Genomic DNA, 115,343 nt, shown 5'->3' on the forward strand with positions numbered 1-115,343 from the left:
TCGGTTTCAGCATGGGATGTCGGTCGGCGCCTCTCTGGAATGCTATTCAGTCAGTTTTATTTGCGGCGCTTGCAGTTGTTTATATATGCTGGAGCCGGGAACGTGGTGAAGCAAGAGCACGCAGGAAACTAATTCATAAAGAAGGGGCTGTTTCAAAAATATTGAGCAGCCCCTTTTTCATTCGGGTAGCTGTTGATATCAGCCAGTCATTTAATCGAGCCGGCGTTTCGGCTTGAAAACCAGACTGACTATTTCTTTTTACGGATCTTCAACGCATAGACAGCAGTCGTGCCACTATCACTAACATCCAGATCTTTGGAAGTAACTGTTGCATCCTGGAGGTGAGGAGCTATCCCTTGCAGCATACGCCCTGCGCCTTTATACGTAGCCAGGGCGCCGGGGCTTCCGGCCACCCATGTCGTGTCTGCAAATATAGATGCAGAACTAATACCGCCTGAGGTAACGGTTGCAATACTATCCCTTACTACTTCCAGATTTTTCTGCTCGAGCACTGCTGTTTTTAGTCCAAGTGCATAGGCTGTGATACTAGCAGGCGCTGAAACCTCGTGATCTTTGCTGGCTGCAAACCATGAGGTGCCATAGGGGTAGGAATACACCAGGAGGTTAGCGTCTGACGCAACTTTTGCACCTCCTCCTATTAAAGTGTAGGCATTCTCAATAGTTACAGATGTAGCCGGATGAGACGCCACACTTGAAGTGTTTGAGAAAAGCCACATGTTGCTGGTCAGTTCCTGTTTTGTCATTCCGGTTACTTTCAACCCGATTGCATATCCATACAGTGTATGCACGAAGGTATGCATATGGTCTGTGGACGCTGCATGCCAGGTGGTGTAGTCCAGATCGGGGTACGCCGCCGTTAAAAATGCAGCAGACGTGGAAACTAATGGGGATGCTACAGCGCCTCCGCCAATTAAGGCGTAGCCATCCGGCACTTTAACATCCAATTGAAGGTCAGTGCCCGTGGTGTAACTGGTAACAATTGCTATCTGCACTGTTCCCGACCAGTCGGTTCCGTACTCAATGCTTTTCAATAGCGGACTTGCTGCTTTGCGGGCAGTAGTAACAGGGCTAAGTTTGCTGTCCTGAATAGCTTGCTCTTTTTTACAGGCGGTCATGCAAATGAGCAATGCCGCCCATAAGAGGCTCATTGATTTTGACATAAGGTGCTAGTTTAGTTGATTGGGGAATGAGGGATTAATACATGGATAGGGTAATATTCCCAGTGATTAGAAATTGGTTATCGCTTCCAATTTAATTACTTTCTTTTGGAATAAACAAAACTCTTCTTTATCCTAAATAGTTAAACAGTGTATAAGCCACAACTACACTACATAGGGGTTTCAGCAAGGTAGTGAAACTACTCATGCTATTACTTATTGCGACAATATTTAGATCTCTACTCTTATAGCATTAAATACGACAGGTGGTGTAAAGTGGTTTATTACGCTTAGTAGTACGCTGTCGCTCTTAATGGTTGGGCAGCTGGCTTATCAGGTAAAAAAAGATTGAGGATGCATCAAATTGCTTTTGGCACAATCTCTATGTTTTATTGTGATATATTTGTGGTATGAAAATCGGAAGACAGTTTAACACCCTAACCCTGAAAGAATATCTCTTCTTCATTGATAATCATAAGAAATATACTGATTTCAATACTCTGGGACTTTACAGGTCAATTACAGAGAATAAGAAACTGACGATGGAGGATAAGATCGCAGTAAGGGAGTATGCCCATCAGACGTTTAAAAAGTCATTTGATTTCCTGCAGATAAAAGACCCGCAAACGTATGTAGACGTGTTAACACTAGGGCAGGAGTTGACCAGGATAGAGACGAAGAAGATTTGGGAAGATATTAGAAGATACCAGCAAAAGACCATTACAGAAAAGCGATTTGGGCACAGGAACTTTGGGATTTATTCCAAACATTCCTGTGGCTATGATACCTGTTCTAAAAATGGTTTGATGATAAGACAAGGATCTTACATCTCCGACGGAGAAATTTACTTCGAATCAGATAGAAACAGGTACGCAGCGTGGGATAAATCTGATAGGCGCAGACAGGAACGGAAGAAAGCACAACAGATGATCCGTAAAATGCTGGAGAGTGAGTAATCACTCCTGCTTTGGCGTTTCCTCTTCTCTTTCTACTGTAATCGTACATTCTCCGACCAGCGCAGCTAATGCGCCAACAGCTGCCAGGATGGGGGCTAATATTACGCCTACTACGCCAATAGTTAAGGGGAAAGACATCAGTTCCTTACCTGATTTATCCGTAATAGTGATCTTTCTTACGTTACCTTCTGCAATGAGCTCTTTTACCTTTTTGAGGAGGTTTTCGCCGTGCAGGGAGAAGGATTCTTTAGTTGCCATGGGTTAAGATTATAAGTGATAATTTTGGTACAGGAAGTTACGATATTTTAGATAATATACTAGTGATAGTAACTATATTGAATATAAATAAGAACCTATGAAATTGAATTTAGATATTCCTGCCTTGAAGAAAAAGGCACTTATAGCTAGTGTAATATGCCATGCATCTAAAAGTTAAATTTTCTTTAAGAGGAAATGAAGTTGGCAAAATAATTATATTTGCCGCTGATTGCCTGTTATAAGGTGGCGGCATTGGAATGTGAATAGTTTAACCCACTTGTACACGAGAGCGTCTATTTCGTATTAACATAAAAAAAGAACAGTGAAAAATTTAATCGCCTCTATGATGGTGATACTTTGTGTACAAAGTATTGCCACTGCTCAAACGAGTACCTCAACAAAAAAAGCAACCATTGATTCTGTAAAATGGAAAGCCGACCATTATGTGATAGACAGAGATACCGCCTTTAAAGACCCGCGGCTTGCTATTAAGAAACTGATGGGTGGTAATAAAAGATTCGTTGAAAACAAATCTATCCGTCCACGGCAGGATGCACAAACCATTAAAAAATTAGGGTTTGGCCAAAAGCCTTTTGCAACGATCGTCAGCTGCTCCGATTCCAGAGTTCCTAATGAATTGATCTTTGACCAGGGTCTGGGAGATTTGTTTATTATCAGAACAGCCGGACAAGTATCATCGGCTGCATCTTACGGAAGCATGGAGTATGCGGTGTTGAAATTGTATAGCAGATTAATAGTTGTTTTAGGCCATACAGAATGTGGCGCTGTGGCTGCGGCTGTAGAAAGACCCGAAGATGTACCTGGCCATATTGTTACGTTAATTAATGACATTAAGCCAGCTGTAGCCAAATGTGCCAATATGCCCGGAGATCCTGTTAATAATGCTGTAAGACAGAATGTAATTGACCAGGTAAATGCACTCAGGGACTTAGACCCCATCTTACATAAAAAATATGTAAAAGGAGAGATCCTGATTGTAGGTGCTGTTTATGATATTCATACAGGAAAAGTAGAATTCCTGGATGAGACGATGAAAGATCTTCCTGAGAAAACCAAATAGTACCAGGTATTTAAACGAAGTATTTAATTCATAAGGAAGCCGGCCCAATTAACTGAGCCGGCTTCTTTTTGTTTAGCAATGCTTAGTTTTTGATAACCTTCTTCGTTGTTACAATGCCATTATGGATCAGTTTAACAATATACACTCCGGCAGGCAGATGGCTTGCAGAGAATGATTTGTTATAACTACCTGCAGAAAGATTCTCTCTGAATATAGCAGCTACCTGTTTACCATTGATATCAGATATCACCAGCGCAGTTACACCTGCATCTTTCAATGTAAATGCAACATTGGCATTAGTAGAAAATGGTGTTGGATAGATACTGAACTGGGTAGTGGATGGCTTCTCAGGTACAAGGGCCGCTATTTTCGATGAAGACTGACCGGTTCTCACCTTTATTTCAGTAATACTGTTCCATGCGTTTGCGGTATTACCATGTCCTACGATCCTTACATATTTGGCAGATCTGGCGGTAAATGTGAATGTTTCCAGTGCGGTGGTAGTACCACTGCTACGCAGGCCGGTAGCAGCTGAAGTCCACGCGCTGCCGTCGGTGCTGGTCAGGATGTCAAAGATGGCACTTCTCGTATTGCCGCTGTAGAATGCAATATCAACCCCGGTTACATTAGTAACTGAGCCAAGACAGAGTTGTATGTACTGGCCATCGCCGCTGGCCGACCAACGGGTAGCAAAGTTATTGTCCAGTACATTGGCCGGAACGTTACCGTCATCGCTGCTGGCGCTGGCAGGTTCGCATGCTGGTGGAGGTGGAGTAGTACCTGCCTCTGGTTTCCACCAGTTACCTGAGATGAACAGCTGACATAAGAGACTGTAAGTATCACTGTAGTAGCCGGATTTAGCCGTCTTGAGGAAATTCCAGCCGCTGTTAACGAAAGCCTGGTTGTTGCTGTTCACCACCGCTGCTGCTACAAATGGCGCTACGAATACAGCCTCTGGATCACTACCTGAAACAGTACCATTCAGCTGATAACCATCTTTCACATTCGCAGGATTACCACCGGTCTTACCAATAATCCAGGTAGCGATCTTGTTGGAAATGTTTTGCGCTGTGGTATTGCCATACAGGGCATAGTCCATTACAACGCGTAAAGGCACGCGGCAGGCGTTGTAGTTGTATTCGTTTGTCTGCGGACCTTCATCAATGAAATTTTTCGGTGCTGGCTCCGGAGGATTCTTTACCACGAAGTCAGAAATAAGACCAGTAGAAGGAGAGTAGGTAGCGCTGAACTGATTGTACACTGCATACAGGTTGTTGATGAGGTTCAGCCAGGTAGCATCGCCTGTCTCCTGGTAGAATGCACGCAGATGGCTCAGCATCCAGTCGGAAGGACGTGTATTCAATGCGCTTTTAGCGTCCCAGTCGCCCAGGTTCAGGCGGTTGGTAGAAGTGACATTGGCAGCTTTTAAGCCATTGGTGATCATCTTCTTTGCTTCATTGAGATAATTGATAGTGCCGTTGGAACCCCACTGATAATGCGCCAGGATCAGCGAATAAGCGATATCAATATCACCGTCTGTCGCGGAATCAAAATGCCCCTGGGCGCCGGTGGCATCTGCCACTACCCATCCCATCAGGTTGGTGTTGATACTGCTGTGGAAGGCCCGGGCAGTTTTGTACAATCCGTCGTAAATAGCGTGTGCGTTGGGATCATAACCAGCCATCAATGCGGTGATCACCATGCCATAGCCATGTCCCTCGGAGGTACCTAATGGTACAAAACCTTCGGCATCCCCACTGATCTCACCTCTTACATAATAACCTCCCGGAAGGGATGCAAGATTGTTTTTCAGGTACTTTGATTTCCAGTAATCATAGTAGCCGGCTACACTGGCGTTCATGGCTGCCTGTGTAACGTTGTTTGGTTTGATACAGTTTGGATAGGTGACTGCTTGTGGGAAAGGCTTGTTCTGCGCCTGCACAAGGAGGCTGGTAACACACAAGGTGCTGGTTACCAGTAATGAAGAGAATTTAGTCATATACGGTCAATTTTAAGGGTGCGGTTTTCCTGTTATAGGCTATTTTGAGTCGTGTTTCTATGGTTTATGCAAACGATTGCTAAAGTAAGAATAAGTACAATATAAATAAGCAAATTTATTTAAGTCAGTCGCCCGCAGCCTGCGGTTTTCCTACACTGTTTTTAATTATGAGTAAGGTCTTGTTTTGCTAAGGCATTGATAAAGATTAAATTTATCATCTGAAAGCAAATCTATCATTCATCCAATATTATGACTATGAGAATCGGAATACTATCATTATGCTTTGCCGCTCTTACGGGGAGCGTAAACGCCCAGATCAGCGCGCCAGATACTGTAAAAACTTCAAAGGGGCCGTTGGTGGTACAGCCGGTGGAACATGCCAGCCTGGTGCTCTCTGCAGCCGGTACTGTTATTTATGCCGATCCTGCAGGTAAAACGGAGAAGTTTAAGGGCCTGGCAGCACCGGATATTATTCTCATTACGGATATTCATGGCGACCATTTCGATTCAGCGGCTATTGCCTCTCTGAAGACCAGCAAGACCCGTCTGATCGTTCCACAGGCAGTGGCAGACAAATTACCGGCGTCTTATAAACCAATGGTAACGGTGTTAAAGAACTTTGGGGTGACTACTCAGAATGGTATTACTATTAATGCTATCCCCATGTACAACCTGCCGGAAACACCTGATTCCAAACATCCAAAGGGAAGAGGGAATGGATATATAGTGACCGTTGGCGGCGCCCGTATCTATATCTCCGGTGATACGCAGGGTATTCCGGAAATGCGCTCGCTCAGGAATATCAATGTAGCTTTCGTTTGTATGAATCTGCCTTATACCATGGATGTGCCGGAAGCGGCAGATGCTGTACTGGCGTTTAAGCCCAGGATCGTTTATCCGTATCATTACCGCGGTGCTAAAGGCTTAAGCGATGTGAATGCCTTTAAAGAGAAGGTAAATGCGGGAAATAAGAATATAGAGGTACGTCTGCGTAACTGGTATCCTAAGCAGTAATTAATGCAATTCATCGCTAAAATTGATATTGACAGCTTTTTCTGTCAATAGGCCGGTGCAAATTGGATTATAAGAACCGATTAGCTGTTCTGCTGAACAGCAGTGTGTAATGAGTTCTTTGTCATAGATTTTATTTTATCTTTGATTTTATGAGAAAGTATCCAATAGGCTTACAGGATTTTGTGAAAATAAGAAAGGAGGGCTTTTTATATATTGATAAAACTCAATCAATTCATAAATTGATTGACTCCGGGAATTATTATTTTCTAAGCAGACCGAGACGTTTTGGTAAATCCCTATTGTTGTCTACCATTAAGGAGATTTTTAGTGGCAATAAGGATTTATTTGAAGGTCTGTGGATCCATGATAAATGGAATTGGGAACAAAAGCACCCAGTGATACATCTCAGATTTAGCCAAATTGACTATAAAGAACTTGGGTTAACCGAGGCTATTAGTCGTGAACTCGATTTTTTAGCTAAAGAATTTAATCTTACGCTAACTCAAGATAGCCTTGCACTGAAATTCAGGGAATTAATCCGGGAAGTAGCGAAGATTGGCCGGGTTGTGATCCTGATTGATGAATATGATAAGCCCATTACAGATTACCTGGAGAATTTAAAAAAGGTAGAAGAGAACAGGTCAGTATTTAAAAGTTTTTATTCTGTATTAAAGGATGCTGATGAATATATTCGTTTGTTATTACTCTCAGGGGTAAGCCGATTTTCTAAAGTCAGCATATTCTCTGATCTGAATAACCTTTATGATATTACGCTTAATCCGCATTATGCCACATTGGTGGGAATTACTCAGCAAGAGCTTGAGTCAGGTTTTAAAGAAGAGATAATTGCTCTTCAGGAAAGCCAGGCTGATATTTTACAGAAATTAAAGGAATGGTATAACGGATATTCATGGGATGGCAACAGTAGAGTATATAATCCATTTTCTATACTCAATTTTATGGGGTCTGGGCGGATTCAAAATTTTTGGTTTCAAACGGGCACACCAACATGGTTAGTGAATCTGATGAAGCATAACCGGGAGTTTGAACTTGAAAATATACGGATTGGAGAAAATGCTTTAAGTAGTTTCAACGTGGAGCATTTAACTTCAGTACCGGTTTTGTTCCAGACAGGTTATCTGACAATTAGAAATTATGATGAAGAAGCGAGATTATATGAGCTTGGTTATCCAAATAGAGAGGTAGAAGAAAGTTTGACGGATGCCTTGCTAAGTGCGTATCGAAATGTATTCCCTGGAAACGATTCAATGGCAGTTACGTATGATTTAAGTAAGGCATTGAAAAATAATAATATGCCTCAAATGATCAAAGCGCTGGATATAATTATTTCCACTATTCCTTATGATCATTGGAAAGCTGAAAGCGAATCGATCTTTCACATCATAGTACATCTATCCTTTAAGCGCCTGGGACTTGATGTACGTAGCGAGGTACATAGTTCTACCGGTCGATGCGATGTGTTAGTATTCACCGATCAATATATTTTTGCTATAGAGTTGAAATTAAATGGTTCCGCGCAGGTCGCTCTTGATCAGATCTTTGAGAGGGGGTATTTGCGTCCTTATCAATTAGATGCTAGAAGGAGAATAGCCATTGGTATTAATTTCTCATCTGAGAAACGATCTGTTGAAGAATTTTTGGTTAAAGAAGCGTGATTTATAGGTTTTAGCCAAAGTGATTATATAGAGCCGGCAGCATATGCCGGCTTTTTTATGCCCCTGGAAAAATATCCATTAGGTTGGGAAATACTGTCATTCTCTACGGTGTTGTTTTGAACCATCTTTGTATCACAAAACGAAACAAACACAAACACAAAACAAAACACAAAAATATACGCACAATGAAAACGACATCAACTTCAAAATGGCAATTAAAGAGTGTTTTATTCACAGCTTTTGTACTGCTTCTGAGCCTCTTTTCCGTATCCTCTTTTGCACAGAAAAAGACCGCTAGAAATATTGTACTTGTTCATGGTGCTTTCGTAGATGGTTCCGGCTGGAAGAAAGTATATGATATACTGTCGAAGAAGGGATATAATGTAACTATAGTTCAGTATCCGCTTACTTCACTGGCAGATGATGTGGCAGCTACCAAACGTATACTGGACAGGCAGGATGGTCCCACTGTACTGGTAGGTCATTCCTGGGGTGGTACTATCATCACTGAAGCAGGTACACATCCAAACGTAGCTTCTCTGGTATATGTGGCCGCTTTCCAGCCTGACAAAGGTGAGAATACGCTTCAATGGGCTACATCATTGCCTGGCGCTCCTGAAGCCGGTATACTGCCTCCGGATGAAAAAGGATTTCTCTACTATGACTTAGCGAAATTCCATGCTGGTTTCGCCGCAGATCTGAGCAAAGCAGAATCAGACTTTATGGCAGCATCACAGGCGCCCATCTTTGGTGCAAGTTTTACTACACCTGTAGCTGATGCTGCATGGAAAACAAAACCTGCCTACGCCATTGTAGCTACTGAAGATAAGGCCATCGTTCCGGACATTCAACGTAATATGTACAAACGTGCTGGTGATAAAGTAACGGAAGTAAAAGGTAGTCACGCAGTGTTTATATCACGCCCTGAAGAAGTTGCAAAGGTGATCATAGCTGCCGCTGAAGGTAAATAGTTTTGGAAGAACAGACCGAGGGTTAACTATAGAGTGGATAACAAACAAAACAGGGCCGTAAATGGCCCTGTTCCTTTTTATGAAGTTAGTTCCTGTTTATTTTATAAAGTTAGTTCCAGGCTTTTTTCAGAGAATTCCGGTAAGCCTGCGGAGATGTATTGATAGCGTTCTTAAAATATCTGCTGAAATGATATTCATCTTTAAAACCAAGATCATAGGCGATCTCTTTAATAGGTTTGGAGGTCAGGTAGAGATCCCGTTTGGCTTCTACAATGATCCTTTCCGTGATCATATCAGTAGGTGTTCTCCCATAGTACTCTCTGACAATTCTTCCCAGGTTTTTAACGGTCATATGCAACAGATCAGCATACTCACCGGCACTATGTTTCTCCCGGAAGTATTTATCAATATAGGCTTTAAATTGCAGCAATGCATCCGATTCACCTGTTTGCTCTGTAGGTGCTGGCTTAACGGTGTCCTGCGATACCTTTATCCGGGTAACGTTGATCAGCAGGATCTTCAGGTAAGAGATCAGCAGGTCATGCTGTGCCAGCCCTGCTACCTGCAGTTCATTTTCCACCTGCGTGATCAGCAGCCGGATCATAGACGTCTCTTCGGGAGGAATATTGACCAGTGGCGTCTGACTGATGTTGTTAAAGAGAATACCATCACAGGCTACTTCCTTATGATGTTTGATAACACAGAAGAAGTCATGATGGAAATTCAGCATCACACCTTTTACATGTTCTCCAGTGACCATAAAAGGCTGGAAAGGGGCAAAGAACAGCATTGTTCCTGCAGCGATATTATACTCAGTGAAATCTGCCTTCAGGAGCCCTTCTCCTTCGTAAATCCATATAATGGAAAAGTAGCCTACGCGTTGTAGTTCCTTAAAAGGGGAGTTATCCTCAAAATGGATCATTCTGAACCCCATACTGCCGTCAACAGGGTTCTTAATCTCAAAAGCTGGTGTCGTTGTTGTTGCCATATGTAGTAAGCTTACCTGTTCTCTAACCAGGACAGGAATATCTGTACTTTTTCCTTATTGACCAATAATTTTTCAGGACTCGGAATGACCAGGTTAACGAGCATCTTCCGCGCAAAATAGTGTTCCACGTCTTTTATCGCCTTAAAATTAACCAGGTATTGCCTGTTCAGCCGGAAGAACTGCTCCGGCGATAACATAGCATGGATCTGGTCGAGCGACTGATTGATCATATATTCCTCCTGTTCAAAGGTCTTGATAACAGTTGCCTCATGTTTGATGTAAAAGAAGGCGATGGCATCTGTAGAGATGTTGACGTATTTGTTATTCCTGAACACCAGGAAGTTCTTCTTGCCGGCAGGTGGTGCTACTTTTGCCAGCAGGTCATTCAGCTGTGGAAGTGTATGTTGCTGGAAGAAGTTCTTCAGCTCATCCACTTTTTTGAAAGCATTGACAATATCATCTTTGGAGAATGGCTTCAATACATAATCAACGCCATTCGCTTTAAATGCATCCAGTGTATAGTCTTCAAACGCAGTACAGAAAACTACCGGGCATGAAATCTTCACTGCTTTAAAGATATTAAAACAGAGTCCGTCTGAAAGCTGGATATCCATAAAGATCAAATCCGGCTGTTCATTTTCAGAAAGATACTTAATGCTCGATGAGACACTTTGCAGCTTTGATAATATCTGCGCCTCCGGCCTGATTTTCGTTATCATGGTGGCCAGGGAAGCTGCTGCTTTGATCTCGTCTTCAATAATGAGTATATTCATTGGATCACTGGAAGTTTTACTTTAAATATGTTATCGTCTGATTCAATCATAATTTCCTTTTCCAGGAGATGATTATATCTTTCACTGATATTATTCAATCCTACCTTCATCGAAGTGCCCGGGTCCATTTTAAGCTGCACGTCATTCTCCACAATAATAAAATCTTTTTCAGAATAAAGTCTTATCTCCAACGGCTGCTCCAGCGATACAATGTTATGTTTGATACAATTCTCAATCAGCAGCTGCAACGTGAATGGAGGGATCATCGACTGAAGATAAGCAGGATCAATGTTATTGGTCAGATGAATACCATCTTCAAACCGTGCCTTCAGCAGGAACATATAAGCGTTTACGATATTCAGTTCTTCTGAGAGATGGATCAGGTCCAGTTTACGGCTTTCTAATGTGAAGCGGTAAAATTCAGACAGCTTTAATACGAAATCGACAGACTGTTTATCGTCGGTCTCTATCATTGTTTTCAGTGTATTGAGGCTGTTGAACAGGAAATGCGGATTGATCTGTTGTTTGAGCAGTTCATATTGTGCGCCGAGATTGTCTGATTTGGAGCGTTCCAGTTCTATGCTTACCTGCTGATTCTGGTAGTTCTGATACAGCAGATGCAGTATCATATAAAATCCAAGATTGATCATGATACCTCTTACTTCCACCATCAGCATTACAGGGCCAAAGTTCAGGTGTGAAAGTAACCACTGCTGGCAATAGGCTAGTAACAACATGATGCCTATCCCGAATAAAAGACTGGTGAACATCCGGGAGAGAGATATTCCCCGGTTGATATCTCGCCTGCTATAGGTGGGCAGCGTATAGATATTGTAATACCAAACAATGACAGAAAAGGAGAATGTTATCCCGGAATTGACAAGCGCTTCCGGTAAATTAAATGGCCGCTCCGCAATCTTAGGAACGGAGGCAATAAGTCCGAGGAACAGTGAGCTGCACCAGATGATCCAGGGAGATACTTTGAATGTTTTCTTATTCATCACACATTATGCTTTATAGAAATTCCGGGCCATTGGGCCAAAGATATAGTTTAATTTTTTCCGTCTGCTTATAAATTGTAGGCCCATTGATGTATTCAATCTTGTTTCTGTTGACATTTTTATCGTTGATAGCAGGGTAGGGCCGTCCTCCAAAGCTATAACAGTGTTAATAGCGGGAACAGGATGGATTGGGTTAACCGGACAGATTAAGGGGCGAAGTGGACGTTTCTGTCCGTCAAAAAAAGGTGGATTTATACCTTTCTGCATTTCAGTTTCAGCACTCCGGCAGCATGGGTATAACCGCCTCCGGCGCCATCCACAAAGTGAATGTGGTCGTCTTTCATATCGCGGACGTAGCAGGACATGACAGATTCTTTGCTCACATAGAAGGCATAGAAGATCTCTCCGGCCTGTTCCAGTCTGTTAAGTCTTTCTTCGAGGAGCAGTCGTTGTTGTGTGGTGCCTGTAATGACGGTATTAATTTTACCGTCTATGACAAGTGTATCAGACATTTCCACCAGCCGTGTAAGGTAGGTCCTGCCGGTTTTGGTCTGGAAATAGAGATAACCAAGTGAGGTGGTGATCCAGGCTTGTAAGAGTGAAAAGAGCTTCATGCTGCCAAACCTGGCGCGTATTTCAGATCCCAGTTTGGTAAAGGAGGCTTTGAGCCGGAGTTTTGATATAGAGATAGGCTGCCTTTTCTCAGGGGCGCCATAGATGTCATCGATATGGGCAATGACTTTCTGAAAGGCCTCGGACTGCTTTAGGACCTTGGTCGAAAGGACAATCAGGCTGACTACTTCATAGTGATTTTCCGGAGGTTTGATCTTGTCCCAGCGGCATTGCATACCACTCAGGTCTAATTCATTCCCGCCGGGCGTCTGACCCGGGAGGAGGTAGTCGTCTCCTTTGATGAGTTTCTCCGCATAACTGAGACCGTTGCCTAACAGGATGGGAATAGTAAGATTGCCGGAGCTGGTGAATTTACTGATCCGCAGTTCATGGCCGCGGGCGTAGATATCCCTGACGTCTACCAGGCCTGTCCGGAGTTCAATATTGAAGTTTTGCCTGGTATTATTCCTGTACAATAAAAGCGCTCCCATAGCGGCGTCTTTCACGGCAGGAGGGACTATAAAAGAAGCACCGTCCCCTCCGAAGAAGAAAGGGACGGTGATATTTGCTTTAAAACAGATGTTTAGTACTGCAACGATGCTCCCGGTGGCAATCAGGTTGACGGTTTCGTGCAATCCTTTTTGTACGACGGCCGTAGACCCTTTAATATCTGTTACAATAACGTGCCAGTTCTCAGGAACGGGATAGAATAAATGTTCTTCCGTCAGCAGCTCGCTGAGTGGAATACGATTGACTGGTAACCTGGAGTAGAACAGATCATTACTTGCTGACATAGTCCTTTTACGCCCTTTTTAAGGGGATTAAAAATGTAGTCTGAATTCGATATTCAGCGCCGGACCAGACTTATCGTCTTTTACTTTACTGTTGGGGATCTCACTGCCGTTTGAATGAAGCGTTGTTGTCTGCTGCAGGGACGACACGAGGATCTGTGCACCAAAGCTTGCCTTTTCCGGTATCACTTCAAAGAAGGGACCGATACCTGCCAGCTGGCAGAAAGCATGCCCTTTTATTTTGACATATTGTTCCGGCTGGCCTGGCAGAGACGTCATCGATTTCACGCTGATGGGTCCCCAGGTTGCACCTACTATTGGCGCCAGGAAGAATGTTTTTGAAAGCGGGATCATGTATTGTACGATCGGGCCTACCAGCATGCTGATACCACGGGTATAGATACCCTTGCTCTTTTTATCAGAAATGCTGATCCCTGCGGTGAGGCTCACCCCAACGGACAGCTTGTCGATAATGTGATATCCCCCTTTGGCGGATAGCTGAGCGGCCGTACCGATATATTGCCCCATAGGTGCTACAGATCCGCTGAGACCGAGACCACCGCCGATCCAGTAATCGCCTTTCCTGATCTTTAGAGAGTAGGCTTTTCCTTTGGATGGAGCTTTGGTAGCGTCAAGCGTTTGCGCAGAACAGGTGATAAATGGCGTCAGAGCAATTATCAGAGGTAGGAGGACAAAAAGCAACACGGCTTTTGCAGGCATTAGTCGTTGTTTGTTTTTCATGAAGGAAATTTGTTTGGTTGTAAAAATGTGAGACATATACCATTCCTTGTCATCAGAGGAAGTGCTGTCGGTAAGCAGTTGTATGTTTTCGCTTCATAGCATATCATTCACGTATATCTTGATATTTGTTAATGTGAATAAAGTGGTGTTTGAACCGGAAAAGGGACGTGAAAGCGTATATTTCACATGAACTTGAGTATTTGGTTGATAACTGATGGCCTGGGGCTTATTTTTGATTTAACTCCTTTTGCTACAGTGCTGTAAGCAAATGTAATAACTTCTAGGGAAAAGTAAAATCTTTTGAGTATAGATATTGAGAAAATCGGTTGCAGGGATTACGGCAACCGATCTGCCGGGTAATATTACTGAGGCGGTAAAAGTACTTTAGATACATGGGCAGAATATCCATCCAGAAGCGTCAAAATACCATTTTACCGGTTCCTGCGTTATCCTACTTTTGTGATGTTGAACAGGGGCTCATAATATAAGCAGCCCTCTTATTATCATTAAGTTAAATTAACCTTAATCTGCCAACACATGAAAGTATTAATGTTATTCATATCGATGCTGATAAGCGCTACGGTATTTGCACAAACACCCGAAGAAAAACTGCTGCAATTAAAGATCACATTACCGGAAGTACCGCCTGCCATTGGCAGTTATGTGGATGTACGAAGAGTCGGTAATCTGCTCTATTTATCGGGCAAAGGCCCCCGTAATGCCAACGGAGAATATACTACCGGCAAGCTGGGACAGGAACTCAGTGTGCAACAGGGCTATGACGCGGCAAAGCTAACTGCTATCAATCAGTTGGCAGTATTGAGAAAAGAACTGGGCAGCCTGAATAAAGTGAAGCAGATAGTGAAAGTAAATGGTTATGTGAATTGTACCGCTGCCTTTTCCGATCAGCCTAAAGTGATCAATGGTTTTTCTGATCTGATGATCCAGGTGTTTGGAGAACCGGGTAAGCATGCACGTACAGCTCTGGGCACCAATGCGCTACCCATGAATATGGCCGTAGAGGTGGAGATGATTGTGGAGGTAGAGTAGGGGCGTCCCCGAAAGGTAACAGCGTTTTAAACTTTTTAGCATTATCTTTCGCTCTTTATAAATACTCCCTATACAATTACTATGCGTACAGTCGTACTGTTACTATCGGTCATGTTATTGACTCAGTGCACTCCCAACAAGGGAATAATGTCACAACAAGAGTTTGCAAATGAATGTATTGATGCATTCAGAAAAAAGTATCCTGATGTTTCGTTTACGCTGGAGTCGGATTTCAGCATCAGCGGTAAAAAAGGTGACTTGGGTATGAAGTTCAACCTGGACAACATTTACGTGGCTTATGAGGCACAACCTGGTTCCCTGAAGACTATTATTGGCAACTATTTAACTATTGCTGAACGGGGTTTTACGGGAAAAAAAGGCGCTTTCCTAGCCAGTATTATACCTGTCATAAAGCCTGTTGAATACCTGGATGGCATAAGAGAGGCGACTAAGTCGGATTCGGTTGGAATCATCAATGAAAAATATAATGATCAGCTGATCGTTGTCTATGGACAGGATTCAGAGGCCAGCATTGAATATCTGAACGTTAAAGCATTTAAGGAGCTGAACATTTCAATGGATAGTTTGCATCATATCGCTATGGACAATTTGAAAAGAGTAGTGGTAAGTCTCAACTGGGAGAGCGTAGACGGAATTCATTTGATTAAAACAATAGGCGGTTATGAATCCAGCCTTATTCTGTTCCCGGGATTATGGACAAAAGACGACACCATATCTGTTGAAGGAGACTGGGTGATCGCTATTCCTACCGGTAATGTACTCGTGGCAACAGGAAGCAAGAACAAAGAAGCACTGGCAAAAGTTAAAGAGGTGATCACAAAATCTTATAAGGAAAGTAATTACCGGATCTCCGATAAGCTGTTTAAGTGGAATGGGGATAAGTTTGAGTTGTTCAGGAATTGATATAGGCTGATTTTATTCTTCGAAATAATAACGTAATGACGGCAGGCGCTTTTACTTTTCATACTATTTCAGCCAACTTAACCGCGGACAAAAAATATTCTACTGCGTGCTGCTGTTTAACGGAGAAACTGACAACGGTGGCGTATATCAGTTCTTCTTTAACCGTCCGGAGTTCAGCTTCGCAGTGCTGGAAAGCTTCAGGGAATTACAACTGGAATCACTTGCCGGGGATTATGCTGCCTGTCTGGATGAGTTGATGAATACAACTGATAGCTATAACAACAGGAAGCGTACATTCAATGATGAAGGCAATAGTTGGGAACAAAGATGGGAAGCTTTCCGCGAAGGATATGGTGAAATGAAGTCTGCAGCTAAGATAGAGGCTTACTTTTATGATGATGGTTTCAAAATGGCGTTGTATAAAACAACGGTAGAGTATATTGATAAAAATATATCATTGTTTGTGAAGCAATAAGATGGGCTTTATGAGTACAGTGTTATACAAAAGGCAACTTACCGGATAAATTAAGTTAAATTTGTATAACACTGTTAATCAAAACCCATAATCTATGAAAACCAGATCTTTCTTTTCCCTCATCGGGACGTTATGTCTACGCACCGTCCTCCTGCTGACATTAACATTTGCAACTGCGGACGCAGTGCAGGCTCAGGCCACAGTACCCTTCACATTACAAAACAACTCATCGTACGCCGATGGGAATATTTATGTCGCCGTTGTCGGAATTATCAACGGCAATCATGTATGGATCAATCCGAAAACCGGTACCGTCAATCTGATGAGCGTGTCCAACAACACAGTACCCGGACCGGTTATCAACGGTAATCAGGGGCCGGGAAACAACGGGTTATATGCCAATTGTTTCGCTAAGCTCAGTGAGATTCCTAACAAGATCATCAACATTCCCGGTATTGAAGGATGCCGTATTTTGATCTCCTTCAACTCACAGCTGTATCTCTACTTCTTTGGTGCTTCCGGCGCACCGAGTGGTTATGCAGCGCCAAACCTGGCTAATCCGACAGACCCTAACCAGGGAATCCGGTATGAGACAATTGAACTGACCAATGCCTCCAATGGTCTTTGGGTAAACACTACCCGTGTTGACGGGTATCAATACCCAATGGGCCTTGAAGCCTGGGGCAATGGTGGCTTCTATCAGAAAGTCGGCGAAGTAATGACACACGCGCAGATCCTTGCACAATGGCAGGCTACAGCACCATCTGAATTTGCAGGCTGCTATGATGCTACGAATGGCATCATCAAGTTCCCGTCAAAAACAACCGCCTTCCAGCCTGGCGGCGCACAGGGAAATTACTTCGGATCTTATGTTGATGCTATCTGGTCCAGGTACAGCGGTGGTAACCTGGTCTTCAATGCAGGCGATGCCGGTACCTGGAGTGGAAGGGTATCTGGAGACGTATTCACCTTCACGAGAACTTCCGATGGAAAGGTGGGCACTATTGCCCGTAAACCTACCAACATTGAAGTGATGGAAGGTAGCGGCGTAATGGCTTCCGGCGGCGAATTTGACAAGGTAGTGCAGGCGCAGATCTGTGCAGCTATCAACCGTCATGCTATCAACCTGAACCTGGCTACCGGTGCTACGCAGGACTTTGCCACTGCATCAGGCTATTATCAGACTTCTCCCTACAACTGGTATTGCAAATTCTGGCACCGCAGCGATATCAGTTTAAACAGTCTGACTTACGCCTTCTGCTATGATGATGTATTCAATCATTCATCAACAGTCAATGCACCTTCACCACAGCGCGTAACTATTGCTATTGGTGGTTATGCAGGTCAGACGCCAACGGGTCCGGTTGTTACTTACAGGGACTGTAACTACACAGGTACTGCAGTAGCGCTCAATCCCGGATCGTATACACTCAGTCAGCTGATTGCACTGGGTATCCCGAATGATGCTATTTCCTCTATCAAAGTAGCTGCAGGGTATAAAGTGACCTTCTACCAGGATGACAATTTTACCGGCTCAACACTGGTGCTGACAGGAGATGATGAATGCCTGGTAGACAATGGATGGAATGATGTAGCATCTTCTGTAAAAGTAGAATCCAATACTACTTCTACTTCAACTGTTATACAGGCTGAGAGTTACAACTATATGGCCGGTGTAGATGTAGAAGCAACAACTGATGCAGGTGGCGGACAGAACGTGGGTTGGATAGATGCAGGCGACTGGATGTCTTATGCCGTGAATATCCCGTCAACAGGTACTTACAGAGTGAGCTATCGCGTAGCCAGCCCTAATTCCAATATGTCCCTGCGACTGGAAAAAGATGCAGGCGCTACACAACTGGGCACCGTTGTGATACCTAACACCGGCGGCTGGCAGACATGGACAGATGTTTCACATACCGTATCATTGCCAGCAGGAAGCTACAATATCGGTATCGCTACAACAACCGGTGGTTTCAACCTTAATTATCTGACCATTACCAATGTTTCTTCTGGAAGAGTAGCCATGCAGCAGAAGCTGGCAGTAGATGAAACTACACTTACACTGTCGCCTAACCCTGTGAAGGATCAGCTTTCTATCCGTGGTAATGACAAAGTGAGCACCCTGCGTATCTATGATATCAGCGGACGCGAAGTAATGAGGGTGAAAAATCCTGGTAGCACGATCAGTGTTTCATCGCTGAACACCGGTGTGCATATTGTTGTGATGGAGCGTAAAGATGGTACGCAGAAACAGGTGAAGATATTGAAGCAGTAAGTCTTTGAACGAAGTACGTTTTAACCGGCTATCATTGTAACGTGTCGGATAACAGCAGTACCCGTATCAATACTTATAAGATACTGTATTAAAAATAGAAAAATGCCCTGCATCTCCTGTTAAAAGGAAATGCAGGGTATTTTGTTTTGCTTTCCTGAGAAAAGTAATGTCATCAGAAGGAATATTTACTATCTTACAGATAGATGCCAACCATGAGCAGCGTGCATCGCAGTAAATATAAATGTTCGGGAGACGATATCAAGTAACGACTGTTATGAAAAAATTGTTATACACTGGCCTGTATATCCTTTACCTTTCCTTTTGTACAGGTATTGTTCATGCTGCTCCCAATCCGCCTATTATTCATCTTGGTATTGAACAGGGATTATCCAATAATACCGTCCGCTGCATCATGCAGGACCATTATGGCTTCATGTGGTTTGGCACCTATGATGGTCTGAACCGCTACGATGGCCAGGGATTCAAAGTATTTCGCAGTAAACTGAGCGACTCCAATTCGCTTGTGAACAATATCATTACCGCTATCATTGAAGACAGTCATCATTATCTCTGGATTGGCACCCGTCAGGGGCTTAGCCGCTATAATCCGCTGCTGGGAAATTTTACCAGCATTGCTTATGGCCGGCCCGCCCAGAAAATAGCCACGGTGATCAGAAGTGTGGGCGCCGATAAAGACAACAATATATTCATAGGCACCGAGGGGTTGGGCATGTTGCTTTGTGCGCAGGGAGCTACTGTGGCAAGCGCAGTACCGCTGGTCCTCGATGGGAAGCCTACCGGCAAATATGGAGTACATAGCATATTGACGGATGGAAAGAACCGCATCTGGGCGCTGGTACAAAATAAGGGACTGGCATTATACGACACTGCCTCCCGTAAGCTGCGACTGGTAAATACCGAGTTGCCTGCCGCTGCCTGTTTTGCTACAGATGGTAAGGATATCTGGATCGGATCTGGTGATGCGGTATATGCTTATGATATTGCTTCAGGGAAGGTCGCTAAAGTATTTGAAGGTGTTGCACAATCGCCGGAGCCTGGGATGGTACTCGCCCTGATGTTGACCAAAGACCGTCAGCTCTGGATTAGCACAGAGACAGGTAGTATTTATACCTGGAACAGGTTGAGCGGTCAGGTAAATTATATCAGGTCTGGAGAGGGAAGAGATGAGCTGACAGGGGGCGCTATTCATACCATGTATGAAGACAAGGCTGCTGGTAAATGGATCGGTACGCTACGCGGAGGTATCAATATTATCGGCCTGCAGAAAAGCCGCTTTTTGACTATTCGCCGGGAGCCGGGCAACAGTAATACACTCTCGGGGAATGTTATTTCTTCTTTCTATGAAACGCTCGACAGCATTCTCTGGATCGGTACTGATGGTAATGGTCTGAATCGCTGGAACCGGCATACCAATACTTTTACGACATACATGCATAATCCGGGGAACCCACATTCCCTGGCCGACAATTTTATCACCTGTCTGGCGGGTGATGACCGGCAGCATGTATGGGTGGCTACTTACACCAAAGGCATCCAGCAGTTTGATATAAGAACACAGCAGTTTAAGCACTACGCCTGTATGAATCCTAATACCGGCGCAGAGAACAGGGTTGTGTTTGTGTTATATACTGACAGTAAGGGAGGGCTATGGGCTACCACCCTGCGCAGTACGGGTATTTATGGCGCCTTGTATCGCTACAATCCCGCCAAAGATGCTTTTGAAATGTTTGATGATACCCTTTCAGATCTTTTCGCCCTGCAGGAAGACAGTCAGGGGAATTTCTGGGGTGGTAATCTCACGCAGCTGGTAAAGATCGACAGAGCCGGTCACCGGCATCAGTTCTATCCCATCGGCCATACTATCAGGGCTATCAGGGAGGAAGGAAAGCAGTACCTCTGGGTGGGTACCGAGGGTGGCGGACTATTCCTGTTTGATAAGGTAAAAGGTGCCGTTATTGCCCGTTATACTACTGATAATGGTCTGTGTAACGATGCTATCCTGAACCTGCTGGATGATCATCATGGTAATCTATGGGCCAGCACTTACAACGGACTGTCGAAGTTCAATATGGCTACCCGCACCTTCATCAACTATTACCAGGGTGATGGCCTGCAGAGTAACCAGTTCTTCTACAATGCGGCACAAATGCTCCGCTCGGGAGAAATGGCTTTCGGTGGTATTAAGGGTCTCAGCTTGTTTTATCCCGGTCAGATCCAGAGTGATCACCGGCAGCTGAACCTGGTGCTGACAGATATTTCCGTTAATAATTCACCCCTGGAAAAGAATGCAAAGTTCATCGAAGATGTGACGGATGATGCGGTGCAGTCCATCGAAGTACCTTACAATGAGGCCGTCTTCTCCTTTTCCTTTACAGCTTTGGAATATGCTTCCCCGAGGAGGATCAGCTATGCCTATTATATGGAGGGATGGGACAAGGGATGGAACAATGCCGGTAACACACGCTCCGCTACTTACACCCACCTCAATGAGGGGACTTATACTTTCCGCGTAAGGTGTACCAATGCAGAAGGGATCGGGAATCCACAGGAAATAGCACTTAGTATTACTGTGCTGCCGCCGTGGTACAGAAGCTGGTGGGCCTATCTCTTATATACTGCACTTCTGTCGGGTGGTGTGTACATGTATTTCCTCTATAAGATGCGTCAGAACCGTCTGAAGTATGAGATCCGCCTGGCGCATATCAATGCACAGAAGGAAAAGGACCTGCACGAGAAAAAGCTCTCTTTCTTTACCCATATATCGCATGAGTTCAGGACGCCGCTTACGCTTATCATTAATCCGATCAGGGAAATGCTTTCCCGTGTGGAAGAAGACGATGGGCGGGAGGAACTGAATACAGTACACCGCAATGCCCGTCGTTTATTAAGCCTGATAGACCAGCTGCTGTTGTTCCGTAAGGCAGATAGTGAGGCGGATACACTGAAGGTAGTGCAGCTCGACTTCGCGCATCTCTGTAAGGAAGTATACCTCTGTTTCATCCAGCAGGCGAGGCTCAAGAAGATAGACTATCGTTTCGACTGTCCTGATACGCCTATGGAAATGTATATGGACCGAGAGAAGATAGAGATCGTGCTTTTTAACCTTGTGTCGAACGCCATCAAGTTTACACCTCCCGGTGGCACGGTGACCTTTACGGTACAGGAGAAGGACGACAGTGTGCAGGTGGAGGTGACAGATACAGGATGTGGTATTCCCCCGGAAGTGGGCGACCGCCTGTTCCATAAATTCTACCAGGTCAAAACCGGGCAGACATCCGGAGGTTTTGGCATAGGACTGTTTCTGGTGAAGTACTTTATAGACCGTCATGCGGGGATGGTCGCCTATGAAAGCAAGGTAGGAGAGGGCACCTGTTTCCGGACTGTCCTGCTGAAAGGAAAGACGCATTTTGGCAGTGAAACCATCTTCACCGATATCCCTGAGGAATCTATTTTCCTGCGGGAAGAACTAGCGGAAGAAAGTGTGCCGGAAAAGAAAGAGACCAGTCTTGCGACGCTTGTCACAGAGCGGCAGTCAATATTGATCATTGACGACGATGAGGAGCTGCGTAAATATGTGGCGCTCCTGTTTGCCGACAGCTTCACCGTGCTGGAGGCATCGAATGGGGAGGACGGTCTGCAACTGGCGGTCGACTCTCTGCCTGATGTGATCATCAGCGACATTACCATGCAGGGCATGAGCGGGTTGGAAGTCTGCGAAGCCATTAAGGGTAATGCAGCCCTGAGCCATATCCCGGTGATCCTGTTGACAGCCACCACCGCTTCAGACATCCAGCTGAGAGGGATTGAAAGCGGGGCGGACGATTACATTACCAAACCCTTTGAGAAAGACCTGCTGAAGGCCCGCGTGCTGGGTATACTGAGGAAGCGGAATACCCTGCAACAGTATTTCTATAATGAGATCACGCTGAAAAGGAATGACCTTAAAGTGTCTGTAGAGTACAAGGAATTCCTGGACCGCTGCATTAAGATCGTGGAAGCACACATAGATGACGACAACTTCTCTATCCGTACCCTGGCAAGGGAGGTGGGGATGAGTCATTCGGGGCTTTATAAGAAGGTGAAATCTGTCTCCGGTCAGTCCATCAATGGATTTATCCGTTTTATCCGCCTGCGTAAAGCTGCCGAGGCCATGATCAGCACAGAACATAATATCGGGGAGATTGCTTCGATGGTTGGCTTCAATAACATCAAATACTTCCGTCAGCACTTCAATGAGCTTTTCGGTATGAAGCCTTCTGAATATATCAAAAAATACCGCCGTCCTTTCCACAACACCCACCATGTGAACATCAAAGGAGGTAAGTAAGGCGAAAAATATACCCCTTTTTTCCGAATCCGTTCCCCTTAGGCCCTGCCTGTGCCGGGTATTTTTGTATGCAATGAAAAACTGAACAAAATACCGGGATACGGAGAATCACATGAAAGGATATTTGCTCTTCTTCGGCATGTTAATAGCGACCACGTGCTATGGACAGTCAGCCGCACCCATAACAGGCACAATGACAACGGTGCAGTCGCCTGATAAGAATCTTACCGCCAGGTGCTACCAGGTAAAGGAAGCTTATGGCAATACGCTGTACTACGAAGTAAGCTACAAAGGCAGGACCATTATCCGGCCTTCAGCACTCGACATACGGTTGGACAACCACATTACTGAGAATGCCATGGCGCTGAAGGTGGATACCTTCACCCGCTGGACAGCCAATCTGGTGGTGAGGGATATCAGCAGCAGCACCCACGATACCAGCTGGCGACCAGTAGCCGGAGAACAATCTATTATACGGGATCATTATAACGGTGTCACCATATCCCTGCAAAAGGACAACAATCCTGATTACCTGATGAATATCGAGATGCGTGCCTATAATGAGGGCATTGCATTCCGGTATTACTTCCCCGAGAATGCAAAGGGTTCTTACTATCGTATTACTGTGGAGCATACGGAGTTTGCCCTACCGGAAGGCGCTACCGCCTTCCATGCATTATGGGGACAGGCAAAATACCAGGAGTTGCCTTTACGCAACTGGCCTGGTCCGGCAGAACGTCCGCTGACATTGAAACTACCCGGAGGACTTTATGCTTGTCTGGCGGAGGCGCAGATGGTAGACTATGCAAAAACAAGGTTCTCCCTGAGCCCTGATAAGCCCAATACGGTTGTAACTGATCTCTATACTTCTGCTGATCTCATCTCGCCATTTGCCACGCCCTGGCGGGTGATCATGGTGGCCGAACGGCCAGGGGCACTGCTGGAAAACAACAGCATCCTGCTGAACCTCAACCCACCTTCCCGTATCAGGGATACCGGCTGGATAAAACCCGGTAAGATCATGCGGGTAATGACACAAACGACTGCCACTGCAAAGGAACATATAGATTTCGCTGTAAAGCATCACATGCAGTATATCCTGTTTGACTGGAAATGGTATGGTAATGCGTTCAGCTTTAACTCTGATGCTACCAAAGTAGCCATCTCTGATTTCGATTTGCCTGCTATCATCCAGTATGGAAAAAAGAAGGGGGTAGGCATATGGTTGTATGTCAATCAGCAGGCCTTGCTGGCGCAGTCAGATTCCTTGTTCCGGGTATACGAGCAGTGGGGTGTGAAAGGTGTGAAGTTCGGCTTCGTGCAGGTAGGTTCCCATCGCTGGACTACCTGGCTGGAAGATATGTTCAGGAAAGCGGCAGAGAGCCATATCATGGTGAACGTACATGATGAATGGCGCCCTACCGGCGAACAGCGTACCTGGCCTAATCTTATGACGGCAGAAGGTATTCGTGGTAATGAAGAAATGCCGGATGCGACGCATAACACGGTATTACCTTTTACCCGTTTTATTGCTGGTCCGGCCGACTACACGATCTGTTATTACGATAATCGCATCAAGACTACCCACGCACATCAGTTAGCGCTGGCGGCTATATATTACAGTCCCCTGCAAACCCTTTTCTGGTATGATAATCCTGACCTGAGCAATGGTGAACCTGAATTGGAATTCTGGGATCATATACCTGTTACCTGGGATGAAACCCGTGTGCTGCAGGGCGCGCCGGGAGAGTATGTTGTTGTGGCCCGCAGGAAAGGCGCACAGTGGTTTATCGGTGGCATCGGCAACAATGCTGCAAGAGACATTCATCTCTCATTTGATTTTTTACCCAAGGAACAACCCCTTACCGCAAAAATATATACGGATGATTCAACTGTTAACACCCGCACAAAAGTGAAGGTGGAACAGCGAAAGGTAAATGCATCAACAGCCATGGATTTTAAGCTATCCGCTTCCGGCGGATTTGCGGTGTGGGTCTATCCTTAAAAACCTGGATAACATCCTTTATTAAAACCCACGATTTATGAAAACATGTACTTCCCTCGTACAAACCGTCCTATGCTGCCTGTTGCTAACAACAACCCTTCAACTGGCAGCACAAACCTTTATTCATCCCGGCCTGTTGCATACAGAGGCCGACTTTGCCCGTATGCGTACAAAAGTGAATGCCGGCGCCCAGCCCTGGAAAGGCAGCTGGGATGTTCTTATCGCCAATGGCCGCTCACAACTTAACTGGACTGCTCGTCCTGTAGATACCGTCCGCAGGGGTGGCGACCGCCAGAATTATGGTCAGCTGATGAACGACATTGCCGCTGCGTATCAATTAGCCTTACGCTGGAAGATTACCGGCGATGTGGCTTATGCTAACAAGTCGATCGAGATCATGAATGCATGGTCATCTACCCTGCAATTTGTGACCGGCAATGCAGACAGATTTCTGGCCGCCGGTATCTATGGCTACGAGTTTGCCAATGCAGCTGAGATCATGCGTACTTACAGTGGCTGGGCCACTGCTGATTTCGAGCGCTTCAAAGACATGCTGCTCACCAAGTTCTATCCGCTCAGCGACGACTTCCTGAATGATCACAATGATGCCTGTATCACTAACTACTGGGCCAACTGGGACCTTTGTAACATGGCCTTCATCCTTTCCTTAGGTGTACTTTGCGACCGCCGTGATCTGTACAACCGGGCGATCGACTATTTCAAGAACGGCGCTGGTAATGGCGCTATTACTCATGCGGTGTGGTATCTGCATTCCTCTACACTAGGGCAATGGCAGGAGAGTGGCCGCGATCAGGGGCATTGTACATTGGGTATTGGCCTGATGGGAGCCTTCTGTGAAATGGCCTGGAACCAGGGGGATGATATGTATGGTTACGACAACAACCGCTTTATGAAAGGAGCAGAGTATGTAGCTAAGTACAACATTGGCGACTCTGTGCCTTATGTTACCTACAACTGGGGCACTGGGCAAAACTGTGCTGCGTCTTCCCAGACAGTGATCTCTGCTTCAGCCAGAGGGAATATACGCCCTGTATGGGAGATGGTGTACAACCATTACGCCAATCGTATGGGACTGTCTGTTCCGGCAATGGCAGCTTTTGCTGCTATTCACCGGCCTGAAGGCGGTGGTGGTAACTATGGCACTGCCAGTGGTGGTTTCGATCAGCTGGGTTTTGGCACACTGACTTTTACGCGCGATCCTTTGCCTGCGGGCGGTCCTGCGAATGGCACCTACAAGATCTTTGCGCGGCATAGCGGGAAGGCGATGGATGTGGCGAATAATGGGACTGCAAATGGTACGAATGTGCGTCAGTGGACTTCTAATGATTGTGCGTGTCAGCAGTGGGAAGTGACTAATACTGGTAATGGGCAGTATACGATTGTTGGTGTTGGTAGTGGGAAGAATCTTGATGTGAATGGCGTGAGCACTGCGGATGGGGCGAATATACAGATATGGCAGTCGACAGGGGCGAATAATCAGCGGTTTACTTTTACTGCTACTGGTGGTGGGTATTATAGGATAACGCCGGTGCATAGTGGGAAGGCGGTGGATGTGAATGCGGGTGGTATGGCGGATGGGGCGAACATTCAGCAGTGGACTTACAATAGTGGGAAGAACCAGCAATGGCAGTTGGTGCCGGTTGCTGCCGCCGCTGCTCGTATGGCGATGCCGGTTGCGGATGTAGTGGAGGGTCTTACTGTTTATCCTAATCCTGTGGTGAATAGTGTGACTGTTATGATACCATTTTCGAAAGGTACTGCTGATGTTACGTTGAGCGATGTGACAGGTAAGGTTTTGTATAGGGCGCGGGAGGCTTCGCGGAAGCATGTTATTGATATGAGTGGTGTTGCGCCGGGTACTTATTTTATTACTATTAGTAATGGGGTGGAGAAGGTTACGAGGAAGGTTGTTAGGTGACAGTTTATGCTGAGAAGCTTTGGTTTTTTGCCGCTAAAGTAACTTCGGTTTCAGTGAGTAGTGCGTAGGTAATAGTTTCCGCTAGAGTAGCTGTGGTTTCAGTGAGAAGTGCATAGGTAATAGCTTCCGCTATAGTAACTTAAGTTGCTTTGGTTTTTTGCCGCTAGAGTAGCTTCGGTTTCAGCATGGGATGGCGGTCGGCGCCTTTCCAGATGTCGATTGAGCGTTGTCGAGCGAATGGAGGTTTGAATATAGATTTAACAGCACCAGTCGTATCACCCGAAAGCCGAAGGCCCGCCATTCCCATCTGAAACCGGTGCTACTTCCGCTGTTCCTCGTGAATGGAAAGGCGGTAGTATGTTAGGACAATACATCGAAATAACGTTCCTGAAAAATGAAGAGGGTATTAGGATGCATCGAAAAACATATCTGAACAGAACACATGAAAACTAGTCAGGACATCCCACATACCTTTTACGCACCATAACGACCCTTTATTCAATAAATCTGATCGCAATTAAATGAATTACGACCTACAATGTTTTCTCTTGCCATTCCCGAGGAACAGCAGAAGTAGCGGGCGGTTTCAGATGGGAATGGCGGGCCTTCGGCTTTCCGGTGACACGACCGGTGCTGTTAAATCCTTATCCCAAATCCAATACGATTGATAATGCTCAATAGTTATTCAGAAAGGCGCCGACCGCCATCCCATACTGAAACCGAAGCTACTCTAGCGTAAACTATTACCTACGCAATTCTGCGCATAACGTTTACTGAAACTACTCTAGCGTAAACTATTACCTACCCATTCTGCGCATAACGTTTACTGAAACTACTCTAGTGTAAACTATTACCTACGCAATTCTACGCATAACGTTTTACTGAAACCGAAAACACTTAGCCTGAAAACCCCGAATCTCTGCACGCTAAGACAGTTACTTCGTTTTAATCCGTATCACAGTAAACGAGTACGGTGGCAACTCTGCATTGAACTTGTCGGTAACCGGATAACTGGACACAACAGGCCTGGCATCTTTGCTATCTGGACTGCCCTGGAGCACAGTTTTTACGGCATCGGCATCTGCAATGCTGATACCGCTGAGATCAATGCTGGATTGAACGGCCTTTGGCAGGAGGTTCACCATTTTTATGATGACAGCTTTGCCCCTGGTATCTTCTACGGTGGAAACAGCGATCCGTTCTCTTACGTCTTCACGGTTCATGTCGTTAGAGATGGTAATGGTACCTGGCAGGTACTTGTCGCCACTATTGGCGCCGTATAGTTGTTGTACGAAATAGTTGACGGTTGGCTTTACGGTGGTGTTGTTGAAGTAGATCAGGTCAGGTGTCCATTGCGTGTGCGCCTCTTTCGCTAAGAGGGGTGCATAGGATGCCATGCTTACAACGTCGCCGTTCCGTTCGAGGGCGGTGAGGTAGAGCGCTTCGGCGAGAGCGGTTTCAATGTTGCTGGGACGTCCGGGTAAGTGGGCTGCATATTCCCCGAGGTATACTTTTGATTTGGAGCGGTCATATTTGTCGTAGAAGTCCTGGTTGTGAATGAACCATCCTGGCGATACGTAATAATGCTCGTCGATCATGGGGACCTTCAGTTTGTTGGCAATGTCCCAGCCTTCGTCATAGTCGGTGCCTTCAAAGAAGGGACCTGCGGTACCTATGACGGTGATTTCAGGATGTTGCTTTTTTACGGCGTTGAAGAGTAGCGTGAAGCGTTCTTCAAAGATGTCAGTGATCAGGTCTTCATTGCCGATGCCGATATACTTCAGATGGAAAGGTTCCGGATGCCCCGCTTCTGCGCGTTTCTTACCCCAGGTAGTATGAATGTCACCATTGGCATATTCTATCAGGTCCAGAATGTCCTGTACATATTCGTCCATTTCAGACATGGGGATACCGCCTTGCTGGCCGCTGCCTTTGGCGGAAGGACCAGAGTTCTGGCAGGGAACGCCTGCTGCGACAACAGGTACGGGTTCTGCACCAATGTCTTCGCAGAAGCGGAAGTATTCGAAGTATCCAAGTCCGGCGGATTGGTGATAGCCCCAGAGGTTGCGCTGCGGTTTACGTGCTTCCAGCGGACCGATGGTGTTTTTCCAGCGGTAGATGTTATTGAGTCCGTCGCCATGGGATACGCAGCCGCCGGGGAAGCGTACGAAGCGCGGATGTATATCGGCGATTACCTGTGCGAGATCGGCGCGTAGTCCGTTCTTTCTGCCTTTGAATGTTTCCTGCGGAAAGAGGGATATCATGTCCAGGGCCAGGCGACCGGCGGTAAGCGGTTGCAGTTCAAGCGTTGTGCTGTCTGCATCTGCGGTGGCGGTGAGTACAGCCTGAGCTTTCTTCCAGGAGTTGCCGGATATAGTGATGGTGGTTTGTGCCAGTATATTGTTTTGTGGGCTGACGAGACGGACGAGGAGTTTACCACTTTTTCCGTCTGGTTGTCTGGTAAAGAGGGAGAGGTCATATTTACTGCCTTTCTTTACCGGTATGCCGTCGTAGCCGCCGTTTACCAATGTGGCGCCAGGTGTTTTAGTGTCGAGTATAGCATAGTGTGGGTTGTTGGGATGGATAGGGGTGGCAGCATCGATGGTGAAGGTACTGTTGTCGCCATGTAGCGTCCAGGAATGGGTGCTGTTCCAGTTTGGATCGCGTCCTTCTTTATCGCTTAACGCATATTCAAAGTCGCGGTTCTGTACCAGTTCGGCGTAGAGGCCTCCGTCTGCAGCGTAGTTGATGTCTTCAAAGAAGATACCCAGGAGGAGGTTGCTGATTGGTTTTGCTTTTTCTGGATGCAGGGTGATACTGGCCTGTAATGGTTTTTGCAGCATGGCGAAACGCTCATTGTCCTTTGTGGATGATTCAGCCTGCTGCTGCCAGTTATATTGTGCCAGTTCCTGGGTTTTGATGAGCCGGTCCACTACAGCCCAGGGGACGCGGTGTACCTGTCCGGTGGCGGTGCCTTCCGGTAATGTGATAGTTACACTGCCTTCAGAGTAGCGGGAGGTGGTAATCGCTGTGGCCGGAGTGTAGGTTTTAAAATCGGTGGTGGTGATGCGGAATTGTTTTCCGTTTGCATCGGTATAGGTGATATTATAAGATTGTTGTCCGGCGTCATATGTTACAGCAGGGTGTAGAAAGTTAGCACCTGCGGTGATGTCAGGGTAACTTTGTCGCTTCCAGTTCACCAGGTCTTCCGATGCAGCATGGGCAAAAAGGTGGTCCCGTTCATTCAGGCTCCATATGCAATGCCATATACCGTCGGGCGCCTGTATCAGCCAGGGGCTGTTCATCCGCTTATCTGATCCCCAGCGGCCGTAATCACTGTATAAGAAGGCGAAACGGTTTCCGATCACATGCCATTGCTGTTTGTCCTGGCTCCAGGCAAACTGTAGTCCGCTCCGGTCATTGTTCTTAGCTGTTGTATAAGAAAAGAGATAAGCGGAATCCGGGGCATGGGTAGTGCCTTCTGGATGGCTGACAGGTCGCATGAGGTTCGCATGGGTACCATTGGTGGTGACTTTTGCATAGCTGGCAGGAGAGAATACGTCTGTATGAGAAGTATGGGTAGTGCCTTCTGCATGGCTGACAGGTCGAGAGACGTTTGCATCCGTAGCATGGGGGGTGGCAACCGCCGGTTGAGCTGCCAGGTATACTATTATTAATAGAAATGACCAGTGCTTTATCATAGTGGAATTAGTTATTTGTGATGTTATCCCTGAAATCGTTCCCCAAAATAATAATAAAAGTGTGAAAATGACATTTAAAAATATTGGAATAGCCTGCGAATAATCGATTGCATATGAGTCCGTCCCCCATTTTGGGCGAAAAATAACCCCTTCTTTTACGAATAGCTACCCCTGTTTCCTGGTTTCAGGCATCTATTTTTGTCATGGGCTGATACAAAAGAAAGAACATTTTATACCGGCTTTGATACGCCAGAGGGGGACACAGTGAACAATGAAAAAAACGTCCTTTTTAAAACTATAAATTCCCGAGATGAAAAAAAGTCTATTCTTGCGCTTCCACGAGGGCTGCCTTGCAGCATTATTCTTCTTATGCGCTTTAACGGTTCCCGGGCAGGGGTACGCCCAGGAAAAAACCGTCACAGGTATTGTAAAGGACTCCAGCGGCAATCCGCTGCCTGGTGTCCGTGTTACCGTCAAGAATGTTAAAGGAGGTACCATTACCACTGCTGAAGGAAAATTCAGCATTGCGGTGCCTGACAGTAAAGGAGTGCTTGTCTTCAATATGATGGGCAACGCTACCCGGGAGCTGCCGGTAGATGGCGCAGGTCCATTCAGTGTGACACTCAGACCAGAGGCCGTAGGCCTGCAGGATGTGGTGGTAGTCGGATATGGTGTACAACGCAAATCTGACCTCACCGGTGCAGTGACCAGCCTGAAAGCAGCCGATATTACCAAAATAGGAGGTAGCAATGCTGCCGAAGCATTGCAGGGTAAAGCACCCGGGGTGCAAATATTAAATGTGGGCCAGCCAGGTAATGCGCCTGTTGTCCGCATCCGTGGTGTCGGCACCAATGGCGACCCAAATCCGCTGTATGTGGTAGATGGCATGTTCGTGAATGATATCCAGTATCTGAACAGTCATGATATCGCCTCCATGGAGATACTGAAAGACGCTTCCGCTACCGCTATTTATGGTTCCCGCGGCGCCAATGGTGTGATATTGGTGACTACCAAAAAAGGCCGGACCGGCAAACCAACATTTAACTTCAGCGGCAGTGAGGGCTTCCAGTTCCTTACCCGCCGTTACCAGGTGGCAGACGCCAGTCAATACGCCACCCTACAGAATATGATGAATGGCACTAACACTTACCCTGATCCCAAATCCCTGGGCAAAGGAACCAATTGGCTGGATGAAAGCACACAGAAGGGATGGGTCAGGGATTACCAGGCATCTATTGCCGGTGGTAGTGAGAATGTCAGCTACAACATAAGCGGTGGCTATTTTAAACAGGAAGGGGTGATGAAGTTCACAGACTATGATCGCCTTACCCTGAGGGCCAACAACGAGTACCGTCTCAGCAAAAGGTTGAGGATCGGTCACAACCTGTCCATGAGCAACTCAAATATCACCGGGGTAGGTAGCAGTGCCGGGGCACGTGTGTTCAATGCCCTGGTACGCATCTCCCCCCTGATCAAGGTGCGTGACGATAATGGCAATTTCAACGCCGGACAAGATCCCGATATTATCAATCCGTATGCTGCCCTTTACTATGGTAAGGATGCCAATAATAACAGCCTGCGCTTTGTAGGCAACGGATGGCTGAATTACGAAGTGATCCCAGGATTGGTATTCCGCAGTAGTTATGGTATTGATTATGCGTATGACCGCTATCATTATTTCGAACCGGCCTACAATATTTCAAGCCCTAACCAGATACATGCCAATAACTCCCTCACAGAAAATCATGTCAATAACAAAACATGGTTGTGGGAGAATACGCTTAGCTATGATAAGCAGATCGGCAAAGATCATCATCTGAACCTGCTGGCAGGTATCACCGCACAGGATGGGTATTACAATAAACTGGAGGGCGTCGGACAGAACCTGGCGTTTGATTATCCGGATTACCAGTACCTCGGTGCTGCGCCTGCAGGTAGTGTCAGCATTACCAGCCAGGCTTACAGTGAATCGATGCTCTCTTATCTTTTCCGCGCCAACTATGTATGGAAGAATAAATATCTGTTCACAGGTACTTTCCGTGCAGATGGTTCTTCCAAGTTCGGTCCTAACAACCGCTATGGTTACTTTCCTTCCCTGGCACTGGGATGGCGTGTGTCTGAAGAAGATTTTATGCGTAACCTCACCTGGGTAGATAACCTGAAACTGCGTGCCAGCTGGGGACAGGTAGGTAACAACAAGATCAGCAACTATATCGCCTACAACACTGTTGTGCAGGACCCGGTGTATAATGCCCTGTTCAATGGCGTTTACTACTCGAACGGTACAGTAACTGCTGCTGCCAATCCTAATATCAAATGGGAACGTACAGAACAAACAGATTTCGGTATTGAGTTCGCTACGCTGAAGAAAAGGTTGAATGTGGAATTCGACTACTTCAACCGTGATACTAAAGATCTCTTGCTGATCATTCCTATCCCTGGCGGATCTACAGGTATCACACCTACTTACTCCAACGTGGGTAGTATACGCAACCGCGGTTTCGAATTCCTGGTGAGCTGGAATGATCATAAAGGCGACTTCACCTATGGTGTGACGTTGACAGGAAGTACCTACAAGAATACGGTGCTCGATTTTGGCAACCAGATCATCAGCAGTTCACAATGGATGTCAGGTTCTGTACACAGAGGAGAGAAAGGTCAGCCGCTCGGTTATTTCTATGGTTACAAGACGATCGGCATCTTCGAGAGTGATGCGCAGATTGCCGAATATAATAGTAAGAATACCCAGGGAAAACCATATCAGGCGAATGCTAAACCGGGTGACCTGATCTATGCTGATACAGATGGTAATGGTTACATCACTGGTAATGATCAGACCAATATCGGTTCTCCGCATCCTAAGTTCATTGGCGGTCTGACGTTCACAGCTTCTTATAAGAACTTCGATTTCGCGCTGGATGTGATGGGTAGCTTCGGCGCCAAAATATGGAACTCTGCCCGTAACCAGATCAATTCTACCAATACCAACCTGCATGTAGACTGGCTGAATGCCTGGACGCCTACACATACCAATACTGACATACCTCGTCTTGCAGCGAATACCAATAACTCATGGGGCTCCAGCTTTAATGTGCAGGATGGTACCTATGGCAAGATCCGCAATGTGGAACTGGGATATACGCTCAACAGGGAACTGGCAAACAGGATGAAGATCGCTAACCTGCGGATATATATCAATCTTACCAATCCTGTATACTTCACAAAGTACAAAGGCTTCTCTCCGGAAGTGGCTAATACAAGCCCGCTGGAAATGGGTACCGACTTCAGTACCTATCCTGTTTCCGGTACTGCAAAAGCAGGTGTAAATCTCACTTTTTAACATCAATTCAAGCGTAAGACCATGAGCAAACTTAAATATATATTCCTGGCAGCATGTCTGCTGTCATTTACCGCCTGTGAAAAGTTCCTGGAGAAAACGCCACAGGGTGTTGTTTCCTCTGACCAGTTTTTCGCAGACGAAAAGAACCTGGACCTTGCCGTGGACAGGATATACGGTACACTGAGCTGGCGTGAGTATACCATTGGTCGCCAGTTCTTCAGTACACATGAAATGGGAGGAGAGGATTTTGTAGGTAGCAGCAATAATGGTATTGGTACTACACTGAATACCTTCCAGTCATTTACCTATGACCCCAGCCAGGGATTCCTGCAGCAGTACTGGGACAGAACATATGCGAACCTTAACTTCTGCAACCAGGTGACTGATCGTACACCGGCTATGAAGAATCGTGAACTGGCAGAAAAAGCAGAAGCACAGGCAAAATTCTTCCGTGCATATTACCACTTTGAGCTGGTGAATGTATTTGGTCAGGCGCCACTCCGCGATCATGTACCTACATCTTCTTCAGAGTATGATATTCCTAAGTCCAGTGAAGAGGCTTTATATACTTTAATCATCAGCGATCTGGAATATGCCATCGCTCACCTGCCTACCAAATCAGAATGGGGCACAGCCGGCAATGGACGTATCACAAAAGGAACGGCGCAGGGATTGTTGGCGAAGGTATACCTGTTCCGTCAGGATTATGCCAAAGCACAGCAATATGCCAACGATGTGATCACAAGCGGGCAGTATAGCCTGTTTAATGATTATCGCCAGCTTTTTCATCCCAGTAACCTGTATTCCAGTGAGAATATGATGCCGGGTGGATACCTGTTCACCAGTACTATCTGGTCTGGCCGCTGGTACAATCCTTATCTGCAATACCAGGGCGTATCCGGTGAGTTTGGAGACGGCGTGTTGTATCCTGCACAGGCATTGGTAGATAGCTATGAAGCAGGTGATCCACGCAAAGACGCTACTATTCTCTTCAAAGGAGATAAGGTGGAAGGCTGGACCAGTAAAGATGCCAATACGGCGAAAGATGGTACGGTGCATTTTCCTTCCAATACCAACATCGCCAATAAAAAAGTGATATGGCCGAAATCTTACTGGAACAACGGTGAGTTCTCTTTCCAGAACGTGAACCCGATGTTCCTGCGTTATGCTGATGTACTGCTCATATATGCAGAGGCCAGCAATGAACTGGGACAAAGCGGTAATGCACTTACTGTGCTGGAGCAGATACGCTATCGTGCGCGTGGTAACAAGACCTTTGCAGAAGCAGGTGTATTGCCGGAGATCACTACTACTGATAAAGCGGAGCTGCGTGAAAAGATATGGCATGAGCGCCACATAGAGCTGGCCCTGGAAGGACATCGCTGGTTTGACCTGGTGCGCTACAATAAGGTAGTGCCGGGATATACAGCTAACCTGTTGAAGAATGTATACAATCGCACGGCTTTCGATTATAACAGGCATAGTAAATTCCCCATACCTCTGAATATGATAACTAGTTCTCAGGGTATACTTACCCAAAGTGATGCATGGAAATGAGGTGGCGCATATCCCTTTATTGAAAATAAATTTTCCCTTATGAAGACGATCATTACTATCATGAAAACGTTGCTGTTGCTATGTCTTACGGTGAGCATACGCACAGCTAACGCACAACAGTTCGTGCATCCGGGAATCCCCTTCACGATGAGCGACCTGGATCAGCTGAAGCAGAATATAACCCGTGAACCCTGGCTCAGCGCATACAACAGTTTCAAAAGTGATTCGAGGTCCCAGTTGTCGTACGGCATGCAGGGGCCTTTTACTACTGTAAGCCGGGCTCCTGACATCAACAGGAACCAGTGGATCAATGACATGACGGCCATTCATAACCTGGCCTTCATGTGGATCTTCACCGGCGATACAGCTTATGCAAAGAAAGCAACAGATATACTCAATGCCTGGGCGGTGACACAAACCACCTGGACGGGCGATGAGAGCTTTCTTGACCTGGGCGACCAGGCCAATCTGTTTGTAACAGGAGCGGATATATTGAAGTCCACGTACCCCGGTTGGACGGCCACCAATACCGCCAATGTGAACCGTTATTTCAGCACAGTGATCTGGCCTCAGCTGGATGTACCCAATCCGGTAAGAGGGCTGAATCAGGGCGCTATACAGCTCAAGGCGGCTGTCAGCATTGCCGCTTTCCTTGACGATCCGGTGAAGTGGAACGCAGCTATTCAATCATACCGTGCAGATGCTGGTGGAGGGCTGGCGAATAGCTTGCCGAATGGACAGGTAGGAGATGCTGGTCGCGATGAAGGGCACTGGCGCGGACAGGGAGAAGCGCTGGCATGGAGTGCGGAAGTAGCCTGGAAGCAGGGGATAGACCTGTTTGCAGATCTTGACAACCGCCTGCTGGCCATCAGTGAATTATACAGCCATTTCCATACAGATACTACCGGCTTCCGGTTCATACCGTTTGGCGGTACCTATGGTTTCTTTACAGGATGGGGATCTAATGGTACAGCCAAGCAGCTGTTCAGGATGTATAATATCATAGAGGCGGCTTATACATTGCGTAAAGGCATTCCTGCGCCTTATTCTGTTGCTATGCGCGACAGGCTGGGCGAAAATGCTGCTACCTTTCTTTATCGTAAAAGTGCAGATGCCAGTACTGCCACTGCGCTTCCACCAATAGCGCATCCCGCCACTACTGCAGTGACGAATCTTACGAATGCAGATGTAGGCGCTACGGGTCTCGCGGGCAGCGCTGTTTATAATAATGGCAGTTGGACGGTCAAAGGGGCAGGCGCTGATATACCTGTTCCTGTATTGCAGTCTAAAGATGCTTTCAATTTTGCCTTTCAGCGGGTGAGTGGGAATGTAGCTATTGTAGCCCGTGTCACAAGCATGGATAATACGGATGTTGCTGCCAAAGCTGGCATTATGTTCCGTGAGTCCCTTAATGATGATGCCCGCTTTACAGGCCTGTTCATGCAACCCAATAACCGTATTGCTTCTACCTGGCGCGGCGCTGTTGCCTGGAGTAAGACAAATATCTCCTGGAACAATCCTCCCGGCGGATACCTGGATCATTTTGTGGCAGGCAGGCCTTACTGGTTAAAGCTGGAAAAGATCGGTTCCCGTATTACAGCTTACCACTCGTTTGATAGCATCAGCTGGACCTGTCTTTCCGCAGTAGAGATACCGATGACAGAGCCGGCATATGTGGGACTCTGTGTGAGTTCTCACAATACTTCCGTGCTGAATACAACTGTATTTGACGGAGTAGCTATTACCAATATATCTCCGGCAGGTTCCCCTGTTATTAGCAGTGCCACCGCTGATACAGCTGTTTTGGGTACGGCGTTCAGTTATGCTGTTACTGCCTCGCCAGCCGCTACGTCATTCAGTGCTGCAGGTCTGCCAGCAGGGCTTACCATTGACAGCGCTACCGGTATCATCTCCGGCACGCCTGGTGCAACCGGTACTTTCCCGGTAACATTGAATGCGGCAAACAACATTGGCGGTGGATCTGCTGTATTGATGCTGAAAGTGGTCAGCAATGTTCCGCCAGCAGCACCAGGAAGTCCTGCGCTGGCCCAGGAAACAGACAGCACAATCCGTATTTCCTGGTCGCCATCTGCGGATGCTACCAGTTATACGGTGAAACATGCGCTGACTGCGGGAGGTCCTTATACGAGTATTGTATCAGGAGTAACCGGTACTTCTTATGTAGATGCTACTGCTTATCCTGGTCATAACTACTATATCATCACTGCTTCAGCAGGTTCAATGGAAGGTGCTGCTTCCACAGAAGTAACTTTACAGCTGCCGCCTACTATACCATCAGTGCCCGCTGTTGAAAATGCCAGTGGTAAGGTAATCCTGAGCTGGAGTGCAGCAAGAGGTGCTGATACTTATAATGTAAAAAGAAGTGCTGTAAGAGGAGGACCTTATACTACTATTGCATCTGGCCTGACTGTTACACAGTATACAGACAGTGCAATTACCAACGGCAGTTATTATTACTACGTGATATCTTCCTTTGCTACGCCGCTGGAAAGTGCTAATTCAACGGAAGTACTGGGTGTTCCATCAGGCGTATCTACCAGTTGGGGTTCCACAGCTACTACAGGCAACTGGAGTAATGGGGCTAACTGGACAAGTGGAACAGTGCCTGAAAGTCCGGCGTTGCTGAGTTTCAATACTTCCACAATAGATACGTTGAACAACGACATAGATCAGCTGGAAATTGCCAGTATGTTATTCAATGCCGGGGCAGATGCTTTTGTTATCAATGGTGATTCAATACTGCTGGGTAATGATATTACCAACAATGCGTCGAAGGCCCAGGTGATCAACCTGCCTATGCAGATAAACCGTACGGTTGTGATCAGCGCTACCGCGGGAGATATTTCTCTGAGCGGACCGATAGCCGGAACTGGTGGTATTGTGAAGAATGGACGTGCTACATTGAACCTTGCAGGTAATAATACATTTACCGGCGGACTGACGCTCAACGGTACCAATGCTGGCGGATGGCCTCCTAATACTGCTACCGCGCTGACAGGCGTAGGAACAGGCACAATAGGTGCACCATTATCCGGTCCGGCAGGTACAGGTCCTGTTGTCATGAATGGCGGTGCATTGATGAATAATAATACAGCTGTGCTCTTCAATGATATCATCATAAAGGATAGCGTAAAAAGTTATTTATATAGCAATGGCGGTGGTCTTACTTTCGCCGGGAGAATGCTGGGTAGTGGGACCATAGAGCATGATGGTGCAAGCACCAGTGGGTTACAGCTGAATGGTGATAACCGTGAATTTACAGGTACATTTATTTCTGTGAACAGAAGTTCCAATCACCGTATTCGTTTCAATGTTGCTACTGCTGGTAGTGCGAAAGCCAATTGGATATTTAACAACGGCTTTACAGATGGTCAGGGCTTTACATTTACTGATACGATCCGCTTCGGTGCTATGTCAGGAGGTGGACAGCTCCGCAGGGACAATGGCGCACCGGTTATCAGCATAGGCGCATTGAATACTAATACTACTTTCTTTGGCATCATTACCGGTGCGCTTACCATTGTAAAAGAAGGTACAGGTATATTGCGCTTTACGGGAGCGAATAACTACAGCGGCAATACTACTGTTACAGGTGGTACACTGCTGATAGACAGTACCGGCCAGATCACCAGCACTACCAATGTGGTGGCAGGTACAATAGGAGGCGTTGGCAAGTGTACCGGTACAGTAACCGTGGGTACAGGCGCTATAATTGCTCCGGGTAGTCAGGGCATTGGCAAATTCACGATAGGTTCACTTACATTGCAACAGGGGGCTACTTACCTCGCAGAACTGAATACCGCCAGCGGTGATGGTGACCAGCTAAGTGTTTCCGGTATAGTGCTCAACAATCCACGCCTGACTATCACTGGTACAGGTGCAGGAAGTCTTCCGCAAGGTACTTCTTATACTATCGTAGATAATACAGGTACTGCTGCTGTTAGCGGCATCTTTGACAGCCTGCCTGAAATGTCGCTTCTGACAGTGAACGGGCTGAACTTCCGCATCACTTATAAAGGCGGTACAGGCAACGATATCGTATTACTGGACGACCGCTCCGTGACTTCTGTAATTACCAGTCCGGATTCAGCAGCTGTTATTATTGGTAAACCATTCAGTTATACTGTTACAGCAATTAAATCACCTGGAGTCTTTCATGCTACTGGTCTTCCTGCAGGGCTACAGATTGATACTGCTAGAGGTGTGATATCAGGTACTCCTGAAGTGGCAGGTGTATTTGCAGTACAGTTGAGCGCCACAGGTGCTACCGGTACAGGAACATCTACGCTGACGCTCACTGTATACAGCAATATCGTGAATGGCCTGATGGTGGCTTCTGGTGATAAAAGGGACATTGTGGAGTGGAACGCTATCCAGAACCTGCGTTATCTTGTGAAACGAGCCACTGCACCCGACGGACCGTTTACTTCACTTGATACTGTGGTTGGCACAAAGTACACGGATACTGCCGTTACAAATGGAAACACTTACTATTACACCATATCATCTGTGGATGCAGGTAAGGTAAATCCTGCCAGCGATCCGGTAACAGCAACACCGAATGTCGGACAGTACGGCTACTGGAAATTTGACGAGCAAGGTGGTACACGTGCACGTGATGTATGGGGCGCTAATCACGCTGCCCTTGCATCCACTGCTAAACGTGATACCGGCTATGCAGCTTCTGCACTGAAGCTGGACGGTACTGCGAATGCTTATGCGTCGTTGCCTGCCGGGACTTTAAGCACCTTGAACGATTTTACTATTACCCTTTGGGTTAAGATGGATGCCATTACTACCTGGATGCGGATATTTGATTTTGGTAATGGCACGAATAACTATCTCTTCCTGACGCCACAGGCGGGTGTGACATCCGGAAAGTCAATTGTCCGTTATGCTATTAAGAATGGAGGAGGTGAACAACAGGTGAATTATAACTATACTTTCCCGCTTAATACATGGACTCATTTTGCTATTACACAGTCAGGCAATACCTGCAGACTATACATCAACGGGACATTGGTTGCTACTAATACCGGCGTAACGATCAAGCCTGCAGCATTGGGCAGCACGGCACAGAATTACCTGGGTAAGTCGCAGTTCACGGCAGATCCTAATCTGAAGGCGAAGGTAGATGAGTTCAGGATCTATAACCGGGCGCAGACGGCTGCTGAAATTGCCGCTGGTATGAAGGCGATGCAGGAAATAACATTCGCAGCTATTCCTGGCAAGCGTATCGGTGATGCGGATTTCAAAGTAACAGCTACAGCTTCTTCCGGCCTTCCTGTTAGTTTCTCAAGTGCTGATGTAACGCTGGCTAAGGTAACAGACAGCACTATCAGTATCCTGCAACCAGGCGCCGATACTATTATCGCCACACAGCCCGGGGATAGTATCTATGCACCTGCTACGGCAAAACAGGTATTACATGTGTTGCCGTTTAATCTGCAGGTACAGCATATGGATGGAGATACCCAGACTGCCGGTACGAACATCAAGCCTTACCTGAAGGTCATCAATACAGATACAGTAGCCGCTCTGTACAAAGAGCTGACAGCCCGTTACTGGTTCACTGCTGAGAACTTTGCAGGTATCAACACCTGGATTGACTATGCAGCCATGGGAAACAGTAAAGTAAAGATGAAGTATGTGGTATTGGATACACCGCGTAACGGCGCGTTCGGCTACGTTGAGTACAGCTTTGACACAACAGCAGGGAAACTGGCAGCGGGTGCTAACTCCGGCGCTATCCAGTCAAGAATAGCTAATAAAAACTCAGCGCTGTTACAGGAAACAAATGACTATTCTTATGCGCCTAACAGAAGCTACACGGCTAACGATCATATCACGTTATACCGTAACGGCAAACTGGTATGGGGTATAGAGCCTGCAACTGTTATGCCTGTTGTAGACCTGAAAATTGCTACACAGGCAGTTCCCAATGCGCAGAATCAGATCAACACGTATGTCAGGATAAATAATGACGGTAATGTGCCGGTGAATTATGAAGACCTGTCTGTACGTTACTGGTTCACCGCTGAGGATAGTGCCAGTGCTTTAAACTACTGGATAGATTATGCGGTATTGGGTGCTCAGAATATTACAGGCGCTTTTGTAAGATTGAATCCTGCGCTTGATAGTGTTGATGCTTATTTTGAAGTGAAGGTGAAAGCTGTAGCAGGCAAACTGTACCCGCTGAGCAATTCGGGTAACATACAGTATCGTATAGCGAAGGCAAACTGGTCCAACTTTAACCAGGCGAATGACTATTCTTACCAGGCGGGCGTTTTGAGCCTGAACGCGCATGCAACGCTGTACTACAAAGGACAGCTGATATGGGGAACGGAACCCGTTGCATTAAGCGGGGCAGCAAGGCAGGCTGTGGCGGCTGTTGGTAAAGCAATGACGCCTTTATCTTCAGGAGTTACGTTATATCCTAATCCGGTAGTAAATGAGCTGCGTGTGAAAGTACAGGAACCTTTGCAGAATGCATGGATAACTGTCTTGTCTAACAGTGGAACAGTGATGTGTGTGCAACGTATGACCAATGCACAGCAGACGGTATCCTTTAGCAGCATGCCGGCGGGTGTATATTATGTCACCATACGGAATAATGGTAGGGAAACTACAAAGATCATTGTCAAAGAATAAGATGGGGGACATCCATTTGAAACAGGGCTGGCCGCGTGGCCGGCCCTTTTCTTTTTATTAGCCATCTTTACTGATCCAGATCATTGTTTTACCAGCGTTGATCACGGTTACTGATCCTCATCAGCAGAGATACTGGCGAGTGAAATAAGCACTACATTCGTATCGTATGTATGATGATGTGTAGATATTTGATCTTTGTTGTTAGAAGCAGGCAGCACGTTCTTTAATAAACGACGATATCCTTGTTGTCAGACACCAGCTTTTTATAAGGATCATTAAGAAACTGTATCATAAAAGGCTGTAATTGTCCACCACCTACACCGTGAGACCGTTTTGTAAACAGTAAGCGATGACTGTTGGGCATATAATGATGGATCATATCGATATACAATGGTCTGCAGGCATTATCCATTTCACCGTCAGCTAGCAAAGCAGGTTTTGAAGAGTAGAAAGGTTGTTTGGTAGCGGGATTGATCGGCTTGTACGTCCAGCAATCGCACATGGCATTGTAGACGTCATTAATATGATACCCTTCCATATAAGGATAGGCATTGTATAGCTGCCGGAGCACCTTTTCATCGTGATACGCAGCCTGGTCTGCACAGTATACGGAGATCCGCATACCGGAAGGTCCGCGGTAGCCGCTGAATATGCCGTCCAGCAGTTGTGTTACATAGTCATGATGATTGCCTTTGATCAGTTCTTTGATAACATAGGGTACTTCTGCAGGATTGGAAAAGTAGTTCTGGATAATATCGAAGAGGTCATTCCTGGTGTACTGCACGCGGATGGAATCTGTAGTGCCTTTTTCCAGGTATGAGATGTAAAAAGGTGTATGACCTATGGACGTGAAGTATTGGATGAACTCCTCTTTAAGGTTGCCATATCGTGCTTTATCGGTAGAGTCCTTTTCAACATGCTCAAACAGGATGTTCAGCGCTTCATTGAAGTTGGCCGGTTCATCTTCGTCAATGGGAATGAATGTTGGTAGCGGTGAATCCAGTGTCAGTGTTCTGATACGGGAAGGATCGCGCTGCAAAACAGCCTGCATCAGACCTCCGCTGTAGGAGATGCCCATGAGGTTCACAGAATCGATATGCAGAGCGTAGAGGAGATCATGAATATCGGACACGGTCTCGTCTGTATTATAAGCTGAAAGATCAATACCGCGGGCTTCCAGTCCTTTCCGGAGTCGTTTCACGCCTTCGATGACCATGCTGTCCTTGTTGAGGTTTTTCTTATAGGATTCCTTGATGGCGGCGCCTGGTTCTGGTCCATTGAGGCCAGGAATGGAATAACCGGCGCCCCGCTGTTCAAATGCGATACAGTCCCTGTCTTTGATGATCTGGCTACGGGAGGCTCCCACTGCCCATCCCAGGGAACCTGCACCGGGACCTCCGCTTGTGAAAAGCAAGGGATCTTTCTTTTTATCAGGATTTTTGCTTTCAACAATGATGAATGGCAGCTTTACGGTCCTGCCGTTGTTCTTTTTCCTGTTCTCCGGCACTACCAGGTAGGCGCAGCGGGTCTTAAAGCTGCTGTCTATTTTAACAGGACAGGCACAGGGTTCTATGACTGGCTGGTAAGTGTGTTTTTCCTGCGAACGGGCAATAGAAAGCAGGAAAACGATGGCGGCAAAGGTTAATAAGATCGTCTTCTTCATGAATGGCTTTTTATCAAAAGTAGAATGGCTGGAATAACTAATCCAGGTAAAAAACGGACAATTTACTGCTGTGCTGCCAGGCCCTGGCCGGTGAATCGGATTACTTCCTTGTAGAAATGACTCATGTCATGATAGCCGTGGTGGCAGGGAGAAAAAGTATCCTTAGCGGCTACATAAGCTGTTAAAGCAGCCCTTGCCCGCAGGATAGAGAAGTACTTTTTAGGACTGATGCCAACTATGTTATTGAAGTAGCGGTTGATGGTTTTGGAGGTGATAAACAGCCTTTCTGCTATCTCGGTGGTATTATACTGCATACGGTTTGCCGCATACAGGTCAATACTGTCCTTTACGAGGTGTATGTAGTGATCTTTCTTTTGTTGCCTGGAAAGCTGTAATAAAAAGAAATCCTGTAACAGCGTCATTCTTTCCTCAAAGGATGAGGCAGTTTTAATATGGTGAATAAGCATCGCTGGCAGGATCTCCTTTAAGGCGACTATTTTATTGGTGAATTGTGCCTGGTTAATACCCAGTACAGCTTCCAGTCCGCCGGGGAAGAACTTCACCGTAAAGATATAATCCGACGGCAGGTTGTGACGCTCTGTGATCGAGTCCCTTAAAATAAGCACGTCGTCAGCGGCACTTATATGGTAACTGTTCTTAGCCGTTATAAGGCTATAGGGAGCGCCCAGGTTGATCCAGATAGTAGGAGTCCAGCTGGGGAACATTTTTACGGTAAAAGGACTGTTATTGGCGTGTAATGAGGTTTCTTCGAAAGAGGATTCGGAAATGAATTCGATATAGTCTTCCAGTTCAGGACAGGGAGTGCTGAAGTTGTAGAGCTGTCTGATATTATCGAAGATTTCTACCATACGAGGACTAAGTTACGCAATCAATCCGGGATATACATGGAGTTAGTCAGTGCATGCTGAAGCACTATCTAATTCCTTATTTTTATATGCCATTAAGATTCGTTGTATAAAACCCTTATCATGTCTGAAACCAAACTTGCACATCCTGGTCAACCTGTGATGGCCACATCACTGGAAAATTTCTTTCCCGGTTATTTTGCGCTCGTAATGGCCACGGGTATTGTATCTATTGGTATGTTCCTGTGGAAGTATACCTGGTTAGCCGGCATCTTCCTGGGCCTGAATGTTTTTTTCTATGTATCGCTCTGGATCATCCTCATTCTCAGGATCGTGAAGTACCCGCTTATTGTATGGAATGATCTGCATCATCCGGCAAGGGGAGTAACCTTTCTGACGCTGGTGGCAGGCAATAATGTGCTGGGAAGCCAGGTGGCTATCATTGCAGGCCGTATGGATATAGCACAGGTAATATGGATTGCGGGGTTTGTACTCTGGGGGCTCATATTATACACATTTTTCCTTGTGAATATCCTTAAAGAGCCCAAGCCCGAATTGCAGCAAAGCATTAGTGGCGCATGGCTGCTGATAGTGGTCTCTACAGAGTCGGTAGCTGTACTGGGAGCTGTCATTGCCAACAGCAGCCAGTATCATTGGCTGATCGCATTTATCTCACTATGTTCTTATATGACCGGTGGTATGTTTTATTTTGTGCTGATCGGCCTGATCCTTTATCGCTGGCTTTTTTTCAGCATGAAGGCAGAAACGCTTACTCCTCCGTATTGGATCAACATGGGGGCTGTAGCTATTATTTCGCTGGCAGGTTCCCGCCTTGTGATGTATGCCAGAATGCATGAAGAATTGAGTCAGTGGGCAAATTTCATACAGGCTTTTACTATGTTTTTCTGGGCCTTTGCAAGCTGGTGGATTCCTTTGTTATTCCTGATGTTTGCATACCGTCATTTCATTGCCCGGGTACCGTTGAAGTATGATCCGCAGTACTGGTCCATGGTGTTTCCGCTTGGCATGTATGGCGTATGTACCTTTAACTATGCGGTGATTACAGACTTTACCTTCATTAAACCCATTTCGGCTTTATTTGTTATATTAGCTTTAACGACCTGGGTAATAGTTCTGATAGGTCTGTTTATCGACTTGTTTTCAACCGCAAAGAAATCATAACCTCATTGTTTTGTTACGGATAACCATAAAAAGATGTTTATGAATTTCTCTCTCAATAAAAAAGCAGCCGTCATCTCGATTATTGTCACTCTTGCCTGTGTGGTGGTGTCGTTCTATGGATCGAGAAAACTGCAGAACTTTGATCCGGCATTAATCGCTTATTTATTTGGTACCCTCTTTGCTTTGTTTGGCCTTGTATACCGTTATTGTGTATGGCTGCAAAGGCCGCCGACCCGCATGTATTTCAAACGCACCTGGCAACTGGTGTTTACCCGCAGTTTTTTAGTACGTGCTTTTACGATGTTGAAAGATTCCATCAGAAACCTCCTGTTTCAGCAGTTCATTTACCCAAGGGGCAGGAAACGGTGGATGGCCCATTTTATGCTGGCGGCAGGTTGTCTTGCTGCTTTTGCGATCACTATTCCGCTTACACTGGGATGGATCAACTTTACACTGGATCCTGCTACCGCACTGGAGCCGGGTATGACTAAATTATATAATGCCAATTTCTTCGGTTTTAAGGTGATGAGCTTTGAACTGGGATCGGTGCCTGCCTTTTTAATTTTCCATGCCCTGACCTGGTGTTCCTGGCTGGTAATTGCCGGCGCCGTTATTTTTCTTGTAAGAAGACTGACCAATGCGGGGCTGATTGCTTCCCAGACTTTCGAAGGTGATCTGTTACCGCTGATCCTGCTCATCATTATTTCTCTGACAGGACTGGGACTTAATTTCAGCTATGCCTTTATGAAAGGTATTGCGTACGATTTTATGTCGGTGACACATGCCATTGCAGTGATCCTCTTCCTTGTATGGATTCCCTTTGGTAAGTTCTTTCATATCATCCAGCGGCCTGCACAAATAGGAGCGCACATTTATAAACAGGAAGGTAAAAAGAAAGGCATGGCGGTTTGTCCGCATACCGGTAAAGAATTTACTACCCGGTTACATGTAGACGATCTGAAAATAGTGACGAAAGAAGTGGGATTTGATTTTACGCTGGAAGATGGTACCTCGCATCTTGACTATAGTCCCGAAGGAAAACGCTCGCTCCTTGCTAAAGCACATCTGAAAGCACGGCAGGAGGGAGGAACATTTTTTGGATAAGCACCGGCAGCAACGCCGGAAATTAAATACGTTCAGCATGGCAACATTACCTGTATCTCCCGAAAAGATCATTCACCATTTTGGTCCTCATCTCAACTTTGCGCCGCAGGAAGGTTATGTGGGAAGAGATGAACCGGATGCTACCGTGAAAACACATTGCTGCTTTTGCGGTATGCAATGTGGCATACAATTGCTGGTCAAAAATAATAAGGTAGTAGGCTTTGAGCCATGGATGGAGTTCCCCTTTAATGAGGGCCGTTTATGTCCCAAAGGTGTACAACGTTACCTGCAGAATAATCATCCTGACCGTTTGCTGGAACCTTTGGAAAGAGTAGAAGGAGAAGGCTTTAAGCCCATTGCCTGGGATAATGCACTCGACAGGGTAACATCCGAAATCAAACGGATACAGGATACCTATGGTAAGAATGCATTCGCGCTTTTGTCGGGTGTATCACTGACGAATGAAAAGAGTTATCTGATGGGTAAATTTGCCAGGGTGGCAGTGAAAACAGCCAATCTCGATTATAATGGCAGGTTGTGTATGGTAAGCGCTGGCGCGGGAAACAAAAAGGCGTTCGGACTGGATCGGTCTTCCAATAACTACGCAGACCTGGAGCATGCGGAAGTGATCATTGTAACCGGTGCCAATGTGAGTGAAACTTTTCCTACGCTCACACATTGGCTCTGGCGGGCGAGAGATAATGGGGCGAAATTGATTGTTATAGATCCCCGGGTTATTCCCCTGGCCAGAACAGCAGATATACACTTACCTGTCAAGCCGGGCACTGATTCCGCTTTGTATGGCGCCATGCTTAAATACCTCGTGGACCATGATATGCTGGACCATGATTTTATCAATCATCATACAACAGGTTTTGAAGATACTATCGCCGCTGTAAAGGACTATACCCTGGAATGGGCAGAAACTGTTACCGGTGTCGATAAAGAAAAGATACGCCAGGCAGCGGAGCTGTGGGGGAAGGCGAAGACGAGTTTCTTACTGCATGCCCGCGGAATAGAACACCATTCCAAAGGTGTAGAGAATGTGCTGGGATGCATTAACCTGGTATTAGCCACAGGACGTATTGGTCGTCCTTACTGTGGTTATGGTACCATTACCGGACAAGGCAATGGTCAGGGAGGAAGGGAACATGGTCATAAATGTGATCAGCTACCGGGGAACCGCGATATCACCAACCCGGACCACAGAAAATATATAGCAGATGTATGGGGCATTCCTGAAGCGGAGTTGCCCGGGAAAGGGCTCACTGCCTGGGAGCTGATAGAAGCCATACACAGGGGAGAAGTAAAGGGACTGTTGTCCATTTGTTTTAATCCGCTGATATCATTACCCAACAATAATTATGTCAGGGAAGCACTGGAGAAACTGGAATTCTATGTATGTATTGACTTCTTTTTAAGCGAAACGGCCAGGCATGCAGATATTGTACTGGCAGGATCGCTACATGAAGAGGAAGAGGGCACGGTGACCACTGCAGAGGGTAGAGTAGTGCGTATCCGCAAGGCGGTTAATCCACCGGGGAGCGCCCGCACAGATACTTCTATCATCCTGGACCTTGCTGCACGGCTTGGTGAGGCAGATAAATTCAGTTATCCGAACTCAGAAGCCATATTCAATGAACTGCGTATAGCTTCCAAAGGAGGGACTGCAGATTACTATGGCATCACCTACAAAAAAATTGAGGATAATATGGGTGTTTTCTGGCCCTGTCCTTCAGAAGATCATCCCGGTACTCCCAGGTTATGGGAGGATAGGAAGTTTGCTACGCCAGATGGTAAAGCACATTTTAATCCCGTAGCATTCCGTGAACCTTCAGAGGTAACAGATAGTGGCTACCCGGTTGTGCTTACTACAGGCCGTGTCGTATCCCAGTATCTCAGCGGTACACAAACAAGGCGTATTGGAAAGCTTGTAGGAATTGTGCCGGAACCATTACTGGAAATACATCCGGAACTGGCACAGCGTTATGGTATACGGCAACGGGAGACTGTACGGGTGACTACCCGTCGGGGCACCGGAGATTTTGCTGCCAATATCGTGGAGACGATCAGGAAGGATACTGTATTCATCCCTTATCACTGGCCGGGTAGAAAGTCGGCAAACCAGCTGACCATCGGTACGCTTGACCCGGTATCTAAAATCCCGGAATTCAAGGTATGTGCCTGCCGCCTGGAGCCGTTGGGAGTGTTTACCCAACCCGGTGAGACAATTGCATTTGATAGTATCTGAATCACACTAAATACGCTGACAATGGAAGTAACCGCCTATAGAACGAATATGGAGTTCTTTGTGGACATGCAACGCTGTATTGGCTGCAGGGCCTGTGAAATGGCCTGTGCTGAATGTGAGACCAATGGTCAGGAGAGTATGATCCATGTCAATTATGTTGAACGTGCTGTCACGATACAAACCACGGTACAGGTATGCATGCATTGCGACGACCCGGTATGTGCGCAGGTATGCCCCGCAGACGCGATCACGAAAGATGAATTTGCGGTAGTACACAGCGCAAATACAGCCCGTTGCATAGGATGTTCCAATTGTGTAATGGCATGTCCCTTTGGCGTACCGATAAAAGAAGAAAAGTACGACATGATGATGAAATGTAACATGTGTTATGACCGTACCAGCGCTGGTAAGAAACCTATGTGTGCAACGGTGTGTCCCAGTCAGGCTTTGTTCTATGGAACAAGGGAGGAGATCAGCCGGATGCGTCCTAACAGTACGCCTGTCAATACATTCATCTTCGGAAAACAGGAGGTTACTACTAAAGTAAACATCATGATGCCGAAAGGAAGCACTCACCTGAAAATCCATTAAACTAACGAGGTATGTCAGATCAAGTCAATGAACCACACTGGAAACGGGATTTTCCAATACAAAGAACAGAAGCAACAAAAGTAAGCCGGCGTGACTTTGCCCGCTTTCTCTGCCTGGTATCCGGCGGACTCGCGACAGGTAGTGCCTATGTAGCTGTGAAAGCCAACTTTTTTCCACCGGAAGAAATCAAGGGTGAACATTTTGTTTGTAAGGCAGCAGGTGTTCCTCTGGGAGGTACGCGTTCGTTTGTGATAGAAGGCAGTAGTATACCGTATATTCTCATTCACCTGGAAGACGGCAGCTGGAGGGCTTATGAACAAAAGTGTACTCATCTTTCATGCGCAGTGTATTATAAACCCGGTAGCGGACAGATTGTATGTCCATGTCATGAAGGATTCTTCGATGCCATGACCGGAGAAGTGCTGGCCGGACCGCCTCCAAGACCATTGCCGGCCCTTGAAGTAGTGATGCGCGGGGAGGATGTATATGTGAAAGCAGGCAATGAGGGAATCGCTAAAAATACTGGTCGCATGTAAATATCCATCCTGTCAAATCAAAGCAAATGAGCAATTTTAAAGACGCGCAGAATAAAGCACACCCGAATAAGACAAACACCCTGATGTCTGCCTTGATTGTGATCCTTATTTTAAACGTCAGCATACAGATATGGTTGTTGTATACCGGTCTTAATAACGCACTTGGAAAGAATAAGGATGTTGCCCTACCGGCATTCATCGCCTCGCTGGTCTTATTTCTGATAGGTTTTTTCTGGTTATACTTTTTGCCAATGGGGTATAGAGAAAAAAAGAACAAGTAGGCAATTGCGGAATTTAATAGCTTTGATAACTTCATCTATGCTGACATTGGATAGATGCCTTTTATTAACCGCGAACTAAATTCGTTTTTGAAGCCCACATTGATATGGATGCTATAGTAACAAGAAAAGCTACATTGAATGATCTGCCTGTACTCAATGACTTCCTGCGGCAATTGGTGAATGCAGAGAGACCTTTTGATGTAACCATAAAGGATGATACGGTTTTGTATTACGATCCCAGGACGTTTATAGAAAGTGATAATGCTGAACTGTTGGTATTGGATAAAGATGGTACGCCGGTAGGGTGTGGTTATGCTGACATCCGACAGGCGAAGTCATATTTAAAGCATGAGGAATATGCTTATCTGGGATTTATGTATGTTATGCCTGAGTACAGAGGTATGGGACTCAACCAGCAATTAATTGCTGCGCTCAAGCAGTGGACGTTGTCAAAGGGCATCAGAGAGGTACGCCTGGACGTGTATGAAGAGAATATATCCGCAGTGAAAGCTTATGAAAAAGCAGGGTTCAAAAAGCTGCTTTCAACAATGCGTTGTGAGATAGAATAGGATGATCAAAGCCCCTCCTTTATGGCCTTGACATACTTTTTATTGTTCGATTTTTTAATTGTGATCTCCCTGCACTGGTTGAATCGTGCAAATGCCTTGATGGCATCGGTAAGCTTCTCCAGTATAGGTTCGCTTAGTTCTACCGCCTCGAAGTGAAGATTATGAACGATCAATGTCTTTTGTTTCCGGTCAGCCTTTGAGTCCATCCGGGCTACGAATGTATCGCCGATCAATATAGGCAATGAAAAGTATCCGTATTTCCGTTTAGGTTCGGGAACAAAACATTCGATCTGGTAATCGAAATTAAAGAAATCCCGCAGACGGTGTCTGAAAACATTCAATACATCAAACGGTGAAAGAATGAAAGCATCTCCCGACAACTGAATCTTTTTGTCTTTATAGCCAGGGAGCATATAGAGGGGGGCGCTTTTAAGCCCTTCGACCGCCACCTGGCAAATCTGACCTTCTGCTACGAGCTTTTGCAGCTCCTGTTTTACTAAGTTATCCTTTACCCGGCGGGCCCGCCAGGCAATTTCTTTTACATAAGCGATACCCAGTACCTGCAAGGTGCGCAGGATAATATGCCTGGCAAATTCCTCCTGTGCAGGCATTGTTGTATCAATGTCTCCCGGGAGGATGTTGATGGGCAGGTCATATAGTTTGTGGAAATCCTTATTTCGTGTGCACATCAGCTTTCCTTCCATGTACAACCGTTCCAGCGCGATCTTCGAAGGCCGCCAGTCCCACCAGCCTGAACTCGCTTCCTGCCGGTCGTTATCAAAGTCTTTTACAGTTAGCGGCCCATCCCGTTCTATCCTGTCCAACACCTTTTTCATCAGACTGCCTTCGGCCTGTGTGAGTGGTTTCCCGTTCACAGCAAAGCTCTCCTTTACAGGTAAGGAAAAACGAAAGTCGTGCATAGGCATATAGCCCGCGTCAGAGATAAAGAATTCAAAGATCCTTCCATCTTCCTGTAGATCTTCCAGCCATTCCTGTTTATAGTCAGGTACGCGCGATGCGATGGTATGGTGATGGGCGCGCTCGACGACATAGTTTGTATCGATCTGGACAAAACCGAGGTGATCAATCAATTGATAGACTGCTTCAGGTCCCTTTCCAAATTGTGCCCGTTTAGAGAGGCCTGCTGCGTGGAGAATGATTTTCCTGGCTTGTGATGGCGTAAGGATATGTTGATTCATAGATGTGAAGTAAATAAAAAAGGACACGAAAATCAAAAGAAAAAGCAGGCACGAGGCCTGCTTTTATTTTGTCCCTAGTATTTCTTTGTGTTTCTGATCTGCCAGATTTTGTACAAACCAATGAGGGTATGAAACGCCTGGTTGTGTCAGATCGTCCAGTGTTTTAATCTCGGTATCGCTTAGTTCTACTTCCACAGCTTTCAGATTATTTTCCAGCTGATGAAGCTTACTGGCGCCAACGAGAATGCTGGATACCACCGGTTTGGCCAGCAGCCATGACAGCGCAACCTGAGCGGGAGAGGCACTGTGTGTGGCTGCGATTTCCTTTAATACATCCACCACATCGTAACCTTTTTCTTTGTCGAATGGTAAGATGTCGAATCCTGACAGACGGTTATCCTGATCTTTCGCGCCTTCGCGTGTATACTTACCGCTGAGGAAACCGCCAGCCAGCGGGCTCCATATAGTCATTCCAATGCCTGCATGCTGCATGAATGGAACGATATCATATTCTACGTCCCGGCCCAGCAGTGAATAATACATCTGTCCATTGCAGAAAGTAGCCCAGCCACGTTCCTTTTGCATCTGGTAGGCGATGGCTGCTTTCCATACCGTCCAGTTGGAAAATCCTATATAACGGACCTTGCCTGCACGTACCAGCATATCCAGTGTTTCCAGTGTCTCTTCTAATGGTGTATAGGGGTCTTCCTTATGCACAATGTACAGGTCTATGTAGTCTGTGTTCAGTCGTTTAAGGCTTTGTTCGCAGGAGAAGAGAATATGCCTTCTTGAAAGCCCTGCCTGTGTAACCGGTTCGCCTGTTCTGAAGCCTACCTTCGTGGCGATCACTACATCCTGGCGGCGTTTAGCGAGGGCTTTTCCTAACATTACTTCCGACTGACCAGCAGAATAACCATCCGCAGTATCAAAAAAATTAATGCCGGCATCTAATGCCTTATCGACCATTATCTGTGCGTCTTCCTGTGTTACTTTGTATACCGCGGTAATGGATGGATCGTTGCCAAAGGTCATAGTGCCAAAAGAAAGCCTGGAAACTACCAGGCCGGTATTGCCAAGTTTACTGTACTTCATAAATGATTTTTTATAATGGCTAATAGAAGATGTGAACAGGTTATCAATCCTTTTTCTGTTTCAGGGAAGCGTAAAGCTAATGGAATCCGATGTACAATCCAAGAAAGGATGCTCCACTCTTCGTGTAAGCTATCGGGTAAGTTAATTACTTCAGTAAGTATTACGAGGGTGAGCACCTGTGTAGAGACTGAGTACTAGTGATCTATATAAGTTAAATTTACCTACATTTGGTATTGTACCATCATTTATTTCCCATGAAAAGAACTGAATGGTTTAAAAGAACCTTTCCCATAATTGAAGACAATGGCCTGTTACCTTGCATCATGGAACGTCTCAGTGGAACGCCGGCGCGTGTAGAAGAAATAATCGGCCAGCTGGATCCTGACCTGCTGACAATAAAACCAAACGGCAAGTGGAGCATTAAAGAAGAGATAGGACATCTTGGCGATATTGAACCCTTGTGGGACAGGAGGATTGACGATTTTGTAAACGGATTGACAGAGCTGAGGCCGGCAGACCTGACAAATCAGGCTACGCATGATGCTGATCATAATGCTACAAAAATAGTGACACTACTGCAACGCTTCAGGGAACAACGGCAGGCATTGGTGGATAAGCTTCTCACATTGACAGATGAACAACTGGAAAGAAAGGCATTGCACCCAAGACTGAAAACACCGATGCGGGTCATTGATCTGGCATATTTTACTGCAGAGCATGATGATCATCATCTGGCGTGCGTGCGGGAAATTGTGAAGGAGTATTCCGGTGAATATAAGGTATAAATATAGTCTTCACTTTAAAGGCCCGGATAATCTCCGGATTATCTCTATGCTTCAACTGTGTACGTCGAAAAAAATGGCTGCATCAAAATATCTGATGCAGCCATTTCTTTATAGCAAATAAGCGTATTAATTATCTGTCTTCTGTTCCGCCAAAAAGCTCACCACATCTCTTATTTCTTTCTTTGACAGGATTTGTGTCATATTCGGCATACTCGATTGAGCGTACTCTTTATGCGTGATCTGATCAGCAGCAATGGTACGTTCGGTATCTCCTTCCTTGATTGTTATCCCTGTTTTAGTTTCTCCTTTCAGAATACCACTCAGCTTTTTACCATCCTTCAGTTCCAGTATTACCATACCAAATCCTGGCGCCAGTCGCGCGCTGGGGGTGATAAGCGCCTGTAGTATCTGTTCCCTTGAAATACGACCCGCAACACCATTTAAGCGTGGGCCTGCGGTGCCGCCACGGTCATCATACGAGTGGCAACGCATACACTGGGAGTTCTCATTATGGAAAAATATCTGCCGGCCCCGTCTTGGATCACCACCCAGCAGACAACTGCGATAGGAGGCCATCATATCGTTGGAAGACAGTTTACTGTTCACCGCTTTGTAACGGGTTGCCAGTTGTGTAGAGCGACTGCTATCAATGGCCTCACCCAGTTCAAGATAAATATCAGGATCCAGCTGGCCGGCAGCCATCTTATCCAGCAGGTCGTTCAGCGGTTTCTCTGTATACTGTGACGGCAATTTGCCCAGCGTGAGCAGAGCAGCCTGTTTTTCCTCCATCGTCTTGTTTGCAATAACCCCTGTGAGCAGGTTTACCATTACATTTTCGGATAAATGCATTTTTCCCAGGAGATCCAGACCAGTTACGCGTACTGTCTTTTCCTTGTCAGCCAATGCAGCAGTGATGCCTTGTTCTACACCGGCATCCTGGAGGGCTACCAGTGCTTCCAACGCAGTTGCACGCATTTCTGCATCTTTGTCCGCCTTTACAGCGGCGAGCAATTGAGGGCCTGCCTGTTTGATCTGCAGTTTGGCAATGGCCTTCGCAGCGCTGATGCGTACCGGCAAGTCTTTGTCCTTTAACAGGGCTGTGAGTGGTGCCGTGGAAAGATTCACTACAGGTGCAGGATTCCTTTTTACTTCTCCACGCAGTCTGCCGTCAACGCGGTCCAGTACAGATGGTTTCGCCCATACGCTTAAAGCGTCTATTGCTTCTGCCCGCATAGGCGCCGGACTGCCTGCTTTTTGAGAATAGGCCACCAGGTTGTGCATGGCGGCGTCTGTACCGACGCGCAGGTTAGCGTTGATAACACGGCGGATCAGGGCTTCATTTTTAAAAGTGGTAGTACCCAGCAGGTTAGCCAGGGCTGGTAATGCCCCATTAATAGAGAGGTCATCGTTGATAGCGCGGGCAGTCTCTGTTACTACAAATTCGTCTTTATCGTTCAGAAATGCTGCTATACCCGGATGGCTCATCCTTCTCAGGGCCACTACAGCAGCAATGCGCAGTGCACGGGAAGGGCTGTTGGCCAGCGCAATCAGTGGTTCTGCCTGACCTATGCGGGACAGTGCGAGGGCGCCTGCATGCCGCTGATAGGCGTCTACGTCATTATTCGCTTCCAGGAAGGAGATAAGTGGTTGTACGGCAGGAGCGTACTGAATCCTACCCAGGGCTTCTGCTGCAAAGAAACGTGCACGGCTGGCCGTATCCTTCAGGACTGGTACAAGGGCTGCTCCGGCTTCCTTATAGCGGATATCACCCAGCCATTTGGCTGCCTGGGCCCGTATTTCAGGATCATTGTCCTTTAACAGGGGTAACAATGCTTTGGCATATTGTTTATCCTGGCGGGCCAGCTGGCTAAGTCCCCAGATAGCGTGTACCCTTGCTAACTGGTTGTCAGTTTGTTTTAATGCCTGTTCGAATAGCGGAGCGCCTTTTTCTTTACGTTTTACCAGCTCAAACTGGGCTTTCATGCGAACGCGCATATCAGGATTCTTCAGCAGGTCGCCCAGTTCTGTTTCCTTACGTTTGCTGAAATCTTCTGCCAGTAAGGATTTAGTAGTTTTTCTTTCCGCAGTGGCGGCGGCTGTTTTATCATCCAGCTTCCAGATACGTCCGTAGTTATGTGTACCCCAGCCATCTATCCAATCGGCTACATATAAAGCTCCATCTGGCCCGAAGTCAATGCCGGTAGCCAGTACGCCACCCAGCACTTTCTTATGCTCACCCAACTCAAAGGTGGCGCCTTTAGGGTTCAGCTTAAATGCGTGTATACCGGAGCTGGAAGGGTTGCCTACAAACTCTGCTACAAAGAATGTGTTCTTATAAGCGGGGCCCAAAGCGGTACCCGGATTATATACAAAACCACAAGGACCATTTACGAAGTTGCTGATACAGGGGGTGATATAAGCCGCCTGACCTTCGAAACGGGGCGTGTACATCTTTTCATCCATCCATACCTTGTAGGTGTTATTGTCCTGATCGCGGTATTTACCGTATTGCCAGTTGCTGCGCCAGCCCTGATCACCGCCATTCACCAGGTATACCAGGCGCTCGCTTTCACCGGGGTGGTCGCCGTCATTGTCTTCGCTGATGATGTTGCCATATTCATCAAAGGCAAATTCGTGCGTATTACGGATGCCATAGGAATAGATCTCAAAATCGCTGCCATCCGGGTTGGAACGGGCCAGTACCCCACAGTTGGGGAAGGACCATTGTTGTCCATCGGGTCCTTTACCGTTAAAGCCGATATCACCTATCTGCCAGTAAATGCGTCCATCAGGACCCATTTCCACGCCTGACATGCCATGGCCACTGAAGCCCACATGGATACCGTATCCGTGGGAAATAGATGTTTTTTCATCTGCAATGCCGTCATGGTTTTTGTCACGTATACGCCAGAGGTCCGGCGCTACAGCCAGGAACAGGTCATCGCCTTCTGCGAGTACCCCGCCGGCAACATCGGTTACCTCATCGTGGAAGTCGTCCACTACCAATTGTGCCTGATCTGCTACACCGTCTCCGGATACATCATCCAGACGGTATACGTGTTCCTTTTCTATGGTCAGGTCCCGCCAGTCGTGCGAGCTGTCGCCATTCAGGTCATCCAGCCACAAGTTCTTTTTGCTGTTCTCGGGAGACAGCTCCTTATGCAGGAAGGCACGGCGGTCTTCTACCGTTTGCAGACTGATGGATGGAATTTCCCAATCGCGGTGCCCGCGTATGTCAAATTCAGAATGTTTCTGCCTGTCGGTGGTGGTGTAATACACCCTTCCCTGGTCGTCTATATCAATAGCAATAGGAGATATCACCAGTGAGTCAATACCCCATAGGGTAAGGGACAGATTATCCGCCAGTTCAGGCTTTACCATGGCGCCAATAGAGTCTGCCAGATGGGCCGTAAGGATAGTATCCATTCGTTTGATGCGCTTGTCTGCCGGGCCGGCATCCTGTTTACAGGCAGGAAGACAGGCCGCGGAAAAGAGCAATGTTGCCAGAATTGGATCTTTTAAAGCATGCAGTTGTTTCATAATAGGAAGCAATGATTGTCAATTGTACACAATTATATAGTTAAAACCTGACCGATTAAGATAGGGCAAAAAAAATGCAGAAGGGAATATTTTTTTTGAATGGAAGGACAGGTGGAGCAGATTCGCAAGGTTTGTTGGATAGAAAGCTCTATTTTGGTGTCAACATTGTTTTATCCAGATACCATTAATAACCAAACTATACATCCCAATGAAAATTAGATTTATCCTTTTCATGATACTTATAGTAATAATAAGTAGCAGGCCGAATGTAGCGAAAGCTCAGGACACTGTCTGGCGAGTATTCGATGTAGGAAGACTCGACTCTATCAATTCAACTATACTAAAAGAGAAACGGCTTTTGCAGGTATTCGTACCTCAAAGCTATAAGCCGGGCAGCACTGAAAAATATGATGTGCTGTATGTACTTGATGGCGGTAACTGGAACACCGGCTTAATAAACAAGGTGCAACGATTTGTAGAAGGAGAGGGGTATATGCCTCCAACTATCGTTGTGAGCGTGCTGGGTATCGATCGTATTAAAGACTTCACGCCCACTCATATAGATGACTGGAAAACCTCGGGAGGTGCAGCTAACTTCCTTGGTTTTATCAAGGATGAACTGATCCCCTATATCAATAAAGCATATCCATCTAATGGGGATAATACAATATGGGGGCATTCATTAGGCGGGATGTTTGTTATCAATGCAATGTTAAATGAGCCCAAAACCTTTAAATCATATATTGCTGTTGATCCAAGTCTCTGGTGGGATAATCTCTATATACAAAAGATCGCACCTGGTAAGTTGCCCGCATTGGCTGGTTCCAATATCACGCTATTCATGAGTGGCAGAGAGGGCAAGGATGGTGAAGGCATGAGGATTGCCAGTATGGATACTGTCCTGGAAAAAATGGCTCCTGCAGGATTGACCTGGAAGCATATTAATTATCCAGATGAAACACACAGTTCGGTAAGGTTTAAAAGCATATATGATGGATTGAAGTATTCTTATGGATGGCATAACGGTCAGATTGAATTTCATCCGATGAATGGTATCGTGTCGAAAGACAAACCTTTGAAAGTATGGTACTTTGGTGATACGACAAAAGCTTATTATACGCTTGATGGCACCCAACCTACAATTTCGTCTGCCAAAGTATTGCCTGAGATCAATATAACTGATGCTACAAAAATCACTGTAAAACAGTTCACCAACCGGTCACGTTATGATAAAATAAAAACTGGTGAGTTTACCGCTGGAAATGCTTTAAGTCCTGTTTCAAAACAAAAGAATATACAGGCAGGCGGTTTTCATTATGCTTATTATGAAGGTAAATGGGATAGCACCACAAACTTTAAGAATCTGAAGCCACAACAGGAGGGCATCACCACTGCCGATTTCGATGCAGATAAGCTGCCGCGTAAGAATGATTTTGCTTTGGTGATAGATGGACTATTGCAGACAAAAGAAGATGGCTATTATATCTTCGTGCTGGATGCTGACAAAGATTCGAAACTATATCTTAACAACAAGCTACTGATACAATGGAAAGGTTCTTACAGCAACCGCACGTATTCATACATCTTACCTCTGGAAAAGGGGTATTATCCTTTTCGATTGGAATATCTGCATACGCATGAAGATTTTAAATTAAAGCTGTCTTATCTCACACCGGGTATACTGAATACTAAGGAGCCTATTCCAATTCCCGTGGATCTTCAATATCGTGTGGGAGATAAGTGATACGTATACAATTCTTATAGTAATGCTGCTTAGTATGGATCTGACAGCCTGCCCGGAACGTATGGGCAGGCTGTTTCTCTTGTTTTCCAACCTAACACAAATTTTTTTTAAATTTCATTTGGAAAAAATATTCACTTTATTTTAAATTAGCGGGCCTTTTTAAAAGGCGCTTTTGTTTTATTAATGAATTTAAGTATTTGTTAGTTTTATGTTAGCGCTAATTCGTCAATCCCGGCGAAACGAGGGCCGAGGATTCCGCCTTTACATCCCTTTCTGTCTTATTGTTGCGGTATTTTCTTTTGTTCCACTTTCATTTAAGGGTAGTCCCCCGGCCCGTGCCCGGACTTCGACGTTCACCGCCCGCCTGATCAATCTGGAAGCAACATCCAGGGAAACATTCAGGTACAATGCCTCCCTGTACAATGGAAGGAATCATGCAGCCATCTTTGAATTCAATGCCCCTGTACCAGCCGGTTGGAGCACAACATTCCGGGTAGATGGCATGCAGGTTACCTCCTTCAGGCTCGATTCAAACAGGACACAGGATGTGTCCATAGAGATCGTACCCTCGCCTGCGGTAACACCGGGGAAATATAATATTCCGGTTACCGCTGTCGCTGAAGGTGATACCTTACTCCTTGCACTGGAGGCCGTTGTCAAGGGAACATATGCTGTGGAGCTGACAACTCCGGACGGGCGTTTGAGCGACGAAATTACGGAGGGCAGCCGCAAACCTATTCACCTGACAATAAAGAACACCGGCTCGCTTCCCCTTGACGGGCTGGAGTTATCCGCACAATCGCCACCCAAATGGGACGCTACTTTTGAGCCGGCTAAAATTGAGCGGCTGGAGGCTGGTAAATCAATAGATGTTATTGCAAAGTTGCATGTACCAGACAAAACGATTGCCGGTGATTATGTGACGAATTTCACTGTTAAGAATGCCAATGCAACCGCCAATGCTACTTTTCGTATGACGGTTACCACTTCATGGCTGGCAGGCTGGCTGGGCATATCGGTGATCCTGTTGGCTATTGCAATTATCTATTACCTGATCCGAAAATACGGCAGAAGATAAGCGTGTTTACATATGGAAAACGCAATTATTGAACTGGAAGGATTGACAAAATTCTATGGTTCTCTGAAAGCTGTAGACAATCTCCATCTAAGGATTAATGCCGGTGAAGTATTCGGTTTGCTGGGGCCGAATGGCGCTGGCAAGACCACTACCATATTGATGATGCTGGGGCTTACCGAGCCTTCCGGCGGCATGGCAAGAGTATGTGGTTTTAATGCCACTAAAGATCCTATCAGCGTAAAACGCAAGGTCGGTTATATGCCCGATAGTGTGGGGTTCTATGATAATATGACCGCTTTCGAGAACCTGTCATATATCGCCAGATTGAATGGTATACCCGCACATGATGTGTATCATCGTGTGCAGGAAATGATGGAACTGGTAGGATTGGGTGCTGCCATGCACAAAAAGACCAGCGCTTATTCCCGTGGTATGAAACAACGACTGGGCCTGGCAGATGTATTGATCAGGCAACCGGAAGTGATCATCCTGGATGAACCAACACTTGGTATTGATCCTACAGGAGTAAAAGAGTTCCTACATCTTATCCGGCAATTGAGCCGCCAGCAAGGTATTACCGTATTACTTTCTTCTCATCACCTGCATCAGGTGCAACAAGTTTGCGACCGTGTAGGAATTTTTGTTGGCGGTAAACTGCTGGCAGAAGGCGACATTCATCAACTCTCCCAGCATCTGTTTTCTGAAGAGGCCTACCTGGTAACGATAACGGTAAAGGATGCGCTGTCTGATACCACGGCATGGGAATCAATGCTGTTGCAAATGGAGGCTGTCAAAAAGGTGACGGCATCAGGCAACACCATTGAGGTGTCCTGTACCGGAAATATCACTCCCAAATTGGTAAGATTCCTTGTAGAGAAAGGTTTCGACATTATGGGAGTACATCAGAAGGAATATGGATTAGAAGAAATTTATCAACGGTATTTTGATAATAATCTAACTGAAAACGTGTCTCATGGAAAGTCCAGTGGTTTATTTCAAAGATCTTTTTTCAGGAAGACTGCACAGTAAAAAAGCAGGAAGCCGAGGTGTATCAGATGCGGTATCCCGTCAGCAGCCCTTTGTAGTGATGGTACGTAAAGAAGTTGCCGATCATATCCGCAGCTGGCGGTTTATTGTATTACTTATACTTATTGTATTGACTTTTGCAGGAGCAATGTATGTTTCCCTGAGCAATCTGAAAGCGGCGGTTTCGAATGAAAACGATCCGGACCGCCTGTTCCTTTACCTGAAATTGCTGACGGCAACAGACGGGTCGCTTCCTCCCTTTCATATTTTCATGAGCTTTCTGGGAGCTCTTCTGGGCATCAGCCTGGGATTTGATGCGATTAACGCAGAGCGGAACAATGGTACGCTGATCAGGCTACTGGCACAACCGGTGTACAGGGATAATTTGTTGCTCGCCAAATTTGTGAGTGCCCTGGTCGTAGTAGCTGTTTTGTTTTTGTCACTTAGCCTGCTGATGATCGGTGGTGGGCTGATTATTACCGGTGTCAGGATCGAAGGGGCTGAATTTTGCCGGATATTGTCTTTTGTGGTACTTACTGTGCTGTATGTAGGCTTTTGGTTAAGCCTGGCAATACTGCTTTCTGTAAAGTTCCGGCAGGCCACCACTTCTGCACTCACGGCCATTGGCATCTGGTTGTTCTTTACTGTTTTTTACAGGATTGTCGTAAACATGATCGTAAAGTCTTTCTTTCCGGATCCCAATTTCATGGCACAGGAGGATATTCTTTTTTACAACAATGTAATACTTGATCTGCTTCGCCTGGCGCCGAGCCAGTTATATACAGATGCTACAACAACCTTGCTGATGCCTTCAGTCAGAAGTCTCGGTCCTTTGACTATGGAACAGATGGCAGGGGCTATTCCTTCACCCTTGTCTGTGCGGGAAAGTATATTGATCGTGTGGCCGCAGGTGAGTGGGTTACTCGCTGCAACAGCGGTTTGTTTTGCACTGGCGTACTTCTGGTTTATGAGGGCGGAAATAAGGACCTGAGTTGTCGCAATCGTAGTGCTATAGAACATCGAATAACGTATATAAACTATGCAAAAAGGGTCCGGTATCAGGACCCTTTTTGCATCATAATGCCTTGACATATTTATCTCTTCTAGAAAATATCCGCCAGCACTGCTGTTTCAAATTCACAGAATACGGCATTGCCCGTAAAGTTATAGGCAGCCAATGCTGTCAGTGAGTCTCCATTTTGACTTCCTTTAAGGACTGCATTGAATGCTGGTGCAAAACTGTCTATCCGATAGAAGTTGATTACCTTGAATGGCTGGTTGTTTTTAGACCACCATTTGAACTTGAGGATGGTGTCGCCGGACGCAATTGCTGCATTACCTATTTTCAGGTAGAATTTGAGTGTATTGCCTATCCTGTGTACTCTAAGGTCTTGTACGAAGGAAGGTATCACATCAAGGTACTTGCCCGCCCATTCAATATTGTTCTTTGAATTTTCATATACTACTCCTGTACTGTTACTGCTATAGAATAACATAGGCTCCACATTACAGGTATACTGAAGGTCTCTGATAAAAACATCCCTGCAGTATAGCAGCTGGTTAGGCCGTTCATCTACGCCAACAGGATAAATGAAATCTGCATTGTTATTACTGATGCTTACCTTGTCGCAGGATTGAAGAAGAATATTACCTTCCAGGAAGTTATTCTCAATGGCAATATCGCGGAAGGTGCCGTATAGCGGCGATCCCAGTAAGCGGATAGCGGAATTATATAAAGTGCCGGTACCAAAGGAAGGCGTAGGGAACTGGCCTTGATCAGAATAGGAATTTACGATGCGGATCCTTTCCCAGGGTCTCCAGGTACTTTCATTATCTGTATTTTTGGAATAGTCCCAGAACTGTATACCACAGATCGCGTTTTTAAAAGCCCTGACATTATCCATTAAAAGGTCAACGATATTCGTGCCATTAGAATAGCCTTCCCAGTCAACGCCATTTCCATATAAATTACCGTTTACTCTATCGCCTTTGGAACCATGATTATCCGGTTTCCCGGTAGCCAATGCGGTATCCAGCCCATTAAAAGAGAGTTCGACATTTTTCAGCTCAACGGCTTTCATACAATCTCCGCTGATGCCATGCCTTCTATTCCAGCTAAAGCGGGAATCCTCAATTTTAATGTACTCGAACAAGTATGTATCGAGAGATTGAATAGCTTGTCCTGAAAAGAACTCAATGCCGTCAGTAGCACAATATTCAATTTCCACATTCCGGAAGGTCAGGTGTTTACATGCTCCCAGGCATCTGATACCATGACGACCACCATCCTCAGCGGCAGCGTTTATATTAACATGGTTGTCACGATTACCGTTTATATAAATGTTTTCAAACAGAATATTTTGTTTTTCACTGTCCAATCCATCTACTGTTAGAACGGAACTGAAATCAGTGCCTGATCCTGCATGCTGGAACCTGAAATTCCTGATTGTGGTATTACTTTGTACCAAAAGGGATAAAGACACCAGGTATGTTCTGCCTTCGCCGTCGAGGATGCGACCTTGTGCTGTTTTTACCGCTTTGAGCAGGCTATTGCTGTCGTCAGTAGTCCCGTCGCCTTTGGCGCCAAACCATACTGCGCTTAAAGGGCTGTTATAGAGCCGTTTCCATCTTCCGGTAGCTGAGTTCTGTGATTTAAAAATGGTGCCACCATCTTCCTGGGCACTGGATGCTGCATCCCAGTAGAAGTCACCTCCGCCGCCATCGCCGATATTATTGTAACCTAAGACATGTATTTTTTCATTAGCTACAATGGGGGTTGTAACTAGCTCTGATATTAACGCTAAAGCCATGATTTGATGATTTTTTTAGGGTTACTACAATAATTGACGTCAATTATAGTAAGACTCAAAAATAGGTTCTTACCGCGCAGTGAAAGTGCGTAATAAAAAACAGGGGGAGCTGTTTGTATGGAGTGGTGGGTATGTGAGTAAGATTGTTATTTTACACTAGTCCTTTTGGAAAGCAGGTTTTAAAGATGCGCTTTCCATTTGGGCACAATATATTGCCAGCTTTTCCGCAAGATCCTGCATGCTTTGTAATAAATCAGTATGCATTTCTTCCGGCACCGGAGATTGCCCGTTATTCAAAAAACGGCACGCAAAGAAACAGGAGTGTTCGTTTAGTTTATTAAATACAAATTCGTAGACCAGAGAAAGACCCATGTCTGGAATGCTACAGCTTTCTGCATAGAAGACCTGCTCGTCAGATATCGTCATCCGCAGAGGAGATATAATCGCCTGATAGTTATCAAATGTGCAGTAATGAATGCTTCCGATAAACACCGCAGGTATATCCTGCTCTACTTTGCGTAGTCCCGGCACCCATTCAGCCCGGCCCGGGATATTCATCACTACCATATACACATCACGATAGTTCGCTGGTATTGGTTTTTCCACGTAACAGGTGCCATCAACGCAATAATCGTTTTTCAATGCAGGGAGTTCAGGTACTCTTTCCCTTGCTTTGTTAAGCAAGGCGAAACGATAATTCACTGTACCAATAGAGGGATAATCTTCTGATGAACTAACCCATTCCAGTTCGTCCCGTACAGGTGCGTCGGTCACATCGTCAAAAAGCTTTTCTGTGATCAGGAGGTACTCGTTGCTGTCAATACTGTTTTTCAGTAAACGATGGGCGATGATCATTTCAGGACCAGACTGCTTTACAAAACGTCCGACCGTTATTTCTGCAACAGGGCCATGATGTACTACAAACTTCAATGTGAGATTGGTAATCGCCTGGCAGGCTCCACAAGGGCAAACCATGTGTTGCTGCATCCATTTGCGCTGGTAGTGAAAAGCGTTGAAGATGTTCATGCAGGTATTCAATATTTCTTCCCGGGAAGGTGCGGATCCTTTCCTGACCAGCAGAACGGCATCGCCTTCAATCTCCACTACTTCATATTCATCACCGATAGCTTTGATCATAGCATCAATAAGCATATTAATGGCGAGTGTGCTATGGTTGAGTTCAGTGGTTGTCATGAACTCAGTGAACCCGCTGATATCCGGGATCAGGATCGTTGCGTTGGTTGTTGCCATAGTTCGGGGTATATGTATTGTAAAGTTACGGAAGATTGGGGTTATAGAGAGCATAAGTCTGATTGACAAAAAAACGACTATGTTAATTCTCTATATATCCAGAGATTTAATATCAAAATACCATGAACACGGCGCTTGCTGTATTTGTACAGCATTTTACTTATCCCATTAAAATACCGGAAAAATCCCCGGAGAAACCTCAGACAGAGAGTTGTATTTTTGGTTGTCACAATTCAATAGCAAGTACTCCTCTCATGATAAAGCCATGAGAAACCTTATTAATAAACCAAATACCCCCACATGAACGATTCAAAATTTGGATTCCAATCCCTCCTTAGAAAAAGCCTCGCTGTGATTACAGCTGCCTTTGGCACATTAAGCGCTAATAGTGCCCCGGCCTCAATTATCAGTTATGAGCCAGATCATGGTACCGATAGTCATTCGGAAGAAGCGCATAGAAATGTGCTGAAACCTAAACTGGTGCTAAAGTTGAATATGGCGAATCCGGAGAATAGCCTGGTGCTGATGCATCGTTCGCATAGTTCTCACAGATCTCATTCTTCTCATAGTTCCCATTATTCTTCTTCTTACAGCTCTGGCAGCAGGAGTTCATCTTCTTATTATGATAATACCAGCTCCCCAGCTTATTCTTCCGGTTCTGGCAGTTCATCAACAAAAACCAGGAGCAGTGTTAAACATAATAAATCCAATCATTCGACTTCAAACAGCGCTGTGCAGTATATGGATGTAGATCTGACAGGTACAACTTCAGAATATCGCACATTAAAGCTGGGCAGCAGGGGAGAGGATGTAACCCGATTACAGCGTCTGCTGGTTGATTATATCGCTTCAGGTGATGATGAAGGATACTTCGGAGATGAGACTAAAGCAGGCGTTATCAGTTTTCAGAAGGCATATCATCTGAAACCAGATGGCGTTGTCGGACCTAAAACATGGAAGGCAATCTTAAAGAAATAAAGTATGGAATATCAACTGGTAAGTGATATACTAAAAATCACTGTGAATGCTAAGCTCTATTCCGAGGCAGTCTTATTCAAGTGCTTCTACTGGTATGGTAATACCTTCGAAGTGGATATCAATAAAGTTGATGAAAGTCTCTTTCAGATCACATTGAAATATACAGTCCCTGGCGCAACTCCGGATTGGAACAACATAATCTCCCGCATTAAACGTGATCTGATTGACTTCCGGCTCAGGCAAATTGTTACGGAAGAAACCCGAACTGTCAGAGAATTGATTATCGCCAAGGCCTTCGCATATTATGAGGAAGATGAGGCTCCGGTATCGAGTATTACTGATCCCGTAGGATTTGACCCTCAATGTATTTAGTATGGAAACAACTATCAACACCCCGCGACAAACAAGGAAGTTTAAAGACCCCCAATACTATAAAACTATCTCTGCTGATTATTCTCTGCTCCCATTTCGTTTTCATCGTATGGCTGATAGCAGGGAGCTGTTGGTCAATGAACTGGGTGATTTTATCCTGGTTCCGGAAGGCACTGCAGCCCGCATCATACAGAAAGAGATTAATGCTGAAAATCCCGAAGACCGGTCGTTATTCGAAGATCTGGTTGCAGGCTTCTTTATTTCTGAGAAGAGAATTCCCGATTTGCTGGAAGTGATGGCGACGCGCTACAGAACCAGAAAGTCTTTCCTGGACCATTTTACGTCCTTGCATATTTTTGTTATCAGCCTTCGCTGCGAACATACCTGCCATTACTGCCAGGTGTCCAGAGTTACGAGTGATAAAGATACTTTTGACATGAGCCGATATCATATCGATGCAGGAATCGATATGATGATGCAATCGCCGAATCCACACGTTACGATGGAGTTCCAGGGAGGCGAGGCGCTATTGGCTTTCGAAAGTATCGTTTATGCAGTTGAGCGGACTAAAGCAGCATCTGCAAAGCATAACAAGCAGGTAACTTATGTGATCTGTACGAATCTTGCCCCATTGACGGATGAGATGCTTCAATACTGCAAGGAAAATAATATCCTGATCTCTACGTCGCTGGATGGTCCGGCTTTCATTCATAATAAAAACAGACATAAGCCTAATGCCAGTAGTTATGACTTTGCAGTGGAAGGTATCCGTAGATGCAGGGAAGTACTGGGAGAAGATAATGTTTCTGCTTTGACTACCACCACGAATTTATCCCTGGAGCATCCCCTGGAAATCGTAGATGAGTACGTGCGTCTCGGTTTTTGTAATGTATTTCTCCGGCCAATTAACCCTTATGGTTTCGCTACCCGTAGTGATCGAAAGAATAAGTATGAAACAAGCCGTTTCCTCGAGTATTATAAAACCGCTCTCGATAGGGTAATAGCGCACAACCTGGATGGATATTTTCTTCGTGAGGATTATGCTACTATCATTCTCCGGAAGATGCTTACGCCATTCCCTGTTGGCTATGTTGATCTGCAATCGCCGGCAGGACTGATCAATAATGTGATCGTTTTTAATTACGATGGCGCTATCTATGCTTCCGATGAAGCAAGAATGCTGGCGGAAATGCAGGATTATACTTTTCGTTTGGGACAACTTGGAAGATCTACCTACAACGAGATTTTTTATGGCGGGCAAGCACAGGAAATCAGTCAGGCGATGACGAATGAATCGCTTCCGGGTTGTTCAGAATGCGCTTTTCAACCCTATTGCGGCGCTGATCCGGTCTTTAATCATGCTACCCAGGAAGATATCTATGGTTATCGTCCTACAAGCGCATTCTGTCAGCGTAATATGTGGATTATTGAGCATCTGATAACGCTGATGACGAATGATCCGCGAATTGAAAAAATATTTAGAAGCTGGATAACAGGTAAAAGCTGATGTTACTAAAAACAAAAGGTATTGCACGTGGAATTACCACACCTATTGTCGGACGGGTGTCTTTTACCGGTGCAGAGAATGCTGAGGTCCTTATATGTGATACGCCTCCTCCGACGCTTATTCACTCTTATAAAGCGGTGCTGTCAACGTATGACGGTCCCTCAGAAATACCGGGCGTCTTTTCGATCCCGGACTTTAGTCATCTAAGTGAAGGTGATATTGTTGTCATTCACTCAGATGGCGTGGTCAGTACTCAATACCGGGTGAACTCCGTTCACAACTTCCTGCTTTTCACAGAGAGGTGTAACAGCAACTGTATTATGTGCTCGCAACCACCCAGAGACAGGGACGATACTGATTATTTTTATAACCTCTATCGCCAGACTATCCCCTTGATACCCAAGGATTGTATCGAGCTGGGTATCACCGGAGGAGAGCCAACGCTGCTGGGAGACCGGTTCTTTAAACTATTAGCGTGTATTAAAGCATCATTGCCCGATACTGAAGTACATTGTCTTACCAATGGCCGCTCTTTCGCCTGGCCTGGTCTTGCCAATAAACTGGGAAAGATGGATTTCAACAGGCTGATGCTGGGCATACCCCTGTATTCTGACTATGCTCCCCAGCATGATTATATTGTGCAGGCAAAAGATGCATTCTATCAAACAGTGAAGGGTTTGTACCACCTGGCGAGGAATAATGTACGGGTAGAATTGAGGATAGTACTTCATCAACAAACCATTCCCCGGCTTAGGCAACTATCCAGATTCATTTATAAGAATCTGCCCTTTGCTGCACATGTGACGTTTATGGGACTGGAGCATCAGGGTTATACGCCACATAATATCCAGCGCCTCTGGATAGATCCGCTTGATTATGGCGAAGAATTAACTGATGCGGTTACTTATCTGGGAGATATGGGAATGAATGTTTCTATTTATAATTCTCAGCTTTGTGTGTTACCTCGGGAACTATGGCAGTATGCCAGGAAATCCATATCAGACTGGAAGAATGTTTATCATGAGGAATGTGTGAAATGTTCTGTAAAGAATGAGTGTGGAGGGTTCTTTGCGTCGGGAGTACAAAGACACAGCAGAGGTCTGAGTGCGGTGTGATCTCCCGAAATCTGAAACCTGCCAGAAACTGAGAGGCCCAAAACGGGCGAGCGTTGCCTCCTGCTTTGGGCCTCTCAGGCATGATTGTGATAAGATACTTTCTCTATGGCTATAACCCCTACTTCAACATCTGCTGCTTATACACACCAAAAGTATGAATAGCGGCACATGCCTTGCCTTCAGTAATCCGTAGTCGTACATATTTAGCCGTCAAAGGCTTAAACTTCACAAGCCATTTATAACCGATCGACTGCTTCCCCGTTGCCTCTGGAATAGGAATCCAGTTTTTACCATTATTTGAGTAATCAACAGACCATCCCGTAGTACGATGACCCAGCTCAATTACTTCCTGCAACATCAGCACATCGAATGTTTTTGCAGTACCAAGATTGAAAACTATCGTGTCTGTGCTGGCATTATCAGCTGTTGCATAGTAGGTGCTCTCAAGATTATCCACCATGTTGGCTGGCTTGTAGTTTGCACCACGGGGATGGAGTGTCGTGATGGTAGCGCCACTGGCAAGGTTGGTTTTAAAAGTACCGCGAATCAGTGCTCCCAGGCTATCACTTCTTTTGGCATCAACGGGAGATATCAATCCTTCCTTATTGGGAGGATAGTTTAAAAGCAACACGCTGTTGTGTCCTACAGAGTTAAAATAAATATCCCATAGTGTGGCAAGACTTTTTACCCGTGTATCTTCTTCCGAATGATAAAACCAACTCGGACGGATTGATACATCCACCTCGGCTGGTACATAGGCAGCTCCATCCAGTTCTCCATGGTTTAATGCGGAGATATTATCGGATTCATTCTTTATGGAGGATAAATTGATCGTTGACCAGCATGGATCACCGGCTATGCCTGATTCATTTCCCACCCAACGGCAGTCGGCAAAGGCATTAGAGTTTTTTGTTCCGAAGACAACGCAATTGGGTTGTAGTCGGCGAACGGAATCCGCCCATCTTGTATAATAAGCGGTTGTAAGTTTGTCAGCACCTGCGCCATCCCACCATATTTCCCAGATCGGGCCGTAATTCCTCAACAGTTCTGATAGCTGATCGGCGTAGTAATTACTGTAATCATCTGTTCCGTATCTGGAATCATGTCTGTCGTGCGGACCGAGATATATCCCGGCTTTAATACCTGCGGACTTGCAGGCATCCGTAAATTCCCTGACAATATCTCCTTTCCCATCTTTCCACGGACTGTTTTTAACTGAATAGTTGGTATGTGCAGTTGGCCAGTTACAAAAGCCGTCTGCATGCTTTGCCACAAAGATAGCGCTTGTAATGCCGGCGCTTTTGAGCACACCGGTCCATTGATTGCAATCCAGCGCAGTTGGATTGAATAGTCGTGGACTTGCCGTTCCATCTCCCTCATTATCATTCGTAAAAGTATTCATGCCGAAATGAAAGAAGGCTATCATCTCGCGGTGGTACCATTCAATCTGCCTGGCATTGGGTACCGGACCTACAGGAGAGGGGGCCGTTTGTCCATTCACCTGAGACGGTAAAAAGACGCCTATTGCTGATATAAAACACAGGCGTGCTGTTAATTGTAATACAATCTGCTTAAAGTTCATATTAAAAGCTATTAAGTTGATCTCGTTTTATTTACCATGTAAGGGGGCATACGGTTGTATGCTGAATGATAATGTAGTCGGTTTAAATGGAATATAATACTGAGGTAATGGAATAGGACCACAACTGGCATTGCCGAGCCCCATCTGAGCCTTATCAAGGCTTAGAATAGTTTCCTGCCTCCTGTGTAATTCATACAGGTGTTGTGCTGCCCATAGATCCTGGTCGGTATAATGCAGTGCCGTAAAACTTAGCTGATCATCTGCAGTAAACAGAATTCCTTTATCATCCGCATCCGTTAGTTTTACCCAGCGAACATCTTCGCGGTTGGCCATTCCCTGCGGACGTTCATATTGTTCCAGCATATCATCTACAGTACGTTGATATTGCCCTATATCGGCAGCCGTTTTTCTATCTGCATAGTTTTCAAAAGGCCCCCGACCATACCATTCAACATTTTCCAGTCCAGGGTTCAACGTCATACGCAATCCGAGACGGGGAATAGGCAAACCGCTGGTATCAGGGGTAAAGTCTGCCTTCACGTGAATGAAGCCATTCCCATATACGGTGTATTGCATGTGGGTCACTACCTTGAAACCTGAGCGCGTAGCTGCGGTAGTGGTAGTGGAGACTTCAACAGATTTACTGCCGACAGGTTTTACTGCAAAACTGTTCAGTGTATATTGCAGACTATCATAACCGGCCTGCATCCATTCAATGGCAGGACCTCTTTCTTTGGTACGGTCATTATCCAGCCTTGCGCGATACAGGTTAGACACAGGTCCATTTTGCGCACCGTTGATGATAACATGATCGCCATATTGAAGTGAAGAGATATTGCCGGTAGATTTATCAAATGCGATAGAGTAATCCTTACCATTTATTTGCACCCTGGCACCATCCTGTTGCAGCGTTACATCGGGCAACTCCGCCACGTTAAGCGCTGCTTTTGGGAGGGTATTGAAAGGTACTTTCATTTGTTCATGCGCTACCTCGGTTCCCTGTTTTGCCCACAAAGCATCCTCACGCAGGCGGAATGCTACCCGCAGCCAATATTCAGCGCCTGGTGTCAATACAGGTTTCTGCCAGGGGATTGTTACAATAGTAGAATCATTGGGCGACAAATGTACAGGTGCTAATATACCTGATTGTATCACCCTGCCATTTTCAGATAAGGTCCAGGTGCATTCAAAAGCATCCAGGTTGAGGAAATCATATTTATTCCTGATGGCAACACGTCCTGTTTGTCCGTCGGCCATGCTGATCTTTACATACTGGTATACTTTTCTGACATCTTCCAGCTTAGGCGTAAACTTCCTGTCTGAAGTAGTGAGCCCTTTAATGCTGAACGTACCGTCATTGGGTTTGTCGCCAAAATCACCACCGTAGGCAATAAATGTCTTACCAGTTGTATCGCCGGGAATCCGTTTATTAACACCCTGGTCTACCCATTCCCAGATACAACCTCCAATGAGGCGCTTATGTGATTCAATGGCATCCCAGTATTCCTGCAGGTTACCTCCGGAGTTACCCATCACGTGCTCATATTCGCACATAAAGAAAGGCTTGGAGGACGTTTTTTCTCCTTCAGCTATCAGTGTGTTCACTGAAGGATACATGGTAGATTCAATATCTGCTATGTCATTATATCCTTCATAATGGATGGGCCGGGAGCTATCTATCGCCCGTATGGCAGCTTTGCCTGCTACAAAATTCTCGCCTCCCCATGATTCATTGCCCATAGACCAGATAATGACTGATGGATGGTTCTTGTCACGTTCTACCAGGCGTACCTGCCGGTCAACATAAGCCTTTTTCCATGCAGGATCTTTCGTCAGCTGATCGCCCATACCATGTGTTTCAAGGTTGGCTTCATCTACTACATACAAACCGTATTCATCACAGAGCTGATACCATAGTGGATCATTGGGATAATGACAGGTACGTACGGTGTTGATATTACATTGTTTCATCAGGGTGATATCCCGTATCATGGTTGCCCTTGGTACTGCCTTGCCATAAGCGGGATGTACCTCATGACGGTTTACACCTTTCAGTAATATCGGTTCACCATTCACCCAAAGGCGACTGTCTTTTATTTCTACTTTTCTGAAACCAAATCTTGATGAAAGGGTTTCCAGCACTTGTCCCTGCTTATCCCTCAGTGTCAGTAATACGGTATAAAGACTGGGCGTCTCAGCTGTCCATAGTGTGGGGCGACTGATATTGGCCTTTAGTGTATATGTTTTAGCAGTTAAGCCTTTCAGTGCTTCCACAGCCTGATTGATGCTGGAACACAGTTTGCCGGAAGGATCATAGACATCAACTGTAACCGTGGATGCTGCCGCAGCTGCATTGCCGTCATTCTTTATATCTGTTTTTGCAGAAAAGACGGCTGATTTAAAATCTGAAGCAAGGTCTGATTGCAGGAAGTAGTCCTGTATATGCACCTTAGGTTTCGCATAGAGGTATACGCTTCTGTGGATACCACTGAAGCGGAACATATCCTGATCTTCCAGGTAACTGCCATCACTCCATTTGTATACTTCCACGGCAACCAGGTTCTTTCCGGGTTTGATATATTTTGTGATGTCAAATTCTGCCGGGTTGAAACTGCTCTCGCTATAACCTACCTTTTGCCCATTTACCCAGACATACATGGCGCTGATCACACCGTCAAAATGGATGAATACTTCTTTCCCGTTCCAGTTAGCCGGAACGTCGAAATTCCTGCGGTAAGATCCTACCGGATTGGGCTCTTTCGCCGTCGTCCAGTCTGCAGGTACTGCTCCCATTACCCTGGGAGGATCTACTTTAAAAGGGTATTCAATGTTCGTATAAATAGGTGTACCATAGCCCTGCATTTCCATATTGGACGGTACGGGAATGCTTGCCCATTGTGTGGCATCAAAATCCGCTTTATAGAAATCAAGCGGTCTCTCAGAAGGTTGTTTTACCCAATGGAATTTCCAGGTGCCATCTAATGATACATACCAAGGGGATGTTGATGGCACATCCTTTAATGCCTGTTCTCTGCCGGCGTAAGGAATACAGATGGTACGGGCTGGTTCTTTGTTGATACCTAATACCTGTTCGTTCTCCCAGTCATTACTTTGCGCATGGATAGTGGCATGACCTGCTACGAGCAGGCATGTGGTAATACCAAATGTTTTGAGACCCATTTCCTGTTTTTATATTTACAATTAATATTGCTTGGTTTGTTTGTTGAAAATACCAGTTCACACGAGACTGCTGCGAGACAGCTGAATACCTCCACAATCAGGCTCGTCAGCAGCCCCGCGCTAGTGGTAGACTCTAACAACAACTATTTATTTCCCAGATTCGCTTTCACGAGTTTTACAAAAACATCCGGCGTAACTACGCGTACATTGGCATTTAAACCGTCTACGACCTTTTTGACACTGGCCAGGTCTTTTGTCCAGGTATGAACAAACACCAGTGTATAACCCGATGCGCTCGATGGATCGGCAGGGCGCGAGTTTATATTGCTGATCACGGCCGCCTCTTCTTCCAACCCTGCCCAGAGATTGTCTCTCGCTTCTATCACGGGTTTACCATTGTCTGCAAACTGAATGCTTCCATTTGGGGCTTCTCCATAGCCCGTATAGATCAATCCGTCTATATTGCTTTGCGACAAATATTTATTCCAGAGGTCCATACGCCCGATAGCGCCCTGGTCCAGTATGTTCACAATATTGAGATCTGCCTTTGCCATGAAAGTATTCAACCTGTTAAGGTATTTATCAAAGGCGGCAGCTGGCATTTTGCTGGGGAAGGTATAACCGCTTCCGCTGGGCCCCGCTACAAATCGATCTTTGCCGGATGCATTTTCATAATACCAGCGTAATGCAGCGGGTGCAAGATCGACCAGCGAAGGGCTGATCGTATATCCCATATTAAAGGAACCGCGGATTGGGTTACTAAAATAGTTCTGTAAAGACCAGAGGTCATATGCAATGTTATCGCCATCGCTTACCAGGAATGTTACATAATGTACATTGGGCTCTGTAACAGGTGTTGCCGGTGTTTTTTGACGGATAGCATTGTTGTCGTATATACTGCTGAGCGGAGCAAGGTTAGCTGCGAGATCTGTAGGAAGCATTACCACCCCGGCTTCAGCCGCATTAGATACCATTGAGAATTCTTCCTGCCCGTACCCGAAGCAAAAAGCTTCGGGGTCAAGGTGCTTCAATACTGTTTTGCGCCAGGACGTTTCACCGTCATAGAAAGTGAACGCGTTGGTGAGTGTGATGTAATCGCGCAGGTGATGATTGATAGTGGGTGTCAGTTCTGCTGCGAGGGCATTGCTAAAAGCCTTCGGATAATTGCTGTATACCCATTTTTCATCGCGTGTACGGACATCTGCTTTGCGGGTGCTAATACCCGCCGCAATTACGGCAGTTTCCAGGCTTGCATCCACCGCAATAGCGTTCATCGGACCACATAAAGCCGTGGCTGCTGTCAGCGATCTTTGATTAGTGGCACGATTATACAACACATATCCGCTTATTTTTGATTTAAAGCGACCTACAAGGTCAGCCCAGGAACTATAGTTAGTAAGGGTAATACCATATTTACTGTTCATATAGTTTGTCCATACGGCAGAAGGACCTCCTTCGTCGATGTATATCTGTTCCGCAGAACTTTTGGCAATAAGCCCCTGTAAAGTAGCGACCAATACTTTCTGTTCAGCAGAAAGATTGTTACCGCTGATCACACAAAGTGATTTTAGTGCAGCCCCTTTCTGGTGCAGCACACCCCGGTTGAGCACCTGGGTGTTTTTTACCGTATCATTTTTTGAGGCATCTATAGGAGTGCCAGTGATAGCTGGTGATTGATTATTGTTTTTGCTACAGGCAAAACATCCAATACCAGCTGCGATCAGCAGCGTGCAAACAAGCTTTTTCTTCATGTCTGTTGGGTTTAGAATATTTGTACTTCCGCGATATTGGTGCTGGATGTAGCGTATACTTTTGTCACGGTTATTTTCACATACCTGGCATCTTTCAATGTAGACACAAAGTATCTGTACCAGGGCTGGCCGGCATCATGTGGCATATCTTTAATACTGGCAACATCATCCCAGGTAACATTATCAGCACTTACAGACACCGTAACGTCCTGCGGTTGTCCATGGCCCTCTGTTTGCCAGTCGCCTTCAAAATAGCGGTCCATAATGCCGATACCATGTACCGGTTTCACTTCACCCATATCAATGATAATATAATGTGGAGGTCCGGGTTCTCCGCCTGACCATTTCGAGTTCCAGAAAGTGCCCGGATCTCCATCAATAGCTGCTTTAGCAAGGCCATTGCCGCCACCTTCCGCAGGTTCTTCGGTGGAGAAACCGGCAATACTCCAGTTACTTTCATCATAAGGTTGCATGCTCGCGAGATCAGCAGTTCCGTTTACAACAAAATAAGTGGTTTGTTGATAGCCACTTCCTGCGGCCCCGGTAATGCTTTCTATGCTTATGGGAATCATATAATCCTGGAATGGATTTATTCTATCCTTTGCTATTATTTTAAGCGCTAAGTTTCCTGTACCGGTGGCTCCTTTCAGAATGGTGGCACTGGTCTGCAGCTCGTAGCTGCCTGCCGGTAATAGCGGGTAATTGGTGCCGTTTTCTTCATTGAACTTTGCTACGAGAGCAGTGTCTGCTTTGAAATGTATGGTAATCTCATTGGCAGCGTTTATACCAGATACGGTAGCATAGTCAGTTCCTGTCATGACGGCGCTGTAGGATACTATAAATGGCGTATCTGCAATGGCAAATTCCCTTTTTACAATACCTTTTCCAGCGTCTGGCATGTAGACGGTTCCGGCGGAATGATCATCTTTTTTGCATGCGGCAATAAGAGCAGCGGCTAAAAGAAATGTGTATATATATAGATGTGAATGCTTTGTTTTCATGACTGAGTTGTTATACGATTAATACCCTGGATTCTGTCCGTTTACCCATGCATCTTTACCGCCATTTTGCGCCCGGATCTTATAGTTACGATCCAATACATTCTGCGGAATGGGCATGGTGTACATTTTGGGAAGGAATAAACGGTTGCTCACATTCGTTCTTGTGTAAACGAATGAGCCGTTATCAGCCGTTATCACCATGCCTACTTCCGGCCGGTTTAATACACCAGGAGTGCCATCAGGCATTTTATCCGCAATCTTCCAACGTAATACATCCCACCAGCGTTTATCTTCAAATGACAGTTCAACACGACGTTCACGACGAATGATCTCCCGCATTTTGTCCTTATTTACGGCGCCATAGGTAGCCTCTACAGTGGGCATGTTATTGTTACGGGTCCGTACTTTATTCACTGCCGCCAGCACGTCGGGTGTAGGCCCATTCACTTCATTTTCGGCTTCTGCAAAACTGAGCAGCACTTCTGCATAGCGGAAGAACATATAATTCTGATAAGAGGTGCTGTTAGCCCGGTTATCGCTTCCCACAACGCTTTCATCCAGTCTTTTGCAGGCATAATAACCCGTATGCGTAACATCACTGCTATAACCGAGATCTATTTCATTTTCTGTACTTCTGCCCAGGCCTACTACCATCCGGAGGGTGTCGCCCTGCCATGGAGATCCGTTAAAAAGGATCGTCTGGTAGAAACGTTTTTCCCTGTTTACATATGGATGTTGAGGATCATAACCGGAACCGGATTCTCCGATGGCTTTTCCGTTGGCCATGGAGAATTCATCTACCAGTTCCTGTGTAGGCTGGAAGTTACCCCATGCTACTTCGGTTCCATTGACGATAGTAGGGCCTTCTTTACCTTCCAGTTGTCCGCCTTTACCAGGCATATATTGTCTGGCGAAAATGGATTCAATGCTATTGTTGGCTGTTTTCAGGAATAAATTCCGGAAGTCAGGATACAGATCATACACCCCAAGGTCTATCACTGCCTTGTTGGTCGCTGCTGCTTTTTTCCATTTCTCCAGGTCACCGCCCGGATTAGCCGCATTGCCTGAATTGCGTAATGGACTGGCTTCATAGAGTTCACACCATCCTTTCAGCGTAAGTGCCGCGCCTTTTGTAGGTCTGCCGGGTTCTGACTGATTAAGAGGTAAGGTAGTGGCTATATCTGCCAGTTCATTCGTAATAAACTGGAAGGTTTCTGCCTCTGTGCTTCTTGGTACATAGATGCTGTCGCCCTGTGTGATATTGTCCAGTGTTCTTGTGATAACAGGTACACCTCCATAGGCCATCCACAGCCAGTGATAGAACATCGCGCGGAGAAAGCGCACTTCAGCGATCCTTTTGGTTTTATAATCGTCGGGCAGCGCTGATGCGGTTACTTTTTCTATGAACAGGTTACATTTCCTGATCTTCTCATAGTTGCCGGTCCTGCCATCATTGTTATCTGTTTTTCCCCAGTACCACATATCCCAGGGCCCGCGGGGCAGGTTGGAAGGCGTTACATTGGCCACACGTATATTGGCATATCCCTGCATCCAGGTAACACCTACATCAGAGTTGTCAGTATATTGGTCCAGGTGTTCCGTTTCATTATTCATGTCCGGAAGCGAATTGTAAACATCATTCAGGAAGAGGTCGGCATTGGCCGCTGAGGACCATACAATATCATCACCCACGCGATCTCTTGGTGATATTTCCAGGGAGTTTTTATTACAGGCTGTCAGCGCTATACCAACGAGGGCAATAAGGCAGCTTTGTTTTATCGTGATCATGTTTCTTTCGGTTAATTGTTTAGAAGGTGACATTCAGACCTACTGAGGTAGTTTGTTGCTGGAAGTAATATTGACCGTTTGAAGAACGTGCTTCAGGATCAATCTTCTCCTTCATATTAGGTGTCCATGTCCACAGGTTTTGTCCGGCAGCATATACACGCAACTGTTGTATACCTACCCGTTTAGTAAGTTTTGAAGGCAGGGAATAGCCTAGTTCAGCGCTTCTGAGTTTGATATAAGACGCATCTCTTAGCCACCAGGAAGAAAATCTTGTGTTATAATCTTTAGGTTGTGTGCTGACGCGTGGATATAAGGCGTTTGTATTGGCCGGCGTCCAGTGATCTTTGTAATACAGTTCACTGGCGGAACCTTGCTGATCAAAGGGGAATACCAGGTTACCACCTACCGGAAGGCTGATCTGGGTAGCTGCCTGCAGCAGGAAATTGAGATCAAACCCTTTCCATGATAAAGCAGGGGAGAGGCCAAAGATCATCTGTGGTGTACCATTGGGTCTGCCAATCACCGTCTGGTCATTATCGTCGATAATGCCATCTGGTTTACCTGAGGGACCGCTGAGGTCCGCATACTTCAGATCGCCGGGACGTACCGGAGCATCCGGGATAGAAGCAACGCCTGCTTTCAGGGAACCATCTGTGTTGAAATCAGCGGGTGTAAAATAGCCAAGTGCTTTCAATCCGAATTGTGTGCCGTTTGCGCGTCCTGTCTGACGGCGGTTGGGATTATTGTAAGTGGCATCTGTTTCAAACACCTGCAGCAGTTTATTTTGTGCATAGGTGAAGTTCGCATTGAGGTCCAGTCGCAAGCCATTGGAAAAAGTATGATTGGTACCAATGCCCAGCTCAAATCCGTGGTTACTCATAATGGCTGCATTCTGTTCCGTAAGGCCCACACCATATTCTGCAGGTACAGTAACAGTAGGAGGTACCAGCATGTTGGAACGCTTTTCATAGAAGTAGTCGGCAGTTACATTGAGTTTACCCTTCCACAAAGCCGCATCTATACCCACATCGGTCTTCTTTGCTCTTTCCCACGTAATGGCGGTATTAGCCTGCAATACTTCACTGATACCTGCTGTTAGCCTGCCATCGAGCACGGCCGCATTGTTATAGATGGAATAGCCTGTCAGATATTGAAAGGGACCTCCGGCCAGGTTGCCGGATTCTCCATAAGAAGCCCTGATCTTCAGTGCATCTACCCAGGCTACATTATCTTTCATGAAGTTTTCACGTGCTATATTCCAGCCAAGTGAAAATGCGGGGAAGAAACCGTATTTGTGACCAGGCGCGAAGTAATAATGTCCATCATATCTGCCGGATACTTCTGCCAGGTATTTACCGTCATAATTGTAACTCAGGCGATATACATAACCTATCTGCCTTTGCTGTGATGATGATCCTCCATTGGAGAGTTCACCCTGTGCAGTACCGCCGCGATCCAGTTCATCAATGTCAATAGGATAATTGATCCTGCCGCCCGAAAGATCCCAGTATTTCTGAGAGCGTGATTCCAGTACGCCAAGGAAGGTAACATCGTGTTTACCGAAGGTATTGTGATAATTAAGATATCCCTGGTAGGTGAATGCTTTATTCTGACTGGTGCTCAGGTTCAGTGTTGGTTTGGAAGGACCAATATAAGTAGGATTAAAGGTATACGGAGTAGTTGTAAAATCTGCGCTGTAAGTCAGAATAGGTGTTTTCCATGTTTTAGAATAAGTATTATAGGGATCATAACTGGCCACCCCTTTTATGCTCAGACCCTTTAAGAATGGCAGTTGCTGTTCAATGCTGAAGGTGGTCATGATCTGTGTATTCTCGTTATGAGAATACCCGCTATGTGCAATGGTGCCTACCAGTGAATTGGTGATGTAGCTGCCCCACAGGCCGTTGGAATAGTAGATGGCGGATGTGGGAGGTGTTCTGAATGCCTGGTACATGATCCCTCCACCAGCAGAGGCATAGCGGTTATTGGGATCGCCACTGCCGGGATCTGAATATCCGGAGTAATTCTGATCTTCTACCCAGCCACTGATGGAAAGGGATACCCGGGTATATTTAGCCGCCTCGATGTCCAGGTTGGCCAGTGCGTTATATTTTTTAAGATTGGTAGTAGAGAATTGTCCTTCCTGACTGGTATACCCTAATGCCGCAAAATATTTCATCTTTTCAGTGCCTCCGGATAGTTGCAGGTTATGATTAGTCAGTATTGCATTTCGCTGGATCACATCCCGTAAACCCTGGCTATTGGGATACCTGTCACGGTCTGCATCTGACGCGCCATCTACCGTTTTCTTATATCCGGCTATTTGTGCATCTGTGAAAGAGAGGTTGAAGTTATCATTCCGGTTGGCTTCATTGGTCAGCAATGCATACTGGTACGAGTTTACCATACGGGGCATCCTGGTAGGATTCTGAAAACCCACATAGCCATTATAGGATAGGACGGGAGCGCCGGTCTTTCCTTTTTTGGTAGTGACCAGGATCACACCATTCGCGCCTGCAAGGCCATACGGTGCAACAGCAGCGGCATCTTTTAGGATGGTAACGCTTTCAATGGTAGCAGGGTCCAGCCTTGAAAAGTCTCTGTAAATACCATCTACTACCAGCAACGGATTGGCATTGCCAATGGTGGAAGTACCCCTGATCCGTATTCTCGAACCATCCAATCCGGGTTCGCCACTTCCCTGATCTGCAATAAGGCCGGGCATACGGCCTACGAGATTATTGGTCAGATTCACTACCGGCTTCTGTGCAAAATCTTTTCCTTTCACAGCAGATACTGCCGCAATGCTGGTGGCTTTCAGCTGTGTTCCATAACCCACGACTATTATTTCTCCGAGCGCGGTAGCATTTTCTTCCAGTTGTACATTTATTGAAGTACGTCCGGCAACCGGTACTTCTTTGGTCATGTAGCCGATAAAAGAGAATACCAGTATACTTTGTTCATCAGCCACACTGATAGAGAATTTCCCTTCCTGGTCTGTATTGGTACCATTTAAAGCTCCTTTCAGCCGGATACTGACACCGGGTAGTTTTTCACCCTTTGCAGAGGTTACCATACCTGTTACTACCAGTTGTTGCTGCTGTAGCGTTTTCTCTGGTACAGGTGCCGGAACAATGAAGATGTAATGATCTTTCTGTTGATAGGTAAGGCCGGTACCTGAAAGCAGGATATCCAGTGTGGCAGCTACTGTGCGGGTAGCCGCCGGAAGCTGAAGATGCCCGAACCTGCTTACTTCTGTTTTCCTGTAGCCGAAACGGAAATTGGTTTTTTGTTCAATCTCCTTTAATGCTGTCTCCAGGCTTTTCCCTGAAATGCCCAGTGAAATGGTGGTTTCGCGGATGTCCTGGCCGCTTGTTTCTGCTGCTATCAGCATATTACAGCAGATCAATAATATTGCTAATACTAACGTGGAGCATCTCATAATCCAAATGATGGTTTTGAGCGGGACAGAACGTTCATAAGGAGGGAACGTGGAGCCCTGACTTACAAAAAAATGCATAGATTTGTTTGGTTTTAATCGGTTTGAACGCTGGTTTAAAATCAATTTGGTTGCGGGTACTTGCCTGTACCTGTGATCATTTTTTTATTACCGCTGTGGTTGCCTCCGCAGCGGTTTTTTCTTGCTGATGGTAATGGTATTTCCTTCTATGTGGTAGCTAAAGCCATTCAGTTGACAGATCATAGTCATCACTTCCTCAAGGTTTGCTCCCTCCAGGAAGGAGAAGGAGAAACGGGATGTTTTCAGTTCGGGATCAGCGAATACGATTGCTACATTGTACCATTTGCCTATGGTCACTGCAGCTTCTTCCATGGTCACATTATCCAGTATTAACTCACCTTTTGTCCAGGCCACCATATTGCCGGTAATGGTATCCCTCAGGGCCACCTGCTTACTTTGCGGATGATATTCCAGGAGCTGGTTAGCCACAATCACACCCAGCGCAGTATTACCTTCAGCAACGCTCACTTTACCATTTAACACGGCAACTGTGAGCTGCTGGTCGTATGCCTGTATATTAAATGCGGTACCCAGCACTTTGGTCGTCACATTGCCGGTATGCACGAGGAAAGGTTGATTGTCGCGGTGTATTACATCAAAATATCCCTCACCATGCAGGTACAGTTCCCGTGTGTTGCCTGTAAAACTGGCGGGATAACGAAGCGTACTACCTGCTTTCAGCCAGACTGTAGAACCGTCTGCCAGCTTCAGTTGCATACGTTGACCCGGAGGGGCAGTCAATTCCCTGTAAGCAAGTGGCGCTGTCCGGGAAGGCGTAAACCATAAGTACGCGCCTGCCCCGGTAGCCAACAGCAGTAATATAACTGCTGCGTAGCTTAACCAGCGGCGTTTGATATGTATAGGTTGTTGGACAAAACGCGCATTTCCTGTAATCTGCTGATATAATGCCTCTGATTCATCCGGCCTTAATTGCTCTGTGGAGGGAGTCAATTCTGCCCAGATACGGTCAATTGCCGACTGGAGGGCAGGATCCTCTGTTGCCTCTTCCAGGTACCGCATGAGTTCTTCGTAATCTTCGGCATTGATAGTATTGTTGACCAGGTAGCCGAGCAGTTGATGTATGCGTTCTTCATTCACGTGAATTACATTTTAATATGCCTTTAAAAAGGTGATATAGTGCAATACACGCGAGCCTACCTGTTCGGGTAGTCAGTTTTAAAAAAAATTAATAAAACATAGAAAGTAAGAGCGCGGGGAGAAGCACTTCGGTCTTGTCGAAGCAGGTCCGCAGGGTTTTTAATGCACCTGTGAGATGATATTTTACAGTATGGACGGAGATTTGCATACGGGCAGCAATTTCTTCATAGGTAAGCCCTTCAAATCTGCTCAGCCGGAAAACCATTTGCTGTTGCAACGGCAATTTATTCAGCATCAGGGTGGTAAGACGTTCGAGGTCGGCACTGAGGATGGCTTCTTCGGTTTCATTATGTTCCGGGTGCATGGTAAGCCATAGCTTCTTACGGGCAGCCTGTGAGGTGGCTGTTTGCCGTAACATATTCAGCGTCACCCTTCTCGCTATTGTAAATAACCAGGGGGCCAGCGGATATTCACCATTCAATTGTAAGCGGTGCTCCCACAGCCGTAACATGGTTTCCTGCACGACTTCCTTGCTTTGTTCCTTGTTTTTAAAGAACTGATAAGCCAGGCCATAAATCCTTTGGCTGTATTGGTCATATACTTCCCGGAATGCAGATTCATCCCCATCACGCAGGCGCATGATCAGATCCCAATCAAAAGATTTTATGACACTTTCCACTAACCAGGTAATTAATTTAGAAAAACGTGGTATTTGATCCCCCAGAATAATGCTGATGAGTCTAAGGTAGGGAATTTAATGTCGATTTTTAATCTTTTTTAGTTGGATATAATCTATATCGCTAACCGCCCGGTCGTCCTTCCTGGCCCTACTATCTGGTAATACGACATTCATGAGCCCAATTTTGCTTTTGGACCACAGTGGAAATAAACAACGCCGGATATGATAAGGGTTCCTGTTACCTATTCGGCGTTGTTTATTTCATCATTCTATAATATAATGCTTTCAGCAGACTTTATTGATAATTCCCGATCATATGGTATTCCCATAATCTTATAGTTCCGGTTCGGGACTTGTTTTTTTCGGAATGTGGTTAAAAATAGCTATCAGTTTGAGACCAGGGTAGTGATACTGGAAGCAGGCAGGTTGATTCCAAAGGCATTATTTGATATACTAAAGCTGCTTGCCGCCAGATTGGATGAACTGGTAGTTACATAACGATTGAAGCTGTTGACCGTTACCCCGCTGATGGTAAATGGCTGATAAGTAATGGCAGCATTTGTATTAATGGCAACGACGACAATTTTTGATCCGCTTTTATAAGCAGTAGTATAAACACCGGTTGATGGATTTGCTGAGCAGGCAATTTTAGTATACCCGGGACGAACGTATCTTGCAAAGTGTGCGATAACATAACCTACTTTAGTGATATTGCTGCTTTCATCTATCGGTCCGTAAAAACGGCGGATATACCACCACACATAAGCGGCCCATCCTGCCGTCATACAGTCGTGGATCTCTTTAGCTGCATTCATTGCGTTTGGCCAGTCATTACCACTGATGGAAGAATTGGTATAGTGCTCAGTCATCCATACTGACTTACCAATGTTGCCTAAGTTATAAGGTGTTTTACCATAAATATGTCCGCTTACAAAAAGGGTTTTCGATTTTGCTGTAGCATTGCTCAGGTAAGTATTAATGAAAGTCTGGTCCATATTAAATGGCTCGGGGCTCATGATCGGAGCGCCGCAATTGTCGCCCTGGGCGGCTACGAAATTGGCTATCTCTGTCGCTGATGCATGCATCCATTCAGATGCCAGGTAATTGGGTTCATTCCATGGCGACAATGCATATACTCCACCTACGGCTTGTGTATATGCTCTTAGATGCGCGGCATAGTCGGCCCATGCACTGGCTCTCAGATAAAGTCTATCCATCATAGATGAAGGTGCGTTCCAGGCAGTGGCAATTACTTTCGCGCCATAACTTTTGGCCGCATCGATAGTGGCTTTTTCAGCCGCGAACTGGCTACTGTTAGGAGGAACCATCACACGCAGAATACTCATGCCGATGCCACTGCTGGTTGAGAAGGCTTTTGTTCGCTGGTCTGCTGTCAGGTCGCCTATCCAGATTGGAACGCTCATACCTCCAAAACCCTGGATGGTTTGTTGCACGGTATTAGCGTCAATTGTAGCAGTTGCCAATATGCCAACATCGGCTGCGCTTCCCGCATTATTTAGTTCTTTGCTATCAGGTGTAATGTCTTCCAAATGCCTGGTACAGGAAGACATGATTAAACAGAGGGAAAGAAATGGCATTGCCAGGTGTTTGAGAGAAAGCGTTGTTTTCATAGTTAATACTGTTAAGTAATAGAATAGGTTTTTATAAATGGCTGATGATTCCGCATCAGCAAAATGTAAGCGGCGCATAGCACGCTAAATCGGAGGGTTTTCTTTCATGGTTTTTATTTTGAGGGTTTATAAAATTAAAACGTGGATCATCCGGGTGACTATCGCTCCAGGAGTTTGAGCAGTGTATCAGGTTATTTGTTGTTGGATATCTTATTGGTGATATGAAAGAAATCAAAATCGGCATATCCACCTGACTGCCTGGTGGCGTAGTTAAATAAACCGAAGCGATATCCCATAAAGTGTGGTATCGTGTAAGACATCTGCAGCATGGCGCCTATCTGCTTCCAGGATTTCCCGTCAAGGCTATAGTAAAAATAGCCTTTATCAGATCCGTTCCGAAAGTCACAATCCACTTTAAGGTATACGCGCTTTTGATTTAGGGAGATGCGTTCCTGTTCCACAGGCAATCCCGATTCAGCGCTCACCATTACAACTGACCGGGCGTCTGCCGTTACCTTCACACCAACCCATCCGTATTTTTTCTGCAACAGTATTAATCCAGCGCAATCACCGTTTTTCATTCCCGACACGTCGACGGCTGTCACACTAGAACATACCGGTCCGAAAGTCCGTTGTGTAAGCGTATTGCGGGCAAGCATGACAGTCGTATCCACACGGCCGGTGGTGAGCCTCAGGTATCCCGGTCGTTGCGTCAGTGACCAATTGCTGTTGTCGGGATTGTGATTCCATTGCCATATAAGCGGCAGTGGACGAGCACCAGGTTTCCGGGAGAATTCATCAGAAGCGACGATTCCCGGGTCATAACTTTTGCCTGCCGGCAGATCCAATGTGTCAGGAACCTGGTTATCTATGCCGGGTATGGGCCATCCGTTATCCCATGTAACAGGAACCAGATAGGGTATTCTGCCTACTGCACCAAAATCCCTGAACAGGTACGCATACCATTTTCCGGTGGGCGTACTGACCAATCCGCCCTGGGCCACTCCCTTATCCTGCAGGGCAAGACGCCCTTCATACGGTCCTGTAATTTTATCTGCACGGTGGATGATTACAGTGCGCATTCCTCCTTTTGGCCAGCAGATGTTAAAGAGATAATACTTCCCGTTGACCTTGAACAGCTGCGAGCCCTCTGCCGGAAGTCCGATGTCCGGACCGGCCGGGGAACTTGCGTTTTCTATGATCACTTTACTTTCTGCACCCGGCTTTAGACCTGACAGGTCTTCATTCAGCTCAGCCAGCATGATCCTGCCGCTACCGTAAACCATGTATGCCCGGCCGTCATCATCAAAAAACAGAGAATGGTCATGTAAGGAAGGTCTGAAAGAAACAGCTTTCCATGGTCCCATTTCGATATTCCTGGTAGAATAGATGTATGTCTTACCTGTGGTGCCAGCAAAAGTGCTTACATAAAAGACGCCCTTATGATAACGGAGACTACTGGCCCAGGAACCCCTTCCGTATGTACTCTTCCCGTTGTTCAGATTCAACTCGTCAACATCATCGAGGGTATTGTACGCATAACTGACAATCTTCCAGTTCACAAGATCTGTTGATTTCATAATTGGAACACCGGGGCTCATGTGCATTGTCGTACTGCTCATATAATAGGCGTTTCCTACCCGTATCATGGACATGTCCGGCACATCGGCATAAATAACAGGATTTCTGGCTTGTTGAGCCCGAAGGCCCTGCGTGGTAAGACCAATCGTCAGGGCCATCAGGCAATGAGTTACAAATTTATTTTTCATGATAAGGTTTGATGGCAATTGCATATTGCTTTTACTATTTGAATCCGGTTAGTTCGCATACCATGGGTTCTGCGGAAAGGCCGGTCCTTCAGTGACCAGGTCTATCTGTTGTTGCGGTATAGGCCTCAACATATGTTCCTGTACGATATTGGCTGCTGCTTCATCATTGTATTGTTTAACCCTGGCAACAAGTGTTTTCGTACGGGAAAGGTCGTACCACCGGTTACATTCGCCATACAGCTCTCTTGTCCGCTCGTCGAGAATAAAGTCCAGCGTTACCTGGGCTGCCGTAATGGTTTGAGCCGCTACTGCTGCGGTATACTGTTCCGGTGTTTGCCCCGGTTTTAGTGCGGCCCTTATTCTCAATACATTTAACATATCGGCGGCTTGCTGTAATGTACCGCCTCCTTTCAGGGCTGCTTCAGCCGCGATCAGGTACACTTCCGAAAAGCGGAAGAGGATGTAAGGTCTGTCGGAGTAATCGTTCATATCAGCTCTGGTAGAATCATCCCATTTACGTAAAGAGGGATAAAGCAGGCTGGTATAAGGCACAGTTACGCCGGCCAGATAATCAGGCTCAAAGATAATGCCCTTGAAAGCAGCCCTTTCGGCAGGCGTTACCATTCTATCTGCCATCCAGATGGCTGTATCAACGCCGTTGACAAGTGTGCCCCGTGGTGTAGCTGCGCCGGCAGTACCTTTGGCAGAACCAGGTACACTATTGGATAGCCAGATAGTCTGAAAAGTGCCATCATAGCGTGAGTCAGTAGCCCTGTTAGCAAAAGCGACATTCAGCACATACCGCATATTAGGCCTTATTCTTTGCCAGGGGCGACCGTTCTGCACATCTCTTACACAAACGTAGGCGCCTCCGGCATTTGGATAGTTGGCATTGACGGTAGGATAGTTCGGCCGGAAAAAGAAATTCGATTTATTTTCTTTCAGGTTGGAAGCGCCTGTACCTGTCTGTGAATTCTCACCAAATTTCAGGTCTTTACTATGATCAACAACCATGAGGGTTTCACGTCCATATTCATTACCTTCCAGGAAGCCCTGAGCAAAAACAGGCCAGAGATCCAGGCCATATACGCCTTTATTGTCGATAATGCTTTTAGCTGTATTAAAGGCATCAGTGAAATCAGTCGGCTTTGCTGCAGCTGACCATCCCCGCCACAAATAGGTTTTCGCCAACAAATAAAGGGCTGTGGCCTTATATGCGGGTTTACCCAGTCCGGGAGCCGGTTGGTCAGGCAACACGGCTGCGGCATCCTGCAGGTCCTTTATGATCGCATCGTAAACTTCGGCAATGGGGGACCTTGCATCTGCGGTCGTTGCGTCGGTATTAAAAGTGAGATGCAAAGGAACATCACCAAAAGTTGTGACCAGGTAGAAATAACAAAATGCCCGGAGGAATTTAGCCTGTGCAAGCAGATGCGCTTTTTTACCTGCATCCATAGCAGCATCCGGTCCAAATTGAAGAATGCCGTTGGCGGTGTTAATGTCTATATACATAGAATTCCAGAAGCCGCTGTAATCATTGGTGTTGCTCTTCATCAGCGTTGAGTAGGTGAAGTTATGCTGAACATCTGCAGCACCGCCTCTGATCATTTCATCGGTTCCACCATTGAACAGTTGTGTAAAGATCTGTGTGCCCCAATGACCTCGGAAGGAGGAATATATGCCGGCCACACCTCCGTCCAGACCTTCCGGTGTTCTGAAATAAGCGGGATCGATCGTCGCCCGTGGCTGCTCTTCGAGCACTTTCTTACAAGACGCTCCCGTGAATAGTAATGCAATCATCAACAGCCACGATATTTTTATTTTCAGTTTCATATTGAGCTAAGTTTCAGGAATTAGAATTTAACGTTAACACCAAACATATACTGCCTTGTCGGAGGCACTCCCATACCTACTGTGATGGCTCTGCCGGTTACAGGTGTTCCGCCAGCTGTAGAACCGACTGCATTGCCATTGCCGTTACCTTCGGGATCAATTCCCAGCCCGTCATGTACGAGCGGCGCCCAGAGAATAAACGGATTCTGTGCAGCCAGGTAAAGACGCATCGAACTAATGCCAATCTTGTTAGTGATCTTCGAAGGCAGGTTGTATCCCAGGTTGATAGATCTTATCTTAATAAATGAGCCATCGCGGTAAGACAGGGTTGATGTATATTGTAAGGCATCCCTGCTTGCATCGGGCTGAGGAAAATCGTTGGTGGGATTATCAGGCGTCCAGTAATTCACCTTATATTGATTGACGCGGCTGTTCATAAAGAATGGATAACCTGCAGCACCACCATCGGCAGTCAGATAAGTAACAACCACTGTTTGCCCGATACGCCCAAACGTCACAATATTCAGATCAAAATTTTTATAGGCAAAACGGTTACTGAATCCAAATACAAAGTCGGGCTGGAAGTTGCCGATCACCTGGCGGTCTTCAGCGCCAATTGTTCCATTACCATTCACGTCCTGTATCTTGATATCGCCTGGAGCGGCCCCGTATTTGCCTGCATCTTCTTTTTCACCAAGCTGCCATATACCGACCTTTTTTACGTCATAAATTACGGTCAGTGGCTGACCTACATACCAGCCATTGCCAACATCCTGTGTTAGCCCTGGTTGAAGCGCTACGATCTTTTCCCTGGCCATGGAGAAGTTCAGGTCCGTATTCCAGGTAAACCCGTCACGGCTTTTCACATTCAGGCTGCTGAGTGTTATTTCCAGGCCATGACCAGCCGTTTTCCCCTGGTTAACAAGCACAGAGTTTGCCCCTCTGCTTCGGGGTAACTCCTTGCTCAGCAATATGTCCCTGGTGTTGACATTATAGTACTCTATGGCGCCGCTCAAGCGGTTATTAAAGAATCCGAAATCCACTCCTATGTTGTATCCCCTGGTAGATTCCCATGTGAGTTTGGGATTAGGAAGTGTGTTGACTAAGTAACCTGATACAAAGTTCACATTCGGGGATGTGCCGGGACCATAGTTGTAGAAGTTGGAAGAGAGGCTTCCGATCGTTGTATAAGGCGCAATGGTTTGATTGGAACTTATGCCCCATCCAACTCTCAGTTTGAGATTATCTACCCAGTTTACTTTGCGCATGAAACTTTCGTTGCTGAGGTTCCATCCAATGGACAAGGCCGGATAAGTAAACCATTGATTGCCGGGAGCCAGTACAGATGCACCGTCTGTCCTGACTGTGGCTGTTAACATATACCTGTCATCATAGGAATAAAAGACACGACCCATATAAGACAACAAGCCCCGGTCAGTATAGCCGGAGGCATTGGCTGTCAGCGAATTGGCCAGCTGAAAATTGTAGTCCTGGACATAGTCAACCGGAACGCCCTGTCCATTGAATTGCTGGCTCTGATTAAAGTTTTTTACTACCTCATGCAACGCTATTGCCTGTATCTTATGTTTTTCTGCAAAAGTCTTTTCGTAGGTCAGTGAGTTGTCTACAGTGTAGCTCCAGGTTTCATCGTTCGATTGGCTCAGGGTGGCGCCGGCAGTAGTAGTGTTTGTATTAAAAACGGTTCCGGGCCCGGTGTAGTTATTGTTCATGGTCTGTATCCAGTCAAGCGCCAGGCTGGACTTGAATTTCAATCCCTTAATGATCTCGAGCTCCCCATACACATTCGTCAATGTCCTGAACCGGCGTGTACGGGCTTTGATCTTGTCGTTATTACCAATAGAAGTGAGTGGACTTATTTGTTGCGCATCATTGGATTGCTGTATGGCAGGCTGAAAGTTGATGCTTCCGTCGGCATTATAAGGAAGATATAGCGGACTTAACCTGGTAGCCGCACCATAGGCATTTGTGTTAATACGATTGGCCCAACTCATCGTATTGGTAGTTGTAAATCCGACTTTTATACGTTTACTCATCTTATGATCGATGGCGATATGCATTGAACCGCGGTCAAAGCGTTGGTCTGGTATGACGCCTGTTTCGCGAAAAACGCCGAACCCGAAACTATAGAGAGTTGTTTCGTTACCACCGGCAACGCTGATGTTATGGTCAGTACGGATAGCCGTTGTCAATAGAAGCTTTTGCCAGTCTGTATTAACGCCATTGGCAAGGTTTTCCTGTTCAATCGGTGTAAGTGCGTTGGGATGGGGATTATTGGGATTGGGCTGCCCCTGTTTTGCAGCTTCCTTGAAGGCGGCATATTCCTGTCCGTTAAAAAGATCGTAGGTACCCATTGCCTGGGAAATGCCCACGTAACCGTCATAGCTGGTGACGGGTTTACCCGTTCTGCCTCTTTTGGTGGTTATGATAATGACTCCACCTGATCCGCGTGACCCATATATGGCAGTAGCAGATGCGTCTTTCAGCACATCGATGGTGGCAATATCATTGGGGTTGATATCATTGATGCTACCGCCTGAAAGAGGAATACCATCTACCACCAGTAAAGGACCATTCTGGGCGTTATTAGAACTTGAGCTGGAGGCAAGGGAACGGTTCCCCCTGATCCTGATCTCGCCACCGGTGCCTATGCTGGAGCCGTTGTTTACAATGTCAATGCCGGCAGCTCTACCCTGTAGCTGGTTATAGATATTCGGTGCGCCTACTTCTCTTAACGTTTCTCCCTTTACAGAAACCGTAGCTCCTGTCACATCCTTCTTTTTTGCGGTACCATAGCCTATCACTACTACCTGTTCCAGGTCACTGACTGCCGATTTTAGTGTCACATTAACAGTTGTTTGCCGGTTAACGGCCATTTCCCGAGGTACGAATCCGACAGAAGAAATCACCAGAATGGCGGAAGGAGAGGTGGTAAGTCTGAAGAAACCTTCATTGTCGCTGTGTACACCGGTTTTGGAGCCTTTTACCGTAATGCTTGCGCCGGGAATAGCTGTCCCATCGTCTCCCGTAATGCGCCCGGTAATAGAGATGTTTTGTGCGCTGGCATAGGATAGCGCTAGAAAAATAAATAGAAAAGTGAGCATCATTCTCCCTAATTGGAATTTAGAGAAGGTCGACGCTTCGGATAAGCTGTGCGTAACCGAAAATTTCATAATCGTGGTTTTATTTTTTCTTTAGTACTACGTAGGAGCTAGGTCCTAATCATTCAGGCTAATGTAATTGCACTACTGGGGGAGTCATGGCTGATTTGTAAAAATGAATAGCACAAATGTTTAAACGCGTATATTTTGGAAAGGAGGTGTCAGGAATGATGTGATAAAAAACAAGTAATAAATAAGGAATGCGTTATATATCAATAGTTGTAACGACTTGTTTTTCCGGGCGATCAGAAAAATAAATGGGTTTGATTCCAATATCATCCAAGCAGAAAGGAATTCTCTGTAAAAGCGGGTAGGAGAGATGGCTAAAGAAGGATGTATGTTAATTGATAGGCCGTTTTTTCAAAAGCTGGTATTCTGAAGGTAACAGGTTGAATTTTGCTTTGAATGCCCGGGCAAAATAATTGGGTGTGGAAAATCCGACGGCGTATCCGATCTGGGCAATTTTCATGTCGCTGTTTTCTAAAAGGCTCGCTGCTTTATTCAATTTAATAGAGCGGATAAATTCTACCGGTGTTTCGCCTGTCAATTGTACTATTTTATTGTACAACGAAGCCCGGCTCATAAAAAGGTGTTTACTTAAATCTTCCACCGTTAAATTATCGCTGTTGATGTTGTCCTCAATATATTGTGTAACCCTCATCAGGAATTTTTCGTCCTCCGATTCCACTTCGGTGGCAGGTATCACTACCTTTAACTGGCGGGTGTAGGTGTCTTTGAGGTTTTTATTCAGGAGTAAGAGGTTGCTGATCTTAACATTTAAGATGTCAAAATTAAACGGTTTGGTCAGGTAATCGCTGGCGCCTGTTTTCAGGCCTCTTAACTGGGAGGCGTCGCCCGTGAGGGCAGTTAACAGAATGATCGGGATGTGGCTGGTCCGTTTGTCCGATTTAATTTTCTGGCATAGTTGTATACCATCCATATACGGCATGCTGATGTCGCTTACAATTACCTGTGGATGAGCCGAAAGTACTTTTTGCCATCCTTCTTTTCCATCTGAGGCTTCTACGATTTTATAGAAAGGTTTTAGATTATCCTTGAGATAGTATCGGAAATCCTCGTTGTCTTCGATCAGCAGCACTGTTAATTTTTCAGCGGCGGGAACGGATAACTGTTGCGTCGGCGCCGTTTCAGCAGGGAACTCGCCGGAATCGAGGTGGCCATCTGAACTCACTACCATCTGGTCCACGCCTGCAACCGGTTCCTGTACCGGCTCCAGGGGCAACTTGACGGTGAAAGTACTTCCTTTACCGGGTATGCTCTCAACATCAATGGTGCCATTGTGCAATTTCACAAATTCCAGCGCAATAGAAAGACCGATACCGCTACCCTGATTTAATATGCCGGGATGGACCTCTCCCTGGAAAAAGCGTGTGAATATTCTCTCTCTAATGTCCGGCGTCATGCCAACACCGGTGTCAGTGACCATGATCCTAAGGCCGCAGGCAGGATCGTGGTCAATATTAAGTGATATCTGGCCGCCTTTCGGCGTGAATTTAAAAGCGTTCGATAAAAGATTAAACAGTATCCGTTCAATCTTGTCCCGGTCAAAGCAGGTATGAAAGCTGCCTGGTGCACTTGTAAAGGAAAAACTGATATGTTTGCGATCGGAGATATCTTTGAATAATTCGACTACTTCTCCTATAAAAGATACGATGTCGCCGGCTGTCAGATTCAGTTTTAACTCCTGCTCCTCGAGCTTGCGGAAATCCAGCAGCTGATTTACCATGTTTAAAAGCCTCCTGGCATTCCGTTTTATAAGAATCAGCTGTTTTAATTTTGGCTGGCACTCTTCCTCCAGTAGTAGCTTTTCAATGGGGCCAACGATCAGTGATACCGGTGTCCGGAATTCGTGGCTTAAATTGGTGAGATACTTGATTTTGACCTGCTCAAATTCGCGTTGTCGCTCGGCCTCTTTCCTTTCCAGTTCCATGGCTTGCCTTATCTGAAGGCGCTCCTGCTCAAGGGCAAATTTGTTCCTGAGTTTGCGGATAGCGCGTTGCCGCAGCGCCCATAGGGTAAAGCCGGCGGCGATCAGATAAAAAATATAGGCATACATAGTAAGCCAGAGGGGTGGCCTTACATATACATGGATGACCGCCTGCTCCGTTGTCCATGACCCATCGTCGCTGCTGGCTTTTACCCGGAATACATATTCGCCCGGCGGCAAATTGGAAAATACTGCTGTCCGGGAAGTGCCCACATCGTTCCACGTCTTATCAAAGCCCTCCAGCATATAAGAATACCGGCTCTCCTGGGGTGCCGTATAATTGAGGGTTGTAAAGTCAATGGAGAAGTTTTGTTTGTAGTCCAGCCTGATCTCCTTCGCCACCGAAATATGTTCTTTGATAACAGATTTATTGCCCGGTATTACTGAACTGCTGGAAATCCTCAGGTCGCTGAGCACGATCTTCGGTACATTTCTGTTATAATTCAATAACTTGGGATTGAAATAGTTAAATCCATCCAGGCCTCCAAAGAACAGTTCTCCTTGGCTGGTTTTCAGGCCTGCCCCAAGACAGAATGTACTTCGTTGCAGACCATTATATGGAAAATAGTTTTTGAATCTGCTGGTCGCGGGGTCAAAACTGCTGATTCCCTTGTTGGTGCTAACCCACACTTTTCCCGCATCATCTTCCAGTATTTTATAGATGACTGCATTGGATATACCTTCCTGCTCGGTATACTGAACAAATTTTCCGGTTTTGCCGTCAAACAGGCACAGTCCTTCACCAGATGTACCGACCCAGATCCGTTCATTCTTACCAGCACAAATGGCCTGCATATCGTTAGTGGGTAAGTTGCTGTTCTCCCGATTAAATACCCTTATTTTATCGAGGGATGGATCAATCATTATTATTCCGGATCCCACTGCACCAATCCAGATATTACCGGATTCATCTTCCTCTATGGTCCGGATAAAGCCGCGGCCGAGGGCATTGGTGTTATATGGACGTCCCTGGTCTTTATCAAACCGGCGAAACTGACCTGATACAGGATCGTAGATGTTCACACCGTTCCCATTGGTGCCAATCCAGATATTTCCTTTGCTATCCTTTTTAAGACAAAAAACATCATTGCCGGAAATATCTTTGGGTCCGTCACCTTTCATGTAATGCCTGACCCTACCCGTTTGCATATTAAGTACATACAGACCTTGCATGAAAGTCCCGATCCAGAGTTCTCCGTCCAGGCGTTCCAGCGCAAGTACTGCCGGCGGTTTACCGCCGCCATAGAACAGTGGATGATCAAATAAACCGGTACTTCTGTGATATAAATTAATACCACCACCGTCTGTTCCTACATAGATATCTCCATTTCCATCCTCTGAAAAAGAAGTTACGACAGGAGCGGTCAATCCCATCGGATCAAAGGGATCGCTCTCCCGCAGATTGAAGAACGCAAGGTTTTTATCGTATTTGCTGACGCCCCCCTGGTAAGTCCCGACCCAGTAAATACCATTCTTGTCCATGAAGATGCTTCGCACCGACTTGCCGTGCAAACTATACCTGTTCCTGGCATCATGCTCTACTCTGCGCGATGTCTTCTTTTGCAGATCGAATATGTTCAGTCCCTCCTCTGTACCAACCCATAGACTGTTAGGGTTTTCCGGCGTTATTGTCCAGATCCGGTTGCTACTCAGCGTTTGCTTATCTGTTTTGCTATGTGTGTAAGTACGGAAGCCTTTCCCGTTGGGTAATAACATACTTAAACCACCATCTTCGCTGCCAATCCATAAATTACCGTTATGATCTTCTGTTATTGCCTTTATGGAATTGTCCGGGAGCGACAAGGAGTCCGTGGGATCGTGCCCGAAATACTTAAAATCGTTCGTGCTCCTCTGGTAAAGGTACAATCCTGAATTCCCGCCTATCCATACCCTGTGCCTGCTATCTTCGAATACGCAGGTAATGACATTAGATACAAGCTGGCCGGCCTTGCCAACGCCGGCATAATACCGGGTTGTTTTCCCGGTTTGCGGATCCAGGGTAAATAAGCCAACATAGCTTCCAATCCACAGCTTGCCAGAATGATCACGGAAGATTGTACGTGCAGTATTACCTAAAGTGAGCTTGTAATTAATAAAGCAATCCCTTTTGCGGTTGTAAAGAGATAGAGTGGTATTTGTTCCCACCCATAGATTGCCAGACCGGTCTTCGTGCATTGCAAGTATTGAATTGGCTCCAATACTCATTGTATCGCTTTGTTTATGCCTGTAAACGGAGAAGTTAACGCCGTCAAATTTGTTAAGACCATCGTCCGTACCAAACCACATATATCCGTACTTATCTTTCAGTATGGCGGTGACGGTATTGGAAGACAGTCCATTTTCACTGCTGAAATTAACAAAGTTAAGATCACTCTGCTGCGAAAAAGCCACCTGTGACCATAGCATTAGATAAAAAATATAAAGAATATATTTCACAACAACATGGAATTATCAGATTTATATAGCTACGAACCGTTCTTAAAAATAGCAGAATAAATCAGAACTTTAATTGTTTTATTGACAATTTATAAATTTTTACTGCGGTACAACGTGATACCATATAAAGCAGCCAGCAAGTATTGGTTACACCTGCTCATGTTTTAATTTGCTGTTAGAATAGGCGTCTGTTGATGATTCCGGCCAATCTTTAAAAAATAGCCGGCATAGTTTATCCACCTTTGGAAAGTTGATTACTTTTGAGGTAGGATCTGCCTGGCATGCGTGTTCCATTGAATACGCAGCCTGATTAAATTCACGAAGATGAGTGATATCAAAACATTTTCACTTTCAAGGCATAGCTGGCTTTTCTCTGTACCTGACAGTAACAAGGATTACCTGTTCGTAAAAGAGGGTGAGCCCTATTATGATGAACCCTACCGGGCAGAAAGCTATGCTATAGTCCTCGTCAGAGAAGGTGGTCTAAGGTTAAATACCGCCCTCGCCTCCTGGGATGTGGATGCACCATCAATTATAACCCTGGGGCCTTCGGTGATCAGATATTTCACCAAGCGTATGGAATCCCTGAAAATGGACGTTATTTTTTTCAAGGATACTTTTTTACTTGAGCAACATGCGGACGTGTTTTTTCTTTCCAGGTATGATTTTTTTGAAAACAATGATCGTAATGTCCTCCCTTTGCAAGAATCTTGCTTCTATAAATTCAGCAAAATATTCGAGTTACTTAGCTTAGCACAGGATACCACCAGTTTTCAACAAGGGCCGATCGTCCGCAGCTACGTCTTTGCATTGATTTATGAGATTGATGCATACTACAGGCAGTATGCTTCCAGCACACCACCGCCGGCGGAGGCAGAGCCATTGTTCACAAAATTCAAACGCCTGCTTAGCCACAACTACCTGCAGGAACATAAACTCGATTTCTACGCAGCCCAACTTCACTTAACACCCAAATCGCTGTCGGCAGCTATTAAAAAACAAACCGGCAGGTCCGCGGGTAAATGGATCGACGACACGATTGTGCTGGAAGCAAAAGTGTTGTTACAAAATAAAACGCTTACTGTATCGCAGATCAGCGCCATGCTTAACTTTTCCGAACAATCTGTGTTTGGAAAGTTTTTCCGGGCAAATACAGGTATGTCTCCCATTCAATACCGCGCCAGGTTCAGATAATTCAAGTTTTTCTCCCGGTACTTAGAGGTTTAGACGAATTCCCCACATTTTTCCGTGCCTGCTTAGGCCATTTCGACGAACATTCAGGTGATTCGGCCCAATTTCTCCCATCGGGCGAAGTGAAATTTGCACTGTTAAACAGACAGTTTTAAAACAACGTAAGGCTACGGCTGCACCGATCCCGGAATAATAGGACGGGTGACGGTGCAGCGGATATATCGAAAGAAAGGTAATGGGAAGAAAGGAAAGAATTTTAATGAATCTTTTATGGACAAATGTTTTTACAGGCGCGGAAAAGTGAGTTTATCAGGAACAATCTTAGCAGTGGGCATTTTTTTGCTGACTGCAGTCAGGGGAATTGGTCAGACCAGCAATAATAGTATTTACCGGCTGACGATAGCCGAGGCAATAGAATTTTCCAAAAGCCAGAATAAATGGGTGCAAACGGCAAATATGGAGGTAAACGCAGTTAATGAGGACAGGAAAGATGTTATCAGGGCAAAGTTGCCAACAGTGAATGTCAACGGATCTTATCAGCGCTTTTCCGGTCTTACACTTTTTACGGATGGGCTCAGCCATGCAACTACCGGAGAGAGAAAGCCAACATCTAATTCCGCTGCTCTGGGTATTGATGCATTATTTAATATCTACGGAGGTGGACGACAACATGCCTCAGAACAAGAGCAGCACCTGCGGGTAAACCTGGCCCGCCTGAATGCACAGGATCAATCAGGGAATATCGCTTTACAAACAGCTACACAATACTTAAACCTGGTAAAGCTGAATGATCTGGAGAAATTCCTGGCAGACCAGCTTAACAGGGCCCAGGTCAGACTAAACAACATCAACGCGCTTTACAGGAATCAGAAAGTTACAAGGAGCGACGTGCTACGTGCAGAGGTTAGCCTTTCTAATGTGGAGCTTTCGTTGGAACAGAATGAAAATGATATCGCAATAGCAAATCAGCACCTTGACGTCCTCCTGAATGTTCCGGATTCTGTCGTGATAATACCCGCTGATTCCGCGGGAATGACAAAACCGGAAGTCAGTTCTTTGCTTCAGCTTGCGCAAAGCGCGGAAGTTTCATCCTATACTGTACAGAAGGCGGCTACAGGTGTTGAGATACAAGCCACAAAGCTCAGGAGTATACGAAGTAGTAACCTGCCCAATGTCAGCTTTTATGCAGCATATGGCCTGAATTACCCCAACTATTTATTCTTTCCGCCGGTTAACCAGGCCTATTCCGTCGGCTTTGTTGGTTTAAAAGCACAGTATAGCATCTCTTCTCTTTATCATAATAAAAGCAAGATGGCTGCTGCCAGGATCCGTGTAAAGGAAGCCGAAATACAACGCGAGGCTTATGCCGATAATGTAAGGCTGGACGTCAGATCACATTATGTAAAGTATGCAGAGGCACTCCGGCGGATTGAGGTGAATGAGCATTCTGTTGAACAGGCAGAGGTAAACTACCGGATTGTAAACAATAAATATTTGAATCAGCTGGCACTATTGACCGACCTGTTAGATGCCGATAACCTCTACCAGGAATCAAGGTTCAATCTGATTAAAGCACAGACCGATGCGCTCAATATCTATTATCATATACGCTATGCAAGTGGAAATCTATAATCTAAATCTGTAAAAATGAAAGGAACCAATTATAAAACACATCCGGGCAATATTGTCATTACAGTGATTGCAGTAATCGTGGCAATCGCAGGTGCATGCTATTTTATTCGTTACTGGCGATATAGCACAAAGTATGAAGAAACAAATGATGCCCAGGTAGAATCTTACATCAATCCGATTTCTGCCCGAGCTGGTGGTTATATTAAACGTGTTTGTTTTGATGAGCATCAGCTGGTGAAACAGGGAGATACCCTGGTGATGCTGGATGACAGGGAGTATCGTGCACAGCTTGATGCTGCCGGGGCAGCTGTAGAGGATGTACACGCACAGTTGACGGTACTTTCAGCCAACATTCATGCGGCGGAAATAAGTACAAGTGTAAACCATGATCAGATCAATGGCGCCAGGGCAAGGTATATTCAACAGGAACAGGATATAAAACGGTACACCAACCTGGTAAAAGAAGAAGCGGTAACAGGGGCCGATCTGGAACTGGCCAGGCTTAACCTTTCTTATACTGTTATCAGGGCTCCTTATTCAGGACGTTTAGGCCGGAAGAACATTCTGGAAGGACAGCAGATACAGCCCGGGCAATCACTGGTAAGCATCATTAATGAACAGGAAAAATGGATTACCGCTAATTACAAAGAAACGCAGGTAGCAGAAATGTATGTGGGACAGCCTGTGGACATACGGGTTGATGCCATAGCTAATAAAGTATTTAAAGGAAAAATAGTTGCCATCGCAGGGTCTACGGGGGCGCGTTTCTCGCTGCTGCCACCGGATAACTCCACTGGTAATTTCGTTAAAATTATACAACGGGTGCCTGTTAAAATAATGTTTGAAAGTAAGGAGAGCGGAGATGTTATCGCCGGTATGAATGTGACTGTTGCAGTTAAAAAAAGGTCGCAGTCATGAAGCCTGTATATTTTAAACCTTGGATAAAGGACTGGGAGTGGGGCGTGCGTATCGCATTATTCCTGATACTACTCTCTTCCCTGATGCAGTTGGGATTATTCGCAATGACCCAGCAGTACATTGTTGCCTATCTGGGTTCACAGCCGGAAGATGTCTGGTTCTGCCTGATGTCTACATACGCAGGTATCATTTCGATTTTGCCGGTGCAATTTCGTTTTCTGCGGTATTTCGAGGTAAGAAGTTATCTGGCATTTAATATCATGCTGGCGATGCTTCTCAATTGTCTATGTCTTTTCTGTCAGGATATTACACTGTTATTTCTCATCAGGTTTCTGCAGGGATTAGTGCTGGGCAGTCTCATTGTATCTGTGCTGATCCTGATTTTTTCAAGAGTGCCGGTTGAACGCGCCCCCCTGATTGGTGCGGCGGTACTATATCCGACGATACTTAGTAATATAGTAGTGGCTGGCCTGTTTGCCGGATTTGTGGTTGAATCAGCTAACTGGGAAGTGATATATTATTACCTGATCGGTATACAACTGTTAATGTTAATCATGACGCTACTGATGCTGAGGCGGCATACGGGGCATAGGCGGTTTCCATTATATCAGATTGATTGGGCAGGTTTTATTTTGCTGGCGTGCAGTGCCCTGTCGCTCGCGTATACATTCATATATGGCTCGAAATTCTACTGGTTTGCAGACCCACGGATACGTGTCAGCGCTACTATAGCTGGTATCAGCATCCCGCTGTTTCTATACAGACAGCATATAGTGAAGCGCAAGTTAATTCATCCGGGAGTTTTTAAGTCTGTCCACTTCGTGACGGCGCTTTGTTTACTGGCTGTTTATTACGGTACTAAAGACAGCATTAACCTGGTCTACAACTATGCGTCTGGTGTACTTAGGTGGAGTCCGTTTCAGGTAGGCTTGCTGGGTGTCTGCAATATTGCAGCAATGGCTTGCCTGACTGTATTTTCAGCGAGGGCTATGATTGCCGGGAAATATCCGGTCCGTTTTTTTCTTGTAACGGGATTTTCATTGCTGGCAATGTTCAATATCTGGATGTGGCTTGTACTAACACCAGATTTGTCATATACAGACCTGCTGCTTCCGGTATTGCTGCAGGGAGCTGCTTCGGGGATTTTATTTGTCCCAATCATGATCTATATATTGAAGGCGGCCCCGGGTTTCAGTGGCACAAGCGGTATAGTATTGGCTGCCTGTACAAGGTTTTTTGTGACATTGAATTCACTGGCCGGTCTTTATAACCTGCAACTTTACTTCAACCAATATTTTAAAGAAGGTTTTCTGGGTTACATGACTATAGAAAACCAGAATGTAACAGGACGGCTGAATGCCTATCGTTCGCTTTATGTTGCAAAAGGATTTTCTGCGGAGCAGGGATCAGGATTGGCGAATGGCGCAATATGGCAAAACCTGCTGCAGCAAAGCCAGTTACTGACCAACCGCGCAGTGTTTATGACTTTTGCAATTATTCTGATGGTTACGATGGTATTATGCCTGGTTGTTCCCGCAGTAAGGGAAACATTACAGCATAGAAGAAAGCGATTGCTTGTAAAACAGTAAACAGCGGTGAGTTTAATAGTAATTAAGATGAGTGTTATAGCATCATTAGGAGAAATAGAACGACATCCTGCATCAATTTTCGTGATACATGAAAGATGCGAAAAGCATATTCCTGCTCACATCCATTCCAAAGGGCAGCTGTCCTATGTCGATGGCGGATTAGCCTATATCCATCTTGCAGACAGGTTGCTTGTCGTACCCTCGCGGCATTATTGCTGGGTGCCGGCGGGCGTCTCACACAGTATGACTATCGGGCAAAACGGAACTCATTTAAGGTCTATTCTGTTTGCGCCCGATGGACGGAATAAACATGAGTTCTTCAACCGGGTAGGAATTTATCCAATCAATGATTTGCTGATTGAAATGATGAGGTTCACTGAGCAATGGCGGGGTCATATCTTACCGGATGATGAGCGTTTTGTTTTTTTGCAATCCATCCGGAATATTCTGCCACAAATAAGTGTTAACTACCTTCCGATTGCACTGCCGTATACAGACAATAAGCGCATGTTGGAAATTATGGTATATATGGAAGGAAACCTGTCAGATAAACACACCCTGGAGGGCATAGGGAGAAAATTCGGTTTGAGTGAAAGAACACTTTCAAGATTTTTCAAGCGTACGTTGAAGATGTCTTTCCTGCAATACCTGAAGTTGTTACGAATGGTGAGAGCCCTCGAACTTATTCAGCAGAAGCAACACACATTAAGTGAGATTGCATATCTGACCGGTTATCAAAGCCTGGCATCCTTTAGCTACACATTTTACCAGATTACCGGGATGCGTCCTTCAGAATTTGCACACTTGAATTACCGCCCCTGATATTTCAGCTGGACGCTATTTTAAAGTATTGCACGTATAGTGAAACGATTAAAAAGAAATTTATGATAGACAATATTCGGATAGATATTAATTCAAAAGGTTTAGTTATGGTAAACAGGATTGTAAGCGAAAGGATGAATAACACTGGCCGGAATGATCGAATCTATGGCGTGTTATCGCGAGAGAAGGCATGCTGTGTGTTTTATTTTTACATGGACATTCAAAATTGAAATACAACATACAGTATACCACGCCAAATGAATTAAAGTATGGAAATTCCAGATACAAAGACAAATGAAAAAGAAGACACCAGGAACGTGAGAAAGATATCCGGTGCACTGGCAGTTATAGAAGCACTTGTTGCCGAAGAAGCAAACGTGATTTTTGGTCTGCCGGGTGGGGCTAATCTGGCCATTTATGATGCATTGTTTGATTACGAACAGCAGCTGAAACATATCCTCGTAAGGCATGAACAGGGAGGGATTCATGCAGCGCAGGGTTATGCCCGGACTTCCGGTAAGGTGGGTGTCGTTTTCGCAACCAGTGGTCCAGGTGCCACGAATCTTTTAACGGGTATCGCCGATGCGATGATAGACAGTACGCCGGTTGTCTGTATCACAGGACAAGTATTTGCGCATTTGTTGGGGTCTGATGCTTTTCAGGAGACGGACATCGTTAATATGTCGATGCCGGTAACAAAGTGGAATTATCAGATCACCAATGCTGAAGAAATCCCTTCGGTGATGGCAAAGGCTTTTTACATAGCACGTAGCGGACGCCCCGGACCCGTGTTGATTGACATCACCAAGAACGCGCAACTGCAGGAGTTTGAATATCGGGGATATGAGAAATGCCATCACATCCGGAGCTACAGGCACAGGCCAATTGTTCGTGAGCAATATATTCAACAGGCTGCCGATTTGATAAATATGGCAGAAAAACCGCTAATCGTTTGGGGACAGGGTGTAATATTAGGAGGCGCGGAGAATGAATTTAAAGCCTTCCTTGAGAAGAGCGGTATCCCCGGGGCATGGACATTGTTGGGCGCCGGAGCTATTTCTTCGGATCATGCGCTGAATGTAGGCATGCTCGGCATGCACGGCAACTATGCACCCAACGTGCTGACGAATGAATGCGATCTGCTCGTCGCCATCGGGATGCGGTTTGATGACCGGGTGACAGGCCGGCTTGACCGGTATGCTAAACAAGCGAAAGTGATTCATCTGGACATCGATCCGGCAGAGATTGATAAGAATGTAAAAGCAACTGTGCCGGTATGGGGCGACTGTAAGGAAACACTACCACTGCTTACAGCTTTAATTGACAGAAGAGAGCATAAAGAGTGGCTACAGAAATTTCATGCGCTTTACAAAGAAGAATTTGAAACAGTCATCTATCCGGAACTTAATCCCGTGTCCGGAGATGTGACGATGGGAGAGGTGATCCGTATACTTAATGAGTGTACAAAAGGAGATGCAGTCATCGTTTCCGATGTAGGGCAAAATCAGATGACGGCAAGCCGTTATGCGAAATTGAATCATAGCCGGAGTGTAGTGACAAGCGGTGGTTTGGGAACGATGGGATTTGCTCTTCCCGCCGCCATAGGTGCAAAATACGGTGCACCTGAGAGAACTGTGGTAGTGATAGCCGGTGATGGCGGATTTCAGATGAATATACAGGAGCTGGGAACTATCATGCAGAATTCCCTGGATGTCAAGATTATTATTTTGAACAACCGTTTCCTGGGAATGGTTCGCCAGTGGCAGGAGCTGTTCAATGACAGGCGCTATTCTTTTTCCGATATGGAGAATCCTGATTTTGTGGCATTAGCCGCCGCTTATGGTATCAAGGGACAATGTGTCTCTGAGCGGAGCGAACTTGCAGCAGCAATGAAGGAAATGTTTGATAACGAGGGACCATATCTGCTGGAAGTAATGGTCGGAAAAGAGAACAATGTATTCCCAATGGTTCCTCAAGGGGCCGGTATCAGTGAAATAAGGCTTAGATAAAGAAATGTTTGTGTGTATGTACCTGTTCCTATGGATTGAATTAACTGCCTCCTCGTAGAGGCAGTTAATTTTTGGGTACAGAAGGCCTGACGTGCTGCCCCGGAAGCGCTGTATATATCGAGGTCGCTCCTATATTTTACTGTACATCTCTCCATAGTGATGTACCAGATCGTTCAAAGAAAACCCGCGGTTTAGTCCGCTCGTATTAGGTAACACCCACGCTTTTGCCCCACAGAAGTCTTCAGACTGAAGCCCCCATGAAATCTGCTTTTTTCCTGTAAACGCTATATAAGCAGGCTTTCCGAGGAATGCGATGTGTTTGGGCCGGAAATGTATCATCTTACTTTTAAAAGCTTCAATAGAATGATGAAACTCCTCATTTGAGAGCTCGTCTGCACGTGCGGTCGCTCTTTCAACAGCTGTTGTCAGACCATAACCGAAATCCAGTATTGTCGCATCGTCTATAGCTTTGATCTCATAAGGAGTAAAGCCCGCCAGGTTTAGCACTTTCCAGAAGCGATTGCTTCGTCCGGAGAAATGATGACCTTCCGCAGCAGATTTCAATCCGGGATTAATGCCGCAGAAAATCACATTCAGGTCCTGGGCAATGAGATCAGTCAGCATTGCTATATGAATTACGTAGGTTTATATTCGAAGGCTGGCATGAAGTTAGTGCATCCTTTTTATAAAATGGATATGGATCCGGCCAAAGTTTAATGATGCTATGTGACCCATTTTCACATAAAGCATAATAAGATATCTTATGAATGCAACACTCAGACAACAGGTAATTCACGAAATTCTGCAGGTTGACGGACTGAATATTTTCTATCGGGAAGCAGGAGACCCTTCCCATCCCGCTATACTGCTGATGCATGGGTTTCCAAGCTCCTCCCACATGTTCAGATATCTGATACCAGCATTAGCAGAGAATAACTATTATGTGATTGCGCCTGATTTTCCCGGATTTGGTTACAGCACTTATCCGGCAGCAGACAGTTTTCAATATTCATTTGACAACTACGGCAGAATTATGTCCGCGTTTGTGGAAAAGAAACAGTTAAAGAAATTTGCGTTGTATTTGCATGACTACGGTTCTACAATAGGAATGCGTGTGGCGCTGATGCATCCGGAAAAAATAACCGCTCTTATTTTCCAGGACGGCAATTCTTACGAAGAGGGGCTGGGGAAGGAGTGGGATACTGCAAAGGAATATTGGGACAATCCCACAAGAGAGAACAGGGAGAAATTACCCGAGTGGCTGAACGCCGAGGGAACGCGTCAGCAATATGTAGCCGGCGTACCGGAAGAGCAGCTCCCCCTTTTCAGTCCTGACACCTGGACCTTAGACTGGGCGTTAATGAATCGCCCAGGTCATATAGAAGCGCAATTTGCCTTGTTCGGGGATTACAAGAACAACAGAGCATACTACCCCAGGTTCCACGCCTTTTTTCGTACTGCCCAGGTGCCAGCCCTGGTGATCTGGGGAAGGTATGATGCTTATTTCAATGTGGCCGAGGCAGAATGTTACAGGAGAGATATACCTGATACCGAAATTCATATTTTAGAAGCGGGACATAAAGCCCTGGAAAGCCACTTTCCGGAGATCAGTACCATCATGCTGGACTTCCTGAAGAGAAAGATAACATGAATACTAAAACGCCAGAAAGATGCCGTCCCTTAATGCTGTATCATATTTCCTCTTATCAAACTTATAAAGGTAAGGTGACCGGTGTGCCCCGATATTCCGTGTTTCATCCAGCTTTTTAACTATCCCGGTCGACATTAATTTTCTTGTGAAGTTGCGGTTATCAAGGGTTTTGCCTAAAATAGTCTCATACAGGCTGTGAATTTCAGGTAGCGTAAACTTTTCAGGCAGGAGTTCGTACCCGATAGGGTAATGATAAATGTGGTGCTGTAATGCTTTTAATGCTTCTTCTATAATTAAAGCATGATCAAACATCATAGGAGGTAACTGGAATACCGGCCACCAATCAATAGCCTCGTCAAAAGGAGCCTTTTGCACAGTTACTAAAGAGAACTCCGTGAGCGTATAAAAAGCGATGGATACACTGTAATCTAAAATCCAGGAGTCAGCGGGCAGTTTCATCTCAATGCTCTCAAAGAATTTTTTTACGATAGCCCTTTCACCTTTGGTTCTTGAAGGATTTCCAAATGACCTGAATTGCTTGAGGAAAAGATTTTTCAATCCCGTTCTCATAGATGCAATATTATCCGCCGCCTCTTCAATAGATTCAGTTTTTCGTACGTATCCACCAGTCACCGTCCATTTTGGAAAAGATCTGGGGCGTTGAAGTAAAACCTTCAATTCTTTATCATGGTAGCCAAAAATAACATTATCGACGGCAACATTCCTGACATAGATTTTGTCATCGAAAAAAGATGCTTCTAATTCCTTTATATCCATATCACCCCCTTGATAGTACAAAAATGATCGTTTATTTTATTCATTTACAGACTATTATATAATAATGGCTGTTCCCAAAGTTACATATTCTGTCATTTTGACGAAATAAATTTTGCTGATTGAGAAACTCGCCTTAGTTTTATTCCGTCATTTACACGTTATGGAGAACGATTGCGTAATAACAGGAATGAGCAGTCGGGCGCCACTATGACAACCTGTCCCGAAATTAACGACTATAACATAGATCTGGTGTTTAACCCTGTTGATGAATAACGGCAACACGAAGCCGATAACTATTTTAATGTTAAACATTGGCGTTAAGGAAGACAGTCATTAACCATTACCCAACATAAACATTGACATCATGGCCCGGAAAAATCTATCGGCTTTTGTGCTGTTATTAGCCACTTTAGCTCTCGGAACAAGTTATACCTATGCCCAATCGCTTCGTGTGCTTGTATTTACCAAAACGGAGGGTTTCAGGCATTCTTCTATAGAAGCTGGTAAAGCGGCTTTTAGAAAAATGTCAGCTGAAAAGAACTTCAGTGTAGATTTCACTGAAGATGCTTCGCTTTTCAAGACTTCTAATTTAAAGCAATATAATGCGGTTATTTTTCTTAACACAACCGGCGATGTGTTAAATGATGCGCAGCAACTGGAGTTTGAAAGATATATAGAAGCTGGCGGCGGCTTTGTTGGCATCCATGCCGCTACAGATTGTGAATACGACTGGCCATGGTATGGACGATTGGCAGGTGCATGGTTCCTGGACCATCCAATGCCTAACAACATTCAGACAGGTACATTTCACGTGGAAGATAAGAATAACTTCGCTATCAAAGGGATGCCCGAGACATTTGAACGCACGGATGAATTTTATAGCTTCAAACAAATAGATCCCGGCATACATGTACTGGTATCGATTGATGAAAAAAGTTATAAAGGCGGCAAGAATGGCGACAATCATCCTATGAGCTGGTATCACGACTTTGACGGCGGCAGGTCATTTTATACCAACATGGGGCATACTGACGAAACGTTTAAGGAACCACTGTTTCTACAACACCTCTGGGCCGGTCTTCAGTATGCCATGAGTGCCACTGCACCTGTTGCATTGGATTATTCAAAGGCAAAACCCGAGGAAAACAGGTTTAGCAAAGTTGTCCTGGCTGAGAAACTGAATGAGCCTATGGAGATTACAGTGCTAAATGACGGACGCATATTGTTCATTGAGCGGCATGGCGCTGTAAAGCTGTACAATCTTAAGACAAAGCAGCTGAAGACCATTGCAACGATTCCGGTAAGTACAAAGTACAAGGACAGAGAAGGCAAGGAATCCGAAGCGGAAGATGGTTTATTGGGATTGAACAAAGACCCTAACTTCGCTTCGAATCATTGGATATATCTGTATTACTCCGACCCGGTTAAATCACAAAACGTTCTCACGAGGTATACATTAAACGGCGACGTACTCGATTTAAAATCTAAAAAGGTATTGCTTGAAGTAGCAACACAACGTGAGCAGTGCTGCCATACAGGTGGTTCAATAAGCTGGGATGGCAAGGGAAACCTGTATCTGTCTACCGGAGATAATACAAGTCCGCGGGCGACTGCCTATGCGCCTATCGATGAACGTGAATTGAGATCTCCCTGGGATGCACAAAAATCTTCTGCCAATACAAATGATTTAAGAGGTAAAATTATTCGTATCAAGCCACAGCCCGATGGCTCTTACACTATACCTGAGGGTAACCTCTTCCCGAAAGGTACGCCTAAAACCCGCCCGGAGATCTATATCATGGGCGACAGAAACCCATTCAGGATAGCTGTAGACAAGAAATCCGGGTATTTATATTGGGGCGAAGTAGGGCCGGATGCTAATGATCCTGATTCTTTGAAAGGCCCGGCAGGGTACGATGAGGTCAACCAGGCAAAAAGAGCGGGCAACTTCGGCTGGCCTTATTTTGTAGGTGATAATATAGCTTACTCCAAAGTAGACTTTGCCACCAATGCAGTTGCGGCAAAATTTGACCCTACAAAACCTGTAAATACATCCCCTAATAATACCGGCTTGAACGAGTTACCCCCGGCACAGAAAGCATTTATATGGTATCCTTATGGCGCCTCAAAGGAATTCCCACAGTTAGGTAGCGGTGGAAGAACGGCGATGGCCGGCCCGGTTTTCTATAGCGAAGACTTTAAAAATGCGCCCCATGCTTTTCCGAAATATTATGACGGAAAGTTACTGATATATGAATGGATGCGGGGATGGATAATGGCGGTAACACTCGACAAGGAAGGTAATTATGTATCTATGGAAAGGGTGATGCCTGGTTATAAGTTCAGCAATCCGATGGATATGGAGTTTGCGGATAACGGCGATCTCTATATGCTTGAATATGGATCCGGCTGGTTCACGGCAAACGATGATGCCAGATTGGTCCGTATTGAATACAACGCCGGTAACAGAAAACCTGTGATCCAGATGTCGACAGATAAAACAGGAGGGGCTATGCCATTGCATATTAAACTTTCCGGAAATGGAACCGCCGATCCGGATGGAGATACATTGAAATATACATGGAAAATAGCTTCCAAAAATGGCTTTGCACAGACAATGACGGGGATAGACGCGGATATTACTTTTTCGAAACCAGGTTTATATAAAGCCAGCCTGACCGTGTCTGATAATAAAGGTGGAATAGCTACCCAATCAATTGAATTAACAGCAGGGAATGAGGCTCCTGATGTCAGGTTTGACATTGGTAGAATAAATAGGAGCTTTTATGTAGCGGGTAAAGCCTACAAATACAAAGTTGATGTAAAGGATAAGGAAGACGGTACCTTATCTGGCGGCAAAATAAAACCAGGGAATGTAATTGTTAGTATGGATTATGTGCTGCCAGATCAGGACAATGCTGTTGTGGAAACAGGACATAATGCACCGGCTGCTTTACCAAATTATGCCAAAGGTTTGAAATTAATAAGCGCCAGCGATTGCAGGTCCTGTCATAGTGATTATAAAAAATCCATAGGCCCGGCTTATTTCGCTGTTTCTAAAAAATACCAGAACAACAATAGTACAATTGAAAAGCTGGTAAAGAAGACTATCTCTGGAGGAAAGGGTGTCTGGGGTGATGTACCAATGCCGGCACATCCACAGTTAGCTGCAGATGATGCTGCCGAAATGATTAAATACATCCTGAGTTTATCAACCCCGAAACCTGCGCTTAAGTCATTGGCGGCGGAAGGAACTTACACCGCAAAATTACCCGCAGGCGATAAAGGTAATGGTGTTTTCGTCTTTAATGCGAGGTATACTGACAGGGGTAATAATGGTTTACCAGGCATTACATCAATAGATGCCATCACTTTGCGTAATCCAAATATTAATCCTACTAAATATGACATAGTAAAGGATGCTACCAAGATGAGCTATGGCGGTAACAGCTTTATCATCCCAACGCAGGCAGGGAGTTATATAGGGTTGAAACATATTGACCTGACAGGCATTGCAGGTATTGAATTTATTGCAATGGCGCCTAAAGCACAGTTAAATGCTGCAGGAGGTATTATTGAACTGCACATTGATGATCCGAATGGTAAATTGCTGGGTCAGACACCTTTTATCGGCGACGTGCAGGGTGGTTCCATATTTGCCGGTAAGCCTGCACAATTACCTGTGACGCCGACAGAAGGTTATCATGATATATACTTTGTATTCAAAAATAAAGATGCAGCGCCTGGATCTTCTCTCATGGTAGTACTGAATACAACATTCAAAATGGCGGATTAAACATAGTTATCAAACCCAAATTTCCAAAGTTATGAAAACTCTAAAGTCAATTATTATTGCATGCTCACTGGCGATTGCATTCTCTTCCTGTGCCCAGGGACAATCAAAAAGTGGCGCCGACTATTTTAGTGGTAAATGGAACGTGCTGGTCAAAGGAACACCTCAGGGCGACTCCAAAATGCTGATGCAACTGGAAAGTAAAGAAGGAAAACTGGTGGGGAATATGCAGGACACTACTGGTAAAGAAATAGCAAAAATAGATTCTACTTTGCTGGCGGGAGAGGAGGTGACTGTTTATTTTAGTGCAAGCGGTTATGATGTTTTTATGAAATTGAAAAAGAAAGATGAGGATCACGCTGAAGGAGGCCTGCTGGATATGTTTGAGGCATTGGCTGATAGGGTGAAGGCAGATAAGTAATTGGCATTGATAAACTGAAAAATGCCCAATGAGGGTTTACAAATGGAGATGCTTTGAGTTCCATTTGTAAGCCTCATTGGGCAATTCACATTCATATTGTCTGGGGAACGCAAAATGCGCTACCTTTAAATAAACTTACAGCAATGCATTCAGGAAACATCCCGTTCCACCTGACAAACTGGGAGGATATACCAACAGTAGAGCATAGTGGAGAAACAGGAGTGGCCTATTGGAAAACCCTCCAATACGGTGATCTGCGTATAAGAATCGTAGAGTATTCAAAAAACTATAAAGCAGATCATTGGTGCTCCAAAGGCCACATCATATACTGTATCGATGGTGAAATGACAACAGAACTGTCGGACGGTAGCAAACATACATTGACGAAAGGTATGTCATATCAGGTGTCTGACGAACTCAGCTCTCATCGTACTTCATCTGAAGAAGGTGTAAAATTGTTTATCGTTGATGGTTCATTTCTGGGATCAGAAAAGTAGAAATCCTATCCAGCGATCATTCCACTTGCAGCGCATAGAAGTAGCCATTGGTATCGCCAAAATATACTGTATGATTTTCAATAAGAGGATCTGAAAGTACAGCACCCAATGAAAGTATTTGTTTTTCTGCTTCGATGTAATCCTTCCCATAAAGCTCAAAATCCTTTCTGAAATGATCATCGTTGTCATAAAGACGGGTATATCGCGTCTTACTTTCGTCGGTTTGGAAGGTCGACTTAATCATCCCTGACTGTGCATCCACGAAATACATTTTTCCATTAAAACAGCCAAATACAATACTGCTATCCATTAATGCTGCAGTTCCATATACCCGCATATTCAGAGGCAGTGTCCACTTTATTTTACCGGAGCTCAGGCTCATACAATAAAACCGGTGGGTATCAGAAGTGCCTACGTATATGTTATCATTGTGGAGAAATGGCGTTGCAATAACCCAGCTACCTCTCTCTTTCATATTCCAATTGCCGGTACCGGTCTTTATATCAAGTGCATAAATATTGTAATCACGGCTCCCGAATACAACAGTATTGTTATGAACAAGGGCCGCTTTTTGCACTTCTCCTTTTGGAAAATTGGCATCTCCGACGGTTTTAAATTTCCATATCAGCTTCCCGGTTTTGGCGCCCAGGGCATAAAAGCAACCGTCATAACTCCCAATAAGGAGTGTATCATTTTTGAAAGCGGGTGAGGCATGTACTATCCCATTTGTCTTGTAACGCCATACCATCTTTCCTGATTCAACCCTGATAGCATAAACCGTACTGTCCCCACTTCCAAAATAAGCAATACCATCGTGAATAACAGGAGAGGAAAGGTAGTAATCCCATAAATCATATCGCTGTTCTCCCTTCGTTTTAAAAGTCCATAACAGGCTTCCTTTATTTCTATCAAGCGCATAGATATTTCCATCGGTACTTGAGAACAGTACCTTATTATCCTGTATGGCAGGAGATGAATTTACCTGCCCCTTTGTTGTATATTTCCATATCAGTTCCCCCGAATTTTTCCTGACAGCATACAGGTTCATATCACTGCTTCCGAAGTAAATATTATCCCCGCTAATCACCGGTGAAGAATATACGGCTGACCCTGTACTAAATTTCCATAATAAAGAATGCTGCGCCTGAGATAGAAAAGTGTGCAATGTGGCGAAGAGAAATGCGATCAGTCGTTTCACAAGTATAATTATTTTGAATACAAATTAATTATGTTGTAAGATAAATGAAAAAAAATCTGTTTCTTTATTTTTAATCCCAGGGGACAACAAAATTAGCTGCATCGCATTCTTCAAATAGGTCATCACAATTTAAAACGTAAATAATGGCAACTGTAAATGTCTATTTAACCTTTAATGGTAATTGCGAAGAAGCCTTTAATTTTTACAAGTCTGTATTCGGTGGTGAGTTCCCGTATATCGGACGATTTGGGGAAATGCCGCCAGGAGAAGACGGCAAGAAGGTGAGTGCAGAAGATGCAAACAAGATCATGCACGTATCCCTTCCCATTAGTAAAGAAACAATATTGATGGGTAGTGATACCGGCGGAGAATGGGCTTCCAATTACAAGGCAGGCAACAACTTTTCGATTTCTATAGGCGCTGATAGTCGCCAGGAAGCCGATAAGCTGTTTTCCGGTCTTTCGGCAGGGGGGCAGGTAACCATGCCGATGGGCGACACGTTCTGGGGCGCTTATTTCGGAATGTTCACAGACAAGTTCGGCATCAATTGGATGGTGAATTATGATGATCCATCAAAAGTTAAACCTCAGTAAATTATTGGGCAGTTTAACTTGCTCAAAGTATTAAAAACCGTTGCAGCTGATCGTTGCAGCGGTTTTTTAATTTCGTCTGTAATCGGTCAGGTACTTACTGTCTTCTTATCAAGATCGGGGACCTGGTGCCAGATGTTTGGCGTTTACTACCACTTCGGCCATGAGATCGCTTCGCCGGATTTTCTGCCGCTTTGTTATCTTAGTATCATGGAAAAGAAGCGTGTTATATTTTTTCTGTTCGACCATGTGCATTTGATGGATCTGGCGGGAGCTGTCACGGTTTTTTATGAAGCGGGCTGCTGCGGTCATCCATATGAACTGCGATATGTGTCGCCCTATACAGCGCCGGGATCTTCTTCGGGATTAGGATTCACCCGGGTCGAGCCACTGGATGCCGTCAGCGTTCAATCTGACGATATCGTGATTGTAGCCGGTATGGACCTGTCCAAATGGGACCATTCCAATGACGGCACATGGATACCCTGGATACAACACGCTGCCGCAGCAGGAGCTACTGTATGTTCTGTTTGCACGGCTGCATTTGCATTGGCGGTGGCTGGCCTGCTGGATGGTCGTAACTGCACAACACATTGGGGCTATACAACTGCATTACAGCAACATTTTCCAAAATTGCAGGTGATAGAGAACAGGTTGTTTGTAAAGAGCGACAATATTTACACCAGCGCCGGCATCTCCACCGGTATAGACCTGGCGCTGTTCCTGGTGGAGGAACATTACGGTCCTACTTTCGCATACATGGTAGCCAAAGATATGGTGATATACATCCGGCGTGATGGAACGGCTTCCCAACACAGTATCCATCTGCAGCACCGGCAGCATATCAACCATCAGATACACGAAGTACAGGATTACATCACTCATCATCTGCACACAAAACTGATCATTACCGAACTGGCGACAATGGTGCA

At 45.6% G+C, this 115,343-nt stretch carries 74 protein-coding genes and 1 pseudogene (1 of these 75 only partly in view); 43 read left to right on the forward strand and 32 right to left on the reverse strand.

Annotated elements, in window-relative coordinates:
- Positions 1-248 precede the first annotated feature (248 nt).
- Positions 249-1,181 (reverse strand): hypothetical protein, encoded by a 933-nt coding sequence (locus tag BLR32_RS16055; RefSeq protein ID WP_143011488.1) that lies wholly within the window; start codon positions 1,179-1,181, stop codon positions 249-251.
- A 407-nt stretch (positions 1,182-1,588) separates the two neighbouring features.
- On the opposite strand from BLR32_RS16055, the gene BLR32_RS16060 reads away from it, so the two are divergent.
- Entirely contained in the window at positions 1,589-2,134 is a 546-nt protein-coding gene (locus BLR32_RS16060; RefSeq protein WP_089833517.1) for a hypothetical protein, read from the forward strand.
- Here the strand turns inward: BLR32_RS16060 and BLR32_RS16065 are convergent, their stop codons facing one another.
- Positions 2,135-2,392 (reverse strand): DUF4342 domain-containing protein, encoded by a 258-nt coding sequence (locus tag BLR32_RS16065; RefSeq protein WP_089833519.1) that lies wholly within the window; start codon positions 2,390-2,392, stop codon positions 2,135-2,137. It lies immediately after the preceding gene.
- A gap of 322 nt (positions 2,393-2,714) precedes the next feature.
- On the opposite strand from BLR32_RS16065, the gene BLR32_RS16070 reads away from it, so the two are divergent.
- Entirely contained in the window at positions 2,715-3,473 is a 759-nt protein-coding gene (locus tag BLR32_RS16070; protein WP_218124201.1) for a carbonic anhydrase, read from the forward strand.
- Positions 3,474-3,555: 82 nt separating this feature from the next.
- Here BLR32_RS16070 and BLR32_RS16075 read toward each other — a convergent pair whose 3' ends face one another.
- Positions 3,556-5,472, reverse strand: a complete 1,917-nt coding sequence (locus BLR32_RS16075; RefSeq protein WP_089833521.1) for a glycosyl hydrolase family 8 — start codon at positions 5,470-5,472, stop codon at positions 3,556-3,558.
- A 255-nt stretch (positions 5,473-5,727) separates the two neighbouring features.
- On the opposite strand from BLR32_RS16075, the gene BLR32_RS16080 reads away from it, so the two are divergent.
- The 3 genes from BLR32_RS16080 to BLR32_RS16090 all read left to right on the forward strand — a co-directional run bounded on the left by BLR32_RS16080 (position 5,728) and on the right by BLR32_RS16090 (position 9,133).
- A complete protein-coding gene (locus BLR32_RS16080; protein ID WP_089834184.1) occupies positions 5,728-6,486 on the forward strand; it encodes an MBL fold metallo-hydrolase in 759 nt (252 codons plus the stop codon).
- A 149-nt stretch (positions 6,487-6,635) separates the two neighbouring features.
- On the forward strand, positions 6,636-8,162 hold the full coding sequence (locus BLR32_RS16085) for an ATP-binding protein (protein ID WP_089833523.1): 1,527 nt from the start codon (positions 6,636-6,638) through the stop codon (positions 8,160-8,162).
- Between the two features lie 185 nt (positions 8,163-8,347).
- Positions 8,348-9,133, forward strand: coding sequence for an alpha/beta fold hydrolase (locus tag BLR32_RS16090; protein ID WP_089833525.1), 786 nt, complete (start codon positions 8,348-8,350; stop codon positions 9,131-9,133).
- 109 nt (positions 9,134-9,242) lie between these two features.
- Here BLR32_RS16090 and BLR32_RS16095 read toward each other — a convergent pair whose 3' ends face one another.
- The 5 genes from BLR32_RS16095 to BLR32_RS16115 all read right to left on the reverse strand — a co-directional run bounded on the left by BLR32_RS16095 (position 9,243) and on the right by BLR32_RS16115 (position 14,039).
- Positions 9,243-10,121 carry a helix-turn-helix domain-containing protein gene (locus tag BLR32_RS16095; RefSeq protein WP_089833527.1) on the reverse strand — a complete coding sequence of 293 codons (879 nt, stop codon included), beginning with the start codon at positions 10,119-10,121 and terminating at the stop codon, positions 9,243-9,245.
- Positions 10,122-10,132: 11 nt separating this feature from the next.
- A complete protein-coding gene (locus tag BLR32_RS16100; protein ID WP_089833529.1) occupies positions 10,133-10,894 on the reverse strand; it encodes a LytR/AlgR family response regulator transcription factor in 762 nt (253 codons plus the stop codon).
- The gene (locus tag BLR32_RS16105) at positions 10,891-11,895 is read right to left on the reverse strand and encodes a sensor histidine kinase (protein WP_089833531.1); all 1,005 of its coding nucleotides are present in this window, start codon (positions 11,893-11,895) and stop codon (positions 10,891-10,893) included. Before BLR32_RS16105 ends, BLR32_RS16100 begins: the two co-directional genes overlap by 4 nt.
- Before the next feature lie 251 nt (positions 11,896-12,146).
- Complete coding sequence (locus tag BLR32_RS16110; protein ID WP_089833533.1) at positions 12,147-13,301, reverse strand: DUF3095 domain-containing protein; 1,155 nt, start codon at positions 13,299-13,301, stop codon at positions 12,147-12,149.
- 27 nt (positions 13,302-13,328) lie between these two features.
- A complete protein-coding gene (locus BLR32_RS16115) occupies positions 13,329-14,039 on the reverse strand; it encodes a hypothetical protein (protein ID WP_143011489.1) in 711 nt (236 codons plus the stop codon).
- A gap of 537 nt (positions 14,040-14,576) precedes the next feature.
- On the opposite strand from BLR32_RS16115, the gene BLR32_RS16120 reads away from it, so the two are divergent.
- The 7 genes and pseudogenes from BLR32_RS16120 (at position 14,577) to BLR32_RS16150 (ending at position 27,058) form a co-directional block, all read left to right on the forward strand.
- Positions 14,577-15,089: a RidA family protein gene (locus BLR32_RS16120; protein ID WP_089833537.1), complete on the forward strand. Its 513-nt coding sequence runs from the start codon at positions 14,577-14,579 to the stop codon at positions 15,087-15,089.
- Positions 15,090-15,236: 147 nt separating this feature from the next.
- A complete protein-coding gene (locus tag BLR32_RS16125; protein ID WP_176842304.1) occupies positions 15,237-16,013 on the forward strand; it encodes a DUF1444 family protein in 777 nt (258 codons plus the stop codon).
- Between the two features lie 85 nt (positions 16,014-16,098).
- A pseudogene (locus BLR32_RS16130) lies at positions 16,099-16,488 on the forward strand (DMP19 family protein); the annotation flags it as partial.
- A gap of 94 nt (positions 16,489-16,582) precedes the next feature.
- Positions 16,583-18,766 carry a beta-1,3-glucanase family protein gene (locus BLR32_RS16135; RefSeq protein ID WP_089833542.1) on the forward strand — a complete coding sequence of 728 codons (2,184 nt, stop codon included), beginning with the start codon at positions 16,583-16,585 and terminating at the stop codon, positions 18,764-18,766.
- Positions 18,767-19,040: 274 nt separating this feature from the next.
- On the forward strand, positions 19,041-23,114 hold the full coding sequence (locus tag BLR32_RS16140; RefSeq protein WP_176842306.1) for a two-component regulator propeller domain-containing protein: 4,074 nt from the start codon (positions 19,041-19,043) through the stop codon (positions 23,112-23,114).
- Positions 23,115-23,226: 112 nt separating this feature from the next.
- The gene (locus BLR32_RS16145) at positions 23,227-25,119 is read left to right on the forward strand and encodes a glycoside hydrolase family 97 protein (RefSeq protein ID WP_089833545.1); all 1,893 of its coding nucleotides are present in this window, start codon (positions 23,227-23,229) and stop codon (positions 25,117-25,119) included.
- Between the two features lie 37 nt (positions 25,120-25,156).
- On the forward strand, positions 25,157-27,058 hold the full coding sequence (locus tag BLR32_RS16150; RefSeq protein ID WP_089833547.1) for an RICIN domain-containing protein: 1,902 nt from the start codon (positions 25,157-25,159) through the stop codon (positions 27,056-27,058).
- Between the two features lie 935 nt (positions 27,059-27,993).
- On the opposite strand, the gene BLR32_RS16155 is transcribed toward BLR32_RS16150, so the two are convergent.
- Positions 27,994-30,759: an alpha-L-arabinofuranosidase C-terminal domain-containing protein gene (locus tag BLR32_RS16155; protein ID WP_245705444.1), complete on the reverse strand. Its 2,766-nt coding sequence runs from the start codon at positions 30,757-30,759 to the stop codon at positions 27,994-27,996.
- Positions 30,760-31,069: 310 nt separating this feature from the next.
- Here BLR32_RS16155 and BLR32_RS16160 point away from each other — a divergent pair, with 310 nt between their 5' ends.
- The 3 genes from BLR32_RS16160 to BLR32_RS16170 are packed head-to-tail and all read left to right on the forward strand — an operon-like array spanning position 31,070 to position 42,328.
- Positions 31,070-34,099, forward strand: a complete 3,030-nt coding sequence (locus BLR32_RS16160; RefSeq protein ID WP_089833549.1) for a SusC/RagA family TonB-linked outer membrane protein — start codon at positions 31,070-31,072, stop codon at positions 34,097-34,099.
- 21 nt (positions 34,100-34,120) lie between these two features.
- On the forward strand, positions 34,121-35,656 hold the full coding sequence (locus tag BLR32_RS16165) for a RagB/SusD family nutrient uptake outer membrane protein (RefSeq protein WP_089833551.1): 1,536 nt from the start codon (positions 34,121-34,123) through the stop codon (positions 35,654-35,656).
- 39 nt (positions 35,657-35,695) lie between these two features.
- Positions 35,696-42,328 carry a cellulose binding domain-containing protein gene (locus BLR32_RS16170; RefSeq protein ID WP_089833553.1) on the forward strand — a complete coding sequence of 2,211 codons (6,633 nt, stop codon included), beginning with the start codon at positions 35,696-35,698 and terminating at the stop codon, positions 42,326-42,328.
- Between the two features lie 223 nt (positions 42,329-42,551).
- Here BLR32_RS16170 and BLR32_RS16175 read toward each other — a convergent pair whose 3' ends face one another.
- Together BLR32_RS16175 and BLR32_RS16180 are read right to left on the reverse strand one after the other, a co-directional pair.
- Positions 42,552-43,991: an alpha/beta fold hydrolase gene (locus BLR32_RS16175; RefSeq protein WP_089833555.1), complete on the reverse strand. Its 1,440-nt coding sequence runs from the start codon at positions 43,989-43,991 to the stop codon at positions 42,552-42,554.
- A 62-nt stretch (positions 43,992-44,053) separates the two neighbouring features.
- Positions 44,054-44,860: a helix-turn-helix domain-containing protein gene (locus tag BLR32_RS16180; protein WP_089833557.1), complete on the reverse strand. Its 807-nt coding sequence runs from the start codon at positions 44,858-44,860 to the stop codon at positions 44,054-44,056.
- Positions 44,861-44,980: 120 nt separating this feature from the next.
- Between BLR32_RS16180 and BLR32_RS16185 the strand changes: the two genes are divergently transcribed.
- The 7 genes from BLR32_RS16185 to BLR32_RS16215 all read left to right on the forward strand — a co-directional run bounded on the left by BLR32_RS16185 (position 44,981) and on the right by BLR32_RS16215 (position 51,371).
- Positions 44,981-46,039: a tellurite resistance/C4-dicarboxylate transporter family protein gene (locus tag BLR32_RS16185; protein WP_089833559.1), complete on the forward strand. Its 1,059-nt coding sequence runs from the start codon at positions 44,981-44,983 to the stop codon at positions 46,037-46,039.
- Between the two features lie 39 nt (positions 46,040-46,078).
- Entirely contained in the window at positions 46,079-47,143 is a 1,065-nt protein-coding gene (locus BLR32_RS16190) for a hypothetical protein (RefSeq protein ID WP_218124202.1), read from the forward strand.
- A gap of 37 nt (positions 47,144-47,180) precedes the next feature.
- Complete coding sequence (locus BLR32_RS16195; RefSeq protein WP_089834186.1) at positions 47,181-49,394, forward strand: molybdopterin oxidoreductase family protein; 2,214 nt, start codon at positions 47,181-47,183, stop codon at positions 49,392-49,394.
- Between the two features lie 21 nt (positions 49,395-49,415).
- Complete coding sequence (locus BLR32_RS16200; protein WP_089833564.1) at positions 49,416-49,985, forward strand: 4Fe-4S dicluster domain-containing protein; 570 nt, start codon at positions 49,416-49,418, stop codon at positions 49,983-49,985.
- Positions 49,986-49,996: 11 nt separating this feature from the next.
- Positions 49,997-50,521, forward strand: coding sequence for a Rieske (2Fe-2S) protein (locus BLR32_RS16205; RefSeq protein ID WP_089833566.1), 525 nt, complete (start codon positions 49,997-49,999; stop codon positions 50,519-50,521).
- 26 nt (positions 50,522-50,547) lie between these two features.
- Complete coding sequence (locus BLR32_RS16210) at positions 50,548-50,802, forward strand: DUF6755 family protein (RefSeq protein WP_089833567.1); 255 nt, start codon at positions 50,548-50,550, stop codon at positions 50,800-50,802.
- 104 nt (positions 50,803-50,906) lie between these two features.
- Positions 50,907-51,371, forward strand: coding sequence for a GNAT family N-acetyltransferase (locus tag BLR32_RS16215; RefSeq protein ID WP_089833569.1), 465 nt, complete (start codon positions 50,907-50,909; stop codon positions 51,369-51,371).
- Positions 51,372-51,376: 5 nt separating this feature from the next.
- On the opposite strand, the gene BLR32_RS16220 is transcribed toward BLR32_RS16215, so the two are convergent.
- Positions 51,377-52,570: a winged helix-turn-helix domain-containing protein gene (locus tag BLR32_RS16220; RefSeq protein ID WP_089833571.1), complete on the reverse strand. Its 1,194-nt coding sequence runs from the start codon at positions 52,568-52,570 to the stop codon at positions 51,377-51,379.
- 63 nt (positions 52,571-52,633) lie between these two features.
- Positions 52,634-53,662, reverse strand: coding sequence for an aldo/keto reductase (locus BLR32_RS16225; RefSeq protein ID WP_089833573.1), 1,029 nt, complete (start codon positions 53,660-53,662; stop codon positions 52,634-52,636).
- Positions 53,663-53,916: 254 nt separating this feature from the next.
- Between BLR32_RS16225 and BLR32_RS16230 the strand changes: the two genes are divergently transcribed.
- Complete coding sequence (locus BLR32_RS16230) at positions 53,917-54,447, forward strand: DinB family protein (protein WP_089833575.1); 531 nt, start codon at positions 53,917-53,919, stop codon at positions 54,445-54,447.
- Between the two features lie 126 nt (positions 54,448-54,573).
- On the opposite strand, the gene BLR32_RS16235 is transcribed toward BLR32_RS16230, so the two are convergent.
- Entirely contained in the window at positions 54,574-57,987 is a 3,414-nt protein-coding gene (locus BLR32_RS16235) for a DUF7133 domain-containing protein (protein ID WP_089833577.1), read from the reverse strand.
- 208 nt (positions 57,988-58,195) lie between these two features.
- On the opposite strand from BLR32_RS16235, the gene BLR32_RS16240 reads away from it, so the two are divergent.
- The 4 genes from BLR32_RS16240 to BLR32_RS16255 all read left to right on the forward strand — a co-directional run bounded on the left by BLR32_RS16240 (position 58,196) and on the right by BLR32_RS16255 (position 62,826).
- A complete protein-coding gene (locus tag BLR32_RS16240; RefSeq protein WP_089833579.1) occupies positions 58,196-59,731 on the forward strand; it encodes an alpha/beta hydrolase-fold protein in 1,536 nt (511 codons plus the stop codon).
- Between the two features lie 208 nt (positions 59,732-59,939).
- Complete coding sequence (locus BLR32_RS16245) at positions 59,940-60,809, forward strand: COG1470 family protein (protein ID WP_089833581.1); 870 nt, start codon at positions 59,940-59,942, stop codon at positions 60,807-60,809.
- 12 nt (positions 60,810-60,821) lie between these two features.
- The gene (locus BLR32_RS16250) at positions 60,822-61,838 is read left to right on the forward strand and encodes an ABC transporter ATP-binding protein (RefSeq protein ID WP_089833583.1); all 1,017 of its coding nucleotides are present in this window, start codon (positions 60,822-60,824) and stop codon (positions 61,836-61,838) included.
- The gene (locus BLR32_RS16255) at positions 61,783-62,826 is read left to right on the forward strand and encodes an ABC transporter permease (RefSeq protein ID WP_089833585.1); all 1,044 of its coding nucleotides are present in this window, start codon (positions 61,783-61,785) and stop codon (positions 62,824-62,826) included. Before BLR32_RS16250 ends, BLR32_RS16255 begins: the two co-directional genes overlap by 56 nt.
- A 112-nt stretch (positions 62,827-62,938) precedes the next feature.
- Here BLR32_RS16255 and BLR32_RS16260 read toward each other — a convergent pair whose 3' ends face one another.
- Both BLR32_RS16260 and BLR32_RS16265 read right to left on the reverse strand, forming a co-directional pair.
- Positions 62,939-64,645 (reverse strand): hypothetical protein, encoded by a 1,707-nt coding sequence (locus tag BLR32_RS16260; protein ID WP_089833586.1) that lies wholly within the window; start codon positions 64,643-64,645, stop codon positions 62,939-62,941.
- Positions 64,646-64,801: 156 nt separating this feature from the next.
- Positions 64,802-65,896: a DUF2652 domain-containing protein gene (locus BLR32_RS16265; RefSeq protein ID WP_176842307.1), complete on the reverse strand. Its 1,095-nt coding sequence runs from the start codon at positions 65,894-65,896 to the stop codon at positions 64,802-64,804.
- Between the two features lie 300 nt (positions 65,897-66,196).
- Between BLR32_RS16265 and BLR32_RS16270 the strand changes: the two genes are divergently transcribed.
- The 4 genes from BLR32_RS16270 to hxsC are packed head-to-tail and all read left to right on the forward strand — an operon-like array spanning position 66,197 to position 69,868.
- Positions 66,197-66,874 carry a peptidoglycan-binding domain-containing protein gene (locus tag BLR32_RS16270; protein WP_089833590.1) on the forward strand — a complete coding sequence of 226 codons (678 nt, stop codon included), beginning with the start codon at positions 66,197-66,199 and terminating at the stop codon, positions 66,872-66,874.
- Between the two features lie 3 nt (positions 66,875-66,877).
- Positions 66,878-67,246 (forward strand): His-Xaa-Ser system protein HxsD, encoded by a 369-nt coding sequence (gene hxsD / locus BLR32_RS16275; RefSeq protein WP_089833592.1) that lies wholly within the window; start codon positions 66,878-66,880, stop codon positions 67,244-67,246.
- 1 nt (position 67,247) lies between these two features.
- Positions 67,248-68,753, forward strand: coding sequence for a His-Xaa-Ser system radical SAM maturase HxsB (gene hxsB, locus BLR32_RS16280; protein ID WP_089833594.1), 1,506 nt, complete (start codon positions 67,248-67,250; stop codon positions 68,751-68,753).
- Entirely contained in the window at positions 68,753-69,868 is a 1,116-nt protein-coding gene (gene hxsC, locus BLR32_RS16285; protein WP_089833596.1) for a His-Xaa-Ser system radical SAM maturase HxsC, read from the forward strand. Before hxsB ends, hxsC begins: the two co-directional genes overlap by 1 nt.
- 118 nt (positions 69,869-69,986) lie before the next feature.
- Here hxsC and BLR32_RS16290 read toward each other — a convergent pair whose 3' ends face one another.
- From BLR32_RS16290 to BLR32_RS16350, 13 genes are all read right to left on the reverse strand, one after another.
- On the reverse strand, positions 69,987-71,450 hold the full coding sequence (locus BLR32_RS16290; protein WP_089833598.1) for an alpha-L-fucosidase: 1,464 nt from the start codon (positions 71,448-71,450) through the stop codon (positions 69,987-69,989).
- Between the two features lie 27 nt (positions 71,451-71,477).
- Positions 71,478-74,630: a beta-galactosidase, LacZ type gene (locus BLR32_RS16295; RefSeq protein ID WP_089833600.1), complete on the reverse strand. Its 3,153-nt coding sequence runs from the start codon at positions 74,628-74,630 to the stop codon at positions 71,478-71,480.
- A 143-nt stretch (positions 74,631-74,773) separates the two neighbouring features.
- Positions 74,774-76,381, reverse strand: coding sequence for a GxGYxYP domain-containing protein (locus tag BLR32_RS16300; protein ID WP_089833602.1), 1,608 nt, complete (start codon positions 76,379-76,381; stop codon positions 74,774-74,776).
- Positions 76,382-76,392: 11 nt separating this feature from the next.
- Entirely contained in the window at positions 76,393-77,382 is a 990-nt protein-coding gene (locus tag BLR32_RS16305; RefSeq protein ID WP_089833604.1) for a BT_3987 domain-containing protein, read from the reverse strand.
- 18 nt (positions 77,383-77,400) lie between these two features.
- A complete protein-coding gene (locus BLR32_RS16310; RefSeq protein ID WP_089834187.1) occupies positions 77,401-79,170 on the reverse strand; it encodes a RagB/SusD family nutrient uptake outer membrane protein in 1,770 nt (589 codons plus the stop codon).
- Positions 79,171-79,189: 19 nt separating this feature from the next.
- Positions 79,190-82,612 (reverse strand): TonB-dependent receptor, encoded by a 3,423-nt coding sequence (locus BLR32_RS16315; protein WP_176842308.1) that lies wholly within the window; start codon positions 82,610-82,612, stop codon positions 79,190-79,192.
- 165 nt (positions 82,613-82,777) lie between these two features.
- The gene (locus tag BLR32_RS16320) at positions 82,778-83,788 is read right to left on the reverse strand and encodes a FecR domain-containing protein (RefSeq protein WP_089833607.1); all 1,011 of its coding nucleotides are present in this window, start codon (positions 83,786-83,788) and stop codon (positions 82,778-82,780) included.
- Positions 83,789-83,876: 88 nt separating this feature from the next.
- Positions 83,877-84,467 (reverse strand): RNA polymerase sigma factor, encoded by a 591-nt coding sequence (locus BLR32_RS16325; RefSeq protein ID WP_143011490.1) that lies wholly within the window; start codon positions 84,465-84,467, stop codon positions 83,877-83,879.
- Between the two features lie 386 nt (positions 84,468-84,853).
- Positions 84,854-86,098, reverse strand: coding sequence for a glycoside hydrolase (locus BLR32_RS16330; RefSeq protein WP_143011491.1), 1,245 nt, complete (start codon positions 86,096-86,098; stop codon positions 84,854-84,856).
- Between the two features lie 191 nt (positions 86,099-86,289).
- Complete coding sequence (locus BLR32_RS16335) at positions 86,290-87,867, reverse strand: glycoside hydrolase family 43 protein (RefSeq protein ID WP_089833612.1); 1,578 nt, start codon at positions 87,865-87,867, stop codon at positions 86,290-86,292.
- Positions 87,868-87,915: 48 nt separating this feature from the next.
- Positions 87,916-89,700 (reverse strand): RagB/SusD family nutrient uptake outer membrane protein, encoded by a 1,785-nt coding sequence (locus BLR32_RS16340; protein ID WP_089833614.1) that lies wholly within the window; start codon positions 89,698-89,700, stop codon positions 87,916-87,918.
- A 20-nt stretch (positions 89,701-89,720) separates the two neighbouring features.
- Complete coding sequence (locus tag BLR32_RS16345; protein ID WP_089833616.1) at positions 89,721-92,891, reverse strand: SusC/RagA family TonB-linked outer membrane protein; 3,171 nt, start codon at positions 92,889-92,891, stop codon at positions 89,721-89,723.
- Between the two features lie 328 nt (positions 92,892-93,219).
- Positions 93,220-97,293 carry a hybrid sensor histidine kinase/response regulator transcription factor gene (locus BLR32_RS16350; protein ID WP_089833618.1) on the reverse strand — a complete coding sequence of 1,358 codons (4,074 nt, stop codon included), beginning with the start codon at positions 97,291-97,293 and terminating at the stop codon, positions 93,220-93,222.
- 354 nt (positions 97,294-97,647) lie between these two features.
- Between BLR32_RS16350 and BLR32_RS16355 the strand changes: the two genes are divergently transcribed.
- From BLR32_RS16355 to ilvB, 6 genes are all read left to right on the forward strand, one after another.
- Positions 97,648-98,517 (forward strand): helix-turn-helix domain-containing protein, encoded by an 870-nt coding sequence (locus BLR32_RS16355; RefSeq protein ID WP_089833620.1) that lies wholly within the window; start codon positions 97,648-97,650, stop codon positions 98,515-98,517.
- 267 nt (positions 98,518-98,784) lie between these two features.
- The gene (locus tag BLR32_RS16360; RefSeq protein WP_089833622.1) at positions 98,785-100,146 is read left to right on the forward strand and encodes a TolC family protein; all 1,362 of its coding nucleotides are present in this window, start codon (positions 98,785-98,787) and stop codon (positions 100,144-100,146) included.
- A 15-nt stretch (positions 100,147-100,161) separates the two neighbouring features.
- Positions 100,162-101,064, forward strand: coding sequence for an HlyD family secretion protein (locus tag BLR32_RS16365; RefSeq protein WP_089833624.1), 903 nt, complete (start codon positions 100,162-100,164; stop codon positions 101,062-101,064).
- Positions 101,061-102,653, forward strand: coding sequence for an MFS transporter (locus tag BLR32_RS16370; RefSeq protein ID WP_089833626.1), 1,593 nt, complete (start codon positions 101,061-101,063; stop codon positions 102,651-102,653). The genes BLR32_RS16365 and BLR32_RS16370 overlap by 4 nt, the downstream gene beginning before the upstream one ends.
- Positions 102,654-102,680: 27 nt before the next feature.
- Entirely contained in the window at positions 102,681-103,475 is a 795-nt protein-coding gene (locus tag BLR32_RS16375; RefSeq protein WP_089833628.1) for a helix-turn-helix transcriptional regulator, read from the forward strand.
- A gap of 269 nt (positions 103,476-103,744) precedes the next feature.
- Positions 103,745-105,484 carry a biosynthetic-type acetolactate synthase large subunit gene (gene ilvB / locus BLR32_RS16380; protein WP_089833630.1) on the forward strand — a complete coding sequence of 580 codons (1,740 nt, stop codon included), beginning with the start codon at positions 103,745-103,747 and terminating at the stop codon, positions 105,482-105,484.
- A 129-nt stretch (positions 105,485-105,613) separates the two neighbouring features.
- Here ilvB and mug read toward each other — a convergent pair whose 3' ends face one another.
- Complete coding sequence (gene mug / locus BLR32_RS16385) at positions 105,614-106,108, reverse strand: G/U mismatch-specific DNA glycosylase (RefSeq protein WP_089833632.1); 495 nt, start codon at positions 106,106-106,108, stop codon at positions 105,614-105,616.
- 139 nt (positions 106,109-106,247) lie between these two features.
- On the opposite strand from mug, the gene BLR32_RS16390 reads away from it, so the two are divergent.
- Positions 106,248-107,135, forward strand: a complete 888-nt coding sequence (locus BLR32_RS16390) for an alpha/beta fold hydrolase (protein WP_089833633.1) — start codon at positions 106,248-106,250, stop codon at positions 107,133-107,135.
- Between the two features lie 3 nt (positions 107,136-107,138).
- On the opposite strand, the gene BLR32_RS16395 is transcribed toward BLR32_RS16390, so the two are convergent.
- On the reverse strand, positions 107,139-107,912 hold the full coding sequence (locus tag BLR32_RS16395; protein WP_089833635.1) for an NUDIX hydrolase: 774 nt from the start codon (positions 107,910-107,912) through the stop codon (positions 107,139-107,141).
- Between the two features lie 364 nt (positions 107,913-108,276).
- Between BLR32_RS16395 and BLR32_RS16400 the strand changes: the two genes are divergently transcribed.
- From BLR32_RS16400 to BLR32_RS16410, 3 genes are all read left to right on the forward strand, one after another.
- The gene (locus BLR32_RS16400; protein WP_089833637.1) at positions 108,277-111,708 is read left to right on the forward strand and encodes a ThuA domain-containing protein; all 3,432 of its coding nucleotides are present in this window, start codon (positions 108,277-108,279) and stop codon (positions 111,706-111,708) included.
- Positions 111,709-111,739: 31 nt separating this feature from the next.
- Positions 111,740-112,126: a hypothetical protein gene (locus BLR32_RS16405; RefSeq protein WP_089833639.1), complete on the forward strand. Its 387-nt coding sequence runs from the start codon at positions 111,740-111,742 to the stop codon at positions 112,124-112,126.
- A 143-nt stretch (positions 112,127-112,269) separates the two neighbouring features.
- The gene (locus tag BLR32_RS16410; RefSeq protein WP_089833641.1) at positions 112,270-112,623 is read left to right on the forward strand and encodes a DHCW motif cupin fold protein; all 354 of its coding nucleotides are present in this window, start codon (positions 112,270-112,272) and stop codon (positions 112,621-112,623) included.
- 16 nt (positions 112,624-112,639) lie between these two features.
- Here the strand turns inward: BLR32_RS16410 and BLR32_RS16415 are convergent, their stop codons facing one another.
- Positions 112,640-113,821 (reverse strand): outer membrane protein assembly factor BamB family protein, encoded by a 1,182-nt coding sequence (locus BLR32_RS16415; protein ID WP_176842309.1) that lies wholly within the window; start codon positions 113,819-113,821, stop codon positions 112,640-112,642.
- Between the two features lie 143 nt (positions 113,822-113,964).
- Between BLR32_RS16415 and BLR32_RS16420 the strand changes: the two genes are divergently transcribed.
- Together BLR32_RS16420 and BLR32_RS16425 are read left to right on the forward strand one after the other, a co-directional pair.
- Positions 113,965-114,414 (forward strand): VOC family protein, encoded by a 450-nt coding sequence (locus tag BLR32_RS16420; RefSeq protein ID WP_089833645.1) that lies wholly within the window; start codon positions 113,965-113,967, stop codon positions 114,412-114,414.
- Between the two features lie 207 nt (positions 114,415-114,621).
- Positions 114,622-115,343 carry the 5' portion of a GlxA family transcriptional regulator gene (locus BLR32_RS16425; RefSeq protein ID WP_176842310.1) on the forward strand. Its footprint extends 211 nt past the window's final position, so only the first 722 of its 933 coding nucleotides appear in the window; the start codon lies at positions 114,622-114,624; its stop codon lies off the right edge, out of view.

Origin of the sequence: Chitinophaga filiformis, assembly GCF_900102545.1 — a bacterium.
GTDB lineage: Bacteria > Bacteroidota > Bacteroidia > Chitinophagales > Chitinophagaceae > Chitinophaga > Chitinophaga filiformis.

Coding starts and splice junctions, on each gene's coding strand:
- BLR32_RS16055 (WP_143011488.1), bottom strand. CDS start 1,181: ATGTCAAAATCAATGAGCCTCTTATGGGCGGCATTGCTCATTTGCATG.
- BLR32_RS16060 (WP_089833517.1), top strand. CDS start 1,589: ATGAAAATCGGAAGACAGTTTAACACCCTAACCCTGAAAGAATATCTC.
- BLR32_RS16065 (WP_089833519.1), bottom strand. CDS start 2,392: ATGGCAACTAAAGAATCCTTCTCCCTGCACGGCGAAAACCTCCTCAAA.
- BLR32_RS16075 (WP_089833521.1), bottom strand. CDS start 5,472: ATGACTAAATTCTCTTCATTACTGGTAACCAGCACCTTGTGTGTTACC.
- BLR32_RS16080 (WP_089834184.1), top strand. CDS start 5,728: ATGAGAATCGGAATACTATCATTATGCTTTGCCGCTCTTACGGGGAGC.
- BLR32_RS16085 (WP_089833523.1), top strand. CDS start 6,636: ATGAGAAAGTATCCAATAGGCTTACAGGATTTTGTGAAAATAAGAAAG.
- BLR32_RS16090 (WP_089833525.1), top strand. CDS start 8,348: ATGAAAACGACATCAACTTCAAAATGGCAATTAAAGAGTGTTTTATTC.
- BLR32_RS16095 (WP_089833527.1), bottom strand. CDS start 10,121: ATGGCAACAACAACGACACCAGCTTTTGAGATTAAGAACCCTGTTGAC.
- BLR32_RS16100 (WP_089833529.1), bottom strand. CDS start 10,894: ATGAATATACTCATTATTGAAGACGAGATCAAAGCAGCAGCTTCCCTG.
- BLR32_RS16105 (WP_089833531.1), bottom strand. CDS start 11,895: ATGAATAAGAAAACATTCAAAGTATCTCCCTGGATCATCTGGTGCAGC.
- BLR32_RS16110 (WP_089833533.1), bottom strand. CDS start 13,301: ATGTCAGCAAGTAATGATCTGTTCTACTCCAGGTTACCAGTCAATCGT.
- BLR32_RS16115 (WP_143011489.1), bottom strand. CDS start 14,039: ATGAAAAACAAACAACGACTAATGCCTGCAAAAGCCGTGTTGCTTTTT.
- BLR32_RS16120 (WP_089833537.1), top strand. CDS start 14,577: ATGAAAGTATTAATGTTATTCATATCGATGCTGATAAGCGCTACGGTA.
- BLR32_RS16125 (WP_176842304.1), top strand. CDS start 15,237: ATGTCACAACAAGAGTTTGCAAATGAATGTATTGATGCATTCAGAAAA.
- BLR32_RS16135 (WP_089833542.1), top strand. CDS start 16,583: ATGAAAACCAGATCTTTCTTTTCCCTCATCGGGACGTTATGTCTACGC.
- BLR32_RS16140 (WP_176842306.1), top strand. CDS start 19,041: ATGAAAAAATTGTTATACACTGGCCTGTATATCCTTTACCTTTCCTTT.
- BLR32_RS16145 (WP_089833545.1), top strand. CDS start 23,227: ATGAAAGGATATTTGCTCTTCTTCGGCATGTTAATAGCGACCACGTGC.
- BLR32_RS16150 (WP_089833547.1), top strand. CDS start 25,157: ATGAAAACATGTACTTCCCTCGTACAAACCGTCCTATGCTGCCTGTTG.
- BLR32_RS16155 (WP_245705444.1), bottom strand. CDS start 30,759: ATGATAAAGCACTGGTCATTTCTATTAATAATAGTATACCTGGCAGCT.
- BLR32_RS16160 (WP_089833549.1), top strand. CDS start 31,070: ATGAAAAAAAGTCTATTCTTGCGCTTCCACGAGGGCTGCCTTGCAGCA.
- BLR32_RS16165 (WP_089833551.1), top strand. CDS start 34,121: ATGAGCAAACTTAAATATATATTCCTGGCAGCATGTCTGCTGTCATTT.
- BLR32_RS16170 (WP_089833553.1), top strand. CDS start 35,696: ATGAAGACGATCATTACTATCATGAAAACGTTGCTGTTGCTATGTCTT.
- BLR32_RS16175 (WP_089833555.1), bottom strand. CDS start 43,991: ATGAAGAAGACGATCTTATTAACCTTTGCCGCCATCGTTTTCCTGCTT.
- BLR32_RS16180 (WP_089833557.1), bottom strand. CDS start 44,860: ATGGTAGAAATCTTCGATAATATCAGACAGCTCTACAACTTCAGCACT.
- BLR32_RS16185 (WP_089833559.1), top strand. CDS start 44,981: ATGTCTGAAACCAAACTTGCACATCCTGGTCAACCTGTGATGGCCACA.
- BLR32_RS16190 (WP_218124202.1), top strand. CDS start 46,079: ATGAATTTCTCTCTCAATAAAAAAGCAGCCGTCATCTCGATTATTGTC.
- BLR32_RS16195 (WP_089834186.1), top strand. CDS start 47,181: ATGGCAACATTACCTGTATCTCCCGAAAAGATCATTCACCATTTTGGT.
- BLR32_RS16200 (WP_089833564.1), top strand. CDS start 49,416: ATGGAAGTAACCGCCTATAGAACGAATATGGAGTTCTTTGTGGACATG.
- BLR32_RS16205 (WP_089833566.1), top strand. CDS start 49,997: ATGTCAGATCAAGTCAATGAACCACACTGGAAACGGGATTTTCCAATA.
- BLR32_RS16210 (WP_089833567.1), top strand. CDS start 50,548: ATGAGCAATTTTAAAGACGCGCAGAATAAAGCACACCCGAATAAGACA.
- BLR32_RS16215 (WP_089833569.1), top strand. CDS start 50,907: ATGGATGCTATAGTAACAAGAAAAGCTACATTGAATGATCTGCCTGTA.
- BLR32_RS16220 (WP_089833571.1), bottom strand. CDS start 52,570: ATGAATCAACATATCCTTACGCCATCACAAGCCAGGAAAATCATTCTC.
- BLR32_RS16225 (WP_089833573.1), bottom strand. CDS start 53,662: ATGAAGTACAGTAAACTTGGCAATACCGGCCTGGTAGTTTCCAGGCTT.
- BLR32_RS16230 (WP_089833575.1), top strand. CDS start 53,917: ATGAAAAGAACTGAATGGTTTAAAAGAACCTTTCCCATAATTGAAGAC.
- BLR32_RS16235 (WP_089833577.1), bottom strand. CDS start 57,987: ATGAAACAACTGCATGCTTTAAAAGATCCAATTCTGGCAACATTGCTC.
- BLR32_RS16240 (WP_089833579.1), top strand. CDS start 58,196: ATGAAAATTAGATTTATCCTTTTCATGATACTTATAGTAATAATAAGT.
- BLR32_RS16245 (WP_089833581.1), top strand. CDS start 59,940: ATGTTAGCGCTAATTCGTCAATCCCGGCGAAACGAGGGCCGAGGATTC.
- BLR32_RS16250 (WP_089833583.1), top strand. CDS start 60,822: ATGGAAAACGCAATTATTGAACTGGAAGGATTGACAAAATTCTATGGT.
- BLR32_RS16255 (WP_089833585.1), top strand. CDS start 61,783: ATGGAAAGTCCAGTGGTTTATTTCAAAGATCTTTTTTCAGGAAGACTG.
- BLR32_RS16260 (WP_089833586.1), bottom strand. CDS start 64,645: ATGGCTTTAGCGTTAATATCAGAGCTAGTTACAACCCCCATTGTAGCT.
- BLR32_RS16265 (WP_176842307.1), bottom strand. CDS start 65,896: ATGGCAACAACCAACGCAACGATCCTGATCCCGGATATCAGCGGGTTC.
- BLR32_RS16270 (WP_089833590.1), top strand. CDS start 66,197: ATGAACGATTCAAAATTTGGATTCCAATCCCTCCTTAGAAAAAGCCTC.
- hxsD (WP_089833592.1), top strand. CDS start 66,878: ATGGAATATCAACTGGTAAGTGATATACTAAAAATCACTGTGAATGCT.
- hxsB (WP_089833594.1), top strand. CDS start 67,248: ATGGAAACAACTATCAACACCCCGCGACAAACAAGGAAGTTTAAAGAC.
- hxsC (WP_089833596.1), top strand. CDS start 68,753: ATGTTACTAAAAACAAAAGGTATTGCACGTGGAATTACCACACCTATT.
- BLR32_RS16290 (WP_089833598.1), bottom strand. CDS start 71,450: ATGAACTTTAAGCAGATTGTATTACAATTAACAGCACGCCTGTGTTTT.
- BLR32_RS16295 (WP_089833600.1), bottom strand. CDS start 74,630: ATGGGTCTCAAAACATTTGGTATTACCACATGCCTGCTCGTAGCAGGT.
- BLR32_RS16300 (WP_089833602.1), bottom strand. CDS start 76,381: ATGAAGAAAAAGCTTGTTTGCACGCTGCTGATCGCAGCTGGTATTGGA.
- BLR32_RS16305 (WP_089833604.1), bottom strand. CDS start 77,382: ATGAAAACAAAGCATTCACATCTATATATATACACATTTCTTTTAGCC.
- BLR32_RS16310 (WP_089834187.1), bottom strand. CDS start 79,170: ATGATCACGATAAAACAAAGCTGCCTTATTGCCCTCGTTGGTATAGCG.
- BLR32_RS16315 (WP_176842308.1), bottom strand. CDS start 82,612: ATGAGATGCTCCACGTTAGTATTAGCAATATTATTGATCTGCTGTAAT.
- BLR32_RS16330 (WP_143011491.1), bottom strand. CDS start 86,098: ATGAAAACAACGCTTTCTCTCAAACACCTGGCAATGCCATTTCTTTCC.
- BLR32_RS16335 (WP_089833612.1), bottom strand. CDS start 87,867: ATGAAAAATAAATTTGTAACTCATTGCCTGATGGCCCTGACGATTGGT.
- BLR32_RS16340 (WP_089833614.1), bottom strand. CDS start 89,700: ATGAAACTGAAAATAAAAATATCGTGGCTGTTGATGATTGCATTACTA.
- BLR32_RS16345 (WP_089833616.1), bottom strand. CDS start 92,891: ATGAAATTTTCGGTTACGCACAGCTTATCCGAAGCGTCGACCTTCTCT.
- BLR32_RS16350 (WP_089833618.1), bottom strand. CDS start 97,293: ATGCTATGGTCACAGGTGGCTTTTTCGCAGCAGAGTGATCTTAACTTT.
- BLR32_RS16355 (WP_089833620.1), top strand. CDS start 97,648: ATGAGTGATATCAAAACATTTTCACTTTCAAGGCATAGCTGGCTTTTC.
- BLR32_RS16360 (WP_089833622.1), top strand. CDS start 98,785: ATGGACAAATGTTTTTACAGGCGCGGAAAAGTGAGTTTATCAGGAACA.
- BLR32_RS16365 (WP_089833624.1), top strand. CDS start 100,162: ATGAAAGGAACCAATTATAAAACACATCCGGGCAATATTGTCATTACA.
- BLR32_RS16370 (WP_089833626.1), top strand. CDS start 101,061: ATGAAGCCTGTATATTTTAAACCTTGGATAAAGGACTGGGAGTGGGGC.
- BLR32_RS16375 (WP_089833628.1), top strand. CDS start 102,681: ATGAGTGTTATAGCATCATTAGGAGAAATAGAACGACATCCTGCATCA.
- ilvB (WP_089833630.1), top strand. CDS start 103,745: ATGGAAATTCCAGATACAAAGACAAATGAAAAAGAAGACACCAGGAAC.
- mug (WP_089833632.1), bottom strand. CDS start 106,108: ATGCTGACTGATCTCATTGCCCAGGACCTGAATGTGATTTTCTGCGGC.
- BLR32_RS16390 (WP_089833633.1), top strand. CDS start 106,248: ATGAATGCAACACTCAGACAACAGGTAATTCACGAAATTCTGCAGGTT.
- BLR32_RS16395 (WP_089833635.1), bottom strand. CDS start 107,912: ATGGATATAAAGGAATTAGAAGCATCTTTTTTCGATGACAAAATCTAT.
- BLR32_RS16400 (WP_089833637.1), top strand. CDS start 108,277: ATGGCCCGGAAAAATCTATCGGCTTTTGTGCTGTTATTAGCCACTTTA.
- BLR32_RS16405 (WP_089833639.1), top strand. CDS start 111,740: ATGAAAACTCTAAAGTCAATTATTATTGCATGCTCACTGGCGATTGCA.
- BLR32_RS16410 (WP_089833641.1), top strand. CDS start 112,270: ATGCATTCAGGAAACATCCCGTTCCACCTGACAAACTGGGAGGATATA.
- BLR32_RS16420 (WP_089833645.1), top strand. CDS start 113,965: ATGGCAACTGTAAATGTCTATTTAACCTTTAATGGTAATTGCGAAGAA.